The organism is Pseudoalteromonas sp. 0802, from assembly GCF_013350085.1.
GTDB lineage: Bacteria > Pseudomonadota > Gammaproteobacteria > Enterobacterales > Alteromonadaceae > Pseudoalteromonas.
In genome coordinates this window covers 1-114,341 of record NZ_JABVXE010000004.1, presented here as the reverse complement: position 1 = coordinate 114,341, position 114,341 = coordinate 1, and the positions used below count along the sequence as shown (strand labels likewise).

Here is a 114,341-nt window from a genome sequence, read left to right as displayed (position 1 = left end):
TGGCACAGGTAATAACCGTTTTAACGACATACAAGACTCAACAGACAGCAAGGAGCCCACGAATGTTGTTAAGTTGTTTGAGTTATATCCGATTAAGACTTTTCAAAATAGGCATTATGAAGAAGGGATTGGCACTAAAGCGAATAAAAGTGATTCAACACTAGATATGGGCTTGGCGTTTAGCTTTGATGAGCGCATTGAAGAAGCACTAGCAACAACTGTTGGATTTTTCAAAGAATATCCGAATTCTAAAATAGGTTTTCTGGACGTATTTGGTTTTAGCCGAGGCGCAGCACAAGCGCGAGCGTTTGTTAATCAGGTCAATGCAATATATCACGACAGGCCAAATTATTGGGGTGGCATTAAGCCAGTTATTCGTTTTGTGGGCTTATTTGATAGTGTTGCATCAATTGGCGGCGATGGCGATAATAACCACAGCGAGTTTTACGCTGATGACGAACTTGACTACCCCGTTAATTTAAATCTAGCGAGCAGCAGTGCCGGGTATGTGATGCACTTAGCTGCGTTTGATGAAAAGCGCGATAAATTCCCTCTTAGCTCATTACTCAATAGTAACAAGCTGCTATCAGAAAACCACAAAGAAATTGAGCTGCCAGGTGTGCACTCAGATATAGGTGGCGGTTATGGCCCCGTCGAAACGAGTATTCTTTACCCTCGGCAGTATATTGCGGGCCAAGCTGGTGAGCCAGAGCACGACAAAGAGCTCGAACAGCTTAAGCAGTCACTTGAGCAAAAATATTATTGGCCAACAATTAATATTCAATTTAAAGCAAGCCGGCCAAGAACAAACCGGCAACCAAAGCGAATTTGGAATAAATCAGAAAATACAATTTACACCAGCTATAGGCCGTATTGGCGCCGTAAATTAAGTAATATTCTGCCGCATTACAGTTTAGCGCTTATGCACGAAACGGCTGTAAATCAAGGGGTGCCGTTGCAAAACCTAGCAGAGCTTGCTATCCGTAAACAAGCTGATGGTCAGGCTTTTCCTTATGTTTTACCAAGCGAGCTTAAATCGCTTGTAGATACAGCGCGCAGTTTTGGCCCGCAAAGTGAAGCCTGGCATGCTTTATACAAAGACTACATTCACCATAGTGTTAAATACGCGGCAACGATTGATGCGATAGCTCACGGCCCCGAAGAAGAAGCAGAATTTACCACCCAAAACCAACAGCGAGAGCTTTTTTATAACCAGCCAAACCAAGCTGAAACAAGCATACAATGGCAATCACAACTAATAAATGGATACCGATTATGGACAAGTTTATAAAATCACTCATCCCAATTGCATGTGCTTTGTTACTGGTAGGTTGCTCGTCAACGGGAAAAATAGATTATATGGTAGCAGGCGTAGGCACTGAGAGTGGAAATGCTATTTGGGGGCGCTCGGTGGTATTTGATGATACATGGGGCATACCATCAGGGGCCGTTGAGTGTTGTTATGCTGAGGCTGGCGGTACAGTCAGTTTGTACGACCAAAAGTTCCCGGAAAAAGTGGCGGTTGAATGGCTCGATAAATCAGAAAATAGAATTTATTACGGTGAAGTGGCCATAGATAAGGCGGGATATAAATTAGCTAAAAATTTACCTAGATATACATGGGTAAGCACAGGAGAAATAGAAACAAATATAACCCCCTACTTGATAATTGGTATGGGAGAAACTGGTGAAATTAACGTTTGGCTAACTAATGCGCGTTCCGAAAGGAATAGAATTGGCCGTGTATTACATGAACTTGGCTCTGGGCAAGCGCAATGGCGCGAGAATAATTAAAAATGCATTTAGTTACTATGGAAAAGCTTATAAAACCACTCATCTCATTTGCATGTGCTTTGTTTTTAGCCGGTTGCTCGTCAACGGGAAAAATAGATTACATGGTAGCAGGCGTAGGCACTGAGAATGGGAATGCTATTTGGGGGCGCTCAGTGGTATTTGATGATACATGGGGCATACCATCAGGGGCTATTGGTTGCTGTTATGGAGAGACAAGAGCGACAGTTGGTGTATACGACCAAAAATTCCCGGAAAAAGTGGCGGTTGAATGGCTCGATAAATCAGAAAATAGAATTTACTTCGGTGAAGTAGCCATAGATAAAGCGGGATATAAATTAGCTAAAAACTTACCTAGATACACCGTTGTGAGCACTGGGCGCAAAGCAAAAGAAATCATACCTTATTTAATAATAGGAATGAGCGAGACAGGTGAAATCAACGTTTGGCTATCCAATGCGCCCTCGGGAAGAAATAGAACTGATCGTGTATTACATGAACTTGGCTCAGGGCAAGCGCAATGGCGTGAGAATAATTAAAATGCATTTAGCGACGATGGACAAGCTTATAAAACCACTCATCTCAATTGCTTGCGCTTTGTTTTTGGCCGGTTGCTCGTCAACGGGAAAAATAGATTACATGGTCGTATCTGGCTCAACTGATGAAGGTAATGATATTTTTGCGACATTAATAGAATTTGATGGGCGGTGGAGTGTCCCTGCAGGTGCAATGTCGTGTTGCCGAGCTACGGCAGGTGCAATGGCCGGTGTTTATGGGCAAAAATTCCCGGAAAAAGTGGCGGTTGAATGGCTCGATAAATCAGAAAATAGAATTTATTACGGTGAAGTGGCCATAGATAAAGCGGGATATAAATTAGCTAAAAACTTACCTCCATTCACTGCGCACACAGGTAAAGTTTTTAACGATGTAAAACCCTATTTAATTATTGGTATGGGAGAAACTGGTGAAATAAAAGTGTGGATATCAAATACACCTTCAGCAGGGTTCACAGGGCGAGTATTACATGAACTTGGCTCAGGGCAAGCGCAATGGCGCGAGAATAATTAAAAATGCATTTAGTTACTATGGACAAGTTTATAAAACCACTCATCTCAATTGCTTGCGCTTTGTTTTTGGCCGGTTGCTCGTCAACGGGAAAAATAGATTACATGGTCGTATCTGGCTCAACTGATGAAGGTAATGATATTTTTGCGACATTAATAGAATTTGATGGGCGGTGGAGTGTCCCTGCAGGTGCAATGTCGTGTTGCCGAGCTACGGCAGGTGCAATGGCCGGTGTTTATGGGCAAAAATTCCCGGAAAAAGTGGCGGTTGAATGGCTCGATAAATCAGAAAATAGAATTTACTTCGGTGAAGTAGCCATAGATAAAGCGGGATATAAATTAGCTAAAAACTTACCTAATTTTAGTTATTACACAGGTGAAGTTGAGGACGAGATTTTTCCCTACCTAATTATTGGCATGGGTGAGACAGGTGAAATAAAAGTGTGGATATCAAATACACCTTCAGCAGGGTTCACAGGCCGTGTATTACATGAACTTGGCTCAGGGCAAGCGCAATGGCGTGAGAATCAATGATGTTTTTAGAACATCTCACTAAACAATTAGATTTTTTCCTCGTACTGTTACTTTATGTGTATGTGATAACTATCACAATTAAAAGTTAATCTAAGCAATAGAAGCTTTACCTTCCGAAACTTTAAACGTTCAATGCATTCAATTGGGTTTGATTAACCTTTAAAGTGTGCTTTTGTGGATTTTTAATTTCATTAACGCGATTTAAAAATCGATTTTGTGGAAAAATTATGCTTGCAAGCTGGTTTTTTGAATGTTAAAAATACAGCCACTGAACACACATTTAGTAAATTAAGATGCAAATTACACATTCAATTACATTAAAACTAAACCTCTTACTGCTTAAATCAGTGAGCGGGGCTTAGTGTATTTGCATTTGTAGAACATTAAAAAACCCCGCAACCGCGGGGTTTTTTTTATCTCGCTAATGGGTCATTGGGAACGAGGACAGTTTATGAAAGATAAGGTTTGGATTTTTGACACAACGTTACGTGATGGTGAGCAAGCATTAAAAGCAAGCCTAACCGAAGACGACAAAATTCAACTTGCGCATACCATTAGCCGCTTAAATGTGGATGTAATGGAAGTGGGTTTTCCGGTATCTAGCCCGGCAGATTTTCGCTCTGTACAGCGCATTGCGACTGAAGTGAAAGGGCCGATTATTTGTGGCTTAGCACGTGCTGTAGCAAAAGATATTGAAGCATGTGGTGAAGCACTTCGCCCGGCAGAGCAGGGCCGTATTCATACATTTATTGCAACCAGCCCATTACACCTTGAGCACAAATTACGTATGAGCTTAGACGATGCAACGGCAATGGCTGTTAAGTCGATTCAACTTGCACGTAACTACACCGATGATGTTGAGTTTTCGTGTGAAGATGCTGGTCGTACACCGCATTGGGATTTATGTCGCATCGTTGAAAAAGCTATTGATGCGGGTGCATCAACAATCAACTTACCTGACACCGTGGGCTATGTAACGCCAGACGAGTACGCTGCGATGATCCATCACTTAATGAACAATGTGCCAAATATCGACAAGGCGCGTTTAAGCGTGCATTGTCATAACGATTTAGGTTTAGCGGTTGCTAACTCAATCGCAGCGGTACAAGCCGGTGCTCGCCAAATCGAATGTACGATTAATGGTATTGGTGAGCGCGCAGGTAACTGTTCGCTTGAAGAAGTGGCGATGATCATGAAGATGCGTGAAGACCACTTAAAAGTGCATACCGATATTCGCAGTGAAGAAATTTACCGTGCTTCGCGTCAAGTCGCGAAGATTTGTAATATGCCAGTACAACCAAACAAAGCAATTGTTGGTGAAAATGCCTTTGCACACAGTTCAGGGATCCACCAAGACGGCGTATTAAAAGCCCAAAACACTTACGAAATTATGTCGCCAGAAAGTGTCGGTGTACCTAATAATCAATTAAACATGACTTCGCGTTCAGGTCGTCATGTTATTGAGCATCGTTTAGAAGAGTTAGGTTATCAAAAATCTGATTACGATATGGATAGCTTATACAGCAGCTTCTTAGCATTAGCAGACCAAAAAGGTACTGTGTATGACTACGACTTAGAAGCGATGATTTACTTTAACCAAATCAAAGATAAAGACGAGAAGTACCAACTTGAGTTTGTTAACTCTACGTCTAACTCGCAATCAGTGGCGAGTTCAACAATCGGCATGACAATTGATGGTGAGTCTAAGCAAGAGGCAGCAACAGGTAACGGCCCTGTCGAAGCATCATTCTTAGCAATTGAGCGCTTAACGGGTATGTCGGTCGAAATGATTGAATACAACCTAGAAGCAACAGGCCAAGGTGCCAGCTCGCTAGGACAAGTGAATATTATTGCTAAATACGATGGTCGCCCATATCACGGCGCGGGCATTGCAGCGGATGTGGTTGAAGCGTCGGTACGCGCTATGATCCGCGTTTATAACTTAATTTATCGTGCACAAAAAGTGTCTGATTTAAAACAACAGAGGAAAGCAGGATGAGTCAATCGAATTACAGTATCGCAGTATTAGCAGGCGACGGGATTGGTCCAGAAGTTATGGCAGCAGCAGAAACCGTCTTGGATGCTGTAAGCGAAAAATTTGGTTTTACTTTGACTCGTCATCACCACGCGATTGGTGGTGCTGCCATTGATGAGTTTGGTCAGGCACTGCCGCAAAGCACACTGAGTGCCTGCGAAAATGCCGATGCGATTTTATTTGGCTCGGTAGGCGGCCCTAAGTGGGAAAACTTACCGCCGAATGAGCAACCTGAGCGAGCTTCGTTGTTGCCACTGCGCAAGCATTTTGGTTTGTTCTGTAATTTACGCCCAGCACAATTATTACCAGCACTAAGTGCTGCATCACCGCTGCGTGCAGATATCAGTGCACAAGGCTTTGATATCTTATGTGTGCGCGAGTTAACCGGTGGTATTTATTTCGGTGAAAAAGGCCGCAGTGGCGAAGGGGAGCAAGAAGCTGCTTTCGATACCCAAACATACTCACGTAAAGAAATTGAGCGCATCGCACGCTTTGCCTTTGAAGCCGCAAAGCTGCGTAGTAATCATGTTACCTCGGTTGATAAAGCGAATGTGTTAGCGACCAGCGTACTTTGGCGTGAAGTGGTCTCTGAAGTAAGCAAAGATTACCCAGAAGTAAGCCTTGACTACATTTATGTTGATAACGCGGCAATGCAGTTAGTAAAACAGCCAAGTCAGTTTGATGTATTACTTTGCGATAACTTGTTTGGCGACATTTTGTCTGATGAGTGCGCGATGATCACAGGCTCTATGGGCTTATTACCATCAGCGAGTTTAAATCAGTCTGGCTTTGGTTTGTATGAGCCAGCTGGTGGCTCAGCACCGGATATCGCTGGTAAAGGGGTTGCAAACCCAATCGCACAAATTTTAAGTGCTGCGCTTATGTTGCGTTACTCACTAGGGCAAGATGAAGCGGCTCGCACGATTGAAAAAGCGGTAGCAGAAGCGGTTGAGGCCGGTGTTGGTACGCCAGATATTTACCCAAATGCAGGGTACACCACCAGTGATGTTGCTGCGGCAATTGTGGCACGTATTTAATTAAAAATTGTTTGCGCTGAGCTCGTCACTCAGCGTAACTAAAATGAGGGAATAGCAAGTGGCCCAAACCTTATACGATAAAATTTGGCAAGCTCATGTAGTCGCCAGCATAAATGATCAAACCGATTTACTTTATATCGACCGTCACCTAGTTCATGAAGTTACATCGCCGCAAGCCTTTGCGGGTTTACGTGAGAAAAACCGCAAAGTACGTTGCCCAGAAAAAACCTTTGCGACTATGGACCATAATGTTTCAACAAAAAGTCGCTCATTAGATGCTGCGAGTGAAGTGTCAAAAAATCAATTAATGGCACTGGATGCAAACTGTAAAGAGTTTGGTATTCAACTTTATGATTTAAATTCGATTAATCAAGGTATTGTGCATGTAATGGGGCCTGAGCAGGGCATTACCTTACCGGGCACAACCATAGTGTGTGGTGACAGTCATACCTCTACCCACGGTGCATTTGGCGCACTAGCGCACGGTATTGGTACTTCAGAAGTTGAGCATGTTCTAGCCACTCAAACACTGCAGCAGAAAAAAGCCAAGTCATTAAAAATTCAAATAAATGGTCGCCTACGCCCAACTGTTACTGCAAAAGATTTAATCATGGCGGTGATTGGTAAATTAGGCACTGCGGGTGGTACTGGCTATGTTGCTGAATTTTGTGGTGAAGGGATCGAAGCGCTGTCTATGGAAGCGCGTATGACGCTTTGTAATATGAGTATTGAAATGGGCGCAAAAGCGGGTTTAATCGCGCCAGATCAAACAACTTATGATTATTTAAAAGGTCGCCCATTTGCACCACAAGGTGCTGACTTTGATAGTGCCGTTGCCTATTGGCAAACATTAAAAACTGATGAAGGCGCAGAGTTTGATCATGTTGTTGAATTAGAGGCTGCTGATATTCAACCGCAAATTACGTGGGGTACCAGCCCTGAGCAAGTGATTGGCGTAGATGAATTCATTCCTGATCCTGAGCAAGAACCAGATCTAATCAAAGCTGATGCAATCCGTAGCGCACTAAAATATATGGGCTTAAAAGCAGGCGATAAATTGTCTTCAGCAACTGTTGATACCGTGTTTATTGGCTCATGTACAAATAGCCGAATTGAAGATTTACGTGCTGCGGCACAAATAGTTGAAGGTAAGCAAGTTGCAGCGGGTGTTGAAGCGCTGATTGTTCCTGGTTCTGGCCTTGTTAAAAAACAAGCCGAAGACGAAGGCCTTGCAGATATCTTCAAAGCAGCTGGCTTTGAATGGCGTGAGCCAGGTTGTTCAATGTGCTTAGCAATGAATGACGATAGATTAGAAGCCGGTAAACGCTGTGCGTCGACCTCTAATCGTAACTTTGAAGGTCGCCAAGGTCGCGGTGGCCGCACTCACTTAGTGAGCCCTGCAATGGCTGCAGCAGCGGCAATTCATGGTCGTTTTGTTGATATCAGAGGAGAAGCCTAATGAGCGTATTTTTTAGTGGCTTAATGGCCCCGTTAGATAAAAACAATGTTGATACTGACCAAATTATTCCAAAGCAATTTTTAACGTCGACCAGCCGTGATGGTTTTGATGCGGCGCTTTTTTACGATTGGCGTTATTTAGATAACGGCGAGCCAAACCCTGAGTTTATTTTGAATCGCCCTTGTTACCAAGGTGCGCAAATTCTTTTAACTCGCGACAACTTTGGTTGTGGTTCATCGCGTGAGCACGCGCCATGGGCATTAAAGCAATATGGTTTTGAAGTGATCTTAGCGGAAAGCTTTGCCGATATTTTCTTTAATAACTGCGGCAATAACCAAATGCTTGCTATCGCATTACCAGCAGAAACGCTTGAGCAATTATTTGTGCTGAGTGAACAGCATGACGATATTCATATCGAAGTTGATTTAGAAAACCAACAACTTCGTAGCGATAAGTTTGACACTATTCACTTTGATATTCGCCATGACATTAAAGAGCGTTTATTAAGCGGTTTAGACTTTATCGGTGTGACTGAAACACTTAACAGCCAAATTGATGCCTTTGAGCAGCAACTAGCAGCAGAACGCCCTTGGCAATAACCTGTTTTTTCCATGTGAACCTAAACGCGGCCAAGGCCGCGTTTTTTTGTTATTTATCGTAATTGTTTTCTTTATGGCCCTTAAACCATTAGCCTAGACAGAAATTTTATTTAGGGAACACACCATGAAATACTTAGTAGCATCGATGCTCGTGGCAGCATCATCAGTAGCAGCTGCACGACCGGCACCATTAGTGTCAATTCCAAGCCATGATGGCTTTTTTGATAATATTGCTGCCCATTGCGGTAAAGCTTACGAAGGTAAAGTGAGCGTTGATAACGCTGCTGGCCCGAGCTCATTTGCGGACAAAAAGTTAGTAATGCATGTACGTCGTTGTAACGAGCGTGAGTTACAAGTGCCATTTCATGTTGGTGATGATGCATCTCGTACTTGGATCATCACAAAAACGGGCAGTGGTTTGAGTTTAAAGCATGACCATCGTCATAAAGATGGCAGCGATGATAAATCAACCATGTATGGTGGGCATACTCTTGATGCGGGTTTTGCTAACGCGCAGTCGTTCCCGGCTGATCAGTACTCAAAAGAGTTGTTTGTGAGCCAAGGTATTCCCCAATCAATGGGTAACACGTGGCAAATGTATATTTATCCTAAGCAATTTACGTATCGCTTAGTGCGTGAAGGGCGTGAATTTCGTGTTGATTTTGACTTAACTAAACCTATCACACCTCCAAGCGCGCCGTGGGGATATGAAGACTAGTGCTATTTAGCTTCGTCTTCACACTGTAAAACAACCGTTAAAGGTGGCTGATAGGCGCGTGGTTTAGTTGGAAAACGTTCATACTCCTGCACCCCATCAGTCACTCTTAGCATAAAAGGTTTGTCTCTACATAAGCGACTTGCATGGCGCAGTAAGAATACGCTTTGATTGCGAAAGTGCTTGTAGTCGTCAGACTGAATTTCGAGGTGGTAGCGGCCATCGGCCAATTTAGTTTGGTAGTAATGGACTTTTTCGTCGAAGTCATAGAGCTTTTCGGTTTCGCCTTTTGCTGCCTGCGCATTACTGCACCCCGCTAACATTAAAACGGCGCTGATTAATAGTGCTTGTGTACTTCTCACTTCACTCATAAACACTTAACTCCATGTGATTAATACCTTGTTTCATCGAGATGTTGAACCTGAGTTAGCATCCATAGTCAAACTAAGGTAACGTTACGTCTTACATGTAGTCTAACACCCAAAAAGGGAAAATGTGATGCTCAATAAAATAAAACAGCTGTTTTCAGCGCTGAATGATACCCAATCTAGCATTGCTGAGCATGACCTAAAAACCGCCGTTGCTGCGTTATTAATTGAGGTTATGCGTGCAGATAATGAGTTACAAGATGATGAGCAACAGACCCTGAATGAGACCTTAAAGAAGTATTTCTCGCTTAACGAAGAAGAGGTTCAAGAGTTAGTTGCAAGTGCATCGCAAAGCTTAGATGATGCAATAGATTACTTTCAGTTTTCAAAACAAGTTAATGCCCAGTGCAGTGCCGAGCAGCGTATTGAAATCATCGAGCTGTTGTGGCGTTTAGCCTACGCAGATGGCAATTTAGATAAGCATGAAGAAATGGTTATTCGCCGCGTCGCAAGCTTGCTGTATGTAACTCATGAAGACTTTATCGCTGCTAAGCTAGCAGCGACAAAGCTTAGTTAGTAGCGATAAAACTAGGCTAGCAATTACTTATTTAATTTGCTCGCTACGCTCACAAGTTGCTGGGCAAGGCTGGCAACTTGCTCGGCTGTATCAGCATCGCTGATGCGGCCTTGCTCATCTAATTTAGTGTGTATAGCAGGCACTGCGAGTTGATCTGCAAGTACTAAACTACCAATACCCGATAAAATATCACGCACGTGATTTAAACCACGTAAGCCACCTAAACCACCCGGTGAAGATGCATAAAGTGCAGTCACTTTATTACGAAATGCAGGTACTGCGCCTTGCTCTGTACGAGAAGCCCAATCGATTGCATTTTTAAGTGGCGCTGTAATTGAGCCATTATATTCTGGGCTTGCTAATAAAATGCCATCAGCAGCGCGAAGCTTATCTTTTAATAATTGTGCGCCAGCAGGTGTACCTTGCGCTTCAATATCTTCATCAAATAAAGGTAAGTCTAAATCACTTAATTTAATCACTTCTACTTCAGCACCACTTTCGAGGGCGAAGCGTGCAGCTTCATTAATCAGTTTTTGATTAAAGCTGTCTTTACGTAGGCTGCCTGCTAGGGCAATAATTTTTGGTGCTGTCATGATGGCTTCCTTTTTTAAGCTTCACTATTGATATACTCACTGTAGCAAAAAACAGCTTGCAGAAAAGCCAAATAAACGCAAAACTTATGTGCGTATATGCACACAAGGAGCCGTTATGGCGATTCAATTTGATGATTGGCAAGATGTAAAAGTCGCTTATGAGGTGGCAAGGCTCGGCACGTTAACCGCTGCTGCCGAATCGTTAGGTGTTCACCACAGCACAGTGCTTAGAAGAATCAATAATTTAGAAGATAACCTTGATGCGCGGTTATTCCACCGCCATGCCCGTGGCTATACAGTGACAGAAATCGGCGCTAAGTTGTTTGCGACTGCAAAATCGATTAACGCTGAACTTGAAAAACTTCACAACGATATTATTGCCGCTGATAGCCAACTGCGAGGCAGTTTATTATTAACTACGGTTAGTGGTTTTATTGATGTGCTTAGTGATGTCTGTGAGCAGTTTCAAAGTCTGCACCCGCAAGTGCAACTCGAAGTTATTCTTGATCAAAACCGTTTACGCCTTGATCACGGTCAGGCGCACATTGCTGTGCGAGCGGGTCCTCGGCCTGATGAAGGCGACTATATTGCCCAGCATTTAGCTGAACTTTCGTCAGGGTTTTATGCCTCTAAAAGTTATATTGAAAAGTATGGCATGCCAAAGAATATTGAGCAGTTGCAACAGCATAGTTTTGTTTCTGGGGTGGCTGGGTATAACGGTAAAGTGCCTTATTTTGCATGGGTTGATCAACATATTGAACCTTCGCAAATTAAGTTACGGGTGTCTGAAACATCAGAAGCTACAAGGGCGATTGTGAGAGGCTTAGGAATCGGTGGTTTACAGCATGAAGTGGCAAGCCAATACCCTGATCTGCTGCCAGTGCTTCCTAAAGAGCTAAACTGGCCAACGGATCTTTGGCTGGTAACGCATCACTTGGTGCATCGCACAGCCAAAGTCCAAGCATTTAGTCAGCTTTTAAAAGCCTATTTTAAAGATTTAAAAGCTTAAACAGACTTTTTAACGCTAATGCCTAGCCGTTTGGCTAGGCGCACAAGGTTGGCTCTATCAACACTTAAGCTGCGTGCTGTGGCTGCCCAGTTTAGGTTGTGTAGTTCAAGTTGTTGCATAATCAATTGATAACTAAAAGCGTCGGTTGCCTCTTTCAGCGATAAGCGAGTGGCTTTTTGTTCGTTAACTGCAACAGGGCTTGGTGCAGCAACGGCCGTTTTAGCAATATCACAATGCTCAGGTTCGATTGTGACAATGCTTTGTTGCCATTGCTGCTGCTTGGCTTTGAGTGCTGCGCGGCTAATCACATGTTCAAGCTCTCTCACATTGCCTGGCCAATCATATTGACGCAGTAGTAACTGTGTATCGCTACTAAGCTTAAGTTGCTTAATTGCCAATTTTTTAGATGTTTGCTCAATAAAAAAGCCTGCCAATAAAATAACATCGTTATCGCGCTCTTTTAGTGGTGCAACATACAATGGGTAAACGCTTAAGCGGTGATAAAGGTCTGCACGAAAGCGCCCCGCAGCGACTTCTTGTTTTAAATCGCGGTTGGTTGCTGCAATCACTCTGACATCAACATAACGGCTTTGATCTTCCCCGACGGTTTGTACTTCACCACTTTGTAATACGCGTAATAGCTTACTTTGCATAGCAAGCGGAAGCTCGCCGATTTCATCTAAAAACAGGGTACCACCATCGGCGAGTTGAAACTTACCCTGGCGCGCAGTATGTGCGCCAGTAAATGCGCCTTTACTGTGACCAAAAAACTCACTTTCGGCTAAGTTCTCTGGTAACGATGCGCAGTTTAAGTGGATCAACGGCATGTCGCGGCGTTTTGAGTTTAAATGGATATTGCGTGCAACGAGCTCTTTACCGACGCCTGTATCGCCTTGTATCAATACGCTAAATTCTGAGGCCGCCACCAGCTGAATATCATTTTTAAGGGTCAGCATTGGTTGGCTATTACCAATAATTTCGACACCTTCTCGTGTTAGCGCTTCAAGATTAAGCTGCTGCGCAACTTGATGGCTGTGCTGTGCATGTTGCCTAAAATGCTGCAAGGTTAAGGCATGCTCAACATAACCTGCGGCTAGCTGTTTTAGTTGATTGAGCTCGTTCATTGCTAAAGCGTCAAAGGCATGTTCATCTAAACTATCAAAGGTCAAAACACCCAATAGTTCGTTGTTATCTTTGCTGCTCAGCAGCGGCACGCCCATGCAGGCATGAACAGGAAAGTCGCCATGCTGGCTTTGTAATAAACCATCGTAGGGGTCGGGTAGGCCACAATCTTTGGCAAATTTTAGCGGTTCACTGCCACGGCATATTTCAAATAAGCGCGGATGCTCCGCTATTTTAAAGCGTCTTCCTAACGTATCGTCCGACAACCCATGAAGGGCTACGGGCTTTAACACATCGCCTTGTTTCAATAATAAGGCAACTGCATCACATTCAAGCCAATCATTAATGCAACTCAACAGATAACTGAAATTATGATCAACACTGCTTGCTTTGGTAAGTGCAAGTGCAACATCAAGAAGGGATTTTTTGAACGTCATGTCAATTTGACCTGAATGTGTTTTATTGATGTTTTTAATGGTGTGTCATTTTGACTTATTTATCAAGCGTGCAAATTTAATGTATTGATATTTAATGGTTTTTATTTTTGGCTTGAACTGTGCAATAGCTGGGGAAATTAAACGCTGAGAGCACGAATGAAAGTCATTAATTTAACTGAACCTATGTCAACTAAGATCAAATTTTATCAACTCAGCCAGTGGCCGTTATGGGCATTAGCATTTCGGCCTTTTTTCTTGGCGGCAGGTGCCTTAGCTGTATTTGCTATGAGTTACTGGTTTTTAATCTTGGCGGGCTATGCACAGTGGCACCTAACAATGCCCGCAACGCTTTGGCATGCTCACGAAATGCTGTTTGGCTTTGCAGGCGTCGTTGCTATGGGCTTTTTGCTAACCGCCGCACAAACATGGACAGGTGTGGCAAGTGTAAGAGGTATTAAGCTTTGTTTGCTTAGCATGATTTGGCTTGCTGCAAGGCTTAGTTTTTTTATTGAGATTGCAGGGTTCGAGCAGCTAAACCTTTATATTGTTAGTGCGCTACAACTCGTTTGGTGGCTAGCTGGAATTATTATTCTAGCTGACATGCTGATACAGGCAAAAAGCAGTCATAACTACTTATTTGTTGTCATCGCATCTTTGCTCTGTGCGCTCAATGTGATTTTTTTGAGCTTAGTTGTACTTAATAAAATGTCGCTGGCACTGGGGGTTGTTGATACCGCTGTACTTATCATGACACTGCTAGTTGGTGTTGTGGCTGGGCGAGTTGTGCCATTTTTTACCGCGCGCGGCCTTAACCTAAGTGAGCAAGTTAGAACCCCCAAGCTCGATAAATTAGTCGTATTTAGCTCATTTTTCGCCATTGCGTGGTTTTTTATGAGTCAGCTATTTTTTAGCGCAATGAGCACCGGTTGGGTTTTTGCTTGGCTTGCTTGTTTACATTCAGCCCGGTGTGTTTTGTGGTGGCATAAAGGCATTCTAAAAGTGCCTTTGCTATGGTCATTACATGTGGCTTATTGGGCTTTATCGGTTGGTTTAATACTCGTCGCGCTGAGCTATTTCAGCCCTATTATCTTATTCAAAGATGCGCTTCATCTGATCACTGTTGGCACCATAGGTGTGATGATCATCGCCATGATGGTACGTGTCTCTCATGGTCACACTGGGCGCGTATTACAAGCCCCTGCATACATTAGTTTGGCATTTGTACTTATTGTGATAGCTGCCATTGTACGTTCGTTACTTCCCGTTTATTTAGGTCATCACCTTGCATGGCAGTTAAGTGCGTTGCTGTGGGTTGCTGGCTTTAGCTTATTTTTATTTCATTGTGCGCCCATCTTAGTGAATCGTCGTGTTGATGGTCGCCGCGGTTAATCTCTCCAATAGGAAAAACTATGTTATCTGAAAAAACGATCCAGATTGTTAAAAGTACTTTGCCGTTGCTTGCACAAGCAGGCCCTCAAGTGACTGAGTATTTTTATGATCGTATGTTTAGCTACAACCCAGAGCTTAAAAATATTTTTAATATGACACATCAGCAATCGGGCTCTCAGCAATTTGCGCTGTTTAATGCCCTAGCTGCCTACGCGGCAAATATTGATAACTTGGCAGTGTTAAAAGATGCGCTTGCGCGCATTAATCATAAACACACCAGTTACCATATTTTGCCAGAGCATTATCCTATTGTTGGTGGACATTTGATTGCGACTTTAAAAGAGTTATTGCCAGAACAATTTACCCCTGAGGTTGAGTATGCATGGCGTGAAGCTTATTCGTTATTAGCTGATGTATGTATTAATGAGGAGATGTCGCTATATCAAAAAACCAAAAAGGCGCCGGGAGGATGGTTTGGTACCCGTACTTTCACTATTACAGAAAAACGTATGGAGTCATCGCAAATTTGTAGTTTCACATTAACGCCTGCCGATGCAAAGCCTGTTGTGGCGTATTTACCGGGCCAATATTTAGGGGTTAAAGTAACGCCTGCAAACAGTGATTTAACGCAAGTGAGGCAATACTCTTTATCGCAGCAAAGTAATAGTTGTAATTACCGTATTAGCGTGAAAAAAGAAGGCTTGGTATCTAACTACCTACATAGCTTAACTGAGGGGGATGAGGTAGAAATTTACCCACCCGCAGGCGACTTTGTGCTTTGCGAAATTGACTCGCCTGTTGTATTGATTTCAGCGGGAGTTGGTCAAACCCCGATGATGGCGATGCTCGAAACACTATTAAGTAATCAACCTAATCAGCCAATTCATTACCTGCATGCTTGCGACAGAGAGACGCAGTTTGCCTTTAAAGAGTACTTATTTAAGCAACAGCAAGCGCACGCTTCATTACATTGTGTTACCTGGTATAAAGATGGCAAGGGGGGCGATTTTGCGGGCTTAATGGATGTAAACCACATCGCTGAAAGCTTACCAATAAGCAAAGGTGACTTTTACCTGTGTGGCCCAATCGCATTTATGGCAATGATAAAAGAGCAACTACTAGGTATTGGGGTTGCAAGTGAACGCATTCATTATGAGGTGTTTGGCCCTCACCAAAGCCTATGATGTAAAAGGCGCAGCCTAAGCTGCGCCTTTTGTTAGTTAACTTCGCACTCTACATTAGGAAGTGGAATACGGAGTTCTTTTTTGGGGTAGTAAAGCAGGCATTGCTCACCTGCTTTTTGCAACACAAACTTCTCAGAAGGAATTGAATGGGCACCCATAATTGGCAGGCCATCAGGCCCTTTGTTGGTGCCGTGGTCAATCAGTAACTCTGCGCTTTTAGTAAACACATCATCGGCTAAGGTGACCAGTGCACCGCCCTTAGCAGACTGAATAGCCTGCTGTATATCAGTAATCACTCCCGGGTTTACCCGAACAAGCGTAGCATCTTGCGGTTGCTCTGCTTGAGTACTTTTACAGCCTGCTATGCTTGCCAGTAAGGTGCAGGTTAAGAACAGTGCTTTATTCATTATCACTTTCCTTAGCTGGTAGCGGACGGGTTAAATCCATATTATTTTTGTAAAGTGTAGTATTAGCTTTTAGCGCAATACCAGCTTCATCAGCAGCATAAGATGAGGTTGTCGCTTGCTTAGCTGTGACACTTTGCGTTACCACTGGGCAACTATCATTCTCAATATGATAAAGCGCTGCACTCAGAAGTGTTTCATCACTATCACCTATCTGGTGGTTAAAGTCGTCATCGAGTTCACAGCCTTTTACATCTGCATCGAATTGCGGTGAAGGAGTTGGTACTAAGCCGTCAGAGTATTCGCCAAAGCCTTTGTAATTCACACCCGTTAGCTGAATGGTGTAGTAAGTGGTTGCACAGTTATGCGTTGGGGTAAAACCATATGGTTTACCGCAGGTTTTACCACCTATTAAAACAACTTCAGTATCTATGCCTTTTAAGCCATTGATAAGTGCTTCTGATGCTGAACATGTATTATCAGTGCTGAGTACATAGACTTTCGATAAATTTAAGTCAGGGAGAGTGTTACCTGTTCCCTCGAAAGTAGAATAATCGACTTCAATATCAATAAACGGGTATGGGTCGCTCTCGGGCTGCTTGTCATTTTCAATGACTTGATAGTAAAAATAGTCACTCGTATTGGCTGGACCTGCAATCATATAGGCAAGTTGCGAAGAAAGCGCTAATAAACCACCGCCATTGTATCTAAGGTCGATCACAAGCTCGTCGATATTGTCGGTTTTGAACTTATTCACAGCACTTATCAGCTCAGGCTGAGCAATACTTATATGGCTGTTAAACTGCATGTAGCCAACTTTAGTGCCATCTCCTGTGGTAATAGTATCGACATTTTGTACAGGTGTTTGGGTTATATTACCTGCGACTAGAGTAAACGATTTTTCGGTGCCATCATTACTGCGTACAACAAAATTGTGCGAGTCGCCAGCTGTCGGTCCAAATAGCGCTTCATTTAGAATATCTACGCCTTGTTGAGTATTAGTATCAATGCTGACGTCGTCGACCATTAAAATAGTATCACCGCGTTGTAAGCCTGCATTTGCAGCTGGTGAGTCACTCTCTAAATAGGCTACACGTAACTCTCGTGGCGGAACATTACTGATAAATGCCCAATTGATACCATAGCCAGAAACCACACCTGATTGTGACTCTTGAAAATACTCATCTGTCGGCCTGCTGAAATGGAATTGATCTTTATAAGCACCAGAGTCTGTTTTTTCGAAGGTTTTTAATTGATCAAAATAAGCGGCGACAGAGCTGAAGTTATCTGGGTCATTGTCTTCTATTTCATCGTACCAAAGATAGGTTTCGTCACTCCATGAACGTAGCCACATCTTCTCAGTAAACTCAGAGCCTGCTGTATCTGGGTAAGGTTGATTATCGTTATATGGATCATTGCCAGTTCGCGGTACAGCGCATTGATCTTTAAATTCGCTTGATGGATCAAAGACACCAGCCGTCCAAGTGGGTTCAGAAGTTGTTGGTGGTGGATTCGTGGTATCGGTATTGCTCGATGAGCCACCACCGCCGCAGCCAGATAAAGACATGCCTGAAGCCGCTAAGAAGACAGCTAAAGCGAGTTTGTTATTTTTAAACATGGTGCTTCCTTTCTTATATAAATTGTTTAAAAACTAACAATTACTTAATCTGAAAGCAATAAATTATAGTGTCTAAAATGTAAACGAATGTGCTGCTAGTTATAAAGATTTGCGATTACTAATTTCAGCTATTTCAAGCTTTTGCCACGATTCAAATAATTTACGTTGTTTGTCAGATATTTTTAAGCCATAGGTTTTTTGCATATAAAAATAGGTATCGGCTATTTGCTTTCTTGCATAAATGGGTGGCTCAAATACGCGTTGCTTAAAGTCAACTTTTACAGGGCATGCTCCGTAACTTGCACTTGATGATGACACCATGCCGTAGCGAAAGTTTGAGCGGTCAGCATTGATCTCGCCTATAGCAGGTGCAAGGTTATTAATGTCAGCTTCCATTTGACGAAACTTTTCACTGACCTTTTTACAGTTTTTGCGACCGCCATCCTGCCAGCATTGTAATTGATGGCCAAACTCCCAGGCAGGCACAATGTGCTCCCACTCTATTCTTTTTGCGCGAGCATTCTCTTTTCCTGAGCGGGTGACAGAGTTTCTAGGAATATAACCACAAGCATCAGGGTCTGGCACAAGTTTTTTACCTTGGCGCTTGATATCGCAACCACAATATAAGCTTTTACTATTGCTTGGTAGATTCTTAATTAAATGCTTTTTGGCACTGTAAAAGCTCGAAAATTCTTTAGCGGATATAGGGAAAGTGAAAATAAAACAAAGGGCTAAGTATAGAAATAAACGCATATCCATCACATCAGTGAACTACAGGAACAGCTATTCTAGAGCGACTATTCTAAAAAGGAAAAGTTTTTCAACTCAGCTATAGTTGTTAGGCCGTTTTTATTAAAGGAATTACAACCATGTTATTAGGTGCTTTTTCTGTAAGTCTAAATGTAAAAGATATTCGTGCTTCAAAGCAGTTTTATGAAAAGCTAGGTTTCAAAGAGTTTGCTGGGGAGATAGAACAGCATTGGCTAATTATGAAAAACGGTGAACATTTGATTGGTTTGTTTCAAGGTATGTTTGATAAAACCATGCTGACCTTTAATCCTGGGTGGGATCAAAATGCCGAAGCTTTGGATGAATTTGCAACCTTTGAGCAATTAGCTGCACAATTTCAGCAACAAGGATTAGAAATACAAAAGGCCGGTGACGCGAGTTTTATTATCACCGACCCAGATGGCAATCCTATTTTGATTGACCAACACGTGTAGCTGGCTTTTTACGTTTAATTCGAACGTTTTGTAGTAACAAGAGAACTCCTGTAATACAAAATAGTACGCTGGTGGCTGAGAAGCTGATGAGTAGTGGATTGTTAAAGTTCTCACGCTCATCATAATCCATAATGTGTAGCATCCAGAAAAAGTCGAAAATGCGCCACAGAGTGCTGCGCACAGTTATAACTTTACCGGTTTGGCTATCTAAATATAAGGTTGTTGTTAACCAATCATCGAAGCTAATTTGCCAAACATTGGCTTTGTGACCGACTTCTCTAGGCCCTTTTGTTAATAACTGCGCTTGCGTTATTTTTGCGTCAATAAGCAGGTGAGCTTGCGCATTTTCTATGATTTGCGCTTTACTCGGTGCAGGCATTTTAGCACCTGTTCTGCCATCAAAAATAAACGTACCGCTAGAGGATGTAACTTCTATAATCGGGGTATTTAAAAAATGGCTATATTTAATACCCTCGATTTGCTCGAATTGCGCTGTTATTTTATCAATTGAAGCAGGGTAGTCCGACAATAAAAATGGGCTACTTAAACTGCGATTAGCCAGATGCTTACCATGCACTTTTTCAAGTGGTAATGAGCTCATTACCAGCCCACCTAAGAGCCAAAAAAAGATCTGCAAAGCAAGTAAGTAGCCAAGCCATTTATGCCCTTTACGAGCATACTTAAACAGGCGTTTATTCATTATTACCCCGTTATTATTGTTATGTGGGCGCTATTTTAGGTTGTTTAGCTAGATTGCCAATGCGGCATAATGTCGCATTAACTGTATTCTAGATTTGGTATATATACAAAACTGAGTTAAAGTTTCAGTCGATATAAATAGAGGGTAAAAACGAGAGTATGTCGGAAATTCAATTTTTAAATGTAGATCTGGAGCTTGAGTCAAAGCACGATATTAGTGCGCTTGTTGCTGATTTGAAGAAAAACGCCATGGTTTTACATTATGACCAAGATGAATACCGCCAACTAGCACGTATTGAAGCAACCGCAGATATCAGCTCTCCAGATAAAGCCATTAACCAGCTTTGCGAGCTTATTGAGTCTTGCTCGCGCAATGCATTAAAACAGTGGTTATCGTGCTCAAAGCGTACATTTGATATAGGCTTTGAATCAGGTAATTCGCCTAAATGCTTTAACCAACCCCTGCATGCCGATACCTTGTTACGTATCTCTGCAATTGGCGCAGGGATTGAAATTACTATTTATCCTGTCGAAAAATAGCCAGAATTTATCGCTCTACAACAGCTGCGGTCATTCTTGATACGCAGCAAAGCTCTCCTGCGGCATTGGTAATTTTAATATCCCAAACAGAAGTTCGCTTACCTAAATGCAGCGGTCTCGCAGTTGCTGTTAACGTTCCTTTGCGTGACGCTTTCATGTGGTTGGCATTAATTTCTTGGCCAACAGCATAAAACTTATTGAAATCAACCACGAAATTGGCTGCATAGCTTGCCACTGTCTCTGCTAATACAACGTTTGCTCCGCCATGGACCATGCCCATAGGGTTATGATGCTCAGGAATAGCAGGCATGGTTGCCATTAAATAATCATCGCCAATTTCAGTTACCTCAATGCCCATAGTTTTCATTAAAGTGCCTTGACCGGTAATCCCTTGTTCCAGCTCTTTGCAAAGCTCTAACGTGATTGGTTGGTGCCAAATACTCATTGTGTTTCCTTAGCCTGCTAATTAAAGATAATACCTTATGGCATCTTTCGGTGTGGTTCAATGTTAGTTTTGTAGCAATATGATGGGGTTAATTTAAATTTGCGATTTTCAAATAACTGTATATACTCACAGTTGAATGTACTGTATGGAAAACCAGTTGTATGCGCCCATTAACTAAACGCCAATCGCAAATTTTAGAACTAATTAAAGTCTTTATTAAAGATACAGGCATGCCACCTACGCGTGCTGAAATAGCTCAAACATTGGGTTTTAAAAGTGCCAACGCTGCTGAAGAACACCTAAAAGCACTGGCAAAAAAAGGCATGATCAAAATGAAGCCTGGGGCGAGTCGCGGTATTCAGTTAATTGAAGAAGATGAGCCAGAGCAACTAGGCTTACCTTTAATTGGCCGTGTTGCAGCTGGTGAACCTATTTTGGCGCAAGAGCATGTTGAAAGTCACTGCCAAGTTGATCCTTCATTATTTAAACCTGCTGCCGATTTCTTACTGCGTGTAAATGGTATGAGTATGAAAGACATTGGTATTATGGATGGCGATTTGCTTGCAGTACACAGAACACAAGTTGCTGAAAACGGGCAAGTAGTTGTAGCTCGAGTCGATGAAGATGTAACAGTTAAGCGTCTAGAAAAGGCGGGTCGCAAAGTACTTTTACACGCTGAGAACGAAGAGTTTTCGCCTATTGAGGTTGACCTTGAGCATGAGTCGTTCAACATCGAGGGGTTAGCGGTAGGTGTTATTCGTAACGCTGACTGGATGTAAACGTTCCCAATTTGGTGCATTAAATTGACTCAATTTGGTGCGCCGCTGAAATTTTACTACTTAATTAGGATTTGTGAATCCTTACTCTTCATTTAAAGCCTTATATGGCGCAGTTTTCCTCTCTTTTTATATTTCGTTCTTACTCCTAAACATTAAATAACGCGCTGATTATAGTTGTTATTTGTGCACCAAAATAAACATTTATTATCATTAAAACTTGCTTATTGGTTATTTTTTAACTAATTGGTTAATACACTGTATTAACACCTAATTAATAAAAAGACACAAAAATGTGCGAGGTGTTAGTCATGGGGTCGGTATCATAAGTGGGTCAAAATGATACGTAGTCGCTCTGAACAATAAGAAAAACGAATGGGCACCTTGTTGTATCGCCTTTTCGCTTTGCGTCTTGCAATAGCATCTAAAGGAGCCGTCACATGGGTAAACTGCGTTACGCCTTGTGGCTTATATTGTTTGCACTTCCTGAGCTTGCATTGGCAAATAGCCAATACAATATGCGTAAAGGGGTGACCGATATAAGTAATAATGTTTATGAGTTACACATGACGATATTTATTATCTGCTGTGTAATCGGCATCATCGTATTTGCGGTGATGTTTTGGGCTTTAATACACCACCGTAAATCCAAAGGGGCCAAGCCTGCCCAATTTCATGAAAGTACAAAAGTTGAAATACTTTGGACTGCCATTCCATTTGTCATCTTAATCGCCATGGCTGTGCCTGCCACAAAAACCTTAATTGCCATGGAAGATGCCTCTAAAGCCGATATCACCATTAAAGTGACTGGCTCACAATGGAAGTGGCATTACGAGTACATGGGTGAAGACATTGCTTATTACTCGATTCTATCTACTCCTAAAGATCAAATAGACAACCAAGCAGAGAAAACTGAGCATTATTTGCTTGAAGTAGATAAACCGCTAGTACTTCCTATCAATAAAAAAGTTCGCTTTTTAATGACCTCAGACGATGTAATTCATTCATGGTGGGTGCCTGATTTTGCGGTTAAAAAGGACGCAAATCCTGGGTTTATCAATGAAGCGTGGACACGTATTAACGAGCCAGGAGTATACCGTGGTCAATGTGCTGAGTTATGCGGTAAAGATCATGGCTTTATGCCTGTTGTGGTGAAAGCCTTACCTGAAGATGAATTTGCTAATTGGCTTGCAGATGCCAAGCAAGAAAGAGCCAATGCGGCCGCAGCAGATGCTGCTTTGCTTGATCAAACATTACCGAAAGAAGAGCTTATGGTCTTAGGTGAGCAAGTGTATATGGCAAGCTGTGCTGCATGTCACCAACCTACCGGTATGGGCTTACCAGGCGTTTTTCCAGCACTTAAAGGCAGCCCGATTGTATTAGGTGATGTAAAAGATCACATAGATATCGTGTTACACGGTAAGCCTGGCACAGCAATGCAAGCGTTTGATAAACAGCTTTCAATTAAGCAACTTGCTGCGGTTATTACTTATAAGCGAAACGCGTGGGGTAATGATACCGGCGATGTTATCCAACCGAGTCAAATTCAAGCCGCGATTGATGCAGCAGCGGAGGCGAACTAATGAGTAATGTTATTAACGAGCAAGCAACAGGGCATGCGCATCACGACCATCATCATCCAGCTAAAGGTTTTAAGCGTTGGCTTTACACCACCAATCATAAAGACATTGGTAGTTTATACCTGATTTTTTCACTCACTATGTTTTTAATTGGTGGAGCGATGGCAATGGTGATCCGCGCTGAACTGTTTCAGCCTGGATTACAGTTAGTTGATCCGCACTTTTTCAACCAAATGACTACCGTACATGGTTTGATCATGGTGTTTGGTGCCGTTATGCCCGCATTTACTGGGCTTGCAAACTGGATGGTACCTATGATGATAGGCGCACCTGATATGGCCTTACCACGTATGAATAACTGGAGCTTTTGGATATTGCCGTTCGCATTTTTAATCCTATTGGCTTCGTTACTCATGCCTGGTGGTGGTCCTGCGTTTGGTTGGACTTTCTACGCACCACTATCAACAACTTACAGCAACGATAACACTGCACTTTTTGTGTTTGCTGTACATATTATGGGTATCAGCTCAATTATGGGGGCGATTAACGTTATCGTGACTATCGTCAACTTAAGAGCGCCAGGTATGACGTGGATGAAGCTGCCGCTATTTGTATGGACATGGTTAATCACTGCATTTTTGTTAATTGCTGTTATGCCTGTTCTAGCAGGGGCGGTCACTATGGTGTTGACCGATAAATACTTTGCAACCAGCTTTTTTGATGCAGCCGGTGGGGGCGACCCTGTGATGTTCCAGCATATTTTCTGGTTCTTCGGTCACCCCGAAGTGTACATCATGATTTTGCCGGCCTTTGGCATTATATCGACTATCGTACCGACCTTCTCGCGCAAAAAGCTATTTGGCTATGCGTCTATGGTGTATGCAACTTCATCGATTGCGCTGCTAAGTTTTATCGTTTGGGCACACCATATGTTTACCACAGGGATGCCTGTGGCAGGCGAGTTGTTTTTCATGTACGCCACCATGCTTATCTCGGTACCAACGGGCGTTAAAGTGTTTAACTGGGTGGCCACCATGTGGCGAGGTTCGATTAGCTTCGAAATTCCGATGATGTTTGCCATCGCCTTTATAGTGTTATTCACCTTAGGTGGTTTCTCTGGCTTGATGCTTGCGATTACACCAGCAGATTTTCAGTATCACGATACCTATTTTGTGGTGGCTCACTTCCATTATGTGCTTGTGACGGGGGCTGTGTTCTCAATTATGGCGGGAGCCTATTATTGGCTACCGAAATGGACTGGCAACATGTACAACGAAACGCTGGCAAAATGGCATTTTTGGTTATCGCTAATCAGTGTCAACGTTTTGTTCTTCCCTATGCACTTTGTTGGCCTTGCTGGTATGCCGCGTCGTATTCCTGACTATGCTCTGCAATTCGCTGACTTTAACGCCATTATCAGTATTGGTGGTTTTGCATTTGGCTTATCGCAACTGTTGTTTGTATTGGTGGTATTTAAATGCGCTCGAGGTGGCGAAAAGGCACCTGCCAAAGTATGGGATGGAGCTGAAGGTTTAGAGTGGGAAGTCGATTCTCCAGCGCCTTATCACACCTTTGAAACACCGCCGGAGATTAAGTAATGAACCATGCACCTTTGCTAAAAAAACTGCTGATTACATGCTTGCTCATGTTCGCATTTGCTTTTGCAATGGTGCCGCTTTACGACGTGTTTTGCGACGTTACAGGGTTGAATGGTAAGCCATCATTAGAAAAAGCGAGCGCGAGTGAATCAATAAATACACAGCGCCAAGTTGATGTCAGCTTTACCACTCACGCCCAAAGCGGCGCGCCATTTAAGGTGCAGTCTGAGCAATACAGCGTAGCGGTACAACCTGGTGCCATGCGTGAAGTTAAATTCTCAGCAAAGAACACCAGTAATGAAGACAAAGTCATGCAAGCAATTCCATCAGTATCACCGGGTAAAGCGGCAAAGTACTTACACAAAATAGCCTGTTTTTGCTTTGATCAGCAGCCAATGAAAGCCGGTGAAGAAATGGAATTTACCTTGTTGTTTTATGTTGATACTGAGTTACCCGACGATGTTGAGGAACTGACGTTGTCGTATACCGTGTTTGATATTAGCGGGCATGTTGTGGCTAAAAACGATTAAAAGCCGCCAAGCTAATTGCTAATTGGGAGCAAACAAAATGAATCAAAATTATGAAAAATACTATGTTCCAGCCGAGAGTCCTTGGCCAATAGTTGGTGCCATCGCGATGTTTTTAATTGCTGTTGGTGCTGGTTTAACTGTGATGCAAGTAAGTGGTGAGGGCAGTAGTGGCCAGTATGTCTTGTATCTAGGCATTGCCATATTAATTTATATGGTTTTTAGCTGGTTTAGAAACGTTATTGAAGAGTCTCATAAAGGGCTTTACTCAGCACAAATGGACCGCTCCTTCAGACAAGGTATGAGCTGGTTCATATTCTCTGAGGTTATGTTCTTTATGGCATTTTTTGGCGCTCTTTTTTACGCACGTATGATTTCGGTGCCTTGGCTTGGTGGTGCTGGTAATAATGCCATGACCAACGAAGTGCTCTGGCCAACCTTTGAAGCCGTATGGCCGTTATTAACTACGCCAGCGGGTGAGACCACACAGGCTATGGGTTGGCAAGGTCTACCTCTGATCAACACGCTTATTCTGCTTACCTCATCGGTCACAATTCACTTTGCTCATGTTGCGATAGAAAACAATAAGCGCGGCGCCCTAAAGGTATTTTTATCTTTAACCGTGCTGTTAGGTGTGATTTTCCTTGGCTTACAAGTTTACGAGTATATGCATGCTTACCAAGATTTAGGTTTGACCTTAGATGCGGGCGTTTATGGGAATACCTTTTTCTTGTTAACAGGATTTCACGGTATGCACGTGACACTAGGCACCATTATTTTATTTGTGGTGCTGCTCAGAATCTTTAAAGGCCACTTCACGAGTGAAAAGCATTTTGCCTTTCAAGCGGCTGCTTGGTATTGGCACTTTGTTGATGTGGTGTGGTTGTGTTTATTTGTGTTTGTGTACGTGCTGTAGCTTTGTGAAGCGGCGACGGGTTGGTGTGAATAAAGCCCAATTTCATTGCGGCAATGATGAGCACCAGCACAATACCTGAAAACAGCACTCGACGACCTAAGTAATGCGACATGGGTTTCGAGTGCTCTTTTGCTGACATCATCACAAACAGCGCTCTAAATAGGTTGAACAGAATATAAAGTAATAACAAAACAATAATGATTTTAATCATATTAGGTATTCCAAATGCAGTTAATTTTATGGCGTAAACAAAAGCTTAGCTCAATTATCGCAATTTGCGTTGTGATACTTGCAGTGCTTATTTGTTTGCGACTAAGCGTTTGGCAATACCAGCGAGGCGAGCAAAAACAGCAGCAACTAAGCCAGTTAGCCGTTTCGAAAGAGCAAGGCGTTTTGAGCTGGCAAGAACTGCAAAATTTACCTAGTGAGCTGAACAAAACGGGCTTGCAAGTCAAAGTCTCTGGCGAGGTAAATAAACAACATTACTGGCTGCTTGATAATCAAATTTATCAGGGGCAAGTGGGCTATGACTTACTAGTAGCGATGACAATTGCAGGTGAAAGCGTGCCTTTAATCGTTAACTTTGGTTGGCTAAAAGCTCCAACAAACCGTAGCCAGTTGCCAACCGTTGTGTGGCCAGAATCAACAAGCTTTACGGCTACTGTGCAATTGAAACAAGGCAACTTACAAGGCTTCACACTTGCCGATGAGATTGGTGCAGAGCAAGGCTGGCCTAAGCGTATTCAAGGCATCGACTTAGCAATTTTTAGTGCTCAATTAGCAAAGCCCTTACAAGACTTTATTGGTTATCGCAATGAAGCAGATGGTATTGCAACCCCGCATTACCAGAGTGTCGTGATGGGGCCAGATAAACATTACGCCTATGCCGTGCAGTGGTTATTAATCGGCTTAGCGTGTGTTGTTATTGCTTATTTTGCGATGAGAAGGAGAGGTTATGAAAATAAACCCGCTTAGTTTATTCGTTTTATGCTGTTTTGTGCCGCTGGCACTTGCTTATGCAGCATTAAAGCTTGAGTGGTTACCGAGTGGTTCGAGTAATCATGGTGAGCTTTTAAGCGAAGAAGTTAAATTAGCTGATTGGCAACAAGGCGATCCTAAACAATGGACAATTGCGCTTAATTATCCAAAAGAGTGCAGTGAAGTTTGTGCAAACCAATTAGCAAGTCTAGATAACCTATATGTCGCTTTAGGTAAAAATCAGCAAAAAGTGGATGTGGCGGTACTGACAAATCAACAGCAGGTATCGGCAAATTGGCGTCAATTAGCAGTAAGTCCTGCGCTCAAAGCGGGAGACTTATACTTGGTTGATCACATGGGCTTAGTGGTTTTGCATTACCCCTACACGGCTGAGCCAGAACAAAACAGACTGATTCAAAAAGGCTTACTTAAAGACTTAAAGAAACTACTTAACTATGCGCGTTCAAGTTAAACCTCATTAAGGGGATAAAGATGTATAAAAATTATAAATATTTAGTCTTAATTACGGTTTTCTTCTCTATCTTAGTTGTTGGGCTTGGTGCCTATACACGGCTGAGTGATGCTGGGCTTGGTTGCCCTGACTGGCCTGGTTGCTATGGATTTTTAACTGTGCCAAAACATGAAACTGCTCTGTTACATGTTGAACAAAACTACCCTGATATGATGTTTGAAGCAGCAAAAGCATGGAAAGAAATGATCCATCGCTATTTTGCCGGTGCCCTTGGTTTACTTATTTTAGCCTTGTTTGTTTTTGCCTGGTTAAAACGCCAATATCCAAATACGCCGGTTAAACTGCCATTAGCACTATTATTATTGGTGGTATTCCAAGCCGTATTGGGCATGTGGACTGTCACTATGAACCTACAGCCTTTGGTTGTTATGGGGCATTTGCTCGGCGGTTTTAGTATCTTGTCGTTGCTGTTTTTATTGTATCTACGTTTAAAGACTGACCCTGTTGCTAGCAGTGATAGCGGCGCAAAGCCATATTATCAGTTAGCGCTGGTGGGCTTGGTGGTGCTAATACTGCAAATTGCGTTGGGTGGCTGGCTTGCAGCAAATTACGCCGCTCCGCATTGTAATGGCTTACCGCTGTGTAGCTACGGAAAACCGTTTTCTTTGAAGAGTGTGTTTCAGCTACCGCTTGAGCACAGCACCTATGAATATGGCGTTTTATCGCAGCAGGCGCGTATGTCTATTCATCTGCTACACCGTATTTGGGCGCTGGTTACTTGTGTGGTGTTAGCGCTGATCATGTGGCGCATATATTCACGCTGTTACTCTCGAAAAATTAAGCACTGCACAGTCACTGTATTAATCGCTTTGTTGTGCCAAATCTGTTTAGGCCTAGCTGTTGTGCACTGGCACTTCCCGTTAAGTGTAGCGCTTGCGCACAACCTAATGGCCGCATTGTTACTGCTTAGCATGGTACGACTATGCTTCCACTTAAAAATAAGAACCTAGGAGGCTGTGATGGCATTATTACTAAGCTCAGAAAAATCATTATTTATTCAAAGCTCAGAGTTACTTAAAGATTACTTAGCTATCAGTAAATTTAAAGTAGTTGCCATGCTTGTACTCACTGCTTGGGTTGGTTTGGCATTGGCTCCCGATGTTGGGCGAGGGGTATTTGTGCAGCTTGCAAGCTTGCTAGGTATTGGCTTGCTGTCGGCTGCTGCTGCCGTGATCAATCATGTTGTTGATAGTGAAATCGACAGCAAAATGGCACGTACACGTCATCGTCCTGTGGCAAAAGGTCGGCTCAGTAAACAACATGCTTTGAGCTTTGCTGCAACTATAGGAATACTAGGTTTTGTTATGCTTATGGTATGGGCGAATACGCTCACCGCCATTCTTACTTTGTTTGCGCTTGTCGGCTATGCCTTTATTTACACCTCATTTTTAAAGCGTGCCACACCGCAAAATATTGTTATTGGTGGTTTGGCAGGTGCTATGCCGCCGTTGCTAGGGTGGGTATCTGAAACAGGCCATATGGCCGCGGCTCCTTGGCTGTTAGTGATGATTATATTTACTTGGACTCCCCCGCATTTTTGGGCCTTGGCGATTGCACGTAAAAGTGATTACGAGCGGGCAAAAATTCCTATGTTGCCTGTTACTCACGGTATCGAATTTTGTAAAACTTGCGTTGTTGGCTACAGCATTTTGCTTGCTTTGGTATGTGTGCTGCCTTATTTAATTGGCATGTCAGGGCTAATTTACTTATTAGGTGCAAGCGTTTTAAACGCGATATTCATTTATAAAGCGTTAAAACTAAAAATTGCCCCAAAAGATGATACAGCAATGGACTTATTTCGTTTTTCAATCGTGCATTTAATGCTACTCTTTATCGCCTTATTCATTGATAAATGGTTAGTTTTATGACGCGAATCGTCGCTTTTTTATGTTTCAGTGCGGTATTGTTTGTAACCGGTTGTGGTAAAAACAACAGCGCACCTGAAGTCGAAGCACTGGTTTATGAGCAGGCAAAGCCGATTAGTCCGTTTTTATTAACCGATCAACATGGTGCGCCCGCTGATAACAGTCAGTTTATGGGGCATTGGAATTTGGTCTTTTTAGGCTATACCAGTTGCCCTGATATATGTCCAATGACACTGGCGAAGTTAACTGCAGTGCAAAAGCAGCTAAGCCAAGATTACAAAGTGCAGGTATGGTTTGTTGCCGTAGATCCAAAACGTGATACAACCGAAAAGCGCAAAGCCTACATTGATTACTTCAATCCCGACTTTCTTGCTGTGTCAGGTCCGCACAAGCAACTTTTTCCATTTGTTAGAGAGCTTGGCTTAATTTACGCAATTAACGATAGTGATGAGCAAGAGTATGCCGTTGATCATAGCGCGTCGGTAGTGATGGTTGATGGCGATGGCTCGGTACGTGCGATTTTTAAGCCTGAATTTAAACAAGGCAGCGTGCCATTAATAAACGCCACAACTTTGACTGAAGAGTTCAAAAAAATAGCAGATTATTACGCAAAGTAAACTTTCTTGGTTAAGGGAGTCATTTTCCGCAAAAGAAAAGCTTCCTTTTTTGATATAAATGTCTAAGCTACTAAAAAATTTTACTATTTTTTGATTCAAATTATGGCATTTTTATTTAGTCAGTCTAAGCTTTTGTTATGAATTGTTTAAAGCAGGGAAGGTATAAGTAATGTTAAAGCTCCCTACAGAATTAGCTATTAGTCAGGTCGAAACACTCCATCAAGATTTGCTCCAAGAGTTATCAGCAAATGATGATATCTGTTTGGATATCAGTGAAGTGACCCGTGCTGACACAGCATCAATTCAGCTTTTATGTGCATTACAGAAGCATTTGCTTTCGGTGCAACACAAAATTATTTGGGTTGGCGAGAGTAAGCCGTTGCAACAGGCAATTAATAGTTTGGGCTTAAGCCATTATCTTGTGCTTGAGAATGCCAATTAAGAGGTTTTTATGAAAAGAATTTTAGCAGTAGACGATTCTGCATCTATGCGCCAAATGGTTGGTTTTACGCTTAAAAAAGCTGGCTTTGATGTGACAGAAGCGAAAGACGGCAGCGAAGCTTTAAATATCGCAAAACAACAAGGCTTTGATGCTGTTATTTCTGATGTGAATATGCCGGTAATGGATGGCATTACCCTTATTCGTGAATTACGTAGCTTACCTAATTATAAGTTCACACCTTTACTGATGCTGACCACAGAGTCGGGTCTTGATAAAAAGTCTGAAGGTAAAGCTGCTGGTGCAACTGGTTGGATTGTTAAGCCATTTAATCCTGAGCAATTGTTAGCGGTATTGAAAAAAGTGATTCGCTAATAATAGGAGCGGGGCATGAGTATAGATCTAAGCCAATTTTTTGAAGTATTCTTCGAAGAAAGCTTCGAAGGACTCGACGCTATGGAGGCTGAGTTATTAAACTTAGTGCCTGGCGAAGAAGACTTAGAGACCATAAATACAATTTTTCGCGCTGCGCATTCAATAAAAGGAGGCAGCGGTACCTTTGGTTTTAGTGCTGTTGCAGACTTTACTCATGTTCTCGAAACCCTTTTAGATCAAATTCGTGAAGGTTCACGAGATCTTACTGCTGAGCATGTAAATTTACTTTTAAAATCAGTTGACTGTTTACGGGCTTTACTCAGAACTTTACAAGCTGAGCAGCAGCCAGATCTAACTGAAGCTGATGAATTGCGTATTAAATTTGAAGAAATTCTTGGTATGCGTGCTGCAAGTAAAGCACCAGAGCCAACGCAAGAAGCTGTTAGCGAAAGCAGCTTTAACACCTATCAAATCGATTTCAAACCACACCATCATTTATTTAAAACCGGTAATGAACCACTTTACATGATCAGTGAATTAGCGGAATTGGGAGAACTTGAAACACAAGCCTTTCAAGATGATGTGCCCGATATTACTAACCTTGCCCCTGAAGATTGTTTTTTGTCGTGGCGCTTTTTCTTAACCACAGACAAAGAGCAAAGCTGCATCGAAGAAATTTTCGAGTGGGTTGAAGATGATGCTGATATCACCATTACGCTATGTGGTGGTTTGTTTGGTGATGAAGAGGTTGCCGCTGTTGAAACTGTTGCTGAAGAGGCTGCGCCAGCGCAAGAGGCTGAACCAGCAGCAGTTAAACCAATCACTGATACGAAAAAGCCAGCGCCAGTTAAAGCAACCACAGCCAATGCAGAATCAACCTCAATCAGGGTTGGTATCGACAAAGTTGATTCATTGATCAACATGGTGGGTGAATTAGTGATTACCCAAGCGATGTTAAGTCAATTGGGTGAGCAAGAGATCACTGAAGCAACTATAGCCTCATTACAAGAGGGCTTAGCACAACTGGCACATAATACCCGTGACTTACAAGAAAATGTCATGCGTATTCGCATGTTGCCTATCAGCTTTGTGTTTAGTCGCTTTCCTCGCTTAGTACGCGATATCTCGCAAAAGCTTGATAAACAAGTTGAGCTTAAATTACTTGGTGAACAAACCGAACTAGATAAAACGGTGATGGAGAAACTTTCTGACCCCATGGTGCATCTAGTGAGAAATTCCTTAGATCATGGTTTAGAAACCGTTGATAAACGCGTTGCAGCGGGAAAAGACCCTGTTGGTACTGTAACGCTCAATGCGTTTCATCAAGGTGGCAATATCGTTATCGAAATTATGGACGATGGTCAGGGCCTGAATACCACTAAAATTCGTGAAAAGGCAATTAAAAACGGCCTAATTTCAGAAACCGATGAGTTGTCTGATAACGAAATCAATGAGCTTATTTTCTTACCAGGATTTTCTACAGCCGATCAAGTCAGCGACTTATCAGGTCGTGGCGTTGGTATGGATGTAGTAAGGCGAAATATCGAAGCACTTAGTGGCTCTGTTGAAGTGGCTTCTGCACCAGGCGTAGGTTCGACATTTACAATTCGTCTACCGCTAACGTTGGCTATTTTAGATGGGCAGTTAGTCCGAATTGCTGAGCACACTTACATTATCCCGCTGATTTCGATAATTGAGTCATTGCAAATCGATATTAGTAAAGTGAGTCGAGTAGGCAAAGACTTAGATGTGCTGCGTTTACGTGACGAATATATTCCAATCTTAAGGCTTTATAATATTTTCAATCATAAAGGGGCGATTGAAACGCTTGATAAAACCCTGTTGGTTGTCGTTGAGAGTGACAACCAAAAAGTAGGTTTATTGGTTGATGACTTATTGTCGCAACAGCAAGTGGTAATCAAAAGCTTAGAGGCCAATTATCAAAAAGTTGATGGTGTCTCAGGGGCGACAATTCTAGGGGATGGTCGTGTTTCTTTGATTGTTGATATTAGTGGTTTGATTAAATTATCTGGGCTTAGAAAGCCTGGGAGCCAAGAATTGATTATTGAATCAAAAGCGAATTTGGAGGCGTCATGATTGCACAGCACGACGACCTGCATAACAAGCTAAACCTTGAACAAGATCAAGATGTAAAACAGTTTTTAACCTTCTTCATGGCTGAAGAAGAGTATGGTGTTGATATTTTAACGGTGCAAGAAATTCGCAGTTGGGAAGAAATTACGGTGATCCCTAATTCACCAGATTTCGTCAAAGGGGTTATCAACCTGCGCGGCACTATAGTGCCTATTATTGATTTAAGGCTTCGTTTTGGTATTTCAGCCATCGAATACGGGCCGTTAACCGTTGTAATTGTTCTAAAAGTACAGCTTGAAAATACATGTAAAATTATGGGCATCGCCGTTGATGCCGTCTCGGATGTCTATAGCATTGCTGAGCATGAAGCGAAGGCAGTGCCACATTTGTCTGACTCAGACAACGCGCAATTTGTTGCGGGTTTAGTCAATGTGGGTGAGAAAATGGTCGCATTACTTGACCTACAAAAAACAATGGACATTTAACTGGGTAGATTAACAAGAAGGTGAAGGGTATGGGATGGTTTAGCAGTCCTAAAAATGTTGAGTCGGAAAGTGATTTAGTTATTGCGGCGCTTAAAAAGTCGCAAGCGATGATTGAGTTTCAACCGTCGGGGCAGATCATAACTGCCAATGCTAATTTCTTAAACACCATGGGTTACCGACTCGAAGAGATCCAAGGGCAACACCACTCTATGTTTGTTGCTGAACAAGAGTCGCAAAGCCCAGAGTATCAACAGTTTTGGCAGCGATTACGCAGCGGTGAGTTCTTTGTTGATGAATTTAAGCGTTTCGGTAAAAATGGCAAACAAGTTTGGATCCAAGGTACCTATAACCCAATTATTGATAGCAATGGCAATGTCACTAAAGTTATCAAATTTGCGACTGACATTACACCGCAAAAAGAACTTGAACGTCAGTCAAAACGAGATGCCGATTTATCAAATGCGCTGCGTGTTTGCCAAGCAAATGTGATGATTGCCGATAATGATTTAAAAATTGTTTTCGTTAATGAGCAAGTAAAGCAAATGCTGCAAGCTCGCGAATCAGCGTTACAAACAGTGCTACCTGGCTTCTCTGTGGCGAATTTAGTGGGTACGTGTGTTGATGATTTTCATAAACAACCATCACACCAACGTGAATTACTCAAAACATTATCTGAACCATACAAAACCACATTGCGTTTGGCGGGGCTTATTTTTAGCTTGATTGCGACTCCTTGGGTGAGCGCTTCGGGTAAGCGTTTAGGTACTATTGTTGAGTGGCAAGATATTACTGATAGCGTAAATAAAGCTGAAGCGGAAAAACGTGAAGCTGAAGAGAATCTTCGTGTTCGACGCGCGTTAGACCGTGTGGCAACTAATACCATGATTGCTGACTCTAGCAACAACATTATTTATATGAACGACGCTGTTCTGAGCATGATGAAAATTGCTGAAAGTGATTTACGTAAAGACTTACCTAACTTCAATAGTAATAATCTAGTGGGTCAAAATATCGATGTGTTCCATAAAAATCCAGCACATCAGCGCAACATGCTGGCTAAGTTAAGTGATACTTACAGCACGGAAATTCAAGTTGGCGGTCGTACTTTTGGCTTGGTTGCAAACCCTATTTTCACCCCAGAAAACGAACGTATTGGTACGGTTGTGGAGTGGGAAGACAGAACTGCTGAAGTGGCGATTGAAAAAGAAATTGCGGGTCTGGTTGCTGCTGCGGGGAGTGGTGACTTAGAAGCCCGTGTAGAAGAAGCGGGTAAACAAGGTTTCTTCTTACGCCTGGCACAGGGCTTAAATAGCCTTGTCAGCATTGTTGATGATGCAGTAAAAGATACAGGCAATATGCTTGATGCTATGGCGAACGGTGACTTATCAAAACGTATTGAGCAAGACTATCAAGGTTCATTCGATAAGTTAAAACGTGATGCAAATGCCACGGCTGATAAGCTTACTGAAGTGATTAATCGCATTAATACCTCAGCAACGCTGGTTGCTAGTGGTGCAGAAGAAATCTCGCAAGGTAATGCTGATTTAAGTCAACGTACAGAAGAGCAGGCTTCATCACTTGAAGAAACAGCATCAAGCATGGAAGAGATGACCAGTACAGTTCGTCAAAATGCTGATAATGCTAAAGAAGTAAATGAACTTGCTGAAGAAACACGTACTAAAGCACAAAAAGGTGGCGAAGTTGTAAATCGCGCTGTAATCAGTATGTCAGCAATTAATGAATCAAGTAAGAAGATTGCAGACATCATCAGTGTCATTGATGAAATTGCTTTCCAAACAAATCTACTTGCGCTGAATGCCGCTGTCGAAGCTGCACGAGCAGGTGAACAAGGCCGAGGTTTCGCGGTTGTTGCTGGTGAGGTTCGTAATTTAGCGCAACGTTCAGCTGCTGCAGCAAAAGAAATCAAAGAATTGATCCGAGACAGTGTTGGCAAAGTTGAGGATGGTACATTACTGGTTAATGAATCGGGTTCAACATTACAAGAAATTGTTACGGCGGTGCAAAGAGTTACAGCAATGATTTCTGATATTGCTCAAGCTTCTGAAGAGCAAAGCTCTGGTATTGAACAAGTTAATAAAGCCATTGCTCAAATGGATGAAATGACTCAGCAAAATGCTGCTTTAGTTGAGCAAGCATCTGCCGCAGGTGAATCAATGGCTGAGCAAGCGAATGATATGAGCCGCTTATTAAACTTCTTCTCGTTATCAAATAACGAGATGGATATTACAAGCCGCGCAAGTTCAGCCCCAGCTCCTAAAACGCCAAGCTCACCTGTGCGTTCAGCGCCAAAAGGCAATAACTTTGTTGACCCTAGTGATGAGTGGGAAGAGTTTTAAAACTCTTCCCAACTAAATTCTAACTAGTTAATTGCATCTAATGTTACAGCTGCAGGGTCAGGCTCATGAAAGAGTTTTTATTAACGGATAGTGATTTTAAAGCTATTTCGTCACAAGTGTACGATGCTTGCGGCATTGTCTTAGCAGAACACAAACGCGAGATGGTTTACTCGCGTTTAGCAAGACGTATTCGCCAACATAAGCTTAAGAACTTTAAAGAATATTTAGACTTTCTTGAAGAGAATAAAGAGCAAGAGTTTAGTGAGTTTATTAATGCCATAACCACTAATCTGACTTCTTTCTTTCGTGAGCCACATCACTTTAGTTATCTAAAAAATACCATAGTCCCCAAACTGCTGATTAGTAATGCTAAACAAAAGCGTGTAAGGGTGTGGTCTGCTGGTTGCTCGACCGGCGAAGAGCCTTATACCATTGCTATGACCTTAAGCGGTTTATTCCCATCTGACTGGGATGTGAAAATCCTAGCTACTGACTTAGACTCAAATGTGCTTGCTAAAGCACAGGCTGGCACCTATACCGCTGCCAATGTGAATGGTTTAGACAAAAGCCAACTTAAGCGCTGGTTTCTAAAAAGCCATGACGGTCAGTTATATAAAGTAAAACCCGAACTACAAAAGAATATTTTCTTTAAACGTCTAAACTTATTACAAAGCTGGCCTATGAAAGGGCCGTTTGATGTTATTTTTTGTCGCAATGTAGTTATCTACTTCGATAAGCCGACGAAAGATACTCTATTTAAACGTTATTACGATTTGTTGACCGATTCAGGTCATTTATTCTTGGGGCATTCCGAAACACTGGGTAAAGACCATAAAGAGTTTAAGAATTTAGGCCAAACTATCTATCAAAAAGGTGGTCTATGAGTAGTCATTTTAAACCTGTACTTCCCGGTTTTGATCACGTTAAGCGGTTTTGGGATGGCAAGCGCCATAAAGTGGTTGCTAAAGTATTACCAGGCGAGTTTTATGTTTCCAAGTCTGATGAGCTAATTACAACGGTGCTAGGCTCATGTATTGCTGCATGCATTTACGATGAAGGATTAGGCATTGGTGGGATGAATCACTTTATGCTGCCAGCAGAAAAAGGCGTTGATCCGAGCAACGCACACAGCCTTAACTGTCGTTATGGCAACTGGGCAATGGAGTACTTGATCAATGAAATCCTAAAAAATGGTGCTTCTAGACGCAACCTCAAAGTAAAGCTGTTTGGCGGCGGGAAAATAATCCGTTCAATGACAGATATTGGTGTTGGCAACATTCGTTTTGCAAATGCCTATGTACTTGAAGAGGGTTTGGATTTAGTATCCCATGATGTTGGCGGACCTTGGCCACGTAAGGTGATGTTTGATCCGCAAACAGGCAAGGCTCAGGTCAAAAAAATGCGTGAATTGCACTCTGATAAACTCGAAAAACGTGAAATTAAATACTTACACGATATTGAGCAGCAAGATGCAGAAACGGATATTGAATTATTTTAGGAGAGCATATGATCAAAGTACTCATAGTTGATGATTCTGCTCTGATCCGTGGTTTACTCAAGGAAGTTCTCGAGCAAGCGCAAGACATTCAAGTTGTTGGTGCGGCAGAAGACCCTTATCAAGCCCGAGATTTAATTAAGCGCCTTAATCCCGATGTCTTAACATTAGATATCGAAATGCCGAAAATGGATGGGTTAAGTTTTTTGAAAAACTTGATGCGCCTGCGACCAATGCCAGTGGTAATGATTTCAACATTAACTCAAAAAGGTTCACCCATCACATTGGAAGCCCTTGAAATTGGTGCTGTTGATTTTATTGCTAAGCCAACCATCAATGTTACAGAAAACCTGCAGCGTTATGCCCATTTATTACATCAAAAAGTTCGCACTGCCGCAGGTGCCAGAATACGCGCTTTTAAAGAAACAAAAGTTGAAGACGATAGCTCTTTAACAGCATTGCAATTTAAGGCCAATAGCGTACTAGCCATTGGGGCTTCAACGGGTGGCACCGAGGCAATTAAAGAAGTACTCGTGCGCATGCCAGAAAATTGCCCACCGATTGTAATTACTCAGCATATTCCGCCGGTCTTTAGTACTTCGTTTGCGATGCGCATGGATAGAACGTGCAAAATAAACGTTAAAGAAGCTGAACATGGCGATAAATTACAACCTGGCTGGGCGTATATTGCACCGGGCGATCAGCATTTGAGTGTGGTGAAAAAAGCCGGAGGCCTGTTTTGTCAGCTTGATTCGAGTGAGCTGGTTAATCGCCATCGCCCAGCAGTCGATGTGCTATTTAACTCCCTCGTCGTTGCTTGCCCTAAAGCGACAGTAGCGGCGTTATTGACCGGTATGGGCAGTGATGGCGCGCAAGGCTTATTAGCATTAAATCAAGCAGGAGCCTACACCATAGCGCAAGATGAATTATCGTCTGTGGTATGGGGCATGCCAAAAGCCGCTGTAGAGCTTAATGCGGCTAATGAAGTGGTTCGCCTAGATAAAATCACAGCGCAAATGCTAAAACAAGCGGTTAAGGTACAATAACCCAAGGTTGAGAGAACCAATAATAGCTGCCTTTCTTCGCGATAGAAGGGGCCGTGCAGTTAAAGCGAGAGCGGCCCTTTTTCAGCTTTTCAGGTGATGTGATCTTCACCGTATCTTTACTAAGCCAGGTTAAATCAGCTTGACCAATACCTGATACATAACAAGCAAACTGGCTTTTATGAAAGTCCTGCATATCAAATTGAATGCTTAAACTTGGCGGGTTTTCGTCCGTCACGCTATCTGAATAGCTGAGCTGTTTGATAGTGAATGCTTGAGAGTCGAGTTTAGTGGCAAGCGTATCAAGCTTTGAATAAAAGCCCGATGCCGGAAAGCGTGGTAACCGGGTAAAGTCAGAATGGATACCTACAGCCCCTGAATGCTGACCTATACCAACAAATCCTAGCGATTTTACTAGTTGTTGCAGTGAGTTATTAAACTCGCCATAAGGGTAAGCAAGGTATTTGTAATCATGGCCAATTTCTTCTTTAATGCGCTGCTGGGCAGATAAAATGTCTTCTTTAGTACGTGCAAGCCATACTTCTTCAGTCTCGCCTGGTTGTTTGCGGTGTAAGTAATTATGAACTTGTGTGTGGTTGCTAATTAAGGCGCCTTTTTTCGATAGCTCCTTTAACTGCTGCCACGTCATTACATAGCTTTTGCCTTCATCAATTAGCTCGGGATTTACGAAAATAGTGTACGGATAGTCAAATTTTTCTAAGATGGGCGCAGCTTCTTCATAGTTATTTTTGTAGCCATCATCGAAGGTTATTGCGACGGTTTTATCTGTTAGCGGTTGGCCTGCTTGTAACGAGGTAATGAGTTCATCTAATGGAATAACGTTGAAGTTATTATCTTTTAAATATTGCATGTGTTCAGTGAATGTTTCGCTGCTGACACTGGTTACCGCAGGAAGGCTTTCACTGACGTGGTGATACTGTAGAATGACTGCGCCATGGGCACGCAAAGATAAACCTAACAGGACTGCAAATACTAAATGAAACATTTTCTTAAACGTCATAAGGCACACCATAAAAGTTTACTGTTATTAGCCGGTCCGATGATTTTATCAAATATTACCGTGCCAATGTTAGGTTTAGTTGATACCGCTGTAATCGGCCACTTAGGAAGCGCTCACTATTTAGCTGGTATTGCGCTCGGTTCAGCAGTTATCTCGTTATTATTTTGGCTAGCAGGCTTTTTGCGCATGAGCACCACAGGATTAGTTGCCCAGGCCTATGGTAAAAGCGATCACACCTTACTTGCTGAGCTATTAAAGCGCAGCTTGTTACTAGCAACAGCGGTAGCGCTGTTATTAATAGCGCTGAGTATACCTATTCAATCCTTAATGGCATATTTATCAAATGCGAATGAAGCTGTTTTAGAACAAGCAAATAGCTATTTTTCGATTCGTATTTTTAGTGCACCCGCTGCTTTGTGTAACTTGGTTTTACTTGGTTGGATGCTAGGTGTTCATTATGGTCGAGGGCCGTTTTATTTATTACTTATCACCAATATAACCAATATTGTGCTTGATATTTATTTTGTGGTGTTTCTTGATTGGGGTGTGGCTGGAGCTGCGTGGGCGTCTTTAATCGCTGATTATATCGCCCTTGCTTATGCACTTATGTTAGTTGCACAACTAGCTAAAAAACAAGGTGTTAACCTTGCTGTGAAAGCCTGGTTAAGTGTTGCTAAGTTACTTGATTTAGTAAGCTTAAATCGCGATATTTTTATTCGCTCATTAGCACTCCAGCTATGTTTTAGCTTTATGACTTTTTATGGCGCACGTATCGGCGAAACAACCTTAGCGGCTAATGCCGTGTTACTAAACTTTTTAATGTTGGTGAGCTTTGCGCTTGATGGTATTGCTTATGCAAGTGAGGCAAAGGTCGGTAAAGCGAAAGGTGAGCACAGCGCTAAGCAGATTAAGTTATGGGTTAATTTGAGCTTGTTTTGGGGCGGGTTATTTGCGTTGTTTTATAGCCTTATATTTTTATTATTTGGTGAGGCAATTATTCGCTTACTCACCGATGTGCCCGAAGTTATCAGCCTTGCAACGGTTTACCTTCCTTGGGTGATTATATTGCCTATCGCGGCGATGGGCTGCTTCTTATTTGATGGTGTATTTGTCGGTTTAACCCGTGCTAAAGACATGCGTAATACTATGCTATTTAGTGCTCTAGTGGGCTTTTTTGGACTGTTTTGGGTAGTGAGTAGCTGGCAAAATCATGGTTTGTGGTTTGCGATGACCAGCTTTATGCTAATGCGCGGGTTAACGTTGTGGTTTCGCTACCGTAAAATTGTCAATAATCAGCAATTATTAGATTAAATTACTTCCACAAATCAGGGTCGTGATTTTTGGGTGAAGAGCGCTCTAAAACTTGCGCAAAGCGGTTGGCAAAAATACCTAAGTAGCCCCAACCAGCAAAGAATAAAGCCACAGCTAGTATGACTAGGCCAATTAATTGAAATAGTGCGGGTCCATAGTAACCTATGGCAATAAAAATCACGGCTAGCACAAACAGTGCTAGGCCGCGAAGAAAGCGTTTTAAGCTTAACTTGGGGTCGCTGCCTAAGCGAAATACCCATTTTTTAAGCATGCTTAATATACCGGTTAGTAGTAAGAGTGCTCACCAGATTGGTGATCAGTAATGTCTCTTACACCGTTGATTTCGTCAAACTTGGCGATCATTTCTTTCTCGATGCCTTCTTTAAGTGTGACGTCAATCATTGAACAACCGTTACAGCCACCGCCAAATTGCAGTACCGCGATACCGTCAGCAGTAATTTCTACTAGGCTTACTTGACCGCCGTGGTTAGCGAGCTGAGGATTAACTTCGGTTTCAAGCATGTGTTGAACACGCTCTTGTAGTGATGCATCATCGCTAAGTTTACGTGCTTTCGCATTTGGTGCTTTAAGCGTTAACTGAGTACCCATTTTGTCAGTTACAAAATCGATTTCAGCTTCTTCTAAGAAAGGGGCGCTTTCTGCATCAACAACGGCATCAAAACCATTGAATGGTAGACGAATATCAGTCGCTTCAACGGCGTCTTCTGGGCAGTAAGAAACACCACACTCAGCCTGCGAAGTACCTGGGTTTACTACAAACACACGAATGTTTGTTTGTTCAGCTTGGTCTGCTAAAAGTTTAGCAAAATGAGATTGTGCAGATTCAGAAATAGAGATCATAAAACGGACTATACTTGACTAAATTACTCGGATACTGTGTATCATACTCCGCTCATCGTGTTGTCGCCAGTGTTGAGCGTAAAAAGTTGCATCTATTTTATCGAATGGTAGCGTTAAAACATCAAATAATTACGGGTGCTATCTATGCGTTTCATAATAACAATATTAACCATGCTAGTGAGCGTTAGCGCATTAGCAAAACCTCTTTCTTATTACTTTGAACAAGATGTGAAATTTGACCCAAGTATTCCGACCCCTGAACAGGTGTTAGGTTACGAAGTGGGTGAGTGGCATGTACGTCACGATCAACTTGTGCAATATATGCAAATTCTTGCTGAAAAAAGTGACCGAATGAACTTTAAAGTAATCGGTCGCACTCATGAGCAGCGTCCACTGGTGATGCTAACGGTTACAGCGTCCGACAAACTTGGCCAAGTTGAGCAAATCCGCAAGGCGCATTTGGCTCGCCTAAATGGTGAAGCGAGTGACTCAAGCAAACAGCCTGCGGTTGTTTGGATGGGTTACAGTGTTCACGGTAATGAATCATCAGGCAGCAACGCATCGCTTCTCGTTGCGTATTACCTTGCAGCTGCACAGGGGCCAGAAATCGATGCCTTACTTAACAACACGGTTATTTTACTAGACCCATCATTAAACCCTGATGGCTTAGCGCGTTTTGCAAATTGGGCAAACAGCAACCGTGGCATGAAGTTATCATCAGATCCACAAACTCGCGAGCATATCGAAAGTTGGCCAAGTAGTCGTACTAACCATTACTTGTTTGATTTAAACCGTGACTGGTTGTTACTGCAGCACCCTGAATCGCGTGCGCGTATTGCACAGTTCCACCAATGGAAACCGAATATCCTAACTGACTTTCATGAGATGGGCCCAAACAGCACTTACTTTTTCCAACCAGGGATCCCAACTCGTAAGCACCCAATTACGCCTGAAGAAAATGTCACGCTGACTAAAGCCATTGCAAACTATCATGCAAAAACACTTGATGAGCACAATGCACTTTACTTCACAGAAGAAAGCTTTGATGACTTTTACTATGGTAAAGGCTCAACTTACCCAGACGTCAATGGCGGTGTAGGCATCTTATTTGAACAAGCGAGCTCGCGTGGTCACTTACAAGAAACTATTAACGGCCCGTTAAGCTTCCCGTTTACGATTAAAAATCAGTTATTAACAAGCTTATCGACGTTCCAAGCGGCGATTGATAACCGTACAGACTTACTTGATTATCAAGCAAAATTTTATAACAAAGCAGTTGATCTTGCTGGTGATGAAGATTTTAAAGGGTATGTAGTTAAAGGCGGCGCTGATCAAAGCCGCATGCAATACTTCCTTGATTTATTGAGACAACACCAAATCAATGCGTACATGTTAGAAGAGCCGTTAAAAGTAAACGGGCAAAGCTTTTCTGAGCAGAGCTATTATGTGCCATTAGCACAGCCACAATTTCGTTTAATTAAAGCGATTTTCAGTGAGCAACAGCGTTTTGTTGATAATACGTTTTATGATGTATCTGGCTGGACACTTGCTCATGCCTTTAATTTAGAATTTGCAAAGGTAAGCAGCAACTGGGGCTTAAATGTGGCAAAAATGCCTTGGCAGCAAAGTGTTAAGTCAAGCTTTGCAGCATTACCGCAAAGCTATGCCTATGCATTTAAATGGGATGATTACCTAGCGCCAAAAATGCTTAATAGCTTGCTTGAACAAGGTGTGAAAGCACGCGTGGCATTAAGCCCACTTACAGCAAAAACGCCATCAGGTGAAATAGCGTTTGAACCAGGTAGTATTCTTGTTCCTGCTGGTCTGCAAACTGATAGCAACTGGGTTAGTTATTTAAACCAAGCACAGAATGAGTTTGGCATTGAAATTACACCAATTAGTTCGGGCTTAACGGTGAAGGGGGCTGATTTAGGTTCTCGTGCAATGGCGGTTGTGAAAGCACCTAAAGTATTGCTAGTGGGTGGTCAAGGAACCAGCCAGTATGAACTTGGTGAAGTGTGGTATTACTTAGATCGTTTTGTAGGCACCGCGCCAAGCATTATCGAAATGGAGCGCTTAGGTAACATCGACCTTGAAAACTACAGCCATATTATTTTAGCGCACGGAAATTTCAATCGCCTTGATGATGCGACTAAAGTTGCTATTAAGTCATGGGTTCGTAAAGGCGGTGTTATTTGGGGTCATAAAGGTGGTGCTAAGTTCTTAGCTGATCAGCAACTACTGAAAGCAAACTACTTATCTCGTCGCGATGTAGCCAGTGCCTTTGATACAACAGGGCTTACTTATGCTGATAAAGATGACTTAGCTGGTCGTCAGCGTATTGCCGGCGCAATTTTTAATACCTCTGTAGATTTATCTCACCCACTTACGTATTCGCTGAACCGTAATACATTACCAGTATTTAAGAATAGCACTTGGCTACTTGAGAAATCAGACTCACCTTTTGTTAATGTGCTTACTTACACAGATAAGCCGCTTTTAGCTGGCTTTACTGATGACGTAAACGTAGAGCAAGTAGCGGGTGCTGCTGGCCTAATTGCGCATTCATATGGCAAAGGCAGTGTAATAGGTATGACAGATAACCCTGTGTTCCGTGGTTACTGGTACGGTACGAGCCGATTACTAAGCAATGCCTTATTTTTTGGTAATGCCTTTCATGCCTCTGGTGATAAGTAATCACAATTAATTATAATGCAGGTTGCCTAACCCCGTTAGGCAAGTGAGCATAGCCCATACTTGCTTTGCCCCTGCATGTTTTATGGCTTCTGTCGCAGCATTTATGGTTGCGCCAGAGGTCATCACATCATCAATAATAGCCACGGTTTTTCCTGTTAAATCTTGCTGACAAACAAAGGCATTTTGTAGATTTTTAACTCTCTTCGCTTTACTTAACTGTGATTGCGCTTTGGTTGCTTTTTGCTTGTAAAGAGCTGAGCTAACAGTACATTGCTGGTTTTTCAAAACAGGCAGCCAAGTTTGGCTTACCTGATTAAAGCCGCGCGCTAAAAAGCGTTGATTATGTAGTGGTAGCACAATAAAAAGATCGGGCCAACTTGAATTAACTTGATGAGCTAATTGCAGCTGCCTCTGTATTACTTGTTGTAGCGCCACACGAAAATACTGCTGGTCATTAAACTTCAATTGCTTGAGCCAAAGTTTAAAAGGCGCTTGATACCAAGCACAGGCAATTAGATGATCAAAATTACTATCAGGAAATGCATCACAGATATCAGGTCGATGTAACAGGTTTGGATGGTGTGTAAGGTCAAATAAATTGAGGTCATCTAAACAATACTGACACAAAGCTTGATCAGTCTGTATGTGATTCTGGCAGCTAATGCAAAAGTTGGGGAATAGTGCGTCTAGCCCTAGTTTTAAGGTGTGAGGTAAGTGAGACATTGCATTCATTCCTTTAAACGCTATTATGAGCGCTAAGTGTGGTTGGGAAATACAAAATATGCAAAATGAGATGGTGCTATTACATGGCTGGGGAATGAACCAAGGGGTTTGGCAAGTGATCAAACCTGAGCTAGAGTTTTGTCATGATGGTGAAGTCCGTTGCCTCGATTTACCTGGCTTTGGTAACGCACAGTCTATTCCCACACCTTACACTTTGCACGCTGCAGCTGAGCAACTAAGTACACAGCTAAATGAAAAGTCTATTCTTGTTGGCTGGTCGTTGGGCGGGCTTTTTGCCTTGTATATTGCAGCACATTGGCCTGACAAAGTCGCAAAGGTTGTATTGGTTGCCTCAACCCCCTTTTTTGCGCAAACCGACGAATGGCCGGGTATCAAACCTGACGTATTAAATGCATTTAAAGATCAGCTGGTTAGCCATAGAGAAAAAACGATAGAACGGTTTTTGGCGATACAAGCGATGGGCAGTGAATCAGCGCGAGATGACATTAAGCAACTTAAAGCACTTTTAAACCAATACCCAGCGCCTCAAGAGCAAGCTTTAAGTGCGGGCTTAGACATTTTACAGCAGGATGATTTACGGGAACTATTCGCTAACCTTAGCGTACCTGTGCGTGGTATTTTCGGTCGCTTAGATTCATTAGTACCTTATCGAGCGATTGAAAAAATGCATGCCTTACAACCTCAGTTTGAATATGAAGTTTTAGATAAGGCCTCACACGCGCCTTTTATTTCACATAAAGCGGCATTTATATCAGCACTGAAATCAATGTGTTAAGCAAAACTCGCTGAGAGGCCAGAAAAATAGCGGGATTTAGCTTTATTTTGCTCGTTTTATGAGCGATACTTAACGGGTAGATCTCACTGTTGGAGGGTGTTATGCCAATCAGTTCTGTTTTTAATAATGCGGTAGAAGGTTATAACCGTGCAAGCCAAGGTATCGAAAAGGCGAGCGCTGAGATTAGCCGTGCCTCAATTGATCAGCAAGATGATGCCCAATTAGCTCAACAACGCCAATTACAAGCGGCAACTCCAAATGAAGCTGTAACTCCGCCAGTTTCACAACCTGCCCCAATCGATGAGTCGCTTGTTAATTTAAAAGTTGAAGAGTTTAATGCAAAAGCTAATATCAACACGATTCAGACTGCTGATGAAGTGCTGGGTACATTAATAGATATTAAAGTTTAGTACTTATGAATATCGTCACTCCGTTTCCTTCGATTAATATCAACACAGCGAATGTGCACACTGAAAGTGCTCGCCGTGATAATCAGTTACGTGAAGTGATCCCACCTCCTGCTGCTACCAAGCCGAGTAACGCAGAAAATAAAACCTTGAATGATGGCGACAAAACCAAGCAGCCAGGTTCTGAAGCTGGTACGTATGATGCTAAAGGTCGTCTAGCTGAAGACAAAGTGATTGAAGAGCGCCAACAAGGTAGCGAACAAGGCGAGCCTGAACAATCAGAGCAAGAACAGCAAGAAGCTAAACAAGAGCAGCAAAAAGAGCAAAAGGTTGCAGAGCAAGAGCAACAAGACACTGAGCAAATTAAAGAGCTAAAAGCCCGCGATACCGAAGTGCGTATTCATGAACAAGCGCATGCAGCGGTAGGAGGGCAATATGCTGGCTCACCAAGCTATGAGTATCAACGCGGCCCAGATGGTACAAACTATGCCGTGGGCGGCGAGGTGCAAATTGATGTTGCTGAAATTAAAGGTGACCCAAAAGCTACAATTGAAAAAATGCAGACGGTGCGTGCAGCTGCGCTTGCACCTCAAGAGCCTTCAAGTGCTGATCGCTCAATTGCTGCCGATGCCACACAAAAGCTTATGGCAGCGCAAGCTGAGCTTGCCAGTCAATCAGTTGATGACGATGCTGACTCAGGCAAATCGACCTTCAAAATAAACAGTGAGTATGCCGAAGATAGTGCTACTCAAACCAGCGAAACCAAAACAGCAAAGCGTGATGTTGAAGTAGACGAGCGTGCCGCACGTATTGCTAATTTTTATCAAGCGGCTACCTCGCCCACGAACCAAAACCAGTTCTCTGCCTTTATTTAACTAATATTAATTAACAGTATCAGTTAATCACTTTGTGGCTAAAACTTGTCGCTAACGAAGTTTAAATACTACATAACTACTCACTTAATTTTTTAATGACTCTAACAGTTTCTTACATTTAGACTACAAAAACGAATATTGTTTCCATTGCGGGTCCTTGCTCGCTTTGGTAGATTGTCCACGATTTATAATTAGGATGATTAAACAATGAAATTCACTCTTCTTGCTTGCGCGTTGTCACTTGCTTCTACTGCTGTAATGGCAGAAAACACTTCACCATTAAGCTATGACTATGTTGAAGCTGGATATAAAAAGACAGAAATTGATGATATCGATGAGTTATCTCTGAAAGGCTTTGGTTTTAGCTTCAGTAAACAGTTTGCTGAGAACTGGTATGTAACAGGCCACTATTCAATTTTAAATGACGATTTAACATCACGTTCCGATTTCAGTGGTTCGGGTGTTTACGATAGCAATAATAATTATTTAGGTGACACACTCGTATCTTATTCTTACGACTATGATATCGATATGACCCGTTACGAAATTGGTTTAGGCTATATTTATTCGCTATCAGATCGCACTAAAGTTGATTTTTCTGCAAAGATTGGCCAGTTAAAAATAGAATCAGATTTTGACTTTAAAGAAGTCGTATCATATCAAGATCAAACTTTTAATAGCTTTTCACAGAGTGGTTCTGATTCAGAAACCGCAGATATTTTGTCTGCTAACGCGCAAATCAGACATCTATTAACTGATTCATTTGAGATCAACGCTGGCGTTGGCTACGAGCGTTTGCACGACGAAGAGAGCGAAAATAATGCTGTATTTCATGTGGGGGCAAACTATGCCTTTACACCAGCTTGGCTGATAAGCGCAAGCTATCGTGATGCAAATGATTACTCAGACCTTGCACTTTCGGTTCGTTATAACTTCTAATTTTTTAGCAGCTAGGGATGCCTTTTCCTAGCTGTTTTCACTACTCACTTTGTTTCTGTAATCGTATTTTGTACAAAACGCTACATTTTGTATAAATATCCTGCAATGCGTTTATTTTTACCGCTCTGGTGTTTATTTAATGTTAATTTTGTGTCTCAAGTGTGTACGGGTCGGTTTGACCATGTAACCCCCCCCTCTGTATATGTTTGCCTGCTAAATAATTTAGTGTGTCAGCTCAAACAATTTATGAGCTGTTTAGAATTAAATCAGTGGGAATCATATGCAACCTTGCAATAAGAAAATCGCACACTTGAAGAAAAGTTCAGTCGCCGTACTTACAGCCTTGTATGTCGGCGCTACAGGCTATGCTGCGGCAGAGCCTGGCTTTAACAAAGTGTCAGATAAAGGCTTTTATCAGCCAACATTTACAGCTGAAGATATCGCGAATTATCAACAAGAAAAACAAATCGAAGATCATCCAAGCTTGCTCAAAGGGAGTGCTCAACGCTTAAACCAGCACTATCAAAGTCAGCAGCCGGAACATGTTTTTCAACCTCAAGATGGGGTGACAGGCATTCAAACTTACATTGTGCAAATGCATGATGAGCCAGTGGCAAGTTATCAAGGTGATATTCAAGGTTTCAGCGCTACAGCTATTACTGAATCTCGCTCTTTAATGGTTAAAGAGCGTATTGATACAGCGTCGCAAAGTGTGCGCGCGTATCAAGGTTTTTTAAAGCAACGTCAAACAGCAGTATTAAGTAAGGCGCGTGCAATAGGTGCCAATATTGCGATTAAAAAGCAATTTACTCTTGCAAATAACGCGGTAGTGGTCGAAATGACACAAGCTGATGCAGAGCTACTTGCGACACAATCAGGCGTAAAGCGTATTACTCCTAACCGTATTTTTGAATTACGCACAGACCGTGGTCCTGAGTTTATTGGTGCTGATCAATTATGGCAGGGTGCAACACCGGCTTCATCGGTAGGTGTTAAAGGTGAAGGTATGGTTGTAGGTATTATTGATACAGGTATCAATACAGACCATCCTGCATTTGCTAGCGACGAACAATACAGTGAGAAAAATCCACTAGGCGCAGGTAACTTCGCTGGCGACTGTGAGGAAGAACCTGAGCTATGTAATGACAAGCTAATTGGTGTTCGCTCATACCCAGAAATCACTGCAATGAATGCTGATTATCAATTTGCACGTGCAGATCGCCGCCCTGAAAATGGTGAAGACTATAATGGTCATGGCTCTCACACAGCAAGCACTACGGCGGGTAATTACATCGAAAACACGCCGCTTCAAGCTGCAACCGGTGAAAAAGTAAGTGATGGTGAAAACTTACCATTTACGTTTGAAAGTACCAGTGGTGTGGCACCTCGTGCACACATTATTTCGTACCAAGTGTGTTATGCAGGAAACTCGGGGGATCTATACTCAGGCTGTCCTGAGTCAGCTATCTTATCTGCATTTGAAGATGCAATTGAAGATGGTGTAGATGCAATCAACTTCTCAATAGGTGGTGGTGAAAGCTTCCCGTGGGAAGACCCAATGGAAATGGCTTTCTTAAGTGCGCGTGAAGCAGGTATTTCAGTAGCAGCAGCAGCGGGTAACTCAGGCCCATATTATATGTCTGCGGATCATACTTCGCCTTGGGTAACCACAGTAGGCGCATCAACCCATGATCGTGTAATGGACCTAGGTGCTAAAACCATCAATAACTTCCAAGGCACTCGCGCGCCTTTTGCTGGTGAGTATACAGGTAAGAGTTTCTCTGGCGGTATCACAGGTGAAGTTGTACTTGCTGAAAAATACGATGACCCGAATGAAAATGATGATTACGATGCTGCAAGCTGTAATGCCCCTTTCCCAGCAGGCACGTTTACGGCTGACCAAATTGTAGTATGTTTACGTGGTGACATCGCGCGTGTAGATAAAGCTAAGAACGTGGCAGCTGGTGGAGCAGGTGGCTTCATTTTGCAAAACATTAGTTCGGCAGAAAATATTGTTGCTGATAATTATGTGATCCCAGGTATTCACCTACCAGCAAACGCACGCTATACAATTCGTAATTGGGTTAATGCTAACCCAGATGGCGCTGCTATTGCGACAATTGGCGAGCCAGAAAATAACTATTCATTTGATGAAGAAGCAGGTAATGAACTTGCGATCTTTAGCTCAATGGGGCCAAGTTATTACATCAATAACCTTGTTCCAGATGTGACGGCACCAGGTGTGGATATTTATGCAGCGAATGCCGATGACCAGCCATTTACAGCTAATCCTCGTGCATCTGATTGGACTTTCATGAGCGGTACTTCAATGGCTACGCCACATGTTACTGGTGCAATGACGCTACTTATGCAAATGCACCCAGATTGGACGCCAGCAGAAATTCAATCAGCACTAATGATGACGGCAAATAAAGTACGTATTTCTAACGGCGTTACTTTAATTGACCCATACTACAACTTCATGGCTGGTGGCGGTGCGATTGACGTAGCACAAGCTGCCAATGCGGGTCTTATCATGGATGAGACTATTGAAAACTATCATGATGCGAACCCGCGCAATGGTGGTTTAGTAGAGTGGCTTAACCTACCTTCGTTAGTTAACCAAGACTGCGAACTTGAATGTACGTGGATGCGTACAGTTAAGGCAACAAAAGATGGTACTTGGGATGCAACTGCTTATGGTTGGGCTGTTGAAGGTGAAGAAGAAAGCTTTGGTGTAGAAGTTAGCGTAACACCAAGTAATTTCACACTTCAAGCTGGTGAAACACAGGATGTGATGGTTACTATGAAGTTGCCAAATATCATCGAATCTAAGCTTGATCCTGTTGAAGAAGGTGCGCCTTGGGACAATATCTTAAATAAAGATGCTTGGTTCAACGGTAAAGTGTTATTCAAGAACACTGATGGTGACTCGCCTGATGCTCATTTCACATTAGTTGCGAAAAACGTCATTGATGAGCTACCAACCATGGTTGATATCGATATGGCACGTGCAAGTGCATCAGAATCAATCGTTGTTAATACCGATAGCTACAGTGAATTTACGCCGACTTATTATGGTCTAGTAAAACCAACGGAGATTACCGCAAATATCTTAGGTGTTGCACCTTATGTGACAAAAGATCGCGTAGAAAAAGCATGGGATATCCAGGCATTTGAAGTACCAGAAGGTACAAAACGCTTAATGGTTAAAGTTGCATCTACCGAGCAAACTACAGATTTAGAAGATCTTGCTGAGCCTCGCTGGCAAATGAAAAAAGCACACTTAATAGTGGGTTATGATGCTAATGAAAGTGGCTCATTCATGGTGTCTGATGAAGAGGTTGCGGAAGATTCTACTGCACTGATCAAAGCGCTTAATGAAGAAATGATTTGTTATTCTTCAAGTAGTGTTGAAGATAACTATTGTAATATTATCGATCCCAAGCCTGGTAAATACTGGTTTGCGACCGCAGCGCTTGCGGGTGCTCGTGATGTTGGCTATCAAACTGTCACACATTATGCGATTGTTAAAGAGCAAAATACCGGTGAATTCAGTGTATCAGCGCCACAGCAGCACAGCGGCAATGGTAACTATGAAATTGCTGTAAATTGGGATTTACCAGATGCGCAACCGAATGATGTTTATTATGGCGGCTTTGCATTAGGTAATGCTGAGGGAGCTGAAGGCACCCTTGGTTTCACATCGGTTAATTTAAAGCGTGATGCAGAGGCACTTACCTTAAATGTTGACCAAGACACTGCTCGCGCTATGGACTTAGTTAACGTTAATGTAAAACTTAAAGCCAACTATGAATCTAAAGCACGTGACTATTCATTGTCATTGACGATTCCTGACGGCATGCAAGTTTGGCCTGAAACGCTAACTTCAAACAATGAGGAAGTTGAAGCTTCATTAGTTGTAGAAGGCAACACGTTAACTATTCAAGGTACACAAGACGCAACGCGTAACGTACAACGTGATTATGTGGTAACTAACAACATCACTAATGAGATGTGTAAAACGCCAATGATTGATGAATTCTCAACAGGGGGATATATCGATTTATGGGGTGATTTTGGCATTCAACCTGAAGCTGCTTGGTATGAAGGTGGCTCAAATGTGTTCTTTGATGTGCCAATTGATTGGTTATTCTATAAAGAGGGTGCGAAGTTTGAAATTTACAACCAAGTAAATAATAACGAAGTACGTTTACACCCAACAGGTGCAATGCAGTTCACACCTATTTGGTGGATGATGAGTGCACACCGCGGTCCTGGTTTCTTAGTTGAAGCGCTTGCACCATTCTGGCGTGGCTCGTTTGAAATTGAAAACCTTCGCCATCCAACGGATCCAACAGGTCTAACGATTGCTTCTCAGTATAAAGAAGAGCGTCCTGACTTAGGTGATCTCGTATTTATGGAATTCGATAATGTGACTGATAAAAATACCGGTGACACGTTCGACTATGAAGTGATTTTACGTAGTGGTATCGATGACCATGAAGGTATGTTCGAAGCTATTTTTGCTTACGATAACCTAGGCGCAGGTGTTGATGAAGGGACTATCTTTATTGAAGGTGGTGATAGTGTTTACTCTACAACTGCCGGCTTTAAAGACGGTGCATTAAGCAATGTGGTTGGTTATGACGACCTTGGCAAAATCTTACAAGATGACTTAGTAATCTGTTTTGATTATGTTGGCCCAGAGCAAAGTGAAGTTGAGTTTAACTTTACTGCTACGGTTATGCCTGATGCGAAAGGTTCAGTGCAAGATATCACCCTTGATTACCAACTAGGTAGCCAAGAAGGTGGTATGTTAATGCACTCAATCGGCGTACAAAGCAACCTGAAAATGAGCGACATCGCTGATATGACGGTAGCAGAAAATGGCCGTATCGATGGTGTTGACGTGATGGTTGTTGATGCAGACCAGTCGCCAAATGAATTAGTGGTAACCGGTGAGAATGTTACGGCTGAAGTTGACGGAATGTCGTTTAACTTAATCCCTGATGCACATTTCCATGGTGAAACAATGGTAACAGTCACAGTGCTAGACAAAGCTAACCCAGCAGACAAAGTAAGCAAAGAATTCTTGCTTATGGTTGAGTCTGATGGTGTAGAGCTTGGTTGTACTGATGCTGCTGCAACTAACTATGATGCGACTGCGAATGAAGATGATGGTAGCTGTGAATTCGCTTCACAAGTAACACCAGAAACTGAAGCGGAAACTAAGAGTTCTTCAAGCGGCTCATTAGGTCACTTCATTGTGTTACTACTGCCATTACTTGCACTTCGTCGTCGTAAGTAATAGCGATAAAGGCTCAGTTTATTGAGCCTTTCATAGCAACGAGACTGATTAAGTTGCTATACAAATAAAAAAACCGCGTAAGTTTACACTTACGCGGTTTTTTCGACTTATGCCAACAGCCTATTATTTTTTCACTTTTGCATTGGCAAATGCATCTGCAAAGGCATTACCCATGGCAACATTGCCAAATTCGCGTTTTTGCTTAGGTGCACTTTTCGCTTTCGCAGCAGGCTTAGGTTTGCTAGCTGGTGCGGCTTTATTGCTGGTATCAACATCATCGTCTAAACGCATGGTAAAGCTAATACGTTTACGAGCAGCATCTACTTCAACTACTTTTACTTTTACAATATCGCCAGCTTTAACCACTTCACGTGGATCAGAGATAAACTTGTTAGTAATCGCAGAAATATGCACTAAACCATCTTGGTGTACGCCCACATCAACGAAGGCACCAAAGTTAGCAACGTTAGACACTACACCTTCTAAAATCATTCCTGGTTTTAGGTCGTTAATGGTTTCAACACCGGCTTTAAATTCAGCTGTTTTAAACTCAGGACGCGGGTCACGACCCGGTTTATCAAGTTCTTTGATAATGTCGGTAACCGTTGGCAAACCAAATTTTTCGTCTGTGTAGTCGTTTGCAACGAGCTTATTTAGGATGTCAGAGTTACCAATTAGGCTGTTTACATCTAAGCTGTTCTTCTCGCAAATACGCTTAACAACCGGGTATGCTTCAGGGTGAACTGACGAGTTATCAAGAGGATCTGAGCCTGTGCTGATACGTAAGAAACCGGCAGCTTGTTCAAAGGCTTTAGGCCCTAAACGTTCAACTTTTTTAAGTTCAGAGCGTTTGCTAAATGAGCCATTCGCATCACGGTAGCTAACAATGTTTTGTGCTAACGTTTTGTTTAAGCCAGATACGCGAGTCAGTAGTGGCACTGACGCCATATTTAGGTCTACACCCACTGAGTTTACACAGTCTTCAACCACTGATGTTAGCGTTTGACCAAGTTGGCTTTGCGATACATCGTGCTGATATTGACCTACACCGATTGATTTAGGCTCAATTTTTACCAGCTCAGCAAGTGGATCTTGTAAGCGGCGTGCAATAGACACAGCACCACGTAGTGAAACATCAAGGTTAGGGAATTCATTAGCGGCAAACTCAGATGCCGAATAAACAGAAGCGCCGGCTTCACTAACCATCACTTTATTAAGTTTAAGCTCAGTATTGGCTTTAATCAGTTCAGCTACTAATTTGTCAGATTCACGTGAAGCCGTGCCATTACCAATAGCGATTAGCTCAACTTTATGCTGGCGGCATAATTGCTCAAGAGTACGAAGCGATTTATCCCAATGATTTTGTGGTGCGTGCGGGAAAATCGTTTGTGTTGTTAACAGCTTGCCTGTGCTATCTACAACAGCAATTTTACAACCAGTACGTAAACCAGGATCCAGACCTAACGTGGTGCGTGGACCTGCAGGAGCGGCCATTAATAAATCTTTTAAGTTCTTAGCAAAAACGTCAATTGCGCCGGTTTCTGCTTTTTCGCGCATTGCACCTAAAAATTCATTCTCAAGGTGAAGGCTTAACTTAATTTTCCATGCCCATTGCACTACGCCCATTAACCAACTGCTTGCAGCAGAATTGCTAACATCTAAGCGATAATGATCGGCAATCATTTGTGCACACACTTGCGCCGGGTTTTCTGCGCTTGGCTCAGGGTTGATACTAAGTTGTAATACGCCTTCATTACGAGCACGCAGCATAGCAAGTGCACGGTGTGATGGTACTTTTTTAAGCGGTTCTTGATGCTCAAAGTAGTCGCGGTACTTTACGCCTTCATTTTCTTGGCCAGCGATTACAGTACTTTCAATTTGACCATGTTGTGCGATATGGCTACGGAATTTAGCTAGCAGTTTGGCGTCTTCAGCAAAGCGTTCCATTAAGATAAATTTAGCGCCATCTAACACTGCTTTATTATCTGCAAAGCCTGCATCAGCATTAATGTAGTCACTTGCTTGTTGTTCAGGGTCGAGACTTGGGTTGTTAAATAGCGCATCGGCAAGCGGCTCAATACCCGCTTCAATGGCAATTTGCCCTTTTGTACGACGTTTAGGTTTGAAAGGCAGATATAAATCTTCAAGCTCAGTTTTACTGTCAGCGTTATTAATATCAGCACTTAGTTCGGCTGTTAGCTTGCCTTGCTCTTCAATAGTATTAAGGATAAAGCTACGGCGTTCTTCTAATTCACGTAAATACGATAAGCGCTGTTCAAGTAAACGTAGTTGCGTGTCATCTAAGCCACCAGTTACTTCTTTACGATAACGGGCGATAAAAGGAACTGTGGCACCTTCATCAAGTAATTTGATTGCAGCAACAACCTGTGGTTGCTGGGCACTTAGCTCTGTTGCTAAGCGTGCAGAGATATTGCTCATGCATAAACCTTTTTAAAAATAGAAAATCAGTAAAACTGAAGATTAATTGCCTGAATAATATCACAATAAGAAGGCCTTAAAAGCACTGCTTTTAAGGCCTGCAAAAATAGTCCTACACAACGCAGATTTTAACGCTTAGTGCGGGTGATCAACCTGCTGTAATACTTCGCTAAAGCCATTAGCAATTGGGTTGATATTAACAGGGATATGTAATTTTTTAGCGATCTCTCGAGCTGAAATCAAACCACATATTTCTTGTTTAGCACTGGTTACTAATAAGAACATCATTCCTTGGTGTTCCATGGTTTGCAGTGCATCGCCAATACTTGCGTAGCTGATACTTTGTAGGCTCACACCAGCTAAGCTGCTAAGTGGCGTCATTACATCGTGTAAGGTAATTTCGTCACGGTGTAAGTTCAAGCGCTGTGCAAGGATCATAATTTTTGAGCTTTGCAGATCAGCACTAGAGGTGATACCGAGTAGTTTATCTTCGCTATCAACCACTAAAATAAAATCTGAGCAACAGCTATTTGTTTGCTTTAAAGCATCAACAATAGTGGTGCCGTAATGTGCACGTAAAGGGTCTTTTTTAGTAAAGCTATTAAGTACTTTTAAAGCTGAAGAAGTGAGATCTAGTGTTGGCTCAACTTCATTCACTGCATTAGATAATGCGCCATTAGAGATATCTTGAAGACGTAATTCTTTGAAATTATTCATTTTGGTCACCATACATTTTAATAAAACTGAAATAGAAAATTTGAGTTAATTAAAAAGCAGGTGGCCCTCGCTGGTGCGCGCTATAAACAGACACCTTATTACAAGGGTGAACATACGAAACTACACGTGCATCTGGCAGTGGTTGGGCTACATTAGCAACGAACGCAGGTGTATGTTTATCGAGGTCGGTATCTAAGTTGGCAGGGTCTGCACTATCACACGCAATAAAGTGAGCGGTTGGCGTAACACTGTCTGAATGGCTTTCTATATCACTGGCGTAAGATATCAAACTCACACTAATTAATAGTGCGAATACAATGGCATTACTCATTATGCGTTGTATTGCGTTTGACATACTTACTACCTTCTAAAACTCAAGTAATGATTTATCTTGAGTACCTTTAGTTATAGATCACATTTTTAGACTAAACAATCACTAATTAACGCTTTCTGAATTTTCTGGCAAAAGTTATTTCGCGTCCGGATAAGTTATCTCATTGATATACCATTCTTTTGCGCCTTCAGGCGTGTTCACCGAAAAATCATCATCTACCTGTTTGCCAAGTAGCGCTCGAGCCATAGGTGCATCAATCGAAATGTAATCTTTGCGCTCGTAAATTTCGTCGGGGCCGACAATACGAAAGCGCTTTGTATCGCCTTGTTCATTTTCAATTTCGACCCAAGCACCAAAAAACACTTTACCCGCTTGCTGTGGGTTGTAGTCAACAATTTTAAGATCTGGCATGCGTTTACGAAGATAGCGTACACGGCGATCTATCTGTCGTAAAACACGTTTGTTGAATTGATAATCTGCGTTTTCTGAGCGGTCGCCTAAGCTTGCTGCCCAAGTAACAATTTTGGTAATTTCAGGACGTTTTTCATGCCATAAATAATCATGTTCTTGTTGTAATTGCTGATACCCTTCTCGGGTTATTAAATTTGTCTTTGCCATTTTATTCAGCCTAAAAAGAAAACCAGCCGCAAAGTATACCCTTTGTCGAGTGGGATTTTGAAATGTTCAGTAACAATCTAAGCGCGTAATTCGTTTTTTATTCTTAACTTTTTCATTTATATTAATAAGTAACATATTACAAAAAGAATGAAAGTTATGGGACACGAAACGACAAAAGTATTGGTTGTTGATGACGATATGCGCTTACGTAGCTTGCTAGAACGTTACCTTGTAGAACAAGGCTTTATTGTTCGCTCAGCAGCAAATTCAGAGCAGATGGATCGCTTATTAGAGCGTGAAAACTTCCATTTGATAGTATTAGATTTAATGTTGCCAGGTGAAGATGGGTTATCAATTTGCCGTCGTTTACGTCAAAAAGAAAATGACATTCCAATTGTAATGCTTACAGCCAAAGGCGATGAAGTTGACCGTATAATCGGTTTAGAGCTTGGTGCTGATGATTACATTCCTAAACCATTCAACCCACGTGAACTGTTAGCGCGTATTAAAGCAATTTTACGTCGTCGTGCTAAAGAAGTGCCAGGTGCGCCTGCTGCCGAAGAAAACGAAATTAGCTTTGGCGACTTCACACTAAACCTTGCGACCCGCGAAATGAGCCATGGTGATAAAACAATGTCGTTAACCAGTGGTGAGTTTGCGGTATTAAAAGCGTTAGTGACTCATCCACGTGAACCGCTTAGTCGCGATAAACTGATGAACTTAGCGCGTGGCCGAGATTACAGTGCGCTTGAGCGCAGTATCGATGTTCAGGTTTCACGCTTACGCCGTATGATTGAAGTGGATGCTGCTAATCCTCGTTATATCCAAACAGTATGGGGCTTAGGCTACGTATTTGTGCCAGACGGTGAAAAATAACAGTAATGGGCATGTTTCCACGTAGTGCGTTTGGACAAACGGTATTTTTGGTTGCAGCCCTGCTGTTAATCAATCAAATTGTCTCTTATATCACGGTCAGTTTTTATGTTGTTAAACCAACTATAGAACAAGTAAACCTGATCCTATCTAAACAGGTGAAAACCGTGTTTATTGAATGGGAAGAGGGCGTTGAGGTAAGCAAAGAAGCCTCTGACAAGTTTTTTGAGATCACCGGCATCGAAGTGATGACCCAGCGCCAAGCGATGAGTGAGGGGTTAGCTGAAACTCGTGAGTACTCAATGCTATCGCGGAGCATGTCGAAAGAGCTTAATGGCTCTGCTCGGGTACGAATTAGTCAAACCGATCCACTGGTTTATTGGGTTGAAGCACCGCAAGCACCGGGTTATTGGGTGCGTGTGCCGCTCACAGGCCTACAAGAAAACAACTTAAAGTTTTTAACTTTTTATTTATCGAGTATTGGCTTTTTAAGTGTACTCGGTGGGTGGTTGTTTGCCCGCCATCTAAATAGACCTTTAAAAGCATTGCAACAAGCGGCTGTGAAAGTAGGCGTGGGTGACTTTTCTACCAAATTAGAAGAGCAGGGCTCTACAGAAGTGATTGAAGTAACCCGTGCGTTTAACCAAATGTCGCGTGGTATTGCAGCTCTTGAGAACGACCGTCGGTTATTAATGGCAGGTGTTTCCCATGACTTGCGCACGCCGCTTACACGTATTCGCCTTGCCACCGAAATGATGTCGGACGATGAAGATTACCTTCGTGAAGGGATCATTCATGATATTGAAGACATGAATGCCATTATTGACCAATTCATTGAATATTTACGCCACCACAAACGTGAAGAGCTTGAGTTAGAAGATTTAAACGCGATCGTTTCTGAAGTTGTCGAAGCTGAACAAAAACATCACCGCACTATTACCTTTAAAGAGAACCCGAGCTTAAGCGAAGTGCCAGTGAGTATGGTAGCAATAAAGCGTGTTGTTACTAATATGATTGAAAACGCAATTCGCTATTCAGATGGAGATATAGAGGTCGAAACCCGCGTGAGCAGTAATAAAAAGTTTGCCATGGTCGTGGTTAACGATCATGGCCCGGGGATCCCTGAAAGCGAACTTGAAACTGTATTTGAACCGTTTAAACAAGGTGATGCTGCTCGCGGTAGCGAAGGCAGTGGCTTAGGGCTTGCGATAATAAAACGTATTGTCGATATGCACGGCGGCCGAGTACAACTACTTAATCGCCCAGAGGGAGGCCTCAGCGCGCAAATCTATTTGCCTTTTTAAAAGTATTTAGCTTTAAGCCTTAAGCTATGAGTTTCAAGCAGCCCGAGTGGGCTGCTTTTTTATTGCCATAAAAAAACGCGACATCAAATGCCGCGCTCTTTTTTACTTGAAGCTTAAAACTTACAGCTTTTAGCTTTTAGCTTAGATTGCTTTAAATCGAATCGCTGTGCCGCCGCTGGTGGCAAGCTTTAATGTTAGCTTATCATCAGCAGTCACTATGCGTTTTTCTACTTTTAAGTCGTAAGGGTTATTTACCCATTCAGCTTTGTCGCCGTCACGGTAGATTTGCGCTTCAAACTTTTTACCTTTATCTAAGAAGTCTAACTTCACTTCTAAAGTGCGAGCTTTTTCGTCTGTAACAGCACCTAGATACCAGTCGTTACCTGAGTATTGATCACGCTTGCGTTCTTTACGTGCAAATACAACGAAATCGCCAACTTCACCTTGTAGTGCAATACTTTGTTGCCAATCAGTTGGTACATCCTGAATAAACTGGAATGCACCTGGCTTCGCTAAATAATTACGTGGTAAATCTGCGGCCATTTGAATAGGGCTGTACATTACAACGTATAGCGCTAATTGCTTCGCTAGGGTCGTTTGTGGGCGGTTGGTATCAGCACCTAAACCGTTAAAGCCCATATCAAAAATACCTGGAGTAAAGTCCATTGGGCCTGCAAGCATACGGGTGAAAGCTAGCATTGGAATGTGCTCTGGTGGGTTCGGCGGTGTACCCCATGCGTTAAACTCTTGACCACGGGCACCTTCACGAGCAATCCAGTTCGGGTATGTACGACGTAGGCCGGTATCTTTCACAGGCTCATGAGTGTTGATACTAATTTTATGTTTTGCAGCAAGTTTTACGTTGTGTAGGTATTCATTAACCATGAACTGACCATCGTGCCACTCTTTGCGTACAATACCGTTTTCATCGATGCGCTTGATGTTACCACCGTCAGCGACATAACCTGTTTTAACTTGGCTTACATTTGATTTTTCGTATAACGCAAATGCATCTTCCATTTGGTTACGGTAGTTGGTCACGTTGCCCGACGTTTCGTGGTGACCAATTAATTGTACGCCTTTTTCTTTGCCGTAACGTGTCAGCTCTTCAATATCAAAGTCGTCGTAAGGTTGTGTGAAGCTAAATACGTCACCGTTATAAAACCAGTCGCCATCCCAGCCAATATTCCAGCCTTCGACTAGCACGCCATCGAAGCCATATTTAGCAGCGAAGTCCATGTAATATTTAGTGTTTGCAGTGGTTGCACCATGAATTTTACCGCTACCCCAAGAATTTTCTTTGATGTGCATACCCCACCAAATACCTACGTATTTACCCGGTTTAACCCAAGATACATCACCCAGTTTATTTGGTTCGTTTAAGTTTAAGATGATATCTGAGTTGATTAAATCAACGGCTTCATCACCAATTTGAATTGTACGCCAAGGAGTATTAAATGCGCCTTGTTTTTTGACCGCTACACCGTCTGACCAAGGTGTTAGATCGGCTTGGAAGGTACCATCACGACGTTGATTTAAAACCATGCCTGCATAATCAACAAGGGCAGCTTCGTGAATACTGATATGCACACCCTCTTTATTTTTTATAGTAAATGGTGTGTGCACAAGTGCCGCTTTATGAAGTGGGGTGGTGTTATAAACATATTCATAACGGTTCCAACCACGAGCGGGGATCCACCAAGCTGTTGCATCTGATGAATCTGTAATAGCAAACTCTGTAAGCTCTTTAGTGATTTCTACATCATCATAACCAGCTTGTTTTGGTAATTCGTATCGAAAGCCGACACCATCATTAAAAGCACGAAAACGTACCGTAAACGTGCCACCTTGTGGTTGTGGCTTTTTAAAGGTAACAGCGACTTCGTTATGGTTATCAACCACAGTTTGGCGTTCACCCCAAGGTTGCTCCCAGCTACTTTTTACCGAATCAGTGGTTTGGCTGCTAATTTTGTAACCTTCGCTCATTGCTGGTTGTTGTTTAAAAACAAGGCCTAACGAAGAGTTAGCAATGACTTGTTTACCGGCAAAGCTGATTTCGTAGCTAGGTGTGTGTTGCTCATCTGAGATAGTTACTTTGATCTGCCCATCAGGTGAACTGACGGTTGTGGTTTGTGCTAGGCAAGTACCTGAAAAGGCTGCTAACATTAAGGCAGTTAATCGCATTGTTGTTCCTTGGCGGCTTATGGTTATGGATTGTTGTCATGTATTCACATATATCCTTAAAGCATAAAGTGACTTGCTGGTTAATACGAGAGATCTGCATACGTATTCAACAAAGTGAACGCGGCGATATCCAGCCCAGCACCTAAAAAGGTCTAGCAAAATGACAAGAATTACCCTGTTGCTACTACTATTGTTTAGTCAATGTTTATTGGCGCAGCAAATACAGATAGTTGATAAGCAGAATCAACCTGTCAAAAATGCCGTGGTTTGGCTTAAAGGCTCTAAACAACTTACATCTCTTGATAGTCATTACACTATGAGCCAAAAAAAACGTGCCTTTGTGCCTCATGTGTTGGCAGTGCCACAAGGGGCTAATGTTGAGTTTCCTAACCTTGATTCAATCATGCACCACGTTTATTCATTTTCTAAAACAAAGCAATTTGAGTTAAAGCTTTACCACGATAAACCAGAAAAGCCGATTAAATTTGCACAATCGGGGGTTGTTGAGCTTGGCTGTAACATTCATGACTGGATGCTGGGTTACATTGTGGTTGTCGATGGTGGGATTTATGGGCAAACAGATGAGCAAGGTATGGTTGAGTTGAGCTTACCAGAAGGTAAGTTTACTTTGGCAGTTTGGCATGACCGCTTTAATGATATCAGCACACCAGAAACCATCGATATGACTAACAATGCAAAGCCATTGAGCTACCAGCTAAAACAAGCCTTATTACCAAAACTAGAATTAAGCAGTGACGAGTTTGATGATTATGAATAAATGGCAAGCTTTAGCATTGGCGAGTGTTTTTGGGTTGCCCGCAGTGGCATATGCTGAGCATGATGGGCAGGTAACTGTTTCGGCTGTGCGTGGAGACCAACTAGCGAGCTATCAACGCAAAGGAATTGGCTTATACCGTTATGACCAAGAGCATGATGGTGTTGTGATATCCCAAGCTATGCTGAGTAGCCGTTTTGAGTTAACGAGTGATTGGTCTGCGCATACAGTGCTTAACGCCCATCCTGATCCTGAACTAACAGTCGGTTTTACTCAGGCTTATTTACAATATCAACCGCTCACTGCAAGTCGTTACAAATGGGCTGTTAAAGCGGGTGGCTTTTATCCAAAAATGTCACTTGAAAACCCACAAAGTGGTTGGATGTCACCTTATAACTACACTAATTCTGCTATTAATAGCTGGATTGGCGAGGAGGTGCGGGCCTTTGGTTTAGAGACAAGCATCAAGCGCCCAGGTAGAAAATTTAGAAGTAACCATAGCTTTGAAGGCTTTGCGGCGGTTTTTAAAGGTAACGATCCTGCTGGAACACTCCTGTCATGGCGAGGATTCGCTATGCATGACAGGCAAACCACGTTCAATGAACAAATCGACTTTGCTATTCCACATTCTTTTGAGTGGACGCAGTTAGATAAGCAAGCTGAGTATGTGGAGCCTTTCGAAGAAGTCGATGGGCGCTTTGGTTATTACGTCGGTGCACATTGGGATTATCAAAAAAAATCGCAATTACGTGTTTATTATTATGACAACAATGGCGATCCAGGTGCTTTGAATACCCGTACTGGTCAATATGCGTGGGATACACGTTTTTTAAGCGCGGCATGGTTGTATAAGTTTAATAAGCAAACCCGCATTATTGTACAGATCCTTAATGGTAAAACAGCGATGGGTACAAATCGTGGGGTAGACAATGATTTTTATAGTCATTTTGTTCTATTAAGTCACAAGTTGGACCAGCATCGTCTCACAATTAGGTATGATTATTTTAAGGTTAGCGATCATGATGATTGGCAATTTGATCCTAACCAAAGTCGTGGAGAAGCTTTAACCGCAAGTTGGCGTTATCAACTGTCGACCAAGTGGCAAGTAGGTGCTGAATATTCAGTGCTGAGCAGTGACGCTCAAAATAGACCCGGTATGGGATTTAATGAGCATAATTCGCAGCAGCAATTGCAACTTTCAGCGAGTTGGCACTTTTAATTTCATACACTTTTTCAGTTTTTCTACTAACATTCTAATGAACGTGCTGATTAGAATTTAAATTAGGATAATGTATGAAGTTACAAAGCATTCGCGTCAAAAGTTCTTTGCCTATTGTGCTACTCGGCATTGCTATCGTCATTTTAATTGCTGGCTATACCTATCTAATTAACCTTCAAAAAGAAGCGATTGATGCACAGTCAGAACGCTTCTTAAATGCGGTTTCTGTGGTTGTTAATGCTGACCGAGACCTGTACCAAGCTAAAGTGGCAGAGCTGCAACTGGTTACCCAAATGAAAGGGAATAAGGGCCAACTCACTGACCATCAAGAAAATGCCGAGCAAGTTAAAGAGCGATTTAAGCAATATTTATCTTACATGTCGCCATACTCTGAGGTGACTGGTCAGTTTCGTAACTTTGATAGCGCATTTGATGCTTGGTATGGAGCATCAACAGCTTATATTAATAACCCAGCAAATGCTTCACAAAAACAAGCGTCGGAGCAAAGCTTTTCGGCACTACGTGATATTTTAGATAAAGCCGGAGAAGCGGCAGACAAAACCTCTCAAGCAGAAACAGAAAAGCTGATGGATAAAGTAATGGGCTTTAAAGTGATGCTTATGGTGATGATTGCAGTGGTTTTAGCTGTTGCTGGTTGGTTTAGTTATTTTGTGCCGCGCCAGCTTACAAAACAAATTAATTTTGTCACAGAGCGGATTAACGAAATAGCCTCTGGAGATGGTGATTTAACAGGTCGTATCAATGTTAAAACGCAAGATGAATTTGCCGAGTTAGCAACCGCATTTAATCGCTTTTTAGATAATTTGCAGCAGTTAATCAAAGACATTTTAGAGCAAGCGAAAGAGCTACATAATCTAGGTAACGATTTAGATAACTTTGCAAATCAAAACCATCAAGTTAACCAAAAGCTTAGTCAAGCTTCTGAGTCGATAGTCAGTGCTGTACATGAAATGAGTGTAGCAAGTCGCGAAGTGGCTAATGTGGCGCAAAACTCATCTCATGAAGCTGATAATTCTCAGCAGCTAGCTAAACAAGGCTTAGCTGCGGTTGATAATTCAAGCCGTAAAATTATTGCGCTGTCAGACAATATGGAGCATGCCAGCCAGCGTTCAACTGAGTTACAACAAAGCTCAGACAACATTGCTAAAGTACTTGAAGTTATTCGTGCTATAGCCGAGCAAACTAACTTACTTGCACTGAATGCAGCAATTGAAGCGGCCCGAGCCGGAGAGCAAGGGCGAGGTTTTGCGGTAGTAGCTGATGAGGTTCGTACCCTTGCGACTCGCACGCAAGAGAGTACTAATGACATTCAAACTATGGTGGAGCAGTTTGCAACCAGCGTTGAGCAGTCACTGCAAGCTATTAACAGTGGTAAGCGCTATGCCGATGAAGCGGTTGAGTCATTCACACAAACTAATGATGTGCTTAACTCAATGCAAGAGTCATCAGTTAAGGTAAATGATATGGCGATGCAGACAGCGCAAGCGACAGAAGAGCAAACTGCTGTAGCAGATGAAATTAGCCAGAATTTATCAGACCTAAATGACCAAACACAACAAGGGGGCGGCTTAGCAAGTTCAACACAAGAAGTGGCTAATCGTATGAACCAACTCACTGATGAGCTCAATCATTTAGTGAATCGATTTAAAGTCTAATCATAAGCCAACAAAAAAGGGCTCAATGAGCCCTTTTTTACATCTAACTAAAACGCTTACTTTTTCTCAAAAGCACGTTTCATATAATTTGGTGTCGCTAATGCGCCGTGGTGAATACCTGCATTATAGTACTCAGTGCTTTGTGCAAGTGTATTTGCATCATCTTCACGAAACCCTGCGAATTCTTCTGACTTACGAGCAAGGGTTACTGACCATAAACCGCTTGGGTAAATTGGCTGTGGGAAAGGCAGCGTTTGTAGGTCAACAAAACCCACTTCTGTCATTGCATCACGCATTTCTACTAATAGTGGCATATGCATAAGTGGTGATTCACTTTGCTGAATTAAGATGCCACCCGGGCGAAGTGCAGTTAAACAGCTAGTATAGAAAGCGTGGTTGAATAAACCTTCGCCCGGACCAACTGGGTCTGTTCCATCAACAATTACTACATCGATTGATTCTGGCGCTGCTTCACGCATGTACTTGATGCCGTCGTCGAACATCACTGTTGCGCGAGGATCTTGGTTTGATTCACACAGCTCAGGGAAGTATTTAAGTGACATTTGTGTCACGACTTCGTCGATATCAATTTGCGTTACGCTCTCAACACCTGGGTGTTTTAAAACTTCGCGTAAAGTACCGCAGTCACCACCACCAATGATCACAACATTTTTTGGATTTGGGTGTGCAAGCAATGCCGGATGGCTGATCATCTCGTGATAAAAAAAGTTTTCACGGCTACTTACCATAGTACAACCGTCAATAATCATCAGATTACCGAAGTCAGTTGTTTCGTACATTTCTACTTTTTGAAATGGCGATTGCTGTTCATCAAGCTTTTTAGTAATGCGTAATGAAAAGGCACTACCATCACGGTCACTAATTTCAGTGAACCAGTTGTTTTGATCTAAATTAGCCATCTTGCTTATACACTTTTGGTTAATGGTAAAAAAGGGGGCAATTTTGCCAGTGCTTGACCAATTGCTCAATCAAATTTTAATCAGTATAGCGAATATTTTTTATCACTTTGGCATATAGCGCAATTTTTGTTAGCGTGGTCAGCCCTAGCGTATTAAAATGTGCGTTTATATTTAATGAAATTACAGAAGACATTGCCATGACTTGGGGTTTAGACAAAGCACGCGATACATACAATGTTGCTCATTGGAGTGACGGTTACTTTGACATTAACGCACAAGGTGAGCTGGTGGCTTATCCTGATGGCGATCAAACAAAAGCTGCGGTGTCTTTATCTGAACTAACCGAGCAATTCAAAAAGCAAGGTCTTACTTTACCTGTACTAGTACGCTTTACCGACATTTTACAAAATCGTGTTGATACCCTAACGAGTGCTTTTACCAAAGCTTGTAATGCCCGTGAATACCAAGGTAGTTATACCTGTGTTTACCCAATCAAGGTTAATCAGCAGCGCTCTGTGGTTAGTAAACTTCTTGCTCATCCAAGTGGTTTAGTCGGCCTTGAAGCCGGCTCAAAGCCTGAGCTTATGGCGATTTTAGGTGTAGCACAAGAGCCAATTACCATTGTTTGTAATGGCTACAAAGACAGTGAGTTTTTACGTTTAGCCTGTATCGGTCAAGGCATGGGCCATAAGGTTCATATTGTTGTAGAAAAACTGTCTGAACTAACCACCTTATTGGCTGAAATTGACGACTTAGGTATTGAGCCATCAATCGGTATTCGCATTCGCTTAAACTCGGTAGGCAAAGGTAAATGGCAAAACACCGGTGGTGAAAAAGGCAAATTTGGTTTAACTGCAGGCCAAGTACTTTCTGCGGTTGAGCTACTTAAGTCACGTAATAAACTCCATTTAATGCAACTTGTGCATTTTCATATCGGCTCTCAAATTGCCAATATCCGTGATATTCATCGAGCACTGCGTGAATGTGCCCGCCATTTTGCAGAGTTAACGCAGTTAGGCGTGCCACTTAATACAGTTGATGTTGGTGGCGGTTTAGGTGTTGACTATGAAGGGTCTGGTTCACGTAGTTCGTGTTCAATGAACTACAGTGTTGATGAATATGCACGTAATGTAGTGAATGCATTTGCTGAAGTATGCCAACAACATGATCTTAAGCACCCAGCCATTATTACTGAATCTGGCCGTGCGTTAACTGCGCACCACGCAGTATTAATTACAGATGTTATTGATGTTGAGCGTGCACCTAACCATGCGAATCCAACGGCGCCTGAGGCTGACAGCGTATTAGTGTTAGATGAAATGTGGCAGTGCTTACAGCGTTTAACACCACGTATGGCACTAGAGATTTATCATGATGCAATGCATCTATTTAGTGAAGCCCATGACCAATATGTGCATGGCCTACTCACTATGCTTGAATGGGCGAAGCTTGAGCAGCTGTATTTCACCATTTTACACCGCGTTCGTGCATCCCTCAGCGAGAATGCTCGTGCCCACCGTGAAGTGTTAGATGATCTAAACGAAAAACTGGCCGATAAGCTATTCGTTAATTTCTCATTATTTCAATCACTGCCAGATGTTTGGGGTATTCAGCAACTTTTCCCTGTGATGCCAGTAGAAAACCTTCATCAGCCATTAACGCAACGCGCTATTATTCAAGACATTACCTGTGACTCTGATGGTCAAATTCGTAACTATGTTGAAGGTACAGGTATTGAGAGCAGCTTACCTATTCCTGAGTACAAGCAAGGTCAGCAATACCACATTGCCATGTTCTTAGTGGGCGCGTATCAAGAAATTTTAGGTGATTTACATAACCTTTTCGGCGACACAGATTCAGTGCATGTTGAGCTTACTGAAGCGGGTTACCAGCTGACTAACGCAATTAAAGGTGATAGCGTTAAGGACGTATTAAAGTTTGTTGATTATGATAGCGACATTCTTGCTGAAAACTTTGCAAAACGGGTTAACTCACTGGCAATTGATGAGCAATCTAAGGCACAATATTTGTCAGAACTAAATGCAGGCCTTGCTGGCTATACGTATTTTGAAGATTAAGCATTAAAGGAATAAGTAGTAATGTCCATGATCCGTTGTGTGTTCAGTTTTATATTGTACACCCTCAATACACTTTTTTGGTTTGTGCCCATCTTTATTTGTGGCGTGATTAAACTGATCCCAATTAAGCCTCTACAAAAAGCAATGAGTTGGATAGCTAAGCAATGCGCCACTATGTGGGTGAGTTGCAACAGCATCAACCAAAACATATTTGCTTCATATAAGCTAAACGTGACAGGTCTTGAGCAACTAAAAGCGAAAGACTGGTACTTGGTGATCGCAAATCATCAAAGCTGGGTAGATATCGTTGTAATGCAACGCGTGTTTAATCGCCGCATACCGTTTTTAAACTTTTTCTTGAAAAAAGAGCTAATCTACGTTCCTTTTTTAGGCCTTGCTTGGTGGGCATTGGATTTCCCATTTATGACTCGCACGAGTAAAGCTCAGTTAAAGAAAAACCCTAAATTGCGTGGTAAAGACTTAGAAACAACGCGTAAAGCTTGTGAAAAATTCAAAGAAATGCCAGTAAGTATCGTTAACTTTGTTGAAGGTACGCGTTTTACACAGCAAAAGCACTCGCGTCAAAATAGTCCTTTTGAGCACTTATTAAAGCCAAAAGCGGGTGGTGTTGCGTTTGTTATGCAAGCAATGGGTGAGCAAATTTCCAAAGTGGTCAATGTCACTATTCATTACCCTGGTGGTATTCCTAGCTTTGTAGACTTTGCCAGTGGTCGTGTAAAAGAAGTCGAAGTGCGAGTAGAAGTGATGGAAGTAAGCTCTAATTTAATCGGTGATTACACAGGTGATGCTGAGTTTAGAGTTAACTTTCAAGCTGAATTAAACCGCATTTGGAATGAAAAAAACCAGCAGCTAGCCGAGTTAGAAGCAAAATCGCAGTAGTATTGCTAACGCAGTCGAGAGCACACTTATGTTAAAGAAATTTTTACCAAATTGGTTAACAGGCGTTCTAGTTAGCATTGTCTTGTTTGCTAATGTAATCATTTGGGGCACGCTTGTGCTGCTCTTTGGTGTGCTTAAATTATTACTGCCATTTAAAGTGGTTAGCGATATTCTTCATGCGGCTTATCGCGGTTGGTGTAAAGGTAACCGCTTAGCTTTGTGGTTAGGTTGCCCTACAATAGATGTTGATATTAAAGGCAAAGTCAGTACAGATGGTTGGTACTTACTTATCTCTAATCATATGAGTTGGCTAGATATTGTTGTTCTAAGTGCGATTGATGTTTTACCTGCGCCAAAATTCTTTTTAAAAGATGAGCTGAAGTATGTGCCATTCATTGGCACCGGTGCGTGGGCGATGGGCATGCCTTTTATGAAACGTGTTAGCAAAGCGCAGCTGGCAAAAAATCCTAAGCTGAAAGGTCTTGATGTTGAACGCACCAAGCGCAGTTGCCGCGACTTTCGTAATCACCCGACAACCATTATCAACTTTGTTGAAGGCACACGCTTCACGTGCCAAAAACACAAAAAGCAAAATAGTCCGTTTACTTATCTTTTAAAACCTAAAGCGGGCGGTATTGCATTTGCCCTTGAGGTGTTAGGCGAACAGTTTGATGCATTATTAAATACCTCGATTATTTACCAAGGCGAGGGTGATCATATTTGCCGTAACCTGATGCGTGGCCGCCTTAATGTGATCAAAGTTGAAATGCACGTACAAGCAATTAGCGCAGAGATGATTGGTGATTATCAGCATGACCGTGCATTTAGAACGGCTTTTCAACAACATATTAATGAGTTATGGTTGCAAAAAGACGCTCAGCTACTAACTTATCATCAAGCTCAACAAGCTGAGTACCTTGCCAACATCAATAAAGAGGTTGAAGCACCATGAAGCAAACTCACCTGCAAGAGCTGGTGATGCCTTGGTTTGAATCAATGCCAGATGCGGCGCTGTTAAGTGCATTAACGGCTACAGCGATTGGCGTTGGCTCATTACTATTAATTTATATGTTTACTCGTCGACTGCTGCTGCCGGGTATTCAAAAGGTTGTTACACGCCTGTCTCCAGAGCGCATTGGTGCGCTTACTCCAATGCTCAATAAACTGAATCGTCGTTTTGCGGGTATATTGTGCTGCGTACTGTATTTGGCAACCTTTGATTATGTTTACCCAGTTCATGATGTTGCAGCGTTGGTTTTGAAAACCGTAGGCCAAGTTGCATTGATCATTTATGGTGGCTTCATTTTAAGTAGTGTGGTGAGCATTGCTGGTGGCATTTATAACCAACTTGATTTTGCCCGCGATATTCCGATTCAGGGTTTGATCCAAGTTGTAAAACTTATCACTTTTATGGTTTGCGCCATTCTCATTGTGAGCATTTTGCTAGAGAAGTCGCCAACTTATATTTTGTCTGGCTTTGGTGCGATAGCGGCGGTGACCTTACTCGTATTTAAAGACACCATTTTGGGTTTTGTCGCCAGTATTCAAATTGCAGCTAATCGATTAGTGACTTATGGTGATTGGATCCAAGTGGATAGCTATGGCGCGGATGGCGAGGTTATCGACCTTGGCTTAAATACAGTAAAAGTACGTAACTGGGATAACACTATCACAACCATTCCAACCTATATGCTGGTTGCTGGGTCATTTAAAAACTGGCGTGGTATGCAAGAGTCGGGTGGTCGTCGTATCAAGCGTGCTTTAAACATTGATATGAACAGTATTCGTTTGGTTGATGATGCGTTTCGAGAGCAAATTGATGCTGCTATTCCACTTAACGACTATATTCGTGTTTCAAGCTTGCCCGATCCGGTGACAAACCTTGGTTTGTTCCGTCGTTATGCTGAAGGTTACTTAAAACAACACGAAAAAATTAATCGTGATTTGACCTTAATGGTGCGTGAGCTACAACCGATGAATCACGGCTTACCTATTGAGTTTTACTGCTTTAGTGAAGATAAGCGCTGGATTTCATATGAGCACTTGCAAGCAGAGATCATGGATCACCTGCTTGCTGTGTTGCCAATCTTTGGACTCAGACCATATCAAAGTGTTACTGGGCAGTTAAGTACAAGCGAAGCTCAAACAGGGCTAAAACCAAGTATCAAGGTCGCTAACCCTGTGCGCGAAAAAACTTAAAACTGACTAACTAGCACGCTCAGTGCAATAAAACCTAACAATAGCCACCAAATAGGTGGCTTTGCCATTCTTAGCCACGTAAATGCCACAATGACTAAAGCTACTTGCCACAGGTTTTGCACTGCCGATTGCCAAATAGGTGAATAAAGAGCGGCAGCTAAAAAACCCACAACAGCGGCATTTAGCGCTGCAATACTACCCGCAAAGCGAGGCTTATCAGCTAGTTGTAGCCAGCTTTTCATAAAGGCTAACATCAATAAAAAGCCCGGTAAGAAAATCATGATGGTCGCGACAATGGCACCTAAAAGTGGTGTATTTGGCGACACTTGTGCGCCTAAGTATGTGGCGATAGTGAACATCGGTCCAGGTATGGCCTGAGCACTGGCATAAGCTGATAAAAACTGCTCGGTTTCAAGGCTCGGCACGCCAGCTTGTAAAATCGGTAACACAACGTGGCCGCCACCAAAGACCATAGCGCCAGTTTGGTAAAATGGGGCAAACAAAGAAAACCCTTCGCCTAAAGGCAAAAAGCTAATCAGTAACAAGACGGTAAATAAACAAAGCGGTAACCAAGCAATTTTCACAGGTTTATGTTCTTGGTTCTCTGGCAGTTTAAGCTGAGGATAAAACCAACCTATGGCCGCAGCCGCAATCAGTACTAAAATTTGACTCGATAACTGTGAGAATACAATCAGTGCAATCGTGCTCAATACCGCGATAAGCTTGTGTAAGTGGTTTTTGCAAAAGCTCATTGCCATGCTGTAGGTCGCATCGGCAACAATCACCACAGCAAAGAGTTTAAGCCCAGCAATGACCGCAAAGTAAATATCACCAAACTGGTGAGCGCTAAGAGCCAAAAAGAACATAATTAAAAATGAGGGCAGGGTAAAGCCAACAAATGCACACAGGCCTCCCAGTATTCCTCCTTTTTCAACCCCCATGGCAAAGCTAACTTGGCTTGAACCAGGGCCTGGTAATGCTTGGCTTAGGCTAATCAATTGCGCATAGCGCTCAGCAGTGAGCCATTTTAAATTATCAACAAAGTGGCGCTTAAAATAACCAAGGTGTGCCGCAGGACCGCCAAAGCTCATACAGCCTAATAAAAAGAATTGTTTAAAGATGATAAATAACATTACTTTTACCGTTACAGGGTGATTGTTTCTATTATGACAAAATTGTATGACATTTTTGTGGTTTTTATGACACAAGGCCGTCTACAATATAGAGAACGAGTGAACGTAGTTATGAGTATCACTATGAAACGCTATATTATCAGTTTATTGTTATTACTATGCAGCAGCTTTGCATTTGCAACCTCTTTTGACAAAGTTGTGGTGGCTGTTGATCATGCGCCTCCTTATGGCATGGTCTCTGAAGATGGTAGAGTCAGTGGCGCAATAGTGGATATTATGCGTGAAATACAGCGTACCTTGCCAATTAAGCTTGAGTATGTCGCTTGCCCGTTTTCTCGTTGTTTAAAAATGCTCGAGCAAAATGAACTAGATGTGATGGGCGGGCTTATTCGCACAGAAGAGCGCGAGCAAAAAATGCAGTTTCTTACTCCACCATACATGATGCTGTCATCTTCTTTTGTGTTTTATGCCAGAGCTGATAGCGAGCTTAAAATAAACAATTATCAAGACCTAGTCGGTAAGCGTATTGCGGTAATGCGAGGCGCTGCGCACTTCCCTCGTTTCGATAATGATAAAACACTCACCAAAGTCGAAGCATTAAGCGAACATAATGCGTTTGATATGTTATTAAAGAGCCGCGTTGAGCTGGTAATTGCTGTTGAAACCACGGCTGATCATGCCTCAGTGTTTTTGCAGCGACCTTCGCAAGATATCGTAAAAATGCCTTATCGCTATAAAGATGTTATTTATGGTCACATTGCCCTTAGTAAGCAGTTTGCAAGCTCGGGTTTAGCCGAAAAAATTCAAGACCGCCTCAATACGTTAGTCCTCAATGGCCGTTTAACAGAATTGGTCAAAAGTTATAACTTACCTCCGGTTACTGCTGTAGCAATCGATAAGTAACCCTTTCTTCATCGTTTGTTCATAGATGTTCACTCATAATTGTTAACAATTCAATTTGAATAATTGCCATGGAGAGACACATGACTTTTACAAAATCAGTTTTAACAGTGGGCGTATTAGCCGTTCTATTAACAGGTTGTGAGACAACGAATACAGGTAAAGGCGCTGCGATTGGTGCTGCTACAGGTGCAGTACTAGGTAAAGCAACTGGCGACCACGACGATAAACGTATTTTCATTGGTGCGGCTATTGGTGCATTAGCAGGTGCAGCCGTTGGCGATTATATGGATAAGCAAGAAGAAGCATTTCGCGATGAGCTAGCAGGATCAGGTGTTGAAGTGGTTCGTGAAGGCGACAATATTCGTCTAGTGATGCCATCAAATATTACTTTTGCAACTGACCAATCTTATATTTCGTCTGGCTTTCATAGCACCTTAGATGCGATTGCTAAAGTAATGAATAAATACGAAAAAACCTACTTAAGCGTTGAAGGTCATACCGACAGCACAGGTAAAGATAGCTACAATATGACGTTATCGCAACAACGTGCGCAAAGCGTAAAAGATTACTTAGTTAATCATCAGATTATGTCTGCACGCATCAGCACACGAGGTTATGGTGAAACACGTCCTGTGGCGAGCAATGACTCAGCAAATGGCCGAGCTTTAAACCGCCGCGTAGAAATTCAGATCGTACCGAATACACAAGGTTAGATTTTATATCTAGATTTGTGGTCAGGTTTGATATGCCCTTTCAAACCTGACATTTCCCTTCTTAATCTCGATTAAACTGTAATTCGCACAATTGTTTATACAATGGGTTAGTCTCAAACAATTGCTGATGCGTACCCGTTGCAATAATTTCTCCTTTATCCATCACGACAATCACATCGGCGTGTTTAACTGTGGCTAAACGATGGGCAATAATCAGTGTTGTTCTGTCTTTCATTAGATGCTCAAGGGCAGCTTGTACATGAAACTCACTTTGTGCGTCGAGTGCACTGGTTGCTTCATCAAGCAATAAAATGGCAGGGTCTTTTAATATTGCGCGCGCTAGTACTATACGTTGTTTTTGCCCACCTGAGAGCCTAACACCTTGCTCCCCTAAAAAGCTGTGGTAACCATCTGGTAGTTGCTTAATAAACTCATCGGCATGGGCATATTTAGCCGCAGCATATACTTGCTCGTCGCTGGCGCTTGGGTTGCCATAACGTATGTTATGCATCACATCTGAGCTAAATAAAATTGGGTTTTGTGCCACCATCCCCATTTGCTGGCGTAAGCAATCAAGAGAGAGTGCTTTAATGTCTATTCCTGCCAGCGAAATACTCCCAGAGCTTGGGTCGTAAAAGCGCTGCAGTAACTCAAACAACGTTGTTTTACCAGCCCCTGATGGGCCAACGATGGCAACAGTTTGCCCTTGTTTTACTTGTAAATTAAGCGCATTTAAAGCGGCTTTATCTGGCCTTGAAGGGTAATGAAAAGATACATCATTAAACTGAATAGCAGGGTGATTAAGCTTGTTTTCCTCAAGTTGTGCATCATAATTTGTATCTGGACTTTTGATCATGCTTTCAACGGCAAGTAGCTCTAACAACCGTGCTGCTGCACCTGCTGCTCTTTGCAACTCACCGTACACTTCGGCAACGGTTGCTACAGACATTGCGACCATAATCGCATAGAACACGAAAGCACCTAGCTCACCACCAGTCATGGTGCCAGCTAATACGTCGCTGCCGCCAACCCAAAGCATCACGCTAATAGCACTAAAGGTCAGAAATATAACCGCTGCAATCAAAAACGAGCGCTGTTTGATTCGGCTCTTCGCTACTTGAAACGCTTTGTTGGTTTCTTCGCTAAATGCTGCTTTTTCACGCTCTTCGTGACTATAACTTTGCACGACTTTGATATTTTGAATGATCTCACCAGCATAGGTGCTGATATCAGCAATGGCATCTTGGCTTGAGCTTGCCAGCTTTCTTACTTTTCGGCCAAAAATCATCATCGGCAGTAATACCACCGGCACGCAGGCAACAACGACAAGGGTCAGCTTTAGGTTGGTGATAAGTAGCATAGCCAAGCCACCAATCAGCATTAGGCTACTGCGTAATGCCATCGAAAAAGAGGAACCAATGATAGATTGCAACAAGGTGGTGTCGGTGGTCAGTCGCGACATTAGCTCGCCGCTGCGGTTTTCTTCAAAGTAGCTTGGGTGTAATGTAACTATGCGATCAAACACGGCTTTACGGATATCGTTACTGACTCGCTCACCAATCCACGACATCAAATAAAAGCGACAAAAAGTACCTACCGCTAATAAGCTTATTAAACCAATCAACACCATCACCGCTTGCTGAAGCTGAGCTTGCGAGCCTGCAATAAAGCCATGGTCGATAACAAATTTAACACCTTGTCCGAGTGACAAGTTAACACCGGCCGTAAGCAACAAGGCGCCAAGGGCTGCAAACACCACCCATTTATAGGGTTTTATAAAAGCTAAAATCGGTAACAGGCTACTAAATGCGGCCTTTTCTTTGTTGTTAGGCATGCTAGATTCTTGTTGGTGAATAGGGTATAGATATGGTTATCAATGCTCTAAAATTCAACAGTTATTAAGGGATTAGTATGGAATCTACAACGATCAGTGGTCAATTCACTGTAAAATTAAACCCAATTGGTGGCTATGCCACAGGTAAAAATGGCGTAAATTTAGGACGCATGTCGATTGATAAACAGTTTTCAGGTCCATTAGAGGCAACAAGCCAAGGCGAAATGCTCAGTGCCATGACTGCAACTCAGGGCAGTGCAGGTTATGTAGCGATTGAACAGGTCGTCGGTAGCTTAGAAGGTAAGCAAGGCAGTTTTGTGCTGCAACATTTTGGCACTATGGATAAGGGGACTGATCGATTGATTTTAGAAGTGGTGCCTGACTCTGGCGCAGGAGAGCTTGAAGGTCTCTGTGGTAAAATGGCAATTCGAATTGAATCGGGTATTCATCATTATGACTTTGAATACCAACTGATGGACTAACATGCAAAAAGTAGTTGAGTTTAAAAAGAAGCGCTTTTTCGGCGGCATCGATATTGATGCATTAAATCAACGGGTGTTTGAATTAGGTCAAGCTGGCTGGCAAGTGAAAACAATCACCACTGCCACTGGGGTTTATGGTCAGATAACATCCGTTTTATTACTAATTGAGAATAACGAATAATGACACTAACTGAGTGGTTGAGTTTAGTTTTAATTTGCGTGATGGGGGCAATGTCGCCGGGGCCGAGTTTAGCAGTGGTTTTAAAACATAGTTTACATGGCGGTATGAAGAACGGCATGTTAGCGGCGTTGAGCCACGGTATTGGGGTTGGCTTTTATGCATGTGCCTCGTTACTAGGCTTAGGTGCGCTGATGACTCAGTTACCAATGCTTTATCAAGTACTGGTCTATGGTGGTGCAGCCTATCTCGCATATTTGGGTATTCGTATTCTGTTATCTAAACCCAGCTCGCAAACACTGAATGTTGAGCAGACTAAGCCGAGCCCTCGCATCGCACTGCAAGATGGCTTTGCTATTGCCTTTTTAAACCCAAAACTTGCGGTGTTCTTTTTAGCGTTGTTTTCGCAATTTATTGACCCAGAAAACCTGACTTTGCAAGTTGGTTTAATCATGTGTTTAACGGTATTTGTGCTTGATACAGGCTGGTATCTACTTGTTGCACTGTTAACCGAAATATCAAAAAAGCGTTTTGGTTTCACCAAGACAAATCCATGGCTCGAAAAATTGCTAGGGGTGATCTTTATTGCCTTAGCTGTTCGTGTCGTTATTACTCTATAAATCCCTCTATATTGCGATTACATCACTAATAAAAAAGGGTTGTGATCGCTGCTCTCCCCAGTAAGCTCCTATTGCATACGTATTCATCACACAATATTTACCTTTTGGTTACACTTTATTGGTTGTTTTTTGACAACAACAATAACCACAAATACAACACCTCCAACGACAACAGGGTGGAAATCCAATGGGGAAATTCAAGCTAAGTGCGCTTATGCTGGCTTTAGTGGCAGCAAATAGTGCAATAGCGGCGACGGAAGAAGAACGCACATCAGCAAAGGAAATCGATCCTGAGCTAGAAGTAATCGAAGTGCGCGGCTTTAGTCGCAGCTTAATTCAATCATTAAATCAAAAACGCTTTAGCGACACTGTCTCTGAGCAACTATCAGCTGATGACTTAGGGGCATTACCTGATGTGTCTATGGCAGATGCATTAACACGTCTACCGGGGATCTCGGCGGTACGTACCGGTGGCCAAGCTGCCGAAATCAACATTCGCGGTTTATCTGGTGGATTTGTTTTTTCGACATTAAATGGTCGAGAGCAAGTATCTACTAGTGGTAGTCGAAGTATTGAGTTTGACCAGTACCCGTCTGAGTTAATCAGTTCCGCGGCGGTCTACAAGTCGCCTAAGGCATCACTTATTGAAGGGGGCGTAGCTGGGACGGTAGAGCTACAAACAGCCAGCCCATTGGATAACGACCAGCAACACAAATTTACCGCGAATGTGCGCGGTATGTATAACGACCGTGCTTCAGAGGTATTTGATGCCACGGAGTATGGCGATCGTATAAGCTTTTCTTACCAAGGTAAGTTTCTTGACGATACGCTAGGTGTCGCACTGGGTTACGCGCGCTTATTCCAGCCGAGTGTGGCGACTCAGTTTATCGGTTTAGCTTATAACGGTAATAAAGATGTTGATGGGCTAGCAAATGATACCGATGGCCCTGCAGATAACCCTGCTAATGAATACATCAGTGAAGGGTTTGAGCTTCAGCACTTAGGTGGTGAAGAAACCCGTAATGGTTATTTAACCTCAATTGAATGGGTGCCAACCGATAACTTTAAACTAAAAGGGGATGCGTTTTTATCGCGTTTTGATAGCGAATCATTTGCCCGTGGTTTTCGGGTTAAGTTTGGTGGTCCGTCTGCGGTGTATGCTAACCCAGTGCTTGACGGTAATGCGGTGATTGGTGGTGCAATTAATCGCACATCAAATAGCTTTACCCGTGTTGAAATCGTTAATGATGATAACCAAGACTTTGATGAAGTAGACAGCTATGGCATTAATGCCGATTGGCAAGTTACTGAGCGCTTGAATGTTAATGCTGACGTGTCGCTTTCACGTGCGAAAAGTAATTTCCGCAATGGTTTACTTTGGGCATTGGTAGCAGAAGATGCCACCGTTGAGAACCCTGTGTTCGATACCAATGTATCGCTTAACTATCAATTGAACGGCTTAAACTTGCCTGATGTAGGTTTTAACCAAGCCGACGCATTTAGCGATATTGACCGCGTTATGGTCAGTAAATACGGTATTTATCCGTATGAAAATGAAGATGAAGTAAAAGCATTTCGACTCGATTTTAAATATGAGTTAGAGAATAACTGGTTTAGCTCAATTGAATTTGGCGCTCGTTATTCAGACCGTGAGTACAGCAATAATCGCTCTGTATTTGAATACGGTAACGATGGCGCATTTTCTTCGACTCAACCACCGCTTCGTCTTACCGATGACATGACCACCGTAGTTGATTGGCAAGGTGAGTTTAGTTATTTCCCATCATATTTAGCGATAGATTTAGATAAAGCACTCAACGCATGGTTTCCTGATGGAACTCCGCAGCCAGTACAGACCTGGGGTAACGCCGATGGTGTTGTGGATTTAGATGGTGATGGTGAGCCAGATGCGCAAGGCTATACCACTAACTACTCATGGACCATGTTGCAAAGTGGCTCAGTGTATGAAGAAGTAGTGTCAGCCTATCTTATGCTTAACATTGATACCGAAATTGGCTCTCTACCCGTTACAGGTAATATTGGTATTCGCCGAGTAGATACCGATCAGTCAGCGACGGTACTCGAAAACGTCGGTGGCGATCCGCAGCTCGGAGCGCAATATATTGTTGATGACAATGGCATTGTTAACGACCTTTATGCACCAAGCGTGTTAGGCATTAAATACACAGACTACCTGCCTTCATTAAACCTAAACTTTAAAGTGAGTGACGCGACACAAATTCGTTTTGCTGCGGCAAAAGTGATGGCGCGCGCTCCGATTAACCGTTTAGCGGGTGATGCCAGTGCATCGGTTAACAATGACGGCGAAATTAACGGTTCAAGTACTAATAACCCATTCTTAAAACCTTTCTATGCTGATCAGTACGATATCTCCTACGAGCAATACTTTGAAGACACCGATGGTGCACTGGTTGTTGCTGCGTTTTATAAGAATATCGACTCATTCATAGATACGGTAGCCATAGAGAACTTTGACTTTAAGGGTAATGGTTTTAACGTACCAGAATACATTGTTGACCCTGTCAGCGGTGAGCAAATCGAAACCACAAATGGGGTGTACACAACTGCGGTTAACAATGCCAAAGGCGGTTATATTCGCGGTATTGAGCTTGCCTATACGCAAGTTTTCTCTTTCTTACCCTCGCCGTTTGAAGGTTTAGGCATTAACGCCAGTTACTCATATACCGAGAGTGAGGTGCAATCTATTACCGATTTAGGTGGTGATTCTGTGTCGCAAGACTTGCCTGGCCTTTCAAACAATGTCTTTAACGGCACACTTTTTTACAGCTATGAAAACTTTGAAACACGTTTGAATGTGCGTTATCGCGATGATTTCGTTTCAGAGCAAGTTGCTGTCAATGAGCAAGTGGTGAACTTTGATGCGGAAACGGTTGTCGATTTCCAAACGTCGTATCAGTTCACAGATTCATTCGGCATGTTATTACAAGTGAATAACTTAACCGATGAACCAACACAAAGCTACTTTGGAACAACCAGTAAAACAGGCACCACGCAATTTTTTGGTCGTCAGTTTTATCTAGGTTTTACCTATAACCATTGATCAGTAAGCTGGAGATAATAATATGAAAATAATAGCTAATTTTAGCCGCTTACTGATTGCATGTAGCATGGTATTGCTAACTGCATGTGGTGGTGGCGCTAGTAACGATATAGATTCTGGGCAAGTTTTATTGACCTGTAGTGTCCCGCAAGTTCCCAATGAAGCGGGGACTGAGTGTGTTGATCCACCACCGATTAGTTGTCCGGCACCAACGGTACCCGATGAGAATAATGAAAGCTGCGTGGTAGGCGCTGATCCCACTTTGCCTGATCCTGTGGTTTTCCCTGCAGACGACGAAGCCATCTTATTCTATAACCGCACCAGTGATGATGCCTACGAAGGTTATCGATTACACTCATGGAATAACGATGACTGTGATGCGTACGCAGCGCCGTTTGATGCCACTGATTGGGCCAATGGGCATGAATACGATGGTATTGATCCTAACTATGGCGCGTACTGGATTGTAAAACTAAAAGAAGGTTACAACGAGTGTGCTAACTTCATCGTGCATATTGGTACTGAAGGTTCTGGCAAAGCGTTTGGTGATGTTGATTTAAAAATGCCATTGATGCAGGACGATGAAAAGTTCCAACGTATGAACTTTACCATTCATGGTGAACCATCAGTATTTGAATATCCAATTGTTAGCTTAGGTGAGCGCCCGGTGAGTATTTCTGGTGCTTCAGCGCATTGGATTGATTTATCAACTGTGATTTACCAGCCAAGTAATGAGCTGACAAGCATCATTAAATTACACTCATCAAACAGTGCAGATTTAGCTGTCGATGAAGATACCGGTGAGTTAAATGGTCAAGTGGTTGAGCTTACATCGACATCTTTGAGCGATGAACAAGTCGCTAAAGTGCCGCACCTTGCTGGATGGAATGCATACCAAGGTAACTGGGATGCAGCCGCTGCAAAAGAGCTTATTAAACAACAACTGGTTGTGGCAGGCTATGATGCTGATGGCAAGCTAACAGAAGCCACTTATGTGCAAACCGCTAAAGCCCTTGATGACTTATACACCAGTGGCGAAAGTGACGCTAATGAAGCACAACTAGGTGTGCATTACGCCAATAATGGCATTGATGTGTCGGTATGGGCACCGACTGCAAGCAATATGAAATTAGCGCTTTATGATGCTAATAAAACAGAGCTTGAACAACTTGCTATGACCTTTGATAGCGCAACGGGTATTTGGTCTAGCAATGTCGATATCAGTCACGATCGTCATTACTACCGCTTTATGTTTGATGTTTATCACCCGGCGACTAAGCAAATTGAAAGCTTATGGAGCACAGACCCCTATTCATTAAACGTTTCAACCAATGGTTTATATAGCCAATTGATTAACCTTGATGACGAAGATACTAAACCGACCGGTTGGGATGAGCGTATGGTGCCAACAGTTGATTACCCTGAGCAAGCGGTCATTTACGAAGGTCATGTGCGTGATTTTAGTGTACGTGATGAAACCGTCAGTGAAGCAAACCGTGGTAAGTATCTTGCGTTTACTGAGCTTGATAGTGCACCAATGCAACATCTCAAAAAGCTGGCAGATAATGGCTTAACCCATTTCCATTTACTACCACTGACAGATATTGGCACCATTGATGAAGATGCCAGTCAGCGTGTTGATATCACTGCGACCTTAGGTGATTTATGTAGCCGCATTGACGATGATGCCGATGCATGTAAAACCGAAGATAAGAGTGCATTGATAGTTGATTTAATGGCGTCATATCTACCAGGCTCTGATGATGCTCAAGCACTTGCTAATGCAATGCGTGGTGTTGATAGCTTTAACTGGGGTTATGATCCGCATCATTTTATTGCGCCTGAAGGCTCTTACGCTTCATCGCCTGAAGGTATTGCACGAGTCAAAGAAACGCGTGCGATGATCCAGTCTTTACAAGAAATTGGTTTACGTGTCGTGCTTGATGTTGTTTACAACCACACGACCTCATCAGGTGTTTGGGATAAATCAGTCTTCGATAAACTGGTACCAGGTTATTACCACAGATATAACGAAACATCCGGCGATATTGAGCGCTCAACCTGTTGTGAAAATACCGCGACTGAGCATGTCATGATGGATAAGTTTGTTGCTGATTCTATGGTGATCCTAGCTCGTGACTTTGGTTACGATAGCTTCCGCTTTGATGTGATGGGGCATATGCCAAAAGCATCAATTATGACCGCGCTTAGTGCAGTACAAGCGGTTGACCCTGATACCTACTTTTACGGTGAAGGGTGGAACTTTGGTGAAGTCGCTGATAACCGTTTATTTGTGCAAGCTAAACAAATGGATATGGCAGGCACTGAAGTAGGCACCTTTAATGACCGTATCCGTGAAGCAATTCGTGGTGGTGCATTCTTTAGCAATAATGCCACAGATGGCAATTTATCTGAGCAAGATACGTTGCGTTTATCACTGGCAGGTAACTTACAAAACTACATTCTTAAAGACTTTAAAGGTAATTCAGCAAAAGGCAGTAGCTTTAGTTGGAGTGGTCAGCCTGCGGCTTATGCACTCGATCCGGCTGACAGCATTAACTATGTCTCTAAGCATGATAACGAAACATTGTGGGATCAGCTGCAATATAAACATGGCACTAACTTAAGTATTGAAGAGCGTGTGCGTGTTCACAATATGGCTTTAGCTATGCCGCTGATGAGCCAAGGTATTCCATTTATGCAAATGGGTGCTGATCTGCTGCGTTCTAAATCAATGGATCGTAACAGCTATGATTCTGGTGATTGGTTCAACTTTGTTGATTTCAGTAAAGAAACCAATAACTGGAATGTAGGCCTACCTCCTGCGCAAGATAACCAAGCGAAGTGGGGCGAAATTGCACCTATTTCGGCAAATACGAATGCGCAAGCGATGGCTAGCGACATTGAATACGCAAGTAATGTATTTACTGAGTTCTTAGCAATTCGTAGTGCCAGCCCATTATTTAGTTTAACCACAGAGCAAGACATCTTAGACCGCGTTGGCTTCCACAATATTGGTAAGCGTCAACAGCAAGGCTTAGTCGTGATGAGTATCGATGATGGTGTTGGTTTGACTGATCTAGATAGCCAATACGATGCCATTGTCGTAGTGATGAACGGCACTGAGCAAAGCTTATCGCATACGGTATCAACGGCTGCGGGTTTTGAGCTTCATCCTGTTTTAAAAGCAAGTGTTGACTCAAGTATGTCAGCGGCAAGCTTTATAGCTGGTGAAGGCGAAGGTACCTTTAATGTTCCGCCATATACTGTTGCTGTGTTTGTGAAACCACAAGGTGATGCACAAGGTGAAGGCTTAAGTGCCGATGCGACTGTGGGTGCGCCAGATATTGTGCCGTTTGGTAGCACAACAGTTTATGTTCGTGGCTCGTTAAATGACTGGGGTACGGCAAATAGCTTTGAATATGTAGGTAATGGCGAGTACAAAATTGCGATTCCTCTAACAGCCGGTAGCTATGAATTTAAAGTGGCTTCTGAAGATTGGTCTACCGTTGATTTTGGTGCGCTTTCTGCCGATGTTGCTGAAGTGATCGAAGGCGAAGATGAGCCATTGACACGCAGTGGTGCCAATATGACCTTTACGGCGGCAATGGATGCTATTTATGTATTCTCATTCGATGCCACAGACAGCGATAACCCAGTGCTTAAGGTCTATAACGAAGAGCCATTTGTTGGCACTGCAATTTATGTACGTGGTAGCTTAAACGATTGGGGTACCAGTGATGAGTTGATGTATCAAGGTAAAGGTGTTTACACCTTCACTAAACAGTTAACTGCGGGTAGCTATGAGTTTAAAGTGGCCTCTGAAGATTGGAACACGGTGGATTATGGTTCAGGTGAAAGTAGTGCAGCGGTTACAGTAGGTACTGAAAAACTACTCGCAGTAAAAGGCGCAAATATGACAATGGATATTGCAAGTGATGGTCAATATCAGTTTGTGTTTGATGCCAGTAACCTTGAAGAACCACTTATGACTGTATTCAATGCAGAAATGTTTGGCGAAACTCAAGTGTACTTACGTGGTAGCGTAAATGATTGGAGCACAGATAATCCACTGATTTATGCTGGTGATGCGATGTACAGTACCACCATGACATTAGAAGCTGGTGACTATGAGTTCAAAGTCGCTTCTGAAGACTGGAATACGGTGGATTACGGTGGCAGTGGTGATGCCCCTGTTGCTGTGCTTGGCGAAGCGGCTTTACTAGAAGCCGTTGGCGCCAATATCGCTCTGAGTATTGCAGCTGCTGGCGATTATCGTTTTATAGTGCAAGGACCTGATCTGAGTAAACTAACAGTGACGGTTGAAGCAGTGGAATAGCTTTCCCTGCAGTACCCTTAAGCCGGGCTTTGCTCGGCTTTTTTTGTATTTAATGAAAAGTTTGTATACTGTCATAACTCTCTATCAAGGAGCTTATGATGACAGAAACCAGTTTAACGAGTGCTAGCTTTGATCCAAAAGTAAAACAATATTGGTTATTACTGGGTATTTTTACCTGTGTGATTAGTATGGTAGGGATCCCTTTCATTCCGATAGTTGCGTTAATAATCTGGCTGGTGGCAGGGCGTATTTTAGCGGCGATGTCAGCCACATTGTTAACGCGTAAGTTAGTGGTAAAACGTGGTGTCTTCTTTAAAGAAGAAAAATCGATCCCACTTGAAAAAATAACCGATGTAGCACTAAGCCAAGGTCCTTTAATGCGTCAATTTGGTCTTTATAGACTGAGCTTTGAAACGGCAGGTCAATCAGGACAAGGTGCATTGGTATCATTGCTCGGAGTGGTTGATGCTGAGAAGTTTCGCGAAGCAATCTTGAAACAAAAAGATGAAATGACTCAAAGCAGCAGTGCTAAGGTTGAACATCAACCTGAAGATACTCAGTTAGAACTGCTGCGCTCACTTACCTACAGCGTAAAAAACATTGAGCAAATGTTAGTTACGCTATTAGATGAAAAACGTTAAGCCATTTGTAAAGTAGGGCTACCAGCTTGTACGCTGAGCGCATTTTGACGCTCGTTAAGCAGTGTGTAATCGGCTGTTTTAACGCTACTTACATAATGCCACTGGGCAAGCGCTTGCTGTTGAGTAAAGGTGACCGTTAAGTAGCCTCGTTCAACTAAGTTGTTGTATGCTAAGTCGTTAATCAGTAATGCAATAACTTGCTCAATTTGTGCGACAGCCTCACTCGATTGCGTATTTAACGCTAAGTAGTTTTCAAGGCCCGGAGAAGAAACTGACGATGTGGCAAATTCAACACCAGCTGCAGCTTTAGCTGAAACAGGGTTGCTTGCATCAGTGACTAATTGTCCTGCCCAGCTGTTATGCGTATCACCCGCTAAAACCACCAAGTTCTTTTGCGCTGCAATTGCAGTCCCAAGTATTACTTCTCGTTCATAAGCATAGCCATCCCATGCATCAAGATTATAAGGCGCTGTTGTTTCTACGCGTGCTCGCTGCTCACTAGTAACCGTTGGATCGCCAGCTAATATACGTCCTTTAATTTGCGCAAGCTCACTAAATAGCGTGTTTGCTTGAGCAAGTAATGCAGATGGGTCAGCACCGCTAGCTTGAGTTACTTGAATATTCATAAGTAACTGCAAAATCTCAAATGGCAAATGCATTTTGGTCATCAGCACTTGTTGCCCAAGTACTTGCCATTGTGTTGTTGCTGTCGTTAAACCATCAGTCAGCCATGTAAGTTGCTCGTTACCTAATAGAGCACGAGTAGGAGAGCTAATTGCTGCAACAAAGTCAGTTTGTCCTTGGCTGCTGGTTAAGTCGAAATCCGCATAATTAACTTGCTCGTCGCGCGCTAAAACACGGGTATCGAGCATGTGTAATGAAACTAAATTACCAAACTCAAAGCGTCGATAAATACGTTCTTTATCGGCAACATTACGGATAGGCATCCATTCAAAGTAGGCTTGTAGCGCATGCATTTTGCGCTCGCTAAATTCACCTTCGCCGTCGTTGTGATTTTCAGCGCCACTGCGCCATGTATCATTAGTTATTTCATGGTCGTCCCAAACAGTAATAAATGCACAATGACTATGGGCAGCTTGCAAGTTATCGTCTTTACGATAATGGGCGTAACGTTTGCGATAATCCGCTAAAGAAATGATTTCATCGCTATTGTCATCAGGTAATAAACGGCCAAGTTCGGCGGCATCTTCAGTGGCATAACCTGTATTACCGTATTCATAGATGTAGTCACCTAAGTGCAGTACTGCATCTAAATCGGTTTGTTTTGCGATTTCACCATACACATGGAAGTAGCCTGCAGGATAGTTAGCGCAAGAGACAACGGCAAATTTTACTTGTTCTATGTTGTCGGTTGGAAGTGTTTTACCTGCTCCAGTGGGTGAGGTTTTACCATTACTTATGAAGCGGTAGTAATAGGTGGTGTTGGCATCGAGACCTTGCAGATCAACTTTTAAGGTGAAGTCAGTTGCATCGCTTATCTGTGTTTCGCCATCATGGCTAATGGTTGTAAAGTTAGCATCTGTTGAGGCTTGCCAAACTACGTTAACACTCGTGACGTTTTCAAGAGGTGTTATGCGAGTCCAAATAATGAGACTGTCGGCGAGCGGGTCGCCACTGGCAACACCGTGATCAAAGCTAACAGGGATTTGCTTTGTAGTTTCGTCATCATCGTCATTTAGACTACAGCCCGTTAAACCAAAAGATAAAACGGCGGCTCCAAAACCAGCCGCCGATGCTTTTAAAAAGCGTCTGCGCGTAAAAGTCATTGCTCTGTACCTATAAGTAGAAAAGTACGAGCTTATCCGACCAGTGTTACTGTTCTATGAAGTTAAAACACCTGACAAATTTGTTCGGCATTACAGGTGATTACAGTGACATTTTCGTAGCCAACACGAGTCAGTGCTTCGGCACTGAGTGTGGCGCGGGCACTACTTGCACAGTGTAAGTAAATGGGTCTTGCAGGATCTTTTTCAATTTCCATTAATTTCATTTCAAGTACACCACGTGGGATATTAATTGCACCAGTTGCTGCTTTAGTTGCGTGCTCAGCAGGTTCTCGTACGTCTATTAATAAACCGTGGTTTTCGCTTAATTCTTGTTTTGCTTGGTCAGCGCTAATACGGCGCTGGTTTGGGGCAATAATTTTCATTAAGTCAGGAATTGGGGTCAGCATACTAATCCTCCATGCCAAGTTTGCGTAAAATGGTGATCATTGGGCACCACTTAGTGAATGCCGATTGAATTAAGTTTAGAGCAATAAATACCGTAAACCAAATCCACAGCGGACTGTGAAACTGTTGTAGCAACAATGAAATACAGATCATTACACCAGCAATTAAGCGAAGCGCGTCATTTAGTTTCATAATAAGACCTCGATAACAGAGTGATGTATTTAATATATTAGATAATACTACATTAGTAAATTCTAATATTAGACTTTTCTAATATATCAATCTATACTTTAGCGGTATTTTAAGAATATAGAGTAGTGTGATTATGAACATCGATTTTGCGGCTATGGCCGACAATGTGGAACAAGCAGAGCAAATGCTAAAGATATTGGCGAATAAAAATCGTTTGATGATCTTATGTTCGCTGCAAGATGGTGAAATGAGCGTGAGCGAATTAAACGAAGCTGTGCCATTGGCGCAGTCAGCATTATCGCAACACTTAGCGGCGCTGAGAAAAGTTCAGATAGTTGCGACTCGACGTGAAAGCCAAACTATCTATTATCGCGTGGTCGATAAAAGTGTTATGGCAATCCTTGAAACCCTTCATGGTTTATTTTGCAAAAGGTAGTTAAGCAATGAATGCTATCGATAATGCAGTAAAAAACAGCTTGAGCGGCCGCCTCCCCGTCATTATTTTTATTATGTCGGTGCTGCTTGGTTTAATGGCATTAAAGCAAACCCCTCGTGAAGAAGAGCCGCAAATTGTGGTTCCTATGCTTGATATATATGTGGCAGCGCCAAACGTCGAAGCGCCAGAAGTAGCAAGGCTAGTAACTGAACCATTGGAGAAGTTATTAGCGCAATTGACGGGCGTTGAGCATATTTACTCGACTACACAAAGTAATGCTGCTGTTGTCACTCTTCGCTTTGAAGTTGGTCACGACCGTGAGCAAGCCATTCTCGACACTTACGCTAAACTCTATAGCTATCAACACACGATGGCGTCAGTGATCAGCTCATGGCAAATACGTCCGGTTGAAGTGAACGATGTACCCATTGTGATGCTGGGCTTATTTAGTAAAGATCCAAAACTTTACGATGACTATCAACTAACCCGCTTTGCTAACGAAATCGCTAACAGTTTACAGCGCATCGAAAATACCAGCGAAGTGAAAGTGATTGCAGGTAGAACTCGTCAATTAACGATTAACCTTGATGCAAGTGCCCTTGCTGCACATCAAACAACCCTTACTGATGTGTATTATGCGCTTAGCGTATCTAACCAATTAGTGAATGTGGGCAGCGTTGTTGAGGGTAAGCAGCAAATCGCCTTACAAGTGGGTGATGTTTTACGCTCTCAATCTGCGATTGAACGGCTTGTTGTCAATGTGGTTAATGGTAAGAGTGTTTACCTAAGTGATGTCGCCGAGGTGAGTGATGGGCCAAGCGAAGCACAAAGTTATCAATGGTTGGCTAAATCAGATAATCAGCAACAACTTCCTTTAGTCACAATTAGTGTCGCTAAACAAGCAGGTACCAATGCGGTAGCTGTAGCCAATGAAGTGCACAGCATGATGGATAGCTTATCGGCTAATCTACTACCAGATGAACTGGGCTACACCGTACTGCGTGACTATGGCCAAACCGCGAATGAAAAAGTAAATAACCTTACATCGAGCTTAGTGTTTGCGGTATTTACCGTGGTTATTTTTGTTGGCGTATTTTTAGGTTGGCGACCAGCGATTGTTGTGGGGCTAGCGGTACCTATTTGCTACGGCATCACCCTGACACTTGATTTTGCCTTTGGCTATACGATTAACCGAGTCACGCTGTTTGCATTAATACTTTCTTTAGGTCTATTGGTTGATGATCCCATTACTGGGATAGACAACATAAGTCGCTTTTTAACAAAAAAAGGCGATAAAAAACAACGCATAGTTGATGCCATGAGCGAAATTCGTGTGGCGCTGTTTATGTCTACATTGACCATTATGGTGGCATTTATCCCACTTGCGTTTATCACCGGCATGATGGGGCCGTATATGGCACCGATGGCATTCAATGTGCCGGTCAGTGTGATGGTTTCAACCATAGTGGCATTTTTTGTTACGCCATGGTTAGCCATGAAATTACTTAAAGCGCCAGTCGATGACAGCATGCAACTAGAAGCTAATCCCCATAGCTTATATGAGCGCATATTGTCACCATTACTTGAGTCTAAAGGCCGCGCCAAACTCGTTCTATGGACCACATTAGCTTTGTTTGTCGCCAGTGCCATGCTACCCGTAATGCGTGCAGTACCTCTAAAGCTATTACCGTTTGATAATAAAAACGAGTTGCAAGTTTTAATTGATATGCCAGAAGGCACAAGCCTTGAGCAAACCGCCGCTTTCACTCGACAAGTACAAACCATCACTTGGCAATTAAATGAAGTAAGCGAGGCGGCAGCCTACGTTGGTCAGCCATCAAGCATGGACTTTAATGGCATGGTGCGTGGCTATTATCGACGTGAAGCTGCTAATTTAGCTGAGCTCAGAGTATTACTGCTCGATAAAACTGAGCGTGATCATCAATCTCATGGCGTGGTCATGCGCTTGCGAGCGGCATTAGCGCCACTGGCAACCGATGGCATTGTAATTAAAGTGGTTGAAGTGCCACCAGGTCCGCCGGTTTTAAGTACCTTAGTGGCCGAAGTTTACAGTGAGCCATTTGTTGATACAGGCACTCACTATCAAGCAGCCCTTGCCGTTGCAGCAAGGTTAAAACAAGAGCCGCATGTGGTTGAGGTTGATACTAGTATTGCTGCCAATGCGCCGTTACAACGTTTTGTTACTGATAAAAGTAAAGCATCATTGTCGGCGGTGTCTACGCAAGATATTGCCCAGACCTTAGCCATTGCCTCGCATGGGCAAAATGTTGGGGTGTTATATGTTAGCGGCGAAACAGATCCTGTCGATATTAAACTGCAACTACCATATCAAGACCGTAACCAATTTGCTCAATTGCTGGCATTACAAGTGCGTGGCGATAGGGAGCTTGCAAAAACTAGTGACGAATTTGGGCTGCAAAGTGCACCGCGTCCGCTGGTGGCGCTATCTGAGTTAGGTGAATTTCAGCATCAAGAGGTTGCCAAGCCAATTATGCGTAAAGATCAGCGTAATGTTGTATATGTTATGGCTGAGCTAAATGGCCGTACACCCGCTGAAATTATTGCTGACGTTAATGCCGACTTAGGCATCAGCGCTGACGAATTTAGCCAAACAGATTGGCAAAGTAGGCACTTTTTCAATAATGGTGGTGGCCAAGCTTGGCAATTACCTGCTGGCACTGACGTGACCTTTAGTGGTGAAGGTGAATGGCGAATTACCATTGATGTATTCAGAGATATGGGTATTGCGTTTGCGTTTGCGCTCACTGCAATTTTCATCATCTTACGCATTCAAACAAACTCTGCGAGTTTGTCACTGATCATCATGTCGGCTATTCCATTAACCGTAATAGGGATCATGCCGGGCTTTTGGCTATTAAATCAATTTGGAGAGCGCACTATTGCAGGTGCTCCAGAGCCGGTGCTATTCACCGCAACAGCCATGATCGGCATGATTGCACTTGCCGGTATTGTGGTTCGTAACTCACTTATTTTAGTTGAGTTTATTAATCAAGCTCGTGACCAAGGTATGGCAATTAAGCAAGCTTTAATCGCCGCAGGTACGGTGCGTATGCGCCCTGTGTTACTCACAGCGGGAACCACCTTATTAGGTAACTTGGTGATCACCCTAGATCCGGTATTTAGCGGTCTAGCGATCGCAATTATTTTTGGTATTGTGGCATCAACATTGTTCTCATTATTTGTTGTGCCGCTGGTTTATTATTTAGTGTTTGCAAAGGATGCAGCCAAAGAGGAACAAGCTCATGCAGGGTAAATCAAAACTTATTGGTTCAATTGTCGCGTTATCAGTGATTATTGTGGCGGTACTTTACATGGCGGGCAGTTTTTCTGATAAGCAAGCTGCAGGCATGAAAAACCCATCAGCAAATGATTACACTGGTCAGTTAGTGACAGTGACACTGGCAAATATTGCTCGTGATGAAGTTGTACCGGGCACCGTGATTGCAAAACAAAATACGCAAATCTCTTCTCGTGTAATGGCACAAGTTGAGCGTTTAAATGTACGCGCTGGCGATACTGTAAAACAAGGTGACGTGCTAATTACCTTGCAGCAAGATGACTTTAAAGCTGGGCTTGCTCAAAGCGAAGCACAAATAAATGCTATTAATGCCTCGCTGACTCAAGCCGAGAAACAACTAAAGCGTATTAACGATTTATACAAGCAAGGCTTGGTATCTGTTAGCGAATACGACGATGCAAAAGCAAGGTTCGATAACTTAACAGCGAACCTAGCGATTGCTAAGCAGCAGCAAACACAAGCGCAAGTTGCACTGAGTTTTACGCAAATTAAAGCGCCGATTTCAGGTGTCGTGGTTGAGCGTTTTGCAGAGCCTGGCGATACCGCAACTCCTGGCACGCCATTACTCGCACTGTATAACCCACAACAATTGCAATTAGCATTTAATGTCAGAGAACAACAAGCAATTAAGCTGAATGTTGGTCAAACTCTAACGGTTAAACTACCTGCTTTATCTACGTCAATGCCTGCCACAGTGACAGAAATTGTGCCTGTTGCTGATAGTGCTGCGCGTAGTATGGAAATCCGTTTAGAAACAGATGCGCAAACTGGGTTAATGCCTGGGCTTTATGCGCAATTACAATTACCGCTCGCTACTGAAAAAGGAGTGTTGATTGAGTCAAGTTGGGTGCACCAATATGGCCAATTGAGTATGGTCTATTTACTTGAAAATAATCAGATAGTGCGCCGCTATGTGCGCCTCGGCGAAATGCTCGATGGCAAGCAGCACATCGTTTCAGGTTTAAACCCAGGTGATGTGCTGGCTGTTGATTTTAAAACTAAATAAAGGTCGCTATTTCGTCTAGCGACTTTTTCACTAAGGCATGCTCAGGGATGGTTGCATCTGTGCCTGGGTAGCCTGCAATAAGTAGCATATAAGGGCGCTCATTATCTTTATCACGGCCACAAATTTCGGTTAAAAAACTCATTGGTTTTGGTGTATGCGTAAGGGTTGCAAGGCCAGCTCTGTGTAGTGCTTGAATTAAAAAGCCGGTTGCTAGGCCAACAGATTCATGAACATAGTAATTGGTATTTTTGTCATCGGCAGAAATACCGCCTTTCTTTTGACTAAACACGGCAATTAGCCAAGGTGCATGTTCAAGGTAGGGCTTACTGGCATCGGTGCCAAGTGGTTTTAAGGCATCTAACCATTCTTCACCTGCGCGACCTTCATAAAATGAGCGCTCTAGTTTTTCAGCGGCTTCTCGAATTTGTTTTTTCACATCGCTGCTGTGTATTGCTACAAAGTGCCAAGGTTGATGATTGGCACCGCTCGGTGCAGTGCCAGCCGCTCTAATACAGGTTTCGATTATTTCTTTTGGCACTGGGCGGTCGCTAAAGCTGCGAATACTGTGGCGACGCTGACTCACGGCTAAAAACTCTTCGGCGCGTTTTAGCATCTCGTCATGAGGGTACTCAATAAAGTCATTGAGTGGCTGATTTTTGTGTTCTTGCATGGCTTTTCGCTTCTTGTGTGTTGATGATTTTAATTATGAATATGTTGGTTTCGGCGGTACTCTTTTAATTCATTGCTCAACCAATCTTTTGCATTGAGTAACGACCCATTGCTGAGTCTTACTTTATAGGGCTTACCGCTCCATGAGCTTTTACTCGCTAGGTTTTCGATAAATTTTTCGGCAGTTTTTGCATAGCGGGTCGCTTTTCGATACTTCATAGCAAGGTGTTCGGCAGCATCTTGGCTTGAGTGCTCTGTGCCGTTGCGAATAAATACAGCATCGCTTTTAGCAACAAAATCAATGAGGTGATTTATCTCTTGTTCTGGGGTGGCTGCATCACTGAATTGGCTAATGCTCAATAATATTAACGCGATAAACCAATATCCTCTCATACATAATCTCATAGCGTTTGATGCTCTATCGTCAGGGTTGCAATAATTGGGTTATGATCTGAGCTTGCAAGCTCAGGTACAACGGTAGTTTCTATTTTGACACCACGCACCCATACTTGGTCAAGTGCTAATCCAAATGCTTTGGTACGTTTATCATCTAAATAGATAGCTTCGTACAAACCTAGCTGAGTCAATGTTTGCTGTAATAACGCTTGGCGCTCATCACTCCAGGTATTGAGATCACCGGCAAATACAATAGGGCCCTTATGCGTTTGCATAATAGCGGCGGCATCGTCTAGCTGTTGTTTAAAGTCACTAACGCCAAAAGTAAAGTTAATGGCATGCAGGTTAATACTCAGTAATAACTGTTGTTCAGGCAGCGCATACTCCACAATATTGGTGGCTTTTGGGCTACGTAGCCAAGGCTCTTTATGAGTGAGTGTACAATGCACAGTAGCTGGCCAGCGGCTGAGTGTCATAACCCCAGATTGCACGCCGCCACTCTTATACCCTTTAGCAAAGCGCCAGTACGGTTTTAGCTTTGTAAGCGAAGGTTCTTTGATAGCTTCTTGTAGTAACACAATATCAGCATCGGCATTTAGCTTTTGCAAATCTGTGAGTAAGCCATCTATTTGTGCTTTGTAGATATTCCAACTCAATAACTTGAACTGATAGGGCAAAATATAATGCTCAGCATAAGTTTGCATGCGGCTTTGCGCTAATTGCTGTTGGCAATTAGCAAGGTTCACAGCGGTTTTGGTTATACCTTGTTGCTCATCAGAGCTAGGATCGCTTGAAAAGCTATACCAAGACAGCACACTCAAACACACAAGTAATAAAAATATACGCAGATATGCCGTCATAATGACCTTTAGTTACTTTTCTCAAGAGTTAGTCGTCGATAGCCCCAGTTTAGTTCAAAGGCTAAATGTTAGAAACTGTAGTATTTCCTACAATTTCTATACGCTTTCTTACCCAAAATGAGTACTCATATTCTTATACTTACTGAGCTTAACAACTCAGACAAAGGAACTACTCATGAAACAAATGGCCTGTATGCTGCTTGCCTTATCGGTGACAGCGTGTTCATCAGTCACCATAGTGCCAGAAAAAACAACCAATAAATTAGCCACTAAAGCTGATTACCAAGATAGCCGCCCATTCTTTTTGTGGGGCCTCGTTGGTGAAGAACGCGTTGATGTAAAGGCTATTTGCCAAGATAAAAAAGTTGCCCAAATGCAATCGCAACAAACATTCGCTGATGGCGCATTAGGACTCGTTACACTCGGAATTTATGCTCCTCACACAGTAAAAGTATGGTGTGAGCAACAAGCACAGGAGCAACAACTATGAAAAGCCTACTAGTAACAACTGTGTTAGTAGCAACCTTAAGTGGTTGCACAAATATCTACTTTGATAATGGCAGTGCTGCACAAGCCAATAAAGCGCCTGCAACAGAGCAATGGCATCATAACTTTGCCGCAGCGCTTTACGAAGGTTCAAAGCCTGTCGACTTATCTGAGGAGTGTCCTGATTCCGAATGGCAAACCGTTCACACTTATAAGTCGTTCACCAATGGCTTAGCTGAAGTTGCAGTAAACCAAGTTGGGCCTATTTGGTACCCGAAAACAGTTGAAATAAGCTGCGCTCAAGTACCTTATAAGCCAGACTAGTTATTCATAACGCAGCGCATCAATTGGGTTTAAGCGTGCCGCTTTAATAGCGGGCGCTAAGCCAAATACAATACCAATCAATGAAGTAAAGCCAAATGACAGCATAATCGCCCAACCCGGTATGTAGGCATCTGGCATGCTCGGCACTGATAACGAAATCAGTGCCGCAGCACCATAACCAATCGCTAAACCAATTAAACCACCAAACAGTGATAGCACCACCGCTTCAACTAAAAATTGCAGCATAATAAAGCCAGGTGTTGCCCCTAATGCTTTCAAGGTGCCGATCACACGGGTACGTTCTGTTACCGAAACCAGCATGATATTCATCACTCCGATACCACCAACTACCAGGCTGATACCCACTATCCCCGCGGTAATTGCGGTAGCACTACCGGTAAATTTATCGATATTAGCACGGGCTTTTTCGGCGGTTTCAAATTCAAAGTCGTCATCTTCACCGTCTTTCAGTTTATGTAATTGACGTAAGATACGGCGAATTTTAGCCAGTACTTGCGCTTCGTTAGCATCGTCTTTCAAACGAAACATCATTTGTACATTGGTATCAACACTGCCGCCTTCTAGCGCACTCATGGTACTTATTGGAATATTAATGTAATCGTCTTGGTCAAAACCTAATAAACTACCTTGTTTTTCAGCAACACCAATAATGCGAAACCACTCACCACCGAGTTTGATATATTCACCTACAGGGTTTTCAGGCAGGTTAAGCTTTTCGATAATTGAAGGACCAATAAACGCCACTCGACGGCGCTTTTCATCATCTTCTGCGCGAATAAACCGCCCGAGTTCTGGGTAGGTGCGATAAGCTTTTTGGTAGTCTTGCTCGGTGCCCATTACCCGTGAAGCATGACTTTTATTGCCATACTCTGCTGCACCAGAAAAGCGCCAAGTAAACATTAGCGCAGTAAAGGTTTCGGCTTCTTTTACGCGGGCTTTTAGAGTTAAAAAGTCGCTATAGGTTAACTTTGCTTGTTGACCTACCATTTCTTTTTCTACGCTAGTGTAAGGTTTTATATTGGTGACATCGGGAGACATATCAGCAAGCTGATCATTAATTTGTTTGGTAAACCCTTGCATAACTGCCACCACGGTCACAACCGCTGCAACACCAATAATAATGCCTAAGCAGGTAAGAGCACTGCGCATCGCATTGGCTTTAATTGCCATCAGTGCGGCTTTTGTACCTTCCATTACAGCGATAGCAGATTTAAACATGTTGTCTTGTTCCTTCGCCTTTACGGGTATCACTAACAACCTTGCCATCAACTAAGCGAATAACACGTTGGCAGTGATCAGCAATATCTTGTTCATGAGTAACCAAAATGATGGTGTGCCCTTCGTTATGAAGCTCATCAAACAGCGCCATGATTTCAGTGGTGGTTTTACTATCTAAGTTACCGGTAGGCTCATCACCAAGTAGAATGTGGGGCTTAGTAACCAGTGCGCGAGCTATAGCGACACGTTGACGTTGGCCACCAGAAAGCTGGCTCGAAAGGTGATTAACCTTATCGCCAAGACCAACTCGTTGTAATGATTCGAGCGCTTGTTGCTTTCGCTCTTTGGCAGAAATAAATCGATACACTAAGGGCTGCATAACATTTTCAAGGGCGGATGCTCGTGGTAATAAGTTAAAGCTTTGAAAAATAAAGCCAACACTTTCATTACGCTGATGAGCAAGCTCCGTTTCGGTCATGCGCTTTACTAGCTTATCTTTTAAATAGTAGTCACCACTGGTGGGAGTATCTAAGCAGCCAAGCAAGTTCATCAGGGTTGATTTACCTGAGCCTGAAGGGCCAATAATGGCAACATACTCATTTTGTGCAATTTCAATATTAATATCATCAAGGGCTTTGAAAACTTGTTCGCCCATTTTGTATTGTTTATTGATATTACTGAGTTTGATCACCGCAGACATTAGTTAGCACCTTTTTCAGGGCTGTTTTTAACGGCTACCGTATCACCCTCTTTTAGTGAGCTAAGTGGTCTAGCAGGGCCTATAACAATACGATCTCCTTTTGCAACACCGCTGGTTAGTGCTTGCTCTATATCTGAAGAAATACCTACCGTTACCGCTGTTTTAGTTACTGTATTATCTGCATTAAGCTTCCAGACAAAGTAGCTATCATCCTCTTTTTGAATCGCTTCAATAGGCAGTTTTAAGCCGTTTTCGGCAATGCTTGTGGCGATTTCTGCGCGGCAGCTCATTCCGGCATAAAGCTGGCGGTCAGTGGCATCAAGCAGTACTTTGACTTTAAATGATAAGCCCTGAGAACCGGCTTGATTTTTTGCTGATGTGCCAATGTTTATTACTTTGCCAGTGAAAGGTTGATTTGGGTAAGCGGCGGCATAGATATCTGCATGTTGGTCTAATTTGATACCGGCAATATCGGTTTCATCCACTCGAAGTTCGGCTAATATTGCGCTTGGATCAGCTACTAACATCAAGTCTGAGCCAATAATGTTAGTTGTTCCCGCAATAACAGTTTCACCTTCTTTAATATTTACCGAAGCAAGTAGGCCACTCATTGGGGCGCGAAACACGCTTTTATTTAAACGGTCTTCAGCAATCAATAACGATGCCTGGGCTTGGTTGTAAGCTTCACGTTTTGCTTCAATATCTATTTTTGCTAAATCGCGGGCATTTTGTAGGTTTTCATATACCTCTTGGCCAGCAAGGCCCACTTCATAAAGCTCTTTCTGGCGGCTTAGTTGACGCTCGATATTTTTCAAGCGGGTTTCGCTATGCTTAATATCGATTTCGGTCGCGCGAAGCACGGCCTTGTTGCGTGCAACTTCAGATTCAAACGCGGTCGTATCTAGGCGCATTAAAATATCACCCTCAGTGACACTTTCACCTTCCTCTACAAACACTTTCGCTACACGGCCTGTCACTTCTGAGCGCAGTTGCACTTGGGTGTTAAAAACTAGGTTGCCAGAGGCTAAAATTGAATCGGCAATATTGCCTTGTTCAACTTCTGCAATATGCATTTCCGGTGCATCTTTATTGCCTGTGACTTGTTTTGAAATCAGTAAAGCGACAAATGCCGTAACAGCGAGGCCAATAATAATGGCTTTTTTCATGTTACTTCCTTGGTAGTTAAGAGCGGCATATTGCCGCTCAAAGCAGAATTAAACGAGCGCGATTACAGTCCAAATACCGTAAATAACAATACTTGGTAGAGCTGCAAACAGTAGCGCTTTATTAAAAGTGAAATTAGTCCAGCTCTTCAAACCGATAGCAGCGATAAAAATGCTCCAAATCGAAAAGATATTGAGACTTTCAAGTAAGGTGTAAAATGGGTGGCCAATTTCTAAACCAATTAAAAGTTGGTTAATCGAAGAGTAGTTCATTAGCGTTTGTGAAATTTGGTTAGTGCTTGCTGTAAGGACTAAGATTAAAAAGCCTAAATAATAAATAACCAAAGGCATCATGGCCCATACACCAAAGCCATACCACGCACCATAACCGTAGTTAGCTTCTGGATCTTGCTTAGATACAAATAGGTAGTAGCCTGCCATTAGGGCATTAATAACAGCTAAACCGATAATGCCACCAAACATAGCAAACCAAACTTGCAAATCTATGGTTTGCTCCATGCTTTGGCGAATCATTTTTTGTTCTGCAATGGTGGCATCAACACTGGCCGCTGCGACTTGTTGATCGATTAAAAACTGCGGGTCAGCTTTATTGTAAAAAGCAAACATGCTGGCAGCCAGAATGCTGGCAAGTAAAATAAAGGCAACAAAAGACCAACCTTTTGCTTCTTTTAAGCCATTAAAGGCTTTGCTCGGGCTGATAAAAATATCAACCAATGCGGTCATGACATTTGAAGATTTCATTTTTTATTCCTTGTTTTATAACATTTGTTTTTAGGTACTAAAATATCCTGTTTAGTAACAAATTAGCAATTTGTTTTGTAACTGTATGTTAACAGCTGTGATTAGTAAATCTGTGATATGGTTAAAAGATTAATTTGAGTCGAATTTATTAGGAATAGTAGGTCGTTATGGTGAATAGCAATGGTCGTTGTATTGATGAGTTGGTATTAGGGTTCTGGCGCTTGCTAGATTGGCAGATAACGCCACAGCAATGCTTAAGTTTTTTAGAAAATGCAATCGATATGGGAGTTTCAAATACTGATCATGCTGACATCTACGGTGAATACGGTTGTGAAGCCGAATTTGGTAAAGCACTTAAACTAAAACCAAGTATTCGTGATGAAATCAAAATAATCACTAAATGTGGTATTAAGCCTGCGTTTGCAAGCCTAGGATTACAAGGCAAAGCAAACCATTATGATTCAAGTGCCGCGCATATAATTGCCTCAGCACAGCAGTCACTTAAAAACTTCAACACTGATCGTTTAGATGTATTACTTATCCATCGCCCTGATTACTTAATGAATGCTGATGAAATGGCACAAGCATTTAATACCCTAAAAGCAAATGGTGACGTGATTGATTTTGGTGTATCTAATTTCACCCCATCGCAATTTAGCTTGTTGCAGTCGCGTTTAGACTTTGAGCTTGTGACTAATCAAATTGAGTTTTCACCTTACGAAATGAAAGCCCTTGATGATGGTAGCTTAGACCAATGCCAATTGCTCGATATCAAACCTATGCTTTGGTCACCATTAGCTGGGGGTCGTATATTCTCAAGTGATGATGAAAAAGCGGTGCGTTTACGTGCAGTGTTGGAGCAGGTTGGGGCTGAAATTGGCGCCACAGCCATTGATCAAGTTGTTTATGCTTGGCTGTTAATGCACCCAAGTGCACCGTCTGTGGTACTTGGTACGGGGAATATTGAGCGTGTTAAATCAGCTGTTGAAGCTAAGCAGCTTACAATGAACCGTGAACAATGGTATCGCATTTGGCAAGGCTCAACCGGGCATAGTGTGCCTTAACGAATAGCCCAAAACGAGAAAAGGGCCTTAACGGCCCTTCGTGTTGCAGCAAGTAACACATTCTTTATAAAGTGAAGTCAACCGCGTAAGCGACATACACTTTTACATCTGAACCATCAATGTCGTTGTCTGAAAGACCGAAAGTAAAGCCGTCTTTCGACACTGAAACACCGTAGTCGATAATGTCATCATCACCAATGAAATCCCCTGAGTAATGACCTAAGTGAAGGGCCATTTCTGCACCGGTACTGCCAACTGGGAAACTGTAGTCAGCATTTAAATATAGAGAGTCACCAAAATCTGTACCGTCACCGCTTGCTGCTGATGTTGCTAGGACTGCTGCACCAAAGGTGAAGCTACCCATGCTAATGCTACCGTAGATTTCAGAGAAGTCTGCATCTGTATAAGATGCTGCATCTGGGTATGCATAATAAATGTAGCCAACATCGTAGCTAAAGGTTTCATTGATTTCACCGCCAAAACCAGCATAAAGGTCTAGCTCGTAAGTCATGTCGTCAGCCCAGCTAGCATTCGATACCCAAGTACCCGCATAAAAGCCAGATTCACTTGCGTAGTCGATACCACCTTGGATTGCAGCATCACCGCCGGTTTGTTCTTGACCACGCCATAAGTAGTTTGAAGTTGCCGCAGCGTTTGCTGTGACTTCTGCATAGCTATATGTTGAGCTCAAAGTTAATAGCGCAAGGGCGCTTGCTGCGACCGTTTTTTTTAGTTTTAGCATGTTTCTGTATCCTGTTGTTATGTTGATTTTGTCCCATTTTCAGATTGCAGTCTGGTTATTATTTGAGGACATTTTCTATGTGTTGTCTGGATACGATATTGCACTGGTTGTGCCAAGTTAATTTCGAATGGGATATTTTATGCTTAAAGGCTTTAAAAACAGGCTTTTAAACTTGTTTAATTGTGAAAAGGATGGTTATTTGAATTGTTCATGCGCACATGTGTGGTGCAAAAAATAACCCGGTTGCACAATTGCGAAGCAACCGGGTTTTGCTTATTTGAGAGTAACTTAGCCGAAAATTGCACGCATTAGAGTAATGGTTTCTTCAACACTGCGGCCTTTTTCAACTTCACTGATGATTGAATCGCGCTTAGCTTTGATATGTTCAGGGATATCATCACTTGCTAATGCTCGGTCCACCAGTATCTCTGCTGATTCTTTGCCACGGCGTACGGTCTTTTTACCTGCTGAGCTTGTGGTACTCTTAGGTTTGTTTAACAACTTAATATAGTTAGAGTTATCAGCGGTACTTTTATCTGCATAATAAAAGAAGCTAGGCAATAGGGCTTTGATTTCAACCAGAGATTGTTCAAGCTCATTTGCTGCACTGGCCATTTTGAACCAAGGCATGCTATGTATTGCTTCGACAACATCTTGCCAGTAGCGCTCAAAATCACGGTTATTAAGCTTAGTAATGCCTAATGCCGCACAAAGGGCATCAAGTTTACTATTTACGATTGGTGTAAACACGTCAGGTCGGCGCATCGCAAGCAAGCGAGTAGCAGGAGCAAGCGTTGGCTTTTCATCGCTGCCATTAAATGCCATGAAGTAAGCAACCATAAAATGCTGATAATGTTCTTGCGTTACTTCACCCTCAAGTGGAATGTGTACAAGCGCCTCATCGAACGCACCAGGTAAATCACTCAACATTTGGTGGAAACCTTTTGCGTTCTTAGTAGAAGCAAACCATTCAACGTCGAAGTTATAGCTGCTTGGATCAAGCGAGGCACTGTGTTTACCTGAAAACGCTAAACGGTCTTCTGGGATCATCTCTTTTAGGGATTGCGATTTAATTGCAGCAATGTAATTAGCCAAGCGTAATTGCTCATCAAGGGCTACAAGCTCTTTATGCTGCTCGATGAAGCCTGCAATAACAGGCCATGGCGCAACCCTTAATGTTTTTAACTGCAAAAAACTGATTGCAGAAATTAATAAGTCATGAAGTTTTTTAAGAGTGGGTAATTGCTTATCTTCTAACAGATCGTAGTTAATGCGATCACGGCTTGCACTTAATAGCTCATAGCACCAACCTAAAAAGTCTTCAGGGTGGTTTTCTACTTTAACTGCCATAAGGTTTAAGCTGATATCAGAGGCTTGCTTGAGGATATTTTGATAAATTTGACTTTCTTGCTCGCCAAGCGCCATTTTTGACGGTGAAATAAGCAGTTTCTTCATGCTTAATCGATACTCCAGTTTTGACCAAATTGGGTTGTTTAATTTTAGTACACAGGGTGCAAAAACAACAGGGTCGTGCATCATACCGAAGTAATGAAATGATGCAATCTTACTGATACTTTATAAGTAAGATTGCGACTGACATGGTTTATTAATCATTGTCATCGAGTGTAAATAATTGCTCAACACAGAGTTCAAAGTGAGCAGCGATTTTTAACGCGATAACCACCGAGGGTATAAAGCGGCCAAGGGATTTTTGTAACCTATAGGTATCAAAAAGTTTCAGCGCTGATTCATATTCTTGTACCTAAGCTTGTTTACAAACCTTTTTATGTGTTGGGCAATGCAATTGCGCCTAACTCCCGCTATGATATGAACATTGTTTGCCCATTTTTAAGGATGATTATGAAAACCTTACTGAAAATCGTTGGTGTCATCTTCGTATTACTGATTGCATTGGTAGTCGCTGCACCATTCCTAATACCTACAGATGCGATATTTAATAAAGTATCGGAGCAAGTAGAGCAAACCACAGGTCGTAGTCTGACTATTAATGGCGATAAAAAGCTGTCGGTATTTCCATCATTAAAACTCGAATTGAATGATGTGCACTTTGCCAATATGCAAACTGGCTCGCAAAAAGATATGGCAAGCATGCAGCAACTTGCTATCCGTATCCCGTGGATGTCATTGTTTGGCGGTGAGTTTAAGCTTGATAAATTCGTTATTAACGAACCAACAATTTTGTTAGAAACCGATAAAAATGGTAAAGCAAACTGGCAATTATTTGACGCGGTTGCTGAGCAACCACAGACCGAGCAGCAAAAGAGTTCTGGCGCTGTTAACTTACCAGATAACTTTGATATCGAACTTGGTGAAGTGGCAATCTACGGTGGTACTTTCACTTATCTAGATGGTAAAACCGGAGCAAAGCAACAGATAAGCGATTTAGAGTTAGCCATCTTACTACCTTCTCTTCGCAAGACCTTAGAATTAAAAGGCGGTATTACCTATATGGGTGAGCGTTTTGATTTAGATGTCACGCTAGATACACCTGTTAAAGCGATTGAAGGCGAAACCTTTAATGTCAGCACTGAGGTTGATTCACGCTTAGTCGATTTAAATTTTAAAGGTGCAATTGCAGAAATGGGTAATGACGTGCAAGGGCTTCTTTCTGTCAGTGGTGACTCAGTAAAAAATATTGCGAGTTGGCAAGGTGTTGAGCTTAATGCAAAAGAAAATGCATTTAATGCCTTTAATGTAAAGGGTTCAATGCACCTAAAAGGACAGCAGTTTAAGCTTACTGAGCTACTTGCCACCCTAGATGAGCTGCAAATTAAAGGTAAAAGCGATATTAAGCTTGGTGATCGTTTAGCTGTGAATGCCGATATTGATTTAGGTATGCTTGATCTAAACCCTTACCTACCAGAGGGCGTAGCTAAAGAAGAACAAGCAGAGCCTGCAGCAGATGCGCCAGCACAGCCAATTGTTTGGGATGATACTGCAATTGATATGAGCGGCTTAAATGCACTTGATGCAAATGTAGTCGTGCGTTCAAGTGGCTTAAAAGCCAATGATATTACCCTTGGTGAAAACCAGTTAACGGTGAACCTAAAAAATGCAGTGGCTAAAATCAGTCTAGACAAGTTTGTTGCTTATGAGGGCAATGGTAACGGTGTGATAACCGTTAACGCCAAGCAAACACCTTATAAAATTAGTACTAACTTTTCTTTAGATAAAATTGATGCACAGCCATTACTAACTGATGCGGCTGGTTTCGATAAGTTAATGGGTAAAGGCTCTTTAAATTGGGATCTAACGACCACAGGTCAAAGCCAAAAGAGCTTTATCAATGCTTTAAATGGTAAGTTAGGCTTTGAGTTTGCTGATGGTGCGGTAAAAGGGGCCAACATTGCAGAGATGGTTCGTAAAGCAAAAGAGCTAATCAAAGGTAACTTAAGCGCAGTATCAGAAGGTTTAGATACTGGCTTTGATAACTCACAGCAAACAGACTTCTCAGCATTGCAGGGCAGTTTTGTATTCACTAACGGTGTTGGTGAAAATAAAGACCTGTCACTACTTAGCCCACTTATTCGTATCACTGGCTCAGGTAAAGTTGATTTACCTATGACGAATGTAGACTACCGCTTAGTAACGGGGATAGTTGATTCAATCGAAGGGCAAGGCACGACAGATGACAGTACCGGCTTTAAAATCCCACTGCGTATCAAAGGCCCATTCCATGATGTTGGTTATAGCTTAGATGTAAGTGATGCGGCTAAAGAAGAAGTCAAAGAAAAAGCTAAAGATAAAATCAAAGACAAATTAAAAGGTCTATTTGGTAATTAATAAAAACTTAATTAAAGTCAAAAACAGGGCGCATTTGCGCCCTGTTTGTTTTATAATCAATAACATTACAGCAAGCTGCTGTAATTCCTCAATGCAGGCATTACGATTAATTCCAAATTAATTAAAAAATAACCTACCACTTCCTTGCCATTGCTGCTACAATTGCCCGCCCTTAAGAGACAACTTGCTTGTTTTTTGAGTGGAATTTAACCGAAATGTCTTGATTTTAAACAAAATTAAGGCGTGTTGTAATTTCTACACCGGAGGTCATTAACATGATCCAAATGCAAACTCAGCTGGACGTTGCTGATAACAGCGGCGCTCGCAAAGTGCAGTGTATTAAAGTCCTTGGCGGTTCGCACCGTCGCTATGCAGCGGTTGGCGATATCATCAAAGTTTCTGTAAAAGAAGCTATTCCTCGCGGTAAAGTGAAGAAAGGTGATGTTAAAAACGCGGTAGTTGTGCGTACTAAAAAAGGCGTTCGTCGTCCGGACGGTTCTTTGATCCGTTTCGATAGCAATGCGGCTGTTATCTTAAACGATAACTTACAGCCAATTGGTACTCGTATCTTCGGCCCTGTGACTCGTGAACTTCGTACTGAAAAGTTCATGAAAATCGTTTCACTAGCACCAGAAGTACTATAAGGAGTCTATCATGGCAGCAAAAATCCGTCGTGATGACGAAGTAATCGTACTAGCAGGCAAAGACAAAGGTAAGCGCGGTAAAGTGCTTTCAGTTGTTGCTGAATCTGGTCGAGTATTTGTCGAAGGCATCAACTTAATCAAGAAGCACCAAAAGCCTGTTCCTCAGTTGAACCAAGCTGGCGGTATTGTTGAGAAAGAAGCGTCTATCGACGTATCAAACGTTGCGATCTACAACTCGGAAACGGGTAAAGCAGATCGTGTAGGTTTCAAGATTGAAGATGGTAAGAAATTACGTATCTTTAAATCTACTGGTAAAACTATCTAATAGTTGGAGTAGAATGATGGCGAAACTGCATGAAGTATATAAAGACAAAGTAGTTGCTGAGCTTCAAGAGAAGTTTGGTTTCAGCTCTGTCATGCAAGTCCCTCAGATCGAAAAGATCACATTAAACATGGGTGTGGGCGAAGCTCTAGCTGACAAGAAGATCCTAGATAACGCTGTTGCGGATCTAGAAGCAATCTCTGGTCAGAAACCTCTAATCACTAAAGCACGCAAATCAGTTGCTGGCTTCAAAGTGCGTGAAGGTTACCCAATTGGTTGTAAAGTAACCCTACGTGGCGAGCGTATGTGGGACTTTTTTGAGCGTTTGGTTTCAATCGCTATCCCACGTATCCGTGACTTCCGTGGTGTAAGTGCTAAGTCTTTTGATGGACGTGGTAACTACAGCATGGGCGTACGTGAGCAAATCATCTTCCCAGAAATCGATTATGATAAAGTAGACCGTGTTCGCGGTATGGATATCACAATCACTACTTCTGCGAAAACAGATGATGAAGGCCGTGCGTTGTTAGAAGCGTTTAACTTCCCATTCAAGAAATAAGGGTAGGGTTATGGCAAAGAATTCTATGAAAGCGCGCGAAGCAAAGCGTGCGAAATTAGTTGCTCAGTTCGCTGAAAAGCGTGCGGCACTAAAAGCTATCATCAGTGATGTTAATACATCTGACGATGATCGTTGGGACGCGGTATTAAAGCTACAAGCTTTACCACGTGATTCTAGCTCTTCGCGTCAACGTAATCGTTGTAACGTTACGGGCCGCCCACATGGTTACCTTCGCAAATTCGGCATGAGCCGTATTAAAGTTCGCGAAGCAGCTATGCGCGGTGAAATTCCTGGCCTTAAAAAGGCTAGCTGGTAATAGTATCACGGGAGTAAGACTATGAGCTTGCAAGATCCTATTGCGGATTTGTTTACACGTATCCGTAACGGTCAGTCAGCGAAGAAAGTATCAGTAACGATGCCAACTTCAAAACTGAAAGTAGCAGTAGCTAAAGTATTAAAAGATGAAGGTTATATCGCAGATTACGCTGTAAGCGGTGAAGCGAAGCCTGAGCTTTCTATCGATTTAAAATATTTCGAAGGCAAAGCTGTTATTGAAAACATCCAGCGTGTTAGCCGCCCTGGTCTACGTATCTATAAGAAACGTGACGAATTACCAAAGGTAATGGGTGGTCTTGGTATCGCTATCGTATCAACTTCTAAAGGCCTAATGACAGACCGCGCAGCACGTAGTGCCGGCGTTGGTGGTGAGATCATTGGCTTTGTAGCTTAATCGGAGGGGAACTATGTCTCGCATAGCAAAGGCACCAATCAATGTTCCTGCCGGTGTAGAAGTTACATTAAAAGGCCAGGACATCACAGTTAAAGGCAAAAACGGTGAATTAACTCGTACTATCAACGACGCTGTTGAAGTACAAGTTAACGACAACGTTATTACAACTTTACCTCGTGAAGGCGTAGCTAATGCATGGGCACAAGCAGGTACTGCTCGCGCTCTAATCAACAACATGGTTGTTGGTACGCATGAAGGTTACGAGAAGAAACTTCAGTTAGTAGGTGTTGGTTACCGTGCAGCAGCTAAGGGCAAAGTATTAGACTTAACTCTTGGTTTCTCACACCCAGTGAATTTCGAAGTACCAGAAGGTATTACGATTGAAACACCAAGCCAAACAGAAGTTCTAGTTAAGGGCGTAGACAAGCAGTTAGTTGGTCAAACAGCTGCTAACATCCGTGCATACCGTAAACCAGAGCCTTATAAAGGTAAAGGTGTTCGTTACGCGGACGAGAATGTACGCCGTAAAGAGGCTAAGAAGAAGTAAGGTAAGACGATGGATAAAAAAACAGCTCGTCTACGTCGTGCTAAACGCACTCGTAGAAATTATATTGAACAAGGCACAACGCGTCTTGTTATCCACCGCACGCCACGTCACATTTACGCTCAAGTAGTTACTGCTGAGGGTACTGTACTGGCTGCTGCTTCTACTGTTGAAAAAGCAATTAGCGAAACAGTTAAAGGCACAGGTAACGTTGCAGCTGCTCAAGCAGTTGGTAAAGCGGTTGCTGAACGTGCAGCTGACAAAGGCATCGAAAAGATTGCTTTTGATCGCAGTGGCTTTAAATATCACGGCCGTGTGAAGGCGCTTGCTGATGCAGCGCGTGAAGCCGGTCTGCAATTCTAGGAGTAGACAATGGCTAACGTAGAAGCAAAGCAACAACAGCCTGATTTGGCTGAAAAGCTAATCGCGGTAAACCGTGTGTCTAAAGTGGTTAAAGGTGGTCGTATCTTTAGCTTCACTGCACTAACAGTAGTTGGTGACGGCGCAGGTAAAGTAGGTTTTGGTTATGGTAAAGCACGTGAAGTTCCAGCTGCTATTCAAAAAGCAATGGAAAAAGCACGTCGCAACATGATCAGTGTAGACCTTAACGGTAACACGCTACAGCACCCAATCAAGGGTCGCCACGCGGGTTCTAAAGTATACATGCAGCCTGCTTCTGAAGGTACAGGTATCATCGCCGGTGGTGCGATGCGTGCAGTACTAGAAGTAACTGGTGTACAGAACGTATTGTCAAAAGCATACGGTTCAACTAACCCGATCAACATCGTTCGTGCAACGATTGCTGCTCTAGAGAACATGAACTCTCCAGAGTCAATCGCTGCTAAACGTGGTCTTAGCGTTGACGAAATCACGGGGTAAACCATGGCTAATAAAACTGTAAAAGTAACACAAGTAAAGAGCTCTATCGGTCGTTTACCGAAGCATAAAGCTACATTACGTGGTCTTGGTCTACGTCGTATCAATCACACTGTTGAGTTAGAAGACACAGCATGTGTGCGTGGTATGATTAACCAAGTTTCTTACATGGTAAAGGTTGAGGGTTAATTCGATGCATTTGAATACACTTTCACCTGCTGCTGGTGCAAAAACTGAAAAGAAACGTCTAGGTCGTGGTATTGGTTCTGGTCTTGGTAAGACTGGTGGCCGTGGTCATAAAGGCCAAAAATCACGTTCTGGCGGTAAAGTACGCGTTGGTTTCGAAGGCGGTCAAATGCCTATGCAACGTCGTCTACCTAAATTTGGTTTCACTTCACGTAAATCATTAGTATCTACTGAAGTTAACCTTTTTGAAATCGCTAAAGTTGAAGGCGATGTAGTAGACGTAAACGCGTTACAAGCAGCTGGTCTAGTTAAAAAGAACATCCAGTTCGTTAAAGTAGTTAAATCTGGCGAAGTTTCACGCGCAGTTACCGTTAAAGGTCTTAAAGTGACTAAAGGTGCTCGCGAAGCTATCGAAGCTGCCGGAGGCAAGGTAGAAGACTAAGGAAGTACTAATGGCTAAACCAGGTCAAGATATGAAAAGTGCACAAAGTGGGCTTTCGGAATTGAAGCGTCGATTACTATTTGTATTAGGTGCTATCATTATTTACCGTCTAGGTTCATTCGTGCCGATCCCTGGGATTGACGCCGCTGTACTTGCCGATTTCTTCGAGCAACAAAAGGGCACCATTGTTGAAATGTTTAACATGTTCAGCGGTGGTGCGCTTGAGCGAGCTTCAGTGTTAGCACTGGGTATTATGCCGTACATCTCGGCTTCGATTATTACGCAACTATTAACGCATATGTATCCGCCGTTTATAGAGCTTAAGAAAGAAGGTGAGCAAGGGCGTAAGAAAATTAGCCAGTACACACGCTACGGCACGCTTGTGCTTGCTACAATCCAATCAATCGGTATTGCTACTAGCTTACCGGGCATGATGGACGGGTTAGTTGTTAACCCAGGCATCGGTTTCTACTTCACTGCTGTAGTGAGTTTAGTAACTGGTACTATGTTCCTAATGTGGTTGGGCGAACAAATTACAGAACGTGGTATCGGTAACGGTATCTCAGTTCTGATTTTTGTTGGTATCGTAGCTAACCTGCCGTCTGCTATTGGTTCGACAGCCGAAATGGCGCGCCAAGGTGATCTGAATGTACTTGTACTGTTATTGATTGCTGTAATCGTATTCGCTGTTACTTACCTAGTTGTATTTTTTGAACGTGGTCAACGTCGTATCGTCGTTAACTATGCAAAGCGTCAACAAGGTCGTCAGGTATTTGCTGCTCAAAGCACGCACTTACCACTGAAAGTAAACATGGCGGGTGTTATTCCACCAATCTTTGCTAGCAGTATAATTCTGTTCCCTGGTACAATTGCAAGCTGGTTCGGCCAGGGTGAAGGTCCGGTCGCTGATGTGCTACAAGCAATCGCTACAACGTTGACTCCAGGTCAACCTTTATATGCGATGGTTTTAGCTGCGGCTATTATCTTCTTCTGCTTTTTCTACACCGCGTTGGTATTTAACCCGCGTGAAACAGCAGATAACCTGAAAAAATCTGGCGCATTTATCCCAGGTATTCGTCCAGGTGAGCAGACATCTAAATACATTGATAAAGTGATGACACGCCTGACATTGGCAGGTGCTTTGTATATAACCTTTATCTGTCTGGTGCCCGAATTCATGACTATGGCATGGCAAACGCCATTCTATTTCGGCGGTACATCAATTTTGATTATCGTTGTTGTAATCATGGACTTTATGGCACAAGTACAGACGCATCTGATGTCACATCAGTATGATTCTGTGCTGAAAAAAGCAAACCTTAAAGGCTACGGTCGATAAGGTCATTTTACGGAGTTGAGCAATGAAAGTACGTGCTTCCGTTAAGAAAATATGCCGTAACTGTAAAGTTATTAAACGTGCTGGTGTAGTACGCGTAATTTGCAGTGAGCCTAAGCACAAGCAAAGGCAAGGCTAATTAAACAGTCGTGCAGGCTGAGTTATTTACTCGGCCTGTGTTTTTAGTTGTGATTTGGTCTTCGTTTGAGTATCCTTACGGGCTTTTCAAACAGATGATTACCAAATTCAAATATAGGAGATGTGTTAGTGGCCCGTATCGCTGGCATTAACGTCCCTGATCATAAACATGCAGTTATCGGTTTAACTGCTATTTATGGCATAGGTAAGACTCGCTCTAAGGAAATCTTAGCAGCGACTGGTATCGCCGAGACCACAAAAATCGGTGAACTTTCAGACGAAACACTTGACGTATTGCGTGAAGCAGTTGGCAAGTACACTGTAGAAGGTGACCTTCGTCGTGAAGTTACATTAAATATCAAGCGCCTTATGGACCTTGGTTGTTTCCGTGGCCTACGTCACCGTCGTTCGTTACCACTACGTGGTCAACGTACTAAGACTAACGCGCGTACTCGTAAGGGTCCTCGCAAGCCTATCAAGAAATAAGGTGGGGTAGATTATGGCTAAAGCACCAATTCGTCGTAAGAAGGTTAAAAAGCAAGTTGCTGATGGTATGGCTCACGTTCATGCTTCTTTCAACAACACTATTGTAACAATTACCGACCGTCAAGGTAATGCACTATCTTGGGCAACAGCAGGTGGTTCAGGTTTCCGTGGTTCACGTAAATCTACTCCATTCGCGGCTCAGGTTGCTGCAGAGCGTGCAGGTACTGCTGCTCAAGAATACGGTTTAAAAAATCTAGAAGTTTTCATCAAAGGTCCAGGTCCAGGTCGTGAATCTGCTGTACGTGCTTTGAATGCTGCTGGTTACCGTATCACCAACATCACTGACGTGACGCCAATCCCTCATAATGGTTGTCGTCCACCGAAGAAACGTCGCGTTTAACAATAGGTTAGGAGAAATAACATGGCAAGATATTTGGGCCCTAAGCTCAAGCTGAGTCGTCGTGAAGGTACTGACCTGTTCCTTAAGAGCGGCGTAAGAGCTATCGACTCTAAGTGTAAACTTGAGACTGCACCTGGTCAGCACGGCGCTCGTAAAGGTCGCTTATCTGATTACGGTTTACAGCTACGTGAAAAGCAAAAAGTACGTCGTATCTACGGTGTATTAGAAAAGCAATTCCGTAACTACTACAAAGAAGCTGCTCGCCTTAAAGGTAATACAGGTGAAAACTTGTTACAGCTTTTAGAGCAACGTTTAGACAATGTTGTATATCGCATGGGTTTTGCTAGCACACGCGCTGAAGCACGTCAGTTAGTAAGCCACAAAGCGATTTTAGTTAATGGTCGTGTAGTGAACATCCCTTCATACGTAATTACTCCAGAAGATACTGTTGTAATCCGTGAGAAGTCAAAAACACAAGCACGTATCATCGCTGCTCTAGAGTTGGCTGAGCAACGTGAAAAGCCGACTTGGGTTGAAGTTGACGGTAAGAAAATGGAAGGTAGCTTCAAGCGCCTACCTGAGCGTTCAGATCTGTCTGCGGACATTAACGAACAACTAATCGTCGAACTTTACTCTAAGTAAAGTTAAGAGTTAAGAGAGGATAAAATGCAGGGTTCTGTTACCGAATTCCTAAAACCAAGGTTAGTCGATATCGACGCTATCAACCCAACGCGTTCTAAAGTAGTTTTAGAACCATTAGAGCGTGGCTTCGGTCACACTTTGGGTAATGCCTTACGCCGTATACTGTTATCATCTATGCCTGGATGTGCAGTAACTGAAGTAGAAATCGACGGTGTATTGCATGAGTACAGCGCGAAAGAGGGCGTACAAGAAGACATCATTGAAATTCTGTTAAACCTTAAAGGTCTAGCAGTAACTTTAGAAGGCAAAGATGAAGTTTTTCTGACCCTGACTAAATCTGGTGTAGGCCCTGTGACTGCGGCTGATATTCAGCACGATGGTGATGTAACTATCGCCAACCCAGATCACGTTATCTGTCACCTTACGACAGATAGCAGCGAGATCAGCATGCGTATTCGTGTTGAGCGCGGTCGCGGTTATGTGCCGGCATCTAGTCGTTTATCCTCTGATGACGATGAGCGTCCAATTGGTCGTCTGCTGCTTGATGCATCATTCAGCCCAGTTGAACGTATTGCGTACTCGGTTGAATCAGCCCGTGTTGAGCAACGTACAGACTTAGACAAGTTAATCATTGATATGGAAACAAACGGCACTTTAGATCCTGAAGAAGCGATCCGCCGTGCGTCTACTATCTTAGCTGAGCAATTAGATGCATTCGTAGATTTACGTGATGTAACTGAGCCAGAAGAGAAAGAAGAGAAGCCAGAATTCGATCCTATTCTGCTTCGTCCAGTTGATGATCTTGAGCTAACAGTACGTTCAGCAAACTGTTTGAAAGCCGAGCAAATTCAATATATCGGTGATTTAGTTCAGCGCACTGAAGTTGAGCTTCTTAAAACGCCTAACTTAGGTAAGAAGTCTCTAACTGAAATTAAAGACGTGCTAGCTTCACGTGGTCTTTCTCTAGGTATGCGCCTAGAAAATTGGCCGCCTGCAAGCCTAGCTGAATAATCTAAATCACTATATTAGTTTAGTTAGAAGGATAGGGTCATGCGCCATCGTAAGAGTGGTCGTCAATTAAACCGTAACAGCAGCCATCGCAAAGCGATGTTCAGCAACATGGCTGGTTCTTTGGTGAAACATGAAATCATCAAAACAACTTTGCCTAAAGCTAAAGAGTTGCGCCGTGTAATTGAACCTTTAATCACACTGGCTAAGACTGACAGTGTAGCAAACCGCCGTTTAGCGTTTGCTCGCACGCGTGATAATGAAGTAGTTGGTAAATTATTCAGCGAAATCGGTCCACGTAATACAGACCGTCCTGGTGGTTACACTCGTATTCTTAAGTGTGGCTTCCGTGCTGGTGATAATGCACCAATGGCTTATATTGAACTAGTTGGTCGCCCAGCGACAAACGAAGAAGTTCAAGAAGACGCGCAGTCTGCAGAGTAAGTCTTAAAGACACCAAAAAGCCGAGCTTATGCTCGGCTTTTTACTTTATAAAATTCACTACTAAAAATTCACTACCAATAAAACAGCTCTATCAACCCCAAACATTACCATACAATCTTGCAGCACCTAGCACCTAGCACCTAGCACCTAGCAATTAAGATCACATATAAAGATCAATTCGCGTTCCTTAATAGATAAATCACCTTCTTTACAACTTAAAAACAAGCTCATTTATAAAATACACTGCCTAAATAGCCATAATACGAGTGATTTAGTACTATTTTCACCCGTTTCGTTCGTATTTTGCGCGAACAGTCATTTTTTTCATAAAAACTTCAAAAAACAGTTGATCTCAATTCGGATCTCCCTATAATGCGCATCCACCGACACGGCGGACTGCTTACAAAAAAGCAAAACGATGAGTTGGTTGAGTCAAGTAAGACTGAGTTTTGAAAAAATAAACTTTTCTCAAAATTAAGTGTTGACAAAAATAACGGCTTGCGTAGAATGCACAGCCCTTGAGACGCGAAAGTATCTCAAACGTTCTTTAACAATATAAAGCAATCATCTGTGTGGGCACTCGTACAG

Annotated in this window: 115 protein-coding genes and 1 pseudogene (1 of these 116 running past the window's edge); 82 read left to right on the top strand and 34 right to left on the bottom strand. The window is 42.6% G+C overall.

Annotated elements, in window-relative coordinates:
• From HUS61_RS09895 to HUS61_RS09850, 10 genes are all read left to right on the top strand, one after another.
• A protein-coding gene (locus tag HUS61_RS09895) for a DUF2235 domain-containing protein (protein ID WP_175083018.1) crosses the window boundary here: on the top strand, positions 1–1,291 show its 3' portion. Its footprint begins 416 nt before the window's first position; 1,291 of the gene's 1,707 nt are visible here — the last part of the coding sequence; its start codon lies beyond the left edge, outside the window; its stop codon occupies positions 1,289–1,291.
• The gene (locus tag HUS61_RS09890) at positions 1,276–1,794 is read left to right on the top strand and encodes a DUF2931 domain-containing protein (protein ID WP_175086994.1); all 519 of its coding nucleotides are present in this window, start codon (positions 1,276–1,278) and stop codon (positions 1,792–1,794) included. Before HUS61_RS09895 ends, HUS61_RS09890 begins: the two co-directional genes overlap by 16 nt.
• 2 nt (positions 1,795–1,796) lie before the next feature.
• On the top strand, positions 1,797–2,330 hold the full coding sequence (locus tag HUS61_RS09885) for a DUF2931 family protein (protein ID WP_258536474.1): 534 nt from the start codon (positions 1,797–1,799) through the stop codon (positions 2,328–2,330).
• Between the two features lies 1 nt (position 2,331).
• On the top strand, positions 2,332–2,859 hold the full coding sequence (locus HUS61_RS09880) for a DUF2931 domain-containing protein (protein ID WP_258539855.1): 528 nt from the start codon (positions 2,332–2,334) through the stop codon (positions 2,857–2,859).
• 2 nt (positions 2,860–2,861) lie between these two features.
• The gene (locus HUS61_RS09875; RefSeq protein ID WP_258536475.1) at positions 2,862–3,389 is read left to right on the top strand and encodes a DUF2931 domain-containing protein; all 528 of its coding nucleotides are present in this window, start codon (positions 2,862–2,864) and stop codon (positions 3,387–3,389) included.
• Between the two features lie 451 nt (positions 3,390–3,840).
• Positions 3,841–5,388, top strand: a complete 1,548-nt coding sequence (gene leuA / locus HUS61_RS09870) for a 2-isopropylmalate synthase (RefSeq protein WP_175083016.1) — start codon at positions 3,841–3,843, stop codon at positions 5,386–5,388.
• Positions 5,385–6,461: a 3-isopropylmalate dehydrogenase gene (gene leuB, locus HUS61_RS09865; RefSeq protein WP_054554475.1), complete on the top strand. Its 1,077-nt coding sequence runs from the start codon at positions 5,385–5,387 to the stop codon at positions 6,459–6,461. Before leuA ends, leuB begins: the two co-directional genes overlap by 4 nt.
• 58 nt (positions 6,462–6,519) lie before the next feature.
• Complete coding sequence (gene leuC / locus HUS61_RS09860; protein WP_054554474.1) at positions 6,520–7,920, top strand: 3-isopropylmalate dehydratase large subunit; 1,401 nt, start codon at positions 6,520–6,522, stop codon at positions 7,918–7,920.
• Positions 7,920–8,519 carry a 3-isopropylmalate dehydratase small subunit gene (gene leuD / locus HUS61_RS09855; RefSeq protein ID WP_054562894.1) on the top strand — a complete coding sequence of 200 codons (600 nt, stop codon included), beginning with the start codon at positions 7,920–7,922 and terminating at the stop codon, positions 8,517–8,519. Before leuC ends, leuD begins: the two co-directional genes overlap by 1 nt.
• Before the next feature lie 124 nt (positions 8,520–8,643).
• The gene (locus HUS61_RS09850) at positions 8,644–9,237 is read left to right on the top strand and encodes a hypothetical protein (protein ID WP_175083015.1); all 594 of its coding nucleotides are present in this window, start codon (positions 8,644–8,646) and stop codon (positions 9,235–9,237) included.
• A 2-nt stretch (positions 9,238–9,239) separates the two neighbouring features.
• Here HUS61_RS09850 and HUS61_RS09845 read toward each other — a convergent pair whose 3' ends face one another.
• On the bottom strand, positions 9,240–9,605 hold the full coding sequence (locus HUS61_RS09845) for a hypothetical protein (RefSeq protein ID WP_055198597.1): 366 nt from the start codon (positions 9,603–9,605) through the stop codon (positions 9,240–9,242).
• A 127-nt stretch (positions 9,606–9,732) separates the two neighbouring features.
• Here HUS61_RS09845 and HUS61_RS09840 point away from each other — a divergent pair, with 127 nt between their 5' ends.
• Positions 9,733–10,179: a TerB family tellurite resistance protein gene (locus HUS61_RS09840; RefSeq protein WP_058586124.1), complete on the top strand. Its 447-nt coding sequence runs from the start codon at positions 9,733–9,735 to the stop codon at positions 10,177–10,179.
• Positions 10,180–10,202: 23 nt separating this feature from the next.
• Here the strand turns inward: HUS61_RS09840 and HUS61_RS09835 are convergent, their stop codons facing one another.
• Positions 10,203–10,772, bottom strand: coding sequence for an NADPH-dependent FMN reductase (locus HUS61_RS09835; protein WP_054562889.1), 570 nt, complete (start codon positions 10,770–10,772; stop codon positions 10,203–10,205).
• 115 nt (positions 10,773–10,887) lie between these two features.
• On the opposite strand from HUS61_RS09835, the gene HUS61_RS09830 reads away from it, so the two are divergent.
• Entirely contained in the window at positions 10,888–11,781 is an 894-nt protein-coding gene (locus tag HUS61_RS09830; protein ID WP_054562888.1) for a LysR family transcriptional regulator, read from the top strand.
• On the opposite strand, the gene norR is transcribed toward HUS61_RS09830, so the two are convergent.
• Positions 11,778–13,340 carry a nitric oxide reductase transcriptional regulator NorR gene (gene norR, locus HUS61_RS09825; protein ID WP_175083014.1) on the bottom strand — a complete coding sequence of 521 codons (1,563 nt, stop codon included), beginning with the start codon at positions 13,338–13,340 and terminating at the stop codon, positions 11,778–11,780. The two genes, HUS61_RS09830 and norR, sit on opposite strands and share 4 nt — an antisense overlap.
• 156 nt (positions 13,341–13,496) lie before the next feature.
• Here norR and HUS61_RS09820 point away from each other — a divergent pair, with 156 nt between their 5' ends.
• Together HUS61_RS09820 and hmpA are read left to right on the top strand one after the other, a co-directional pair.
• Complete coding sequence (locus HUS61_RS09820) at positions 13,497–14,729, top strand: NnrS family protein (protein WP_175083013.1); 1,233 nt, start codon at positions 13,497–13,499, stop codon at positions 14,727–14,729.
• A gap of 20 nt (positions 14,730–14,749) precedes the next feature.
• Positions 14,750–15,913, top strand: coding sequence for an NO-inducible flavohemoprotein (gene hmpA / locus HUS61_RS09815; protein ID WP_175083012.1), 1,164 nt, complete (start codon positions 14,750–14,752; stop codon positions 15,911–15,913).
• A 32-nt stretch (positions 15,914–15,945) separates the two neighbouring features.
• Here the strand turns inward: hmpA and HUS61_RS09810 are convergent, their stop codons facing one another.
• From HUS61_RS09810 to HUS61_RS09800, 3 genes are all read right to left on the bottom strand, one after another.
• Positions 15,946–16,320: a hypothetical protein gene (locus tag HUS61_RS09810; RefSeq protein ID WP_062564780.1), complete on the bottom strand. Its 375-nt coding sequence runs from the start codon at positions 16,318–16,320 to the stop codon at positions 15,946–15,948.
• Positions 16,313–17,935, bottom strand: coding sequence for a S41 family peptidase (locus HUS61_RS09805; RefSeq protein ID WP_175083011.1), 1,623 nt, complete (start codon positions 17,933–17,935; stop codon positions 16,313–16,315). The genes HUS61_RS09810 and HUS61_RS09805 overlap by 8 nt, the downstream gene beginning before the upstream one ends.
• A gap of 99 nt (positions 17,936–18,034) precedes the next feature.
• Positions 18,035–18,688: an endonuclease gene (locus HUS61_RS09800; RefSeq protein WP_175083010.1), complete on the bottom strand. Its 654-nt coding sequence runs from the start codon at positions 18,686–18,688 to the stop codon at positions 18,035–18,037.
• 116 nt (positions 18,689–18,804) lie between these two features.
• On the opposite strand from HUS61_RS09800, the gene HUS61_RS09795 reads away from it, so the two are divergent.
• Positions 18,805–19,158, top strand: coding sequence for a VOC family protein (locus HUS61_RS09795; RefSeq protein ID WP_054562881.1), 354 nt, complete (start codon positions 18,805–18,807; stop codon positions 19,156–19,158).
• Here HUS61_RS09795 and HUS61_RS09790 read toward each other — a convergent pair.
• Positions 19,133–19,858 (bottom strand): hypothetical protein, encoded by a 726-nt coding sequence (locus HUS61_RS09790; RefSeq protein WP_054562880.1) that lies wholly within the window; start codon positions 19,856–19,858, stop codon positions 19,133–19,135. The two genes, HUS61_RS09795 and HUS61_RS09790, sit on opposite strands and share 26 nt — an antisense overlap.
• A 158-nt stretch (positions 19,859–20,016) precedes the next feature.
• Here HUS61_RS09790 and HUS61_RS09785 point away from each other — a divergent pair, with 158 nt between their 5' ends.
• Positions 20,017–20,397: a hypothetical protein gene (locus HUS61_RS09785; protein ID WP_054554459.1), complete on the top strand. Its 381-nt coding sequence runs from the start codon at positions 20,017–20,019 to the stop codon at positions 20,395–20,397.
• 7 nt (positions 20,398–20,404) lie between these two features.
• Here the strand turns inward: HUS61_RS09785 and HUS61_RS09780 are convergent, their stop codons facing one another.
• Entirely contained in the window at positions 20,405–20,842 is a 438-nt protein-coding gene (locus HUS61_RS09780; protein WP_054562879.1) for a PaaI family thioesterase, read from the bottom strand.
• Between the two features lie 161 nt (positions 20,843–21,003).
• Between HUS61_RS09780 and lexA the strand changes: the two genes are divergently transcribed.
• The 5 genes from lexA to HUS61_RS09755 all read left to right on the top strand — a co-directional run bounded on the left by lexA (position 21,004) and on the right by HUS61_RS09755 (position 26,239).
• On the top strand, positions 21,004–21,621 hold the full coding sequence (gene lexA, locus HUS61_RS09775) for a transcriptional repressor LexA (RefSeq protein WP_054554457.1): 618 nt from the start codon (positions 21,004–21,006) through the stop codon (positions 21,619–21,621).
• A gap of 437 nt (positions 21,622–22,058) precedes the next feature.
• A complete protein-coding gene (coxB, locus tag HUS61_RS09770) occupies positions 22,059–23,201 on the top strand; it encodes a cytochrome c oxidase subunit II (RefSeq protein WP_175079387.1) in 1,143 nt (380 codons plus the stop codon).
• Positions 23,201–24,796 carry a cytochrome c oxidase subunit I gene (gene ctaD / locus HUS61_RS09765; protein ID WP_054554455.1) on the top strand — a complete coding sequence of 532 codons (1,596 nt, stop codon included), beginning with the start codon at positions 23,201–23,203 and terminating at the stop codon, positions 24,794–24,796. Before coxB ends, ctaD begins: the two co-directional genes overlap by 1 nt.
• Positions 24,796–25,326, top strand: a complete 531-nt coding sequence (locus HUS61_RS09760) for a cytochrome c oxidase assembly protein (RefSeq protein WP_054554454.1) — start codon at positions 24,796–24,798, stop codon at positions 25,324–25,326. Before ctaD ends, HUS61_RS09760 begins: the two co-directional genes overlap by 1 nt.
• A 37-nt stretch (positions 25,327–25,363) precedes the next feature.
• Positions 25,364–26,239: a cytochrome c oxidase subunit 3 gene (locus tag HUS61_RS09755; RefSeq protein WP_054562877.1), complete on the top strand. Its 876-nt coding sequence runs from the start codon at positions 25,364–25,366 to the stop codon at positions 26,237–26,239.
• Here HUS61_RS09755 and HUS61_RS21805 read toward each other — a convergent pair.
• Entirely contained in the window at positions 26,139–26,450 is a 312-nt protein-coding gene (locus HUS61_RS21805; RefSeq protein WP_082710866.1) for a DUF2909 domain-containing protein, read from the bottom strand. The two genes, HUS61_RS09755 and HUS61_RS21805, sit on opposite strands and share 101 nt — an antisense overlap.
• Positions 26,451–26,464: 14 nt before the next feature.
• Here HUS61_RS21805 and HUS61_RS09745 point away from each other — a divergent pair, with 14 nt between their 5' ends.
• The 13 genes from HUS61_RS09745 to HUS61_RS09685 all read left to right on the top strand — a co-directional run bounded on the left by HUS61_RS09745 (position 26,465) and on the right by HUS61_RS09685 (position 38,522).
• Positions 26,465–27,214 (top strand): SURF1 family protein, encoded by a 750-nt coding sequence (locus tag HUS61_RS09745; RefSeq protein WP_063527545.1) that lies wholly within the window; start codon positions 26,465–26,467, stop codon positions 27,212–27,214.
• Positions 27,195–27,689 (top strand): hypothetical protein, encoded by a 495-nt coding sequence (locus HUS61_RS09740; protein ID WP_054562875.1) that lies wholly within the window; start codon positions 27,195–27,197, stop codon positions 27,687–27,689. The genes HUS61_RS09745 and HUS61_RS09740 overlap by 20 nt, the downstream gene beginning before the upstream one ends.
• Before the next feature lie 20 nt (positions 27,690–27,709).
• A complete protein-coding gene (locus HUS61_RS09735) occupies positions 27,710–28,699 on the top strand; it encodes a heme A synthase (protein WP_175083009.1) in 990 nt (329 codons plus the stop codon).
• A 9-nt stretch (positions 28,700–28,708) separates the two neighbouring features.
• Positions 28,709–29,617 (top strand): heme o synthase, encoded by a 909-nt coding sequence (gene cyoE, locus HUS61_RS09730; protein ID WP_054562873.1) that lies wholly within the window; start codon positions 28,709–28,711, stop codon positions 29,615–29,617.
• Positions 29,614–30,231, top strand: a complete 618-nt coding sequence (locus HUS61_RS09725) for an SCO family protein (protein ID WP_239962335.1) — start codon at positions 29,614–29,616, stop codon at positions 30,229–30,231. The genes cyoE and HUS61_RS09725 overlap by 4 nt, the downstream gene beginning before the upstream one ends.
• A 169-nt stretch (positions 30,232–30,400) precedes the next feature.
• Positions 30,401–30,673, top strand: coding sequence for an STAS domain-containing protein (locus tag HUS61_RS09720; RefSeq protein ID WP_054562871.1), 273 nt, complete (start codon positions 30,401–30,403; stop codon positions 30,671–30,673).
• Between the two features lie 9 nt (positions 30,674–30,682).
• Entirely contained in the window at positions 30,683–31,045 is a 363-nt protein-coding gene (locus tag HUS61_RS09715; RefSeq protein ID WP_054562870.1) for a response regulator, read from the top strand.
• 15 nt (positions 31,046–31,060) lie between these two features.
• Positions 31,061–33,142, top strand: coding sequence for a chemotaxis protein CheA (locus HUS61_RS09710; protein WP_175083007.1), 2,082 nt, complete (start codon positions 31,061–31,063; stop codon positions 33,140–33,142).
• Positions 33,139–33,624 carry a chemotaxis protein CheW gene (locus tag HUS61_RS09705; protein ID WP_054562868.1) on the top strand — a complete coding sequence of 162 codons (486 nt, stop codon included), beginning with the start codon at positions 33,139–33,141 and terminating at the stop codon, positions 33,622–33,624. Before HUS61_RS09710 ends, HUS61_RS09705 begins: the two co-directional genes overlap by 4 nt.
• 29 nt (positions 33,625–33,653) lie before the next feature.
• Positions 33,654–35,981 carry a methyl-accepting chemotaxis protein gene (locus HUS61_RS09700; protein WP_175083006.1) on the top strand — a complete coding sequence of 776 codons (2,328 nt, stop codon included), beginning with the start codon at positions 33,654–33,656 and terminating at the stop codon, positions 35,979–35,981.
• Between the two features lie 65 nt (positions 35,982–36,046).
• Positions 36,047–36,865, top strand: coding sequence for a protein-glutamate O-methyltransferase CheR (locus HUS61_RS09695; protein WP_062564789.1), 819 nt, complete (start codon positions 36,047–36,049; stop codon positions 36,863–36,865).
• Positions 36,862–37,479, top strand: a complete 618-nt coding sequence (cheD, locus tag HUS61_RS09690) for a chemoreceptor glutamine deamidase CheD (RefSeq protein ID WP_063702436.1) — start codon at positions 36,862–36,864, stop codon at positions 37,477–37,479. Before HUS61_RS09695 ends, cheD begins: the two co-directional genes overlap by 4 nt.
• An 8-nt stretch (positions 37,480–37,487) precedes the next feature.
• Positions 37,488–38,522, top strand: a complete 1,035-nt coding sequence (locus HUS61_RS09685; protein ID WP_175083005.1) for a chemotaxis response regulator protein-glutamate methylesterase — start codon at positions 37,488–37,490, stop codon at positions 38,520–38,522.
• Here HUS61_RS09685 and HUS61_RS09680 read toward each other — a convergent pair.
• On the bottom strand, positions 38,509–39,540 hold the full coding sequence (locus HUS61_RS09680; protein ID WP_253039418.1) for a polysaccharide deacetylase family protein: 1,032 nt from the start codon (positions 39,538–39,540) through the stop codon (positions 38,509–38,511). The genes HUS61_RS09685 and HUS61_RS09680 overlap by 14 nt on opposite strands.
• Here HUS61_RS09680 and dinF point away from each other — a divergent pair.
• Entirely contained in the window at positions 39,517–40,851 is a 1,335-nt protein-coding gene (gene dinF / locus HUS61_RS09675; protein ID WP_175083004.1) for an MATE family efflux transporter DinF, read from the top strand. The two genes, HUS61_RS09680 and dinF, sit on opposite strands and share 24 nt — an antisense overlap.
• A gap of 1 nt (position 40,852) precedes the next feature.
• Here the strand turns inward: dinF and HUS61_RS09670 are convergent, their stop codons facing one another.
• Together HUS61_RS09670 and nfuA are read right to left on the bottom strand one after the other, a co-directional pair.
• Entirely contained in the window at positions 40,853–41,122 is a 270-nt protein-coding gene (locus HUS61_RS09670) for a hypothetical protein (protein ID WP_054554438.1), read from the bottom strand.
• A 14-nt stretch (positions 41,123–41,136) separates the two neighbouring features.
• Positions 41,137–41,712 carry a Fe-S biogenesis protein NfuA gene (nfuA, locus tag HUS61_RS09665; RefSeq protein WP_054554437.1) on the bottom strand — a complete coding sequence of 192 codons (576 nt, stop codon included), beginning with the start codon at positions 41,710–41,712 and terminating at the stop codon, positions 41,137–41,139.
• Between the two features lie 144 nt (positions 41,713–41,856).
• Here nfuA and HUS61_RS09660 point away from each other — a divergent pair, with 144 nt between their 5' ends.
• Positions 41,857–44,409: a M14 metallopeptidase family protein gene (locus HUS61_RS09660; protein WP_175083003.1), complete on the top strand. Its 2,553-nt coding sequence runs from the start codon at positions 41,857–41,859 to the stop codon at positions 44,407–44,409.
• A 6-nt stretch (positions 44,410–44,415) separates the two neighbouring features.
• On the opposite strand, the gene HUS61_RS09655 is transcribed toward HUS61_RS09660, so the two are convergent.
• On the bottom strand, positions 44,416–45,132 hold the full coding sequence (locus HUS61_RS09655; protein ID WP_175083002.1) for a ComF family protein: 717 nt from the start codon (positions 45,130–45,132) through the stop codon (positions 44,416–44,418).
• Between the two features lie 58 nt (positions 45,133–45,190).
• Between HUS61_RS09655 and bioH the strand changes: the two genes are divergently transcribed.
• The 5 genes from bioH (at position 45,191) to HUS61_RS09630 (ending at position 53,460) form a co-directional block, all read left to right on the top strand.
• Positions 45,191–45,928 (top strand): pimeloyl-ACP methyl ester esterase BioH, encoded by a 738-nt coding sequence (gene bioH / locus HUS61_RS09650; protein WP_175083001.1) that lies wholly within the window; start codon positions 45,191–45,193, stop codon positions 45,926–45,928.
• Positions 45,929–46,029: 101 nt separating this feature from the next.
• On the top strand, positions 46,030–46,338 hold the full coding sequence (locus HUS61_RS09645; RefSeq protein ID WP_054554434.1) for a hypothetical protein: 309 nt from the start codon (positions 46,030–46,032) through the stop codon (positions 46,336–46,338).
• A 5-nt stretch (positions 46,339–46,343) separates the two neighbouring features.
• Entirely contained in the window at positions 46,344–47,210 is an 867-nt protein-coding gene (locus HUS61_RS09640; RefSeq protein ID WP_175083000.1) for a putative metalloprotease CJM1_0395 family protein, read from the top strand.
• Positions 47,211–47,417: 207 nt separating this feature from the next.
• Entirely contained in the window at positions 47,418–48,149 is a 732-nt protein-coding gene (locus HUS61_RS09635) for an outer membrane beta-barrel protein (protein WP_175082999.1), read from the top strand.
• Between the two features lie 280 nt (positions 48,150–48,429).
• Positions 48,430–53,460: a S8 family serine peptidase gene (locus HUS61_RS09630; RefSeq protein WP_175082998.1), complete on the top strand. Its 5,031-nt coding sequence runs from the start codon at positions 48,430–48,432 to the stop codon at positions 53,458–53,460.
• 123 nt (positions 53,461–53,583) lie between these two features.
• Here HUS61_RS09630 and HUS61_RS09625 read toward each other — a convergent pair whose 3' ends face one another.
• From HUS61_RS09625 to greB, 4 genes are all read right to left on the bottom strand, one after another.
• Positions 53,584–55,899 carry a Tex family protein gene (locus tag HUS61_RS09625; RefSeq protein WP_175082997.1) on the bottom strand — a complete coding sequence of 772 codons (2,316 nt, stop codon included), beginning with the start codon at positions 55,897–55,899 and terminating at the stop codon, positions 53,584–53,586.
• A 135-nt stretch (positions 55,900–56,034) separates the two neighbouring features.
• On the bottom strand, positions 56,035–56,616 hold the full coding sequence (locus HUS61_RS09620; RefSeq protein ID WP_058586152.1) for a CBS domain-containing protein: 582 nt from the start codon (positions 56,614–56,616) through the stop codon (positions 56,035–56,037).
• Between the two features lie 49 nt (positions 56,617–56,665).
• Positions 56,666–56,971: a hypothetical protein gene (locus HUS61_RS09615; RefSeq protein ID WP_054562854.1), complete on the bottom strand. Its 306-nt coding sequence runs from the start codon at positions 56,969–56,971 to the stop codon at positions 56,666–56,668.
• A 114-nt stretch (positions 56,972–57,085) separates the two neighbouring features.
• A complete protein-coding gene (greB, locus tag HUS61_RS09610) occupies positions 57,086–57,568 on the bottom strand; it encodes a transcription elongation factor GreB (RefSeq protein ID WP_063528319.1) in 483 nt (160 codons plus the stop codon).
• 156 nt (positions 57,569–57,724) lie between these two features.
• Here greB and ompR point away from each other — a divergent pair, with 156 nt between their 5' ends.
• Positions 57,725–58,444 carry a two-component system response regulator OmpR gene (ompR, locus tag HUS61_RS09605; RefSeq protein WP_054554428.1) on the top strand — a complete coding sequence of 240 codons (720 nt, stop codon included), beginning with the start codon at positions 57,725–57,727 and terminating at the stop codon, positions 58,442–58,444.
• 5 nt (positions 58,445–58,449) lie between these two features.
• Entirely contained in the window at positions 58,450–59,745 is a 1,296-nt protein-coding gene (gene envZ, locus HUS61_RS09600; RefSeq protein ID WP_054562852.1) for a two-component system sensor histidine kinase EnvZ, read from the top strand.
• A gap of 141 nt (positions 59,746–59,886) precedes the next feature.
• Here the strand turns inward: envZ and HUS61_RS09595 are convergent, their stop codons facing one another.
• Positions 59,887–61,929, bottom strand: a complete 2,043-nt coding sequence (locus HUS61_RS09595) for a glycoside hydrolase family 97 protein (RefSeq protein WP_175082996.1) — start codon at positions 61,927–61,929, stop codon at positions 59,887–59,889.
• A gap of 160 nt (positions 61,930–62,089) precedes the next feature.
• Here HUS61_RS09595 and HUS61_RS09590 point away from each other — a divergent pair, with 160 nt between their 5' ends.
• The 3 genes from HUS61_RS09590 (at position 62,090) to HUS61_RS09580 (ending at position 65,599) form a co-directional block, all read left to right on the top strand.
• Positions 62,090–62,707, top strand: coding sequence for a methylamine utilization protein (locus HUS61_RS09590; RefSeq protein ID WP_175082995.1), 618 nt, complete (start codon positions 62,090–62,092; stop codon positions 62,705–62,707).
• The gene (locus HUS61_RS09585; protein ID WP_175082994.1) at positions 62,694–63,923 is read left to right on the top strand and encodes a hypothetical protein; all 1,230 of its coding nucleotides are present in this window, start codon (positions 62,694–62,696) and stop codon (positions 63,921–63,923) included. The genes HUS61_RS09590 and HUS61_RS09585 overlap by 14 nt, the downstream gene beginning before the upstream one ends.
• A gap of 74 nt (positions 63,924–63,997) precedes the next feature.
• Positions 63,998–65,599 (top strand): methyl-accepting chemotaxis protein, encoded by a 1,602-nt coding sequence (locus tag HUS61_RS09580; protein ID WP_175082993.1) that lies wholly within the window; start codon positions 63,998–64,000, stop codon positions 65,597–65,599.
• A 56-nt stretch (positions 65,600–65,655) separates the two neighbouring features.
• Here the strand turns inward: HUS61_RS09580 and speE are convergent, their stop codons facing one another.
• Positions 65,656–66,519 carry a polyamine aminopropyltransferase gene (gene speE / locus HUS61_RS09575; protein ID WP_055198615.1) on the bottom strand — a complete coding sequence of 288 codons (864 nt, stop codon included), beginning with the start codon at positions 66,517–66,519 and terminating at the stop codon, positions 65,656–65,658.
• A gap of 197 nt (positions 66,520–66,716) precedes the next feature.
• Here speE and speA point away from each other — a divergent pair, with 197 nt between their 5' ends.
• The 4 genes from speA to HUS61_RS09555 are packed head-to-tail and all read left to right on the top strand — an operon-like array spanning position 66,717 to position 71,696.
• Complete coding sequence (gene speA / locus HUS61_RS09570) at positions 66,717–68,597, top strand: biosynthetic arginine decarboxylase (RefSeq protein WP_175078909.1); 1,881 nt, start codon at positions 66,717–66,719, stop codon at positions 68,595–68,597.
• Between the two features lie 21 nt (positions 68,598–68,618).
• Complete coding sequence (locus HUS61_RS09565) at positions 68,619–69,497, top strand: acyltransferase (protein ID WP_175082992.1); 879 nt, start codon at positions 68,619–68,621, stop codon at positions 69,495–69,497.
• A gap of 28 nt (positions 69,498–69,525) precedes the next feature.
• On the top strand, positions 69,526–70,449 hold the full coding sequence (locus HUS61_RS09560) for an acetyltransferase (RefSeq protein ID WP_175082991.1): 924 nt from the start codon (positions 69,526–69,528) through the stop codon (positions 70,447–70,449).
• Positions 70,446–71,696, top strand: a complete 1,251-nt coding sequence (locus HUS61_RS09555; RefSeq protein ID WP_058586162.1) for a mechanosensitive ion channel family protein — start codon at positions 70,446–70,448, stop codon at positions 71,694–71,696. The genes HUS61_RS09560 and HUS61_RS09555 overlap by 4 nt, the downstream gene beginning before the upstream one ends.
• On the opposite strand, the gene chrA is transcribed toward HUS61_RS09555, so the two are convergent.
• Positions 71,693–72,829 carry a chromate efflux transporter gene (gene chrA / locus HUS61_RS09550; RefSeq protein ID WP_175082990.1) on the bottom strand — a complete coding sequence of 379 codons (1,137 nt, stop codon included), beginning with the start codon at positions 72,827–72,829 and terminating at the stop codon, positions 71,693–71,695. The two genes, HUS61_RS09555 and chrA, sit on opposite strands and share 4 nt — an antisense overlap.
• 33 nt (positions 72,830–72,862) lie before the next feature.
• Here chrA and HUS61_RS09545 point away from each other — a divergent pair, with 33 nt between their 5' ends.
• A complete protein-coding gene (locus HUS61_RS09545; RefSeq protein ID WP_175082989.1) occupies positions 72,863–73,732 on the top strand; it encodes an ABC transporter substrate-binding protein in 870 nt (289 codons plus the stop codon).
• An 80-nt stretch (positions 73,733–73,812) separates the two neighbouring features.
• Positions 73,813–74,445: an OmpA family protein gene (locus tag HUS61_RS09540; RefSeq protein ID WP_054562840.1), complete on the top strand. Its 633-nt coding sequence runs from the start codon at positions 73,813–73,815 to the stop codon at positions 74,443–74,445.
• 61 nt (positions 74,446–74,506) lie between these two features.
• On the opposite strand, the gene HUS61_RS09535 is transcribed toward HUS61_RS09540, so the two are convergent.
• Complete coding sequence (locus tag HUS61_RS09535; protein WP_175082988.1) at positions 74,507–76,279, bottom strand: ABC transporter transmembrane domain-containing protein; 1,773 nt, start codon at positions 76,277–76,279, stop codon at positions 74,507–74,509.
• Positions 76,280–76,356: 77 nt separating this feature from the next.
• On the opposite strand from HUS61_RS09535, the gene HUS61_RS09530 reads away from it, so the two are divergent.
• The 6 genes from HUS61_RS09530 (at position 76,357) to HUS61_RS09505 (ending at position 85,621) form a co-directional block, all read left to right on the top strand.
• Positions 76,357–76,761: a DUF3224 domain-containing protein gene (locus tag HUS61_RS09530; RefSeq protein ID WP_175082987.1), complete on the top strand. Its 405-nt coding sequence runs from the start codon at positions 76,357–76,359 to the stop codon at positions 76,759–76,761.
• Between the two features lies 1 nt (position 76,762).
• The gene (locus HUS61_RS09525) at positions 76,763–76,942 is read left to right on the top strand and encodes a DUF4177 domain-containing protein (protein WP_054554414.1); all 180 of its coding nucleotides are present in this window, start codon (positions 76,763–76,765) and stop codon (positions 76,940–76,942) included.
• Positions 76,942–77,559: a LysE family translocator gene (locus tag HUS61_RS09520; RefSeq protein ID WP_175082986.1), complete on the top strand. Its 618-nt coding sequence runs from the start codon at positions 76,942–76,944 to the stop codon at positions 77,557–77,559. Before HUS61_RS09525 ends, HUS61_RS09520 begins: the two co-directional genes overlap by 1 nt.
• A 187-nt stretch (positions 77,560–77,746) precedes the next feature.
• A complete protein-coding gene (locus HUS61_RS09515) occupies positions 77,747–80,641 on the top strand; it encodes a TonB-dependent receptor (RefSeq protein WP_175082985.1) in 2,895 nt (964 codons plus the stop codon).
• Between the two features lie 22 nt (positions 80,642–80,663).
• Entirely contained in the window at positions 80,664–84,980 is a 4,317-nt protein-coding gene (locus tag HUS61_RS09510) for an alpha-1,6-glucosidase domain-containing protein (protein ID WP_175082984.1), read from the top strand.
• Between the two features lie 98 nt (positions 84,981–85,078).
• A complete protein-coding gene (locus tag HUS61_RS09505; protein ID WP_054562834.1) occupies positions 85,079–85,621 on the top strand; it encodes a PH domain-containing protein in 543 nt (180 codons plus the stop codon).
• Here the strand turns inward: HUS61_RS09505 and HUS61_RS09500 are convergent.
• The 3 genes from HUS61_RS09500 to HUS61_RS09490 form a co-directional block, all read right to left on the bottom strand.
• A complete protein-coding gene (locus HUS61_RS09500; RefSeq protein ID WP_175082983.1) occupies positions 85,618–87,408 on the bottom strand; it encodes an alkaline phosphatase in 1,791 nt (596 codons plus the stop codon). The genes HUS61_RS09505 and HUS61_RS09500 overlap by 4 nt on opposite strands.
• A gap of 62 nt (positions 87,409–87,470) precedes the next feature.
• Positions 87,471–87,815: a rhodanese-like domain-containing protein gene (locus HUS61_RS09495; RefSeq protein ID WP_054562833.1), complete on the bottom strand. Its 345-nt coding sequence runs from the start codon at positions 87,813–87,815 to the stop codon at positions 87,471–87,473.
• 1 nt (position 87,816) lies between these two features.
• Positions 87,817–88,005: a DUF2892 domain-containing protein gene (locus tag HUS61_RS09490; protein WP_054562832.1), complete on the bottom strand. Its 189-nt coding sequence runs from the start codon at positions 88,003–88,005 to the stop codon at positions 87,817–87,819.
• 133 nt (positions 88,006–88,138) lie between these two features.
• On the opposite strand from HUS61_RS09490, the gene HUS61_RS09485 reads away from it, so the two are divergent.
• Genes HUS61_RS09485 through HUS61_RS09475 form a run of 3 tightly spaced genes read left to right on the top strand, consistent with a single transcriptional unit; the run spans position 88,139 to position 92,787 of the window.
• Complete coding sequence (locus HUS61_RS09485; RefSeq protein ID WP_062564815.1) at positions 88,139–88,441, top strand: metalloregulator ArsR/SmtB family transcription factor; 303 nt, start codon at positions 88,139–88,141, stop codon at positions 88,439–88,441.
• A gap of 7 nt (positions 88,442–88,448) precedes the next feature.
• The gene (locus tag HUS61_RS09480) at positions 88,449–91,736 is read left to right on the top strand and encodes an efflux RND transporter permease subunit (protein WP_175082982.1); all 3,288 of its coding nucleotides are present in this window, start codon (positions 88,449–88,451) and stop codon (positions 91,734–91,736) included.
• A complete protein-coding gene (locus HUS61_RS09475; protein WP_175082981.1) occupies positions 91,726–92,787 on the top strand; it encodes an efflux RND transporter periplasmic adaptor subunit in 1,062 nt (353 codons plus the stop codon). The genes HUS61_RS09480 and HUS61_RS09475 overlap by 11 nt, the downstream gene beginning before the upstream one ends.
• Here HUS61_RS09475 and HUS61_RS09470 read toward each other — a convergent pair.
• Genes HUS61_RS09470 through HUS61_RS09460 form a run of 3 tightly spaced genes read right to left on the bottom strand, consistent with a single transcriptional unit; the run spans position 92,780 to position 94,712 of the window.
• Positions 92,780–93,457, bottom strand: a complete 678-nt coding sequence (locus HUS61_RS09470; RefSeq protein ID WP_055198623.1) for a nitroreductase family protein — start codon at positions 93,455–93,457, stop codon at positions 92,780–92,782. The genes HUS61_RS09475 and HUS61_RS09470 overlap by 8 nt on opposite strands.
• A gap of 29 nt (positions 93,458–93,486) precedes the next feature.
• Entirely contained in the window at positions 93,487–93,849 is a 363-nt protein-coding gene (locus HUS61_RS09465) for a DUF5329 domain-containing protein (protein ID WP_240701518.1), read from the bottom strand.
• 8 nt (positions 93,850–93,857) lie between these two features.
• Complete coding sequence (locus HUS61_RS09460) at positions 93,858–94,712, bottom strand: endonuclease/exonuclease/phosphatase family protein (protein WP_175082980.1); 855 nt, start codon at positions 94,710–94,712, stop codon at positions 93,858–93,860.
• Between the two features lie 175 nt (positions 94,713–94,887).
• Between HUS61_RS09460 and HUS61_RS09455 the strand changes: the two genes are divergently transcribed.
• Both HUS61_RS09455 and HUS61_RS09450 read left to right on the top strand, forming a co-directional pair.
• Positions 94,888–95,202, top strand: a complete 315-nt coding sequence (locus HUS61_RS09455; RefSeq protein ID WP_054554401.1) for a Bor family protein — start codon at positions 94,888–94,890, stop codon at positions 95,200–95,202.
• Positions 95,199–95,522, top strand: coding sequence for a Bor/Iss family lipoprotein (locus tag HUS61_RS09450; protein ID WP_054562825.1), 324 nt, complete (start codon positions 95,199–95,201; stop codon positions 95,520–95,522). Before HUS61_RS09455 ends, HUS61_RS09450 begins: the two co-directional genes overlap by 4 nt.
• Here HUS61_RS09450 and HUS61_RS09445 read toward each other — a convergent pair whose 3' ends face one another.
• From HUS61_RS09445 to HUS61_RS09430, 4 genes are read right to left on the bottom strand one after another with little or no spacing between them, the layout of a single operon-like run.
• Positions 95,523–96,761 (bottom strand): ABC transporter permease, encoded by a 1,239-nt coding sequence (locus HUS61_RS09445; RefSeq protein WP_058586180.1) that lies wholly within the window; start codon positions 96,759–96,761, stop codon positions 95,523–95,525.
• Complete coding sequence (locus tag HUS61_RS09440; protein ID WP_054562823.1) at positions 96,754–97,461, bottom strand: ABC transporter ATP-binding protein; 708 nt, start codon at positions 97,459–97,461, stop codon at positions 96,754–96,756. The genes HUS61_RS09445 and HUS61_RS09440 overlap by 8 nt, the downstream gene beginning before the upstream one ends.
• On the bottom strand, positions 97,461–98,627 hold the full coding sequence (locus tag HUS61_RS09435) for an efflux RND transporter periplasmic adaptor subunit (protein ID WP_058586181.1): 1,167 nt from the start codon (positions 98,625–98,627) through the stop codon (positions 97,461–97,463). The genes HUS61_RS09440 and HUS61_RS09435 overlap by 1 nt, the downstream gene beginning before the upstream one ends.
• A 48-nt stretch (positions 98,628–98,675) precedes the next feature.
• Positions 98,676–99,386, bottom strand: coding sequence for a YIP1 family protein (locus tag HUS61_RS09430; protein ID WP_175082979.1), 711 nt, complete (start codon positions 99,384–99,386; stop codon positions 98,676–98,678).
• Positions 99,387–99,556: 170 nt separating this feature from the next.
• On the opposite strand from HUS61_RS09430, the gene HUS61_RS09425 reads away from it, so the two are divergent.
• Entirely contained in the window at positions 99,557–100,450 is an 894-nt protein-coding gene (locus HUS61_RS09425; protein WP_175083022.1) for an aldo/keto reductase, read from the top strand.
• Positions 100,451–100,514: 64 nt separating this feature from the next.
• Here the strand turns inward: HUS61_RS09425 and HUS61_RS09420 are convergent, their stop codons facing one another.
• From HUS61_RS09420 to HUS61_RS21800, 3 genes and pseudogenes are all read right to left on the bottom strand, one after another.
• Complete coding sequence (locus HUS61_RS09420; protein WP_130049946.1) at positions 100,515–101,192, bottom strand: TorF family putative porin; 678 nt, start codon at positions 101,190–101,192, stop codon at positions 100,515–100,517.
• 288 nt (positions 101,193–101,480) lie between these two features.
• Positions 101,481–102,647, bottom strand: a complete 1,167-nt coding sequence (locus HUS61_RS09415; RefSeq protein WP_054563031.1) for a hypothetical protein — start codon at positions 102,645–102,647, stop codon at positions 101,481–101,483.
• 151 nt (positions 102,648–102,798) lie between these two features.
• Positions 102,799–102,891 (bottom strand): annotated as a pseudogene (locus tag HUS61_RS21800) (transcriptional regulator); the annotation flags it as partial.
• A gap of 161 nt (positions 102,892–103,052) precedes the next feature.
• Between HUS61_RS21800 and HUS61_RS09410 the strand changes: the two are divergent.
• The 18 genes from HUS61_RS09410 to rplQ all read left to right on the top strand — a co-directional run bounded on the left by HUS61_RS09410 (position 103,053) and on the right by rplQ (position 113,753).
• Positions 103,053–104,996, top strand: a complete 1,944-nt coding sequence (locus tag HUS61_RS09410) for an AsmA family protein (RefSeq protein WP_175082978.1) — start codon at positions 103,053–103,055, stop codon at positions 104,994–104,996.
• A 275-nt stretch (positions 104,997–105,271) separates the two neighbouring features.
• Entirely contained in the window at positions 105,272–105,640 is a 369-nt protein-coding gene (gene rplN / locus HUS61_RS09405; protein WP_010378257.1) for a 50S ribosomal protein L14, read from the top strand.
• Positions 105,641–105,650: 10 nt separating this feature from the next.
• Complete coding sequence (rplX, locus tag HUS61_RS09400) at positions 105,651–105,965, top strand: 50S ribosomal protein L24 (RefSeq protein ID WP_054554391.1); 315 nt, start codon at positions 105,651–105,653, stop codon at positions 105,963–105,965.
• A gap of 16 nt (positions 105,966–105,981) precedes the next feature.
• Positions 105,982–106,521 carry a 50S ribosomal protein L5 gene (gene rplE / locus HUS61_RS09395; RefSeq protein ID WP_054554390.1) on the top strand — a complete coding sequence of 180 codons (540 nt, stop codon included), beginning with the start codon at positions 105,982–105,984 and terminating at the stop codon, positions 106,519–106,521.
• A gap of 10 nt (positions 106,522–106,531) precedes the next feature.
• A complete protein-coding gene (gene rpsN, locus HUS61_RS09390; RefSeq protein WP_054554389.1) occupies positions 106,532–106,837 on the top strand; it encodes a 30S ribosomal protein S14 in 306 nt (101 codons plus the stop codon).
• A gap of 21 nt (positions 106,838–106,858) precedes the next feature.
• Positions 106,859–107,251 carry a 30S ribosomal protein S8 gene (rpsH, locus tag HUS61_RS09385; protein ID WP_054554388.1) on the top strand — a complete coding sequence of 131 codons (393 nt, stop codon included), beginning with the start codon at positions 106,859–106,861 and terminating at the stop codon, positions 107,249–107,251.
• Between the two features lie 13 nt (positions 107,252–107,264).
• On the top strand, positions 107,265–107,798 hold the full coding sequence (rplF, locus tag HUS61_RS09380) for a 50S ribosomal protein L6 (RefSeq protein ID WP_054554387.1): 534 nt from the start codon (positions 107,265–107,267) through the stop codon (positions 107,796–107,798).
• Positions 107,799–107,807: 9 nt separating this feature from the next.
• Positions 107,808–108,158, top strand: a complete 351-nt coding sequence (gene rplR / locus HUS61_RS09375) for a 50S ribosomal protein L18 (protein ID WP_036974021.1) — start codon at positions 107,808–107,810, stop codon at positions 108,156–108,158.
• A gap of 9 nt (positions 108,159–108,167) precedes the next feature.
• Positions 108,168–108,674 carry a 30S ribosomal protein S5 gene (rpsE, locus tag HUS61_RS09370; protein WP_036974018.1) on the top strand — a complete coding sequence of 169 codons (507 nt, stop codon included), beginning with the start codon at positions 108,168–108,170 and terminating at the stop codon, positions 108,672–108,674.
• Positions 108,675–108,677: 3 nt separating this feature from the next.
• Positions 108,678–108,860: a 50S ribosomal protein L30 gene (gene rpmD, locus HUS61_RS09365; protein WP_016710201.1), complete on the top strand. Its 183-nt coding sequence runs from the start codon at positions 108,678–108,680 to the stop codon at positions 108,858–108,860.
• Positions 108,861–108,864: 4 nt separating this feature from the next.
• Positions 108,865–109,299: a 50S ribosomal protein L15 gene (rplO, locus tag HUS61_RS09360; protein WP_054554386.1), complete on the top strand. Its 435-nt coding sequence runs from the start codon at positions 108,865–108,867 to the stop codon at positions 109,297–109,299.
• A gap of 10 nt (positions 109,300–109,309) precedes the next feature.
• The gene (secY, locus tag HUS61_RS09355) at positions 109,310–110,638 is read left to right on the top strand and encodes a preprotein translocase subunit SecY (RefSeq protein WP_036974013.1); all 1,329 of its coding nucleotides are present in this window, start codon (positions 109,310–109,312) and stop codon (positions 110,636–110,638) included.
• A 22-nt stretch (positions 110,639–110,660) separates the two neighbouring features.
• Complete coding sequence (gene rpmJ / locus HUS61_RS09350; protein WP_002959476.1) at positions 110,661–110,774, top strand: 50S ribosomal protein L36; 114 nt, start codon at positions 110,661–110,663, stop codon at positions 110,772–110,774.
• 128 nt (positions 110,775–110,902) lie between these two features.
• On the top strand, positions 110,903–111,259 hold the full coding sequence (gene rpsM, locus HUS61_RS09345) for a 30S ribosomal protein S13 (RefSeq protein WP_054562818.1): 357 nt from the start codon (positions 110,903–110,905) through the stop codon (positions 111,257–111,259).
• A gap of 13 nt (positions 111,260–111,272) precedes the next feature.
• Positions 111,273–111,659: a 30S ribosomal protein S11 gene (rpsK, locus tag HUS61_RS09340; protein WP_036974009.1), complete on the top strand. Its 387-nt coding sequence runs from the start codon at positions 111,273–111,275 to the stop codon at positions 111,657–111,659.
• Positions 111,660–111,680: 21 nt separating this feature from the next.
• Positions 111,681–112,301, top strand: a complete 621-nt coding sequence (gene rpsD / locus HUS61_RS09335) for a 30S ribosomal protein S4 (protein ID WP_036974007.1) — start codon at positions 111,681–111,683, stop codon at positions 112,299–112,301.
• Positions 112,302–112,325: 24 nt separating this feature from the next.
• Entirely contained in the window at positions 112,326–113,312 is a 987-nt protein-coding gene (locus tag HUS61_RS09330) for a DNA-directed RNA polymerase subunit alpha (RefSeq protein WP_004589198.1), read from the top strand.
• Between the two features lie 39 nt (positions 113,313–113,351).
• The gene (rplQ, locus tag HUS61_RS09325) at positions 113,352–113,753 is read left to right on the top strand and encodes a 50S ribosomal protein L17 (protein ID WP_004589197.1); all 402 of its coding nucleotides are present in this window, start codon (positions 113,352–113,354) and stop codon (positions 113,751–113,753) included.
• Positions 113,754–114,341 lie beyond the last annotated feature (588 nt).

What these genes read in the sequence shown, in the direction of transcription:
- HUS61_RS09845 (WP_055198597.1), bottom strand. Translation starts at nt 9,605, where the DNA reads ATGAGTGAAGTGAGAAGTACACAAGCACTATTAATCAGCGCCGTTTTA.
- HUS61_RS09435 (WP_058586181.1), bottom strand. Translation starts at nt 98,627, where the DNA reads ATGAAAAAAGCCATTATTATTGGCCTCGCTGTTACGGCATTTGTCGCT.
- HUS61_RS09705 (WP_054562868.1), top strand. Translation starts at nt 33,139, where the DNA reads ATGATTGCACAGCACGACGACCTGCATAACAAGCTAAACCTTGAACAA.
- HUS61_RS09470 (WP_055198623.1), bottom strand. Translation starts at nt 93,457, where the DNA reads ATGCAAGAACACAAAAATCAGCCACTCAATGACTTTATTGAGTACCCT.
- HUS61_RS09545 (WP_175082989.1), top strand. Translation starts at nt 72,863, where the DNA reads ATGACAAAATTGTATGACATTTTTGTGGTTTTTATGACACAAGGCCGT.
- HUS61_RS09805 (WP_175083011.1), bottom strand. Translation starts at nt 17,935, where the DNA reads ATGTTTAAAAATAACAAACTCGCTTTAGCTGTCTTCTTAGCGGCTTCA.
- HUS61_RS09410 (WP_175082978.1), top strand. Translation starts at nt 103,053, where the DNA reads ATGAAAACCTTACTGAAAATCGTTGGTGTCATCTTCGTATTACTGATT.
- HUS61_RS09890 (WP_175086994.1), top strand. Translation starts at nt 1,276, where the DNA reads ATGGACAAGTTTATAAAATCACTCATCCCAATTGCATGTGCTTTGTTA.
- HUS61_RS09780 (WP_054562879.1), bottom strand. Translation starts at nt 20,842, where the DNA reads ATGAGTATTTGGCACCAACCAATCACGTTAGAGCTTTGCAAAGAGCTG.
- HUS61_RS09440 (WP_054562823.1), bottom strand. Translation starts at nt 97,461, where the DNA reads ATGTCTGCGGTGATCAAACTCAGTAATATCAATAAACAATACAAAATG.
- HUS61_RS09565 (WP_175082992.1), top strand. Translation starts at nt 68,619, where the DNA reads ATGTCCATGATCCGTTGTGTGTTCAGTTTTATATTGTACACCCTCAAT.
- HUS61_RS09530 (WP_175082987.1), top strand. Translation starts at nt 76,357, where the DNA reads ATGGAATCTACAACGATCAGTGGTCAATTCACTGTAAAATTAAACCCA.
- HUS61_RS09500 (WP_175082983.1), bottom strand. Translation starts at nt 87,408, where the DNA reads ATGACTTTTACGCGCAGACGCTTTTTAAAAGCATCGGCGGCTGGTTTT.
- HUS61_RS09580 (WP_175082993.1), top strand. Translation starts at nt 63,998, where the DNA reads ATGAAGTTACAAAGCATTCGCGTCAAAAGTTCTTTGCCTATTGTGCTA.
- HUS61_RS09840 (WP_058586124.1), top strand. Translation starts at nt 9,733, where the DNA reads ATGCTCAATAAAATAAAACAGCTGTTTTCAGCGCTGAATGATACCCAA.
- HUS61_RS09875 (WP_258536475.1), top strand. Translation starts at nt 2,862, where the DNA reads ATGCATTTAGTTACTATGGACAAGTTTATAAAACCACTCATCTCAATT.
- HUS61_RS09590 (WP_175082995.1), top strand. Translation starts at nt 62,090, where the DNA reads ATGACAAGAATTACCCTGTTGCTACTACTATTGTTTAGTCAATGTTTA.
- speE (WP_055198615.1), bottom strand. Translation starts at nt 66,519, where the DNA reads ATGGCTAATTTAGATCAAAACAACTGGTTCACTGAAATTAGTGACCGT.
- HUS61_RS09560 (WP_175082991.1), top strand. Translation starts at nt 69,526, where the DNA reads ATGTTAAAGAAATTTTTACCAAATTGGTTAACAGGCGTTCTAGTTAGC.
- HUS61_RS09710 (WP_175083007.1), top strand. Translation starts at nt 31,061, where the DNA reads ATGAGTATAGATCTAAGCCAATTTTTTGAAGTATTCTTCGAAGAAAGC.
- dinF (WP_175083004.1), top strand. Translation starts at nt 39,517, where the DNA reads ATGAAACATTTTCTTAAACGTCATAAGGCACACCATAAAAGTTTACTG.
- HUS61_RS09800 (WP_175083010.1), bottom strand. Translation starts at nt 18,688, where the DNA reads ATGCGTTTATTTCTATACTTAGCCCTTTGTTTTATTTTCACTTTCCCT.
- leuD (WP_054562894.1), top strand. Translation starts at nt 7,920, where the DNA reads ATGAGCGTATTTTTTAGTGGCTTAATGGCCCCGTTAGATAAAAACAAT.
- HUS61_RS09515 (WP_175082985.1), top strand. Translation starts at nt 77,747, where the DNA reads ATGGGGAAATTCAAGCTAAGTGCGCTTATGCTGGCTTTAGTGGCAGCA.
- HUS61_RS09810 (WP_062564780.1), bottom strand. Translation starts at nt 16,320, where the DNA reads ATGAATAAAGCACTGTTCTTAACCTGCACCTTACTGGCAAGCATAGCA.
- HUS61_RS09480 (WP_175082982.1), top strand. Translation starts at nt 88,449, where the DNA reads ATGAATGCTATCGATAATGCAGTAAAAAACAGCTTGAGCGGCCGCCTC.
- HUS61_RS09620 (WP_058586152.1), bottom strand. Translation starts at nt 56,616, where the DNA reads ATGAATAATTTCAAAGAATTACGTCTTCAAGATATCTCTAATGGCGCA.
- HUS61_RS09660 (WP_175083003.1), top strand. Translation starts at nt 41,857, where the DNA reads ATGCGTTTCATAATAACAATATTAACCATGCTAGTGAGCGTTAGCGCA.
- HUS61_RS09795 (WP_054562881.1), top strand. Translation starts at nt 18,805, where the DNA reads ATGTTATTAGGTGCTTTTTCTGTAAGTCTAAATGTAAAAGATATTCGT.
- HUS61_RS09490 (WP_054562832.1), bottom strand. Translation starts at nt 88,005, where the DNA reads ATGAAACTAAATGACGCGCTTCGCTTAATTGCTGGTGTAATGATCTGT.
- rplN (WP_010378257.1), top strand. Translation starts at nt 105,272, where the DNA reads ATGATCCAAATGCAAACTCAGCTGGACGTTGCTGATAACAGCGGCGCT.
- HUS61_RS09760 (WP_054554454.1), top strand. Translation starts at nt 24,796, where the DNA reads ATGAACCATGCACCTTTGCTAAAAAAACTGCTGATTACATGCTTGCTC.
- HUS61_RS09885 (WP_258536474.1), top strand. Translation starts at nt 1,797, where the DNA reads ATGCATTTAGTTACTATGGAAAAGCTTATAAAACCACTCATCTCATTT.
- rplR (WP_036974021.1), top strand. Translation starts at nt 107,808, where the DNA reads ATGGATAAAAAAACAGCTCGTCTACGTCGTGCTAAACGCACTCGTAGA.
- leuB (WP_054554475.1), top strand. Translation starts at nt 5,385, where the DNA reads ATGAGTCAATCGAATTACAGTATCGCAGTATTAGCAGGCGACGGGATT.
- rpmD (WP_016710201.1), top strand. Translation starts at nt 108,678, where the DNA reads ATGGCTAATAAAACTGTAAAAGTAACACAAGTAAAGAGCTCTATCGGT.
- lexA (WP_054554457.1), top strand. Translation starts at nt 21,004, where the DNA reads ATGCGCCCATTAACTAAACGCCAATCGCAAATTTTAGAACTAATTAAA.
- HUS61_RS09755 (WP_054562877.1), top strand. Translation starts at nt 25,364, where the DNA reads ATGAATCAAAATTATGAAAAATACTATGTTCCAGCCGAGAGTCCTTGG.
- HUS61_RS09510 (WP_175082984.1), top strand. Translation starts at nt 80,664, where the DNA reads ATGAAAATAATAGCTAATTTTAGCCGCTTACTGATTGCATGTAGCATG.
- HUS61_RS09555 (WP_058586162.1), top strand. Translation starts at nt 70,446, where the DNA reads ATGAAGCAAACTCACCTGCAAGAGCTGGTGATGCCTTGGTTTGAATCA.
- HUS61_RS09485 (WP_062564815.1), top strand. Translation starts at nt 88,139, where the DNA reads ATGAACATCGATTTTGCGGCTATGGCCGACAATGTGGAACAAGCAGAG.
- HUS61_RS09745 (WP_063527545.1), top strand. Translation starts at nt 26,465, where the DNA reads ATGCAGTTAATTTTATGGCGTAAACAAAAGCTTAGCTCAATTATCGCA.
- HUS61_RS09535 (WP_175082988.1), bottom strand. Translation starts at nt 76,279, where the DNA reads ATGCCTAACAACAAAGAAAAGGCCGCATTTAGTAGCCTGTTACCGATT.
- HUS61_RS09830 (WP_054562888.1), top strand. Translation starts at nt 10,888, where the DNA reads ATGGCGATTCAATTTGATGATTGGCAAGATGTAAAAGTCGCTTATGAG.
- HUS61_RS09540 (WP_054562840.1), top strand. Translation starts at nt 73,813, where the DNA reads ATGACTTTTACAAAATCAGTTTTAACAGTGGGCGTATTAGCCGTTCTA.
- HUS61_RS09495 (WP_054562833.1), bottom strand. Translation starts at nt 87,815, where the DNA reads ATGCTGACCCCAATTCCTGACTTAATGAAAATTATTGCCCCAAACCAG.
- HUS61_RS09790 (WP_054562880.1), bottom strand. Translation starts at nt 19,858, where the DNA reads ATGAATAAACGCCTGTTTAAGTATGCTCGTAAAGGGCATAAATGGCTT.
- HUS61_RS09460 (WP_175082980.1), bottom strand. Translation starts at nt 94,712, where the DNA reads ATGACGGCATATCTGCGTATATTTTTATTACTTGTGTGTTTGAGTGTG.
- HUS61_RS09720 (WP_054562871.1), top strand. Translation starts at nt 30,401, where the DNA reads ATGTTAAAGCTCCCTACAGAATTAGCTATTAGTCAGGTCGAAACACTC.
- rplO (WP_054554386.1), top strand. Translation starts at nt 108,865, where the DNA reads ATGCATTTGAATACACTTTCACCTGCTGCTGGTGCAAAAACTGAAAAG.
- envZ (WP_054562852.1), top strand. Translation starts at nt 58,450, where the DNA reads ATGGGCATGTTTCCACGTAGTGCGTTTGGACAAACGGTATTTTTGGTT.
- cyoE (WP_054562873.1), top strand. Translation starts at nt 28,709, where the DNA reads ATGGCATTATTACTAAGCTCAGAAAAATCATTATTTATTCAAAGCTCA.
- HUS61_RS09645 (WP_054554434.1), top strand. Translation starts at nt 46,030, where the DNA reads ATGCCAATCAGTTCTGTTTTTAATAATGCGGTAGAAGGTTATAACCGT.
- HUS61_RS09475 (WP_175082981.1), top strand. Translation starts at nt 91,726, where the DNA reads ATGCAGGGTAAATCAAAACTTATTGGTTCAATTGTCGCGTTATCAGTG.
- bioH (WP_175083001.1), top strand. Translation starts at nt 45,191, where the DNA reads ATGCAAAATGAGATGGTGCTATTACATGGCTGGGGAATGAACCAAGGG.
- HUS61_RS09630 (WP_175082998.1), top strand. Translation starts at nt 48,430, where the DNA reads ATGCAACCTTGCAATAAGAAAATCGCACACTTGAAGAAAAGTTCAGTC.
- HUS61_RS09615 (WP_054562854.1), bottom strand. Translation starts at nt 56,971, where the DNA reads ATGTCAAACGCAATACAACGCATAATGAGTAATGCCATTGTATTCGCA.
- HUS61_RS09595 (WP_175082996.1), bottom strand. Translation starts at nt 61,929, where the DNA reads ATGCGATTAACTGCCTTAATGTTAGCAGCCTTTTCAGGTACTTGCCTA.
- rpmJ (WP_002959476.1), top strand. Translation starts at nt 110,661, where the DNA reads ATGAAAGTACGTGCTTCCGTTAAGAAAATATGCCGTAACTGTAAAGTT.
- cheD (WP_063702436.1), top strand. Translation starts at nt 36,862, where the DNA reads ATGAGTAGTCATTTTAAACCTGTACTTCCCGGTTTTGATCACGTTAAG.
- ctaD (WP_054554455.1), top strand. Translation starts at nt 23,201, where the DNA reads ATGAGTAATGTTATTAACGAGCAAGCAACAGGGCATGCGCATCACGAC.
- leuA (WP_175083016.1), top strand. Translation starts at nt 3,841, where the DNA reads ATGAAAGATAAGGTTTGGATTTTTGACACAACGTTACGTGATGGTGAG.
- rplX (WP_054554391.1), top strand. Translation starts at nt 105,651, where the DNA reads ATGGCAGCAAAAATCCGTCGTGATGACGAAGTAATCGTACTAGCAGGC.
- rplQ (WP_004589197.1), top strand. Translation starts at nt 113,352, where the DNA reads ATGCGCCATCGTAAGAGTGGTCGTCAATTAAACCGTAACAGCAGCCAT.
- HUS61_RS09785 (WP_054554459.1), top strand. Translation starts at nt 20,017, where the DNA reads ATGTCGGAAATTCAATTTTTAAATGTAGATCTGGAGCTTGAGTCAAAG.
- HUS61_RS09465 (WP_240701518.1), bottom strand. Translation starts at nt 93,849, where the DNA reads ATGAGAGGATATTGGTTTATCGCGTTAATATTATTGAGCATTAGCCAA.
- HUS61_RS09455 (WP_054554401.1), top strand. Translation starts at nt 94,888, where the DNA reads ATGAAACAAATGGCCTGTATGCTGCTTGCCTTATCGGTGACAGCGTGT.
- coxB (WP_175079387.1), top strand. Translation starts at nt 22,059, where the DNA reads ATGGGTAAACTGCGTTACGCCTTGTGGCTTATATTGTTTGCACTTCCT.
- rplF (WP_054554387.1), top strand. Translation starts at nt 107,265, where the DNA reads ATGTCTCGCATAGCAAAGGCACCAATCAATGTTCCTGCCGGTGTAGAA.
- HUS61_RS09700 (WP_175083006.1), top strand. Translation starts at nt 33,654, where the DNA reads ATGGGATGGTTTAGCAGTCCTAAAAATGTTGAGTCGGAAAGTGATTTA.
- HUS61_RS09430 (WP_175082979.1), bottom strand. Translation starts at nt 99,386, where the DNA reads ATGAAATCTTCAAATGTCATGACCGCATTGGTTGATATTTTTATCAGC.
- HUS61_RS09740 (WP_054562875.1), top strand. Translation starts at nt 27,195, where the DNA reads ATGAAAATAAACCCGCTTAGTTTATTCGTTTTATGCTGTTTTGTGCCG.
- rpsH (WP_054554388.1), top strand. Translation starts at nt 106,859, where the DNA reads ATGAGCTTGCAAGATCCTATTGCGGATTTGTTTACACGTATCCGTAAC.
- rpsK (WP_036974009.1), top strand. Translation starts at nt 111,273, where the DNA reads ATGGCTAAAGCACCAATTCGTCGTAAGAAGGTTAAAAAGCAAGTTGCT.
- HUS61_RS09635 (WP_175082999.1), top strand. Translation starts at nt 47,418, where the DNA reads ATGAAATTCACTCTTCTTGCTTGCGCGTTGTCACTTGCTTCTACTGCT.
- HUS61_RS09695 (WP_062564789.1), top strand. Translation starts at nt 36,047, where the DNA reads ATGAAAGAGTTTTTATTAACGGATAGTGATTTTAAAGCTATTTCGTCA.
- HUS61_RS09640 (WP_175083000.1), top strand. Translation starts at nt 46,344, where the DNA reads ATGAATATCGTCACTCCGTTTCCTTCGATTAATATCAACACAGCGAAT.
- HUS61_RS09880 (WP_258539855.1), top strand. Translation starts at nt 2,332, where the DNA reads ATGCATTTAGCGACGATGGACAAGCTTATAAAACCACTCATCTCAATT.
- HUS61_RS09585 (WP_175082994.1), top strand. Translation starts at nt 62,694, where the DNA reads ATGATTATGAATAAATGGCAAGCTTTAGCATTGGCGAGTGTTTTTGGG.
- HUS61_RS09625 (WP_175082997.1), bottom strand. Translation starts at nt 55,899, where the DNA reads ATGAGCAATATCTCTGCACGCTTAGCAACAGAGCTAAGTGCCCAGCAA.
- HUS61_RS09680 (WP_253039418.1), bottom strand. Translation starts at nt 39,540, where the DNA reads ATGACGTTTAAGAAAATGTTTCATTTAGTATTTGCAGTCCTGTTAGGT.
- rpsD (WP_036974007.1), top strand. Translation starts at nt 111,681, where the DNA reads ATGGCAAGATATTTGGGCCCTAAGCTCAAGCTGAGTCGTCGTGAAGGT.
- HUS61_RS21805 (WP_082710866.1), bottom strand. Translation starts at nt 26,450, where the DNA reads ATGATTAAAATCATTATTGTTTTGTTATTACTTTATATTCTGTTCAAC.
- HUS61_RS09505 (WP_054562834.1), top strand. Translation starts at nt 85,079, where the DNA reads ATGACAGAAACCAGTTTAACGAGTGCTAGCTTTGATCCAAAAGTAAAA.
- HUS61_RS09420 (WP_130049946.1), bottom strand. Translation starts at nt 101,192, where the DNA reads ATGCTAAAACTAAAAAAAACGGTCGCAGCAAGCGCCCTTGCGCTATTA.
- rpsN (WP_054554389.1), top strand. Translation starts at nt 106,532, where the DNA reads ATGGCAAAGAATTCTATGAAAGCGCGCGAAGCAAAGCGTGCGAAATTA.
- HUS61_RS09655 (WP_175083002.1), bottom strand. Translation starts at nt 45,132, where the DNA reads ATGTCTCACTTACCTCACACCTTAAAACTAGGGCTAGACGCACTATTC.
- hmpA (WP_175083012.1), top strand. Translation starts at nt 14,750, where the DNA reads ATGTTATCTGAAAAAACGATCCAGATTGTTAAAAGTACTTTGCCGTTG.
- nfuA (WP_054554437.1), bottom strand. Translation starts at nt 41,712, where the DNA reads ATGATCTCTATTTCTGAATCTGCACAATCTCATTTTGCTAAACTTTTA.
- HUS61_RS09835 (WP_054562889.1), bottom strand. Translation starts at nt 10,772, where the DNA reads ATGACAGCACCAAAAATTATTGCCCTAGCAGGCAGCCTACGTAAAGAC.
- HUS61_RS09820 (WP_175083013.1), top strand. Translation starts at nt 13,497, where the DNA reads ATGAAAGTCATTAATTTAACTGAACCTATGTCAACTAAGATCAAATTT.
- HUS61_RS09685 (WP_175083005.1), top strand. Translation starts at nt 37,488, where the DNA reads ATGATCAAAGTACTCATAGTTGATGATTCTGCTCTGATCCGTGGTTTA.
- HUS61_RS09850 (WP_175083015.1), top strand. Translation starts at nt 8,644, where the DNA reads ATGAAATACTTAGTAGCATCGATGCTCGTGGCAGCATCATCAGTAGCA.
- HUS61_RS09520 (WP_175082986.1), top strand. Translation starts at nt 76,942, where the DNA reads ATGACACTAACTGAGTGGTTGAGTTTAGTTTTAATTTGCGTGATGGGG.
- HUS61_RS09450 (WP_054562825.1), top strand. Translation starts at nt 95,199, where the DNA reads ATGAAAAGCCTACTAGTAACAACTGTGTTAGTAGCAACCTTAAGTGGT.
- speA (WP_175078909.1), top strand. Translation starts at nt 66,717, where the DNA reads ATGACTTGGGGTTTAGACAAAGCACGCGATACATACAATGTTGCTCAT.
- HUS61_RS09525 (WP_054554414.1), top strand. Translation starts at nt 76,763, where the DNA reads ATGCAAAAAGTAGTTGAGTTTAAAAAGAAGCGCTTTTTCGGCGGCATC.
- norR (WP_175083014.1), bottom strand. Translation starts at nt 13,340, where the DNA reads ATGACGTTCAAAAAATCCCTTCTTGATGTTGCACTTGCACTTACCAAA.
- HUS61_RS09715 (WP_054562870.1), top strand. Translation starts at nt 30,683, where the DNA reads ATGAAAAGAATTTTAGCAGTAGACGATTCTGCATCTATGCGCCAAATG.
- greB (WP_063528319.1), bottom strand. Translation starts at nt 57,568, where the DNA reads ATGGCAAAGACAAATTTAATAACCCGAGAAGGGTATCAGCAATTACAA.
- HUS61_RS09725 (WP_239962335.1), top strand. Translation starts at nt 29,614, where the DNA reads ATGACGCGAATCGTCGCTTTTTTATGTTTCAGTGCGGTATTGTTTGTA.
- secY (WP_036974013.1), top strand. Translation starts at nt 109,310, where the DNA reads ATGGCTAAACCAGGTCAAGATATGAAAAGTGCACAAAGTGGGCTTTCG.
- chrA (WP_175082990.1), bottom strand. Translation starts at nt 72,829, where the DNA reads ATGTTATTTATCATCTTTAAACAATTCTTTTTATTAGGCTGTATGAGC.
- HUS61_RS09330 (WP_004589198.1), top strand. Translation starts at nt 112,326, where the DNA reads ATGCAGGGTTCTGTTACCGAATTCCTAAAACCAAGGTTAGTCGATATC.
- rpsE (WP_036974018.1), top strand. Translation starts at nt 108,168, where the DNA reads ATGGCTAACGTAGAAGCAAAGCAACAACAGCCTGATTTGGCTGAAAAG.
- HUS61_RS09670 (WP_054554438.1), bottom strand. Translation starts at nt 41,122, where the DNA reads ATGCTTAAAAAATGGGTATTTCGCTTAGGCAGCGACCCCAAGTTAAGC.
- HUS61_RS09445 (WP_058586180.1), bottom strand. Translation starts at nt 96,761, where the DNA reads ATGTTTAAATCTGCTATCGCTGTAATGGAAGGTACAAAAGCCGCACTG.
- HUS61_RS09415 (WP_054563031.1), bottom strand. Translation starts at nt 102,647, where the DNA reads ATGAAGAAACTGCTTATTTCACCGTCAAAAATGGCGCTTGGCGAGCAA.
- HUS61_RS09735 (WP_175083009.1), top strand. Translation starts at nt 27,710, where the DNA reads ATGTATAAAAATTATAAATATTTAGTCTTAATTACGGTTTTCTTCTCT.
- ompR (WP_054554428.1), top strand. Translation starts at nt 57,725, where the DNA reads ATGGGACACGAAACGACAAAAGTATTGGTTGTTGATGACGATATGCGC.
- rplE (WP_054554390.1), top strand. Translation starts at nt 105,982, where the DNA reads ATGGCGAAACTGCATGAAGTATATAAAGACAAAGTAGTTGCTGAGCTT.